At 46.9% G+C, this 84,166-nt stretch carries 62 protein-coding genes, 2 tRNA genes and 3 pseudogenes; 31 read left to right on the top strand and 36 right to left on the bottom strand.

Annotation, left to right across the window (positions count from 1 at the left end; genetic code table 11):
- Nucleotides 1–126 precede the first annotated feature (126 nt).
- The 4 genes and pseudogenes from C9I89_RS22865 to C9I89_RS22870 all read right to left on the bottom strand — a co-directional run.
- Nucleotides 127–225: pseudogene (locus C9I89_RS22865) on the bottom strand (alpha-amylase family glycosyl hydrolase); the annotation flags it as partial.
- A gap of 469 nt (nucleotides 226–694) precedes the next feature.
- Nucleotides 695–1,399, bottom strand: coding sequence for a hypothetical protein (locus C9I89_RS18350; RefSeq protein ID WP_245905522.1), 705 nt, complete (start codon nucleotides 1,397–1,399; stop codon nucleotides 695–697).
- 356 nt (nucleotides 1,400–1,755) lie between these two features.
- Nucleotides 1,756–2,337: pseudogene (locus C9I89_RS18355) on the bottom strand (ATP-binding protein); the annotation flags it as partial.
- Between the two features lie 337 nt (nucleotides 2,338–2,674).
- Nucleotides 2,675–3,049: pseudogene (locus tag C9I89_RS22870) on the bottom strand (IS4 family transposase); the annotation flags it as partial.
- A 287-nt stretch (nucleotides 3,050–3,336) separates the two neighbouring features.
- On the opposite strand from C9I89_RS22870, the gene C9I89_RS22990 reads away from it, so the two are divergent.
- Nucleotides 3,337–3,831: a type II secretion system protein gene (locus C9I89_RS22990; protein ID WP_107284774.1), complete on the top strand. Its 495-nt coding sequence runs from the start codon at nucleotides 3,337–3,339 to the stop codon at nucleotides 3,829–3,831.
- Between the two features lie 909 nt (nucleotides 3,832–4,740).
- Here C9I89_RS22990 and C9I89_RS18370 read toward each other — a convergent pair.
- The 5 genes from C9I89_RS18370 to rpsU form a co-directional block, all read right to left on the bottom strand.
- A tRNA-Ile gene (locus tag C9I89_RS18370) sits at nucleotides 4,741–4,816 on the bottom strand.
- 223 nt (nucleotides 4,817–5,039) lie between these two features.
- Nucleotides 5,040–6,881 carry an RNA polymerase sigma factor RpoD gene (gene rpoD / locus C9I89_RS18375; RefSeq protein ID WP_107284775.1) on the bottom strand — a complete coding sequence of 614 codons (1,842 nt, stop codon included), beginning with the start codon at nucleotides 6,879–6,881 and terminating at the stop codon, nucleotides 5,040–5,042.
- A gap of 92 nt (nucleotides 6,882–6,973) precedes the next feature.
- Nucleotides 6,974–8,725 (bottom strand): DNA primase, encoded by a 1,752-nt coding sequence (gene dnaG, locus C9I89_RS18380; protein WP_107284776.1) that lies wholly within the window; start codon nucleotides 8,723–8,725, stop codon nucleotides 6,974–6,976.
- Between the two features lie 132 nt (nucleotides 8,726–8,857).
- Nucleotides 8,858–9,301, bottom strand: coding sequence for a GatB/YqeY domain-containing protein (locus C9I89_RS18385; RefSeq protein WP_107284777.1), 444 nt, complete (start codon nucleotides 9,299–9,301; stop codon nucleotides 8,858–8,860).
- 26 nt (nucleotides 9,302–9,327) lie between these two features.
- A complete protein-coding gene (gene rpsU, locus C9I89_RS18390; protein ID WP_062691783.1) occupies nucleotides 9,328–9,543 on the bottom strand; it encodes a 30S ribosomal protein S21 in 216 nt (71 codons plus the stop codon).
- A 252-nt stretch (nucleotides 9,544–9,795) separates the two neighbouring features.
- On the opposite strand from rpsU, the gene tsaD reads away from it, so the two are divergent.
- Nucleotides 9,796–10,815 carry a tRNA (adenosine(37)-N6)-threonylcarbamoyltransferase complex transferase subunit TsaD gene (gene tsaD / locus C9I89_RS18395; protein WP_107284778.1) on the top strand — a complete coding sequence of 340 codons (1,020 nt, stop codon included), beginning with the start codon at nucleotides 9,796–9,798 and terminating at the stop codon, nucleotides 10,813–10,815.
- Nucleotides 10,816–10,847: 32 nt separating this feature from the next.
- Here tsaD and plsY read toward each other — a convergent pair whose 3' ends face one another.
- A complete protein-coding gene (plsY, locus tag C9I89_RS18400; protein ID WP_107284779.1) occupies nucleotides 10,848–11,465 on the bottom strand; it encodes a glycerol-3-phosphate 1-O-acyltransferase PlsY in 618 nt (205 codons plus the stop codon).
- Between the two features lie 236 nt (nucleotides 11,466–11,701).
- Between plsY and folB the strand changes: the two genes are divergently transcribed.
- Genes folB through C9I89_RS18415 form a run of 3 tightly spaced genes read left to right on the top strand, consistent with a single transcriptional unit; the run spans nucleotide 11,702 to nucleotide 13,349 of the window.
- Nucleotides 11,702–12,055 carry a dihydroneopterin aldolase gene (gene folB, locus C9I89_RS18405; protein WP_107284780.1) on the top strand — a complete coding sequence of 118 codons (354 nt, stop codon included), beginning with the start codon at nucleotides 11,702–11,704 and terminating at the stop codon, nucleotides 12,053–12,055.
- Complete coding sequence (folK, locus tag C9I89_RS18410) at nucleotides 12,052–12,543, top strand: 2-amino-4-hydroxy-6-hydroxymethyldihydropteridine diphosphokinase (protein WP_107284781.1); 492 nt, start codon at nucleotides 12,052–12,054, stop codon at nucleotides 12,541–12,543. The genes folB and folK overlap by 4 nt, the downstream gene beginning before the upstream one ends.
- On the top strand, nucleotides 12,543–13,349 hold the full coding sequence (locus C9I89_RS18415) for an undecaprenyl-diphosphate phosphatase (RefSeq protein WP_107284782.1): 807 nt from the start codon (nucleotides 12,543–12,545) through the stop codon (nucleotides 13,347–13,349). Before folK ends, C9I89_RS18415 begins: the two co-directional genes overlap by 1 nt.
- A 103-nt stretch (nucleotides 13,350–13,452) precedes the next feature.
- Here C9I89_RS18415 and C9I89_RS18420 read toward each other — a convergent pair whose 3' ends face one another.
- Nucleotides 13,453–14,688, bottom strand: a complete 1,236-nt coding sequence (locus tag C9I89_RS18420; protein WP_107284783.1) for a multifunctional CCA addition/repair protein — start codon at nucleotides 14,686–14,688, stop codon at nucleotides 13,453–13,455.
- A gap of 133 nt (nucleotides 14,689–14,821) precedes the next feature.
- On the opposite strand from C9I89_RS18420, the gene C9I89_RS18425 reads away from it, so the two are divergent.
- On the top strand, nucleotides 14,822–16,498 hold the full coding sequence (locus tag C9I89_RS18425; RefSeq protein WP_107284784.1) for an ExeA family protein: 1,677 nt from the start codon (nucleotides 14,822–14,824) through the stop codon (nucleotides 16,496–16,498).
- Nucleotides 16,498–17,433 (top strand): general secretion pathway protein GspB, encoded by a 936-nt coding sequence (locus C9I89_RS18430; protein ID WP_107284785.1) that lies wholly within the window; start codon nucleotides 16,498–16,500, stop codon nucleotides 17,431–17,433. The genes C9I89_RS18425 and C9I89_RS18430 overlap by 1 nt, the downstream gene beginning before the upstream one ends.
- 90 nt (nucleotides 17,434–17,523) lie before the next feature.
- On the opposite strand, the gene C9I89_RS18435 is transcribed toward C9I89_RS18430, so the two are convergent.
- The 3 genes from C9I89_RS18435 to C9I89_RS18445 all read right to left on the bottom strand — a co-directional run bounded on the left by C9I89_RS18435 (nucleotide 17,524) and on the right by C9I89_RS18445 (nucleotide 20,237).
- Nucleotides 17,524–18,141 (bottom strand): TIGR04211 family SH3 domain-containing protein, encoded by a 618-nt coding sequence (locus C9I89_RS18435; protein ID WP_107284786.1) that lies wholly within the window; start codon nucleotides 18,139–18,141, stop codon nucleotides 17,524–17,526.
- Nucleotides 18,142–18,254: 113 nt separating this feature from the next.
- Nucleotides 18,255–19,523 (bottom strand): inorganic phosphate transporter, encoded by a 1,269-nt coding sequence (locus C9I89_RS18440; RefSeq protein WP_107284787.1) that lies wholly within the window; start codon nucleotides 19,521–19,523, stop codon nucleotides 18,255–18,257.
- Between the two features lie 33 nt (nucleotides 19,524–19,556).
- On the bottom strand, nucleotides 19,557–20,237 hold the full coding sequence (locus C9I89_RS18445) for a TIGR00153 family protein (protein ID WP_107284788.1): 681 nt from the start codon (nucleotides 20,235–20,237) through the stop codon (nucleotides 19,557–19,559).
- 184 nt (nucleotides 20,238–20,421) lie between these two features.
- On the opposite strand from C9I89_RS18445, the gene C9I89_RS18450 reads away from it, so the two are divergent.
- From C9I89_RS18450 to hldE, 4 genes are all read left to right on the top strand, one after another.
- A complete protein-coding gene (locus C9I89_RS18450; RefSeq protein WP_107284789.1) occupies nucleotides 20,422–21,936 on the top strand; it encodes a CYTH and CHAD domain-containing protein in 1,515 nt (504 codons plus the stop codon).
- 446 nt (nucleotides 21,937–22,382) lie between these two features.
- Entirely contained in the window at nucleotides 22,383–23,984 is a 1,602-nt protein-coding gene (locus C9I89_RS18455) for a methyl-accepting chemotaxis protein (RefSeq protein WP_107284790.1), read from the top strand.
- A gap of 130 nt (nucleotides 23,985–24,114) precedes the next feature.
- Complete coding sequence (glnE, locus tag C9I89_RS18460; RefSeq protein WP_107284791.1) at nucleotides 24,115–26,991, top strand: bifunctional [glutamate--ammonia ligase]-adenylyl-L-tyrosine phosphorylase/[glutamate--ammonia-ligase] adenylyltransferase; 2,877 nt, start codon at nucleotides 24,115–24,117, stop codon at nucleotides 26,989–26,991.
- A gap of 98 nt (nucleotides 26,992–27,089) precedes the next feature.
- Nucleotides 27,090–28,520 (top strand): bifunctional D-glycero-beta-D-manno-heptose-7-phosphate kinase/D-glycero-beta-D-manno-heptose 1-phosphate adenylyltransferase HldE, encoded by a 1,431-nt coding sequence (gene hldE, locus C9I89_RS18465; RefSeq protein WP_107284792.1) that lies wholly within the window; start codon nucleotides 27,090–27,092, stop codon nucleotides 28,518–28,520.
- Between the two features lie 103 nt (nucleotides 28,521–28,623).
- Here hldE and tolC read toward each other — a convergent pair whose 3' ends face one another.
- Nucleotides 28,624–29,907 (bottom strand): outer membrane channel protein TolC, encoded by a 1,284-nt coding sequence (tolC, locus tag C9I89_RS18470; protein WP_107284793.1) that lies wholly within the window; start codon nucleotides 29,905–29,907, stop codon nucleotides 28,624–28,626.
- 292 nt (nucleotides 29,908–30,199) lie between these two features.
- Between tolC and nudF the strand changes: the two genes are divergently transcribed.
- From nudF to idi, 8 genes are all read left to right on the top strand, one after another.
- Entirely contained in the window at nucleotides 30,200–30,850 is a 651-nt protein-coding gene (nudF, locus tag C9I89_RS18475) for an ADP-ribose diphosphatase (protein ID WP_211315276.1), read from the top strand.
- A complete protein-coding gene (locus tag C9I89_RS18480) occupies nucleotides 30,847–31,275 on the top strand; it encodes a DUF1249 family protein (RefSeq protein ID WP_107284794.1) in 429 nt (142 codons plus the stop codon). Before nudF ends, C9I89_RS18480 begins: the two co-directional genes overlap by 4 nt.
- Nucleotides 31,276–31,337: 62 nt before the next feature.
- A complete protein-coding gene (gene cpdA / locus C9I89_RS18485) occupies nucleotides 31,338–32,162 on the top strand; it encodes a 3',5'-cyclic-AMP phosphodiesterase (protein ID WP_107284795.1) in 825 nt (274 codons plus the stop codon).
- Nucleotides 32,163–32,741, top strand: a complete 579-nt coding sequence (gene yqiA / locus C9I89_RS18490; protein ID WP_107284796.1) for an esterase YqiA — start codon at nucleotides 32,163–32,165, stop codon at nucleotides 32,739–32,741.
- Nucleotides 32,742–32,914: 173 nt separating this feature from the next.
- A complete protein-coding gene (gene parE / locus C9I89_RS18495; RefSeq protein WP_107284797.1) occupies nucleotides 32,915–34,798 on the top strand; it encodes a DNA topoisomerase IV subunit B in 1,884 nt (627 codons plus the stop codon).
- 126 nt (nucleotides 34,799–34,924) lie between these two features.
- Nucleotides 34,925–37,195 (top strand): DNA topoisomerase IV subunit A, encoded by a 2,271-nt coding sequence (gene parC / locus C9I89_RS18500; protein WP_107284798.1) that lies wholly within the window; start codon nucleotides 34,925–34,927, stop codon nucleotides 37,193–37,195.
- 223 nt (nucleotides 37,196–37,418) lie between these two features.
- On the top strand, nucleotides 37,419–38,141 hold the full coding sequence (locus C9I89_RS18505; protein WP_107284799.1) for a 1-acylglycerol-3-phosphate O-acyltransferase: 723 nt from the start codon (nucleotides 37,419–37,421) through the stop codon (nucleotides 38,139–38,141).
- Between the two features lie 141 nt (nucleotides 38,142–38,282).
- Nucleotides 38,283–38,810 carry an isopentenyl-diphosphate Delta-isomerase gene (gene idi / locus C9I89_RS18510; RefSeq protein ID WP_107284800.1) on the top strand — a complete coding sequence of 176 codons (528 nt, stop codon included), beginning with the start codon at nucleotides 38,283–38,285 and terminating at the stop codon, nucleotides 38,808–38,810.
- A 63-nt stretch (nucleotides 38,811–38,873) separates the two neighbouring features.
- Here idi and C9I89_RS18515 read toward each other — a convergent pair whose 3' ends face one another.
- From C9I89_RS18515 to C9I89_RS18555, 9 genes are all read right to left on the bottom strand, one after another.
- Nucleotides 38,874–39,260: a RidA family protein gene (locus C9I89_RS18515; protein ID WP_107284801.1), complete on the bottom strand. Its 387-nt coding sequence runs from the start codon at nucleotides 39,258–39,260 to the stop codon at nucleotides 38,874–38,876.
- Between the two features lie 166 nt (nucleotides 39,261–39,426).
- Complete coding sequence (locus tag C9I89_RS18520; protein ID WP_170107739.1) at nucleotides 39,427–39,906, bottom strand: arginine repressor; 480 nt, start codon at nucleotides 39,904–39,906, stop codon at nucleotides 39,427–39,429.
- A 170-nt stretch (nucleotides 39,907–40,076) separates the two neighbouring features.
- Nucleotides 40,077–40,913, bottom strand: a complete 837-nt coding sequence (locus C9I89_RS18525; protein WP_245905523.1) for a S1C family serine protease — start codon at nucleotides 40,911–40,913, stop codon at nucleotides 40,077–40,079.
- Nucleotides 40,914–41,110: 197 nt separating this feature from the next.
- Nucleotides 41,111–41,575, bottom strand: coding sequence for an aspartate carbamoyltransferase regulatory subunit (gene pyrI / locus C9I89_RS18530; protein ID WP_107284803.1), 465 nt, complete (start codon nucleotides 41,573–41,575; stop codon nucleotides 41,111–41,113).
- 16 nt (nucleotides 41,576–41,591) lie between these two features.
- Nucleotides 41,592–42,521 carry an aspartate carbamoyltransferase gene (pyrB, locus tag C9I89_RS18535; RefSeq protein ID WP_107284804.1) on the bottom strand — a complete coding sequence of 310 codons (930 nt, stop codon included), beginning with the start codon at nucleotides 42,519–42,521 and terminating at the stop codon, nucleotides 41,592–41,594.
- A 537-nt stretch (nucleotides 42,522–43,058) separates the two neighbouring features.
- Nucleotides 43,059–44,069 carry an ornithine carbamoyltransferase gene (locus tag C9I89_RS18540; RefSeq protein WP_107284805.1) on the bottom strand — a complete coding sequence of 337 codons (1,011 nt, stop codon included), beginning with the start codon at nucleotides 44,067–44,069 and terminating at the stop codon, nucleotides 43,059–43,061.
- 127 nt (nucleotides 44,070–44,196) lie between these two features.
- Nucleotides 44,197–45,108: a carbamate kinase gene (arcC, locus tag C9I89_RS18545; RefSeq protein WP_107284806.1), complete on the bottom strand. Its 912-nt coding sequence runs from the start codon at nucleotides 45,106–45,108 to the stop codon at nucleotides 44,197–44,199.
- A gap of 88 nt (nucleotides 45,109–45,196) precedes the next feature.
- The gene (gene arcA / locus C9I89_RS18550; protein ID WP_107284807.1) at nucleotides 45,197–46,417 is read right to left on the bottom strand and encodes an arginine deiminase; all 1,221 of its coding nucleotides are present in this window, start codon (nucleotides 46,415–46,417) and stop codon (nucleotides 45,197–45,199) included.
- Between the two features lie 972 nt (nucleotides 46,418–47,389).
- Nucleotides 47,390–48,835, bottom strand: a complete 1,446-nt coding sequence (locus C9I89_RS18555) for a YfcC family protein (protein ID WP_107284808.1) — start codon at nucleotides 48,833–48,835, stop codon at nucleotides 47,390–47,392.
- Between the two features lie 752 nt (nucleotides 48,836–49,587).
- Between C9I89_RS18555 and rraB the strand changes: the two genes are divergently transcribed.
- A complete protein-coding gene (gene rraB / locus C9I89_RS18560) occupies nucleotides 49,588–49,992 on the top strand; it encodes a ribonuclease E inhibitor RraB (protein WP_107284809.1) in 405 nt (134 codons plus the stop codon).
- 202 nt (nucleotides 49,993–50,194) lie between these two features.
- Nucleotides 50,195–52,633: a beta-mannosidase gene (locus tag C9I89_RS18565; protein ID WP_107284810.1), complete on the top strand. Its 2,439-nt coding sequence runs from the start codon at nucleotides 50,195–50,197 to the stop codon at nucleotides 52,631–52,633.
- A 238-nt stretch (nucleotides 52,634–52,871) separates the two neighbouring features.
- On the opposite strand, the gene C9I89_RS18570 is transcribed toward C9I89_RS18565, so the two are convergent.
- The 4 genes from C9I89_RS18570 to pepA form a co-directional block, all read right to left on the bottom strand.
- Nucleotides 52,872–53,777, bottom strand: a complete 906-nt coding sequence (locus C9I89_RS18570) for a bifunctional helix-turn-helix transcriptional regulator/GNAT family N-acetyltransferase (protein WP_107284811.1) — start codon at nucleotides 53,775–53,777, stop codon at nucleotides 52,872–52,874.
- Nucleotides 53,778–54,212: 435 nt separating this feature from the next.
- Nucleotides 54,213–57,074 (bottom strand): valine--tRNA ligase, encoded by a 2,862-nt coding sequence (locus tag C9I89_RS18575; RefSeq protein ID WP_107284812.1) that lies wholly within the window; start codon nucleotides 57,072–57,074, stop codon nucleotides 54,213–54,215.
- A gap of 28 nt (nucleotides 57,075–57,102) precedes the next feature.
- Entirely contained in the window at nucleotides 57,103–57,555 is a 453-nt protein-coding gene (locus C9I89_RS18580) for a DNA polymerase III subunit chi (RefSeq protein ID WP_107284813.1), read from the bottom strand.
- An 82-nt stretch (nucleotides 57,556–57,637) separates the two neighbouring features.
- On the bottom strand, nucleotides 57,638–59,146 hold the full coding sequence (gene pepA / locus C9I89_RS18585; RefSeq protein WP_107284814.1) for a leucyl aminopeptidase: 1,509 nt from the start codon (nucleotides 59,144–59,146) through the stop codon (nucleotides 57,638–57,640).
- Nucleotides 59,147–59,340: 194 nt separating this feature from the next.
- Between pepA and lptF the strand changes: the two genes are divergently transcribed.
- Together lptF and lptG are read left to right on the top strand one after the other, a co-directional pair.
- Nucleotides 59,341–60,441, top strand: a complete 1,101-nt coding sequence (gene lptF / locus C9I89_RS18590; RefSeq protein ID WP_107284815.1) for an LPS export ABC transporter permease LptF — start codon at nucleotides 59,341–59,343, stop codon at nucleotides 60,439–60,441.
- Nucleotides 60,441–61,511 carry an LPS export ABC transporter permease LptG gene (lptG, locus tag C9I89_RS18595; RefSeq protein WP_107284816.1) on the top strand — a complete coding sequence of 357 codons (1,071 nt, stop codon included), beginning with the start codon at nucleotides 60,441–60,443 and terminating at the stop codon, nucleotides 61,509–61,511. The genes lptF and lptG overlap by 1 nt, the downstream gene beginning before the upstream one ends.
- A 61-nt stretch (nucleotides 61,512–61,572) precedes the next feature.
- Here lptG and C9I89_RS18600 read toward each other — a convergent pair whose 3' ends face one another.
- Nucleotides 61,573–62,064: an RDD family protein gene (locus C9I89_RS18600; protein WP_107284817.1), complete on the bottom strand. Its 492-nt coding sequence runs from the start codon at nucleotides 62,062–62,064 to the stop codon at nucleotides 61,573–61,575.
- 613 nt (nucleotides 62,065–62,677) lie between these two features.
- Between C9I89_RS18600 and C9I89_RS18605 the strand changes: the two genes are divergently transcribed.
- From C9I89_RS18605 to C9I89_RS18630, 6 genes are all read left to right on the top strand, one after another.
- Nucleotides 62,678–64,009 (top strand): PTS transporter subunit EIIC, encoded by a 1,332-nt coding sequence (locus C9I89_RS18605; RefSeq protein ID WP_170107738.1) that lies wholly within the window; start codon nucleotides 62,678–62,680, stop codon nucleotides 64,007–64,009.
- Between the two features lie 197 nt (nucleotides 64,010–64,206).
- Complete coding sequence (locus C9I89_RS18610; RefSeq protein WP_107284819.1) at nucleotides 64,207–65,520, top strand: 6-phospho-beta-glucosidase; 1,314 nt, start codon at nucleotides 64,207–64,209, stop codon at nucleotides 65,518–65,520.
- A 65-nt stretch (nucleotides 65,521–65,585) separates the two neighbouring features.
- Entirely contained in the window at nucleotides 65,586–66,326 is a 741-nt protein-coding gene (gene chbG, locus C9I89_RS18615; protein ID WP_107284820.1) for a chitin disaccharide deacetylase, read from the top strand.
- 332 nt (nucleotides 66,327–66,658) lie between these two features.
- On the top strand, nucleotides 66,659–67,654 hold the full coding sequence (locus tag C9I89_RS18620) for a LacI family DNA-binding transcriptional regulator (RefSeq protein WP_107284821.1): 996 nt from the start codon (nucleotides 66,659–66,661) through the stop codon (nucleotides 67,652–67,654).
- A gap of 195 nt (nucleotides 67,655–67,849) precedes the next feature.
- Nucleotides 67,850–67,934, top strand: a tRNA-Leu gene (locus C9I89_RS18625).
- A gap of 414 nt (nucleotides 67,935–68,348) precedes the next feature.
- A complete protein-coding gene (locus C9I89_RS18630; protein ID WP_107284822.1) occupies nucleotides 68,349–69,149 on the top strand; it encodes a helix-turn-helix domain-containing protein in 801 nt (266 codons plus the stop codon).
- A gap of 21 nt (nucleotides 69,150–69,170) precedes the next feature.
- On the opposite strand, the gene C9I89_RS18635 is transcribed toward C9I89_RS18630, so the two are convergent.
- The 7 genes from C9I89_RS18635 to C9I89_RS18665 all read right to left on the bottom strand — a co-directional run bounded on the left by C9I89_RS18635 (nucleotide 69,171) and on the right by C9I89_RS18665 (nucleotide 80,059).
- Nucleotides 69,171–70,136 carry an ABC transporter ATP-binding protein gene (locus tag C9I89_RS18635; protein ID WP_107284823.1) on the bottom strand — a complete coding sequence of 322 codons (966 nt, stop codon included), beginning with the start codon at nucleotides 70,134–70,136 and terminating at the stop codon, nucleotides 69,171–69,173.
- On the bottom strand, nucleotides 70,129–71,127 hold the full coding sequence (locus C9I89_RS18640; protein WP_107284824.1) for an ABC transporter ATP-binding protein: 999 nt from the start codon (nucleotides 71,125–71,127) through the stop codon (nucleotides 70,129–70,131). The genes C9I89_RS18635 and C9I89_RS18640 overlap by 8 nt, the downstream gene beginning before the upstream one ends.
- 15 nt (nucleotides 71,128–71,142) lie before the next feature.
- Entirely contained in the window at nucleotides 71,143–72,948 is a 1,806-nt protein-coding gene (locus tag C9I89_RS18645) for an extracellular solute-binding protein (protein WP_107284825.1), read from the bottom strand.
- 65 nt (nucleotides 72,949–73,013) lie between these two features.
- Nucleotides 73,014–74,057 (bottom strand): ABC transporter permease, encoded by a 1,044-nt coding sequence (locus tag C9I89_RS18650; RefSeq protein WP_107284826.1) that lies wholly within the window; start codon nucleotides 74,055–74,057, stop codon nucleotides 73,014–73,016.
- Between the two features lie 4 nt (nucleotides 74,058–74,061).
- Entirely contained in the window at nucleotides 74,062–75,081 is a 1,020-nt protein-coding gene (locus C9I89_RS18655; RefSeq protein WP_107284827.1) for an ABC transporter permease subunit, read from the bottom strand.
- A gap of 307 nt (nucleotides 75,082–75,388) precedes the next feature.
- On the bottom strand, nucleotides 75,389–79,213 hold the full coding sequence (locus C9I89_RS18660) for a zinc-dependent metalloprotease (protein ID WP_107284828.1): 3,825 nt from the start codon (nucleotides 79,211–79,213) through the stop codon (nucleotides 75,389–75,391).
- 24 nt (nucleotides 79,214–79,237) lie between these two features.
- A complete protein-coding gene (locus tag C9I89_RS18665) occupies nucleotides 79,238–80,059 on the bottom strand; it encodes a hypothetical protein (RefSeq protein ID WP_107284834.1) in 822 nt (273 codons plus the stop codon).
- Between the two features lie 825 nt (nucleotides 80,060–80,884).
- On the opposite strand from C9I89_RS18665, the gene C9I89_RS18675 reads away from it, so the two are divergent.
- Together C9I89_RS18675 and C9I89_RS18680 are read left to right on the top strand one after the other, a co-directional pair.
- On the top strand, nucleotides 80,885–82,018 hold the full coding sequence (locus C9I89_RS18675) for a Glu/Leu/Phe/Val family dehydrogenase (protein WP_245905524.1): 1,134 nt from the start codon (nucleotides 80,885–80,887) through the stop codon (nucleotides 82,016–82,018).
- Nucleotides 82,019–82,048: 30 nt separating this feature from the next.
- Nucleotides 82,049–83,755, top strand: a complete 1,707-nt coding sequence (locus C9I89_RS18680; protein ID WP_107284830.1) for an AMP-binding protein — start codon at nucleotides 82,049–82,051, stop codon at nucleotides 83,753–83,755.
- Nucleotides 83,756–84,166 lie beyond the last annotated feature (411 nt).

The raw sequence follows: 84,166 nt of genomic DNA on the forward strand, positions 1-84,166 counted from the left end.
GATCAATACCAATTATCTTATGCTTAACCATGGTCTTATCCTTCTCGATTTCAGATAGTAGAAACAACACTATCTTGGCGCATTATGACGCCGTTTGGGAGAGGGAGGAGACCATCTCATCACTACATCATAACCACAGAGGAATGAGCGGCGAACACAACGAGAAACACAATGATAATAAGGCGTAGCGTCAACACTAATGAGAGAAGAACGCGCTTTGGTCATCGGTAATCCCTTTATCTGAAAATGATGATGAAGGTTAAGGTAGCGAGACTAGGTAGTTCTTTCATCTTGGGTTAAGTGTATTGAGATCGACCAGACGGAGTGGTGAAAGTAACAGGTTTGTGCTTTTCATAGGGTGTCTGTCTCTATTAATGATTAATGAATCGTTAATCCTCGGTGGCACAGTCATATGGGAATTGTAGAGATAAAACGACATGGCGGGACTAACAAATCTGAAGCACTGGTCTTTTACAACCCGCACTCCGATTTGATTACTGCTACCGTTCAGTCTTTGAGTCACCTGCGGAAAGTAGAGCTATTTAGCAAATAGCCTTTAGTTTATGTAAAGGGGTGGCGATGTAAAAACTATTGAGTCAAGGTGCACGTTAATATATGTTTACTCGAGTGAGCAGAGTAAAGAGCATCTGTAGTCTGTGAGTATGATGAATAGTAGCGAATACAACCTAATACATTAATTAGCACACTGCGTTATTGCTATTTCCTCATCGCTGGATACTTTACATAATATTAACTTGTCACTACTCATAGCTTGAGTGAAATTACTTTGTGTTGGGTTACCTTTCTGGACAATATCGGTAAACTGATTTATTTGGGATTCTGTCAATGTTTCATAACCGACATCATATTTTGCGATAATAGGACTTTCAACACCTTTCTGATAACAAAATTCGTTAATACTACTATTGTTAATAGTAATGGTTGTATTATTGTAGATACCATCTACGGAGGTTTCGAGACTACATACTATCGCACCTTGTAATTTTTCATCATTGTCTGGCAAGCGGGGTAGGCTCGCAAACAGGTCAAAGCTATCACTAGTGCGCGCTAATTGATATCTTTGAATGTTGTGCGTCCAGAATCCTGTATCCGGAAGGTCTGTTCCATAGCCCCAAATTTCTCCTGAACCAATACTGCCGGTGTATATAAGGTCATTACATGTGTTCTGGAAAAAGTGGTAACTGTTGCGGTTAACGGAACTGTCTGTCACTTGTACTACCTTAGTATCAGCAGCACAATCCCCACTTTTGGAACTCCCATCAACCGATCCATTATCACCCGAACCACACCCATACAATCCCCCCAAGGTAGCGAGAATTAACAAGCCGTTTCTCATTGTTTTTTTCCTTATTCTGATATTAGATATGTTATAAGACATGATGAGTATTCCCAATATTAAAATTCATTTCAGATAAAAATGTTTATTATTAAACGGCGGTCACACTTGGTAGAGGCGGTAAAGTTATATCTATCACATTCAGTGCAATGAAATATATTTAACGTTGATACAGAGGTGGGAGAAAAATGTAAATTTGGCGACTGACTGTGCCTAGTGCAATGTGTTATTGTTTCTTTTGTCGATAATATGTTGGTGTTTTATAATTTGTGGTTTATTTGCTGGTAGCAGACGCTTAATTGGATAAACACGAAATTGCTGCGTATTCCGGCGATTATGATCTAGGATTCCGTTTTAATCCGATCACCTTTTTATCCTCTTTTTCTCTATCCTTATTTTTACTCTAAGTGATCGGATTGCACCAGTCTCCGCATGGATTCTCCTCCCAATTCGATTCGGTGGCTGTTGTGGATGAGACGATCTAGCAACGCATCTGCGACGGTGGCATTGCCTATCATGTTGTACCATTCCGTACGGGGAGCAGGCTGACAACGATAGTGCTACTTACCTGGTATCGATCCTCTAGCACTTCCAGTAAGTGCCCGCATGATCTTGAGACAGCTTTCCCATCCCCAGTCATCAATAACCAGTAACTGCTTTCTAGCCAGGGCCTGTAGCTGTTTTTGGTATGTGCCATCCAGACGACCTGTACTCAGGTCATCCAGTAAACGGCTCAGTCGATAGTAGCGGGCCGTATGTTGCTGCTCGCAAACCTGAGTTGCCAGGGTGCAAGCGCTATAGGTCTTGCTTGCACCTGTTGGGCCTGTAACCAAGATGTTCTGGTGTTTATGAAGGTAGCCACCGGTCAGTAGTTCACTGACCTGGTGGCGTTTGAGCCCTCGGCCTTCTTTGTACAGTATTCGGCTTGGCTGGGTATCCAGCCTTAACTTTGCCTGACGGTTCAGGCGTTGGATTTTGGTCTGGCTTCGGTTGAGTCACTCACTTTCGAGCAGCAGGCCTAAGCGCTCCTCGAACGTCAACTCAGAATACGTAGAGAGTTGCTCTTGTTGCTGCTCCAGTGCGGTGGCGTTATGACTCAGGCGAAGGGGTTCATCTTTATCTCCTAGTGGTAACCGTCGGGGCCACGCACATTGCTGTGGACAAGGTCAGGTGTCGTTGTTATGTCATGACTGAGTTGGCCTTCGCGATGATTAACCAACAGATTTTTGATGAACTTTATCTAATCCGAACATTACAAATTAGATCAAAAGCACTAACATGCTTTTGTCCAAAAGCTCTTAAGGTACCCCATAGAATCTACTCATGATGATTCCTCCTTGCCATCCTAATCAGTGCCTGTTGTGCCCAGCATAATGTTGAATCGGGTATTTGATACTAAAGCCTGCGAAAGACTTCTTTGCCGAGTTTGACAAAGGATAAAACATGTTGATTTATAAAGGTGTTGCCTAGAAATGGCAGTGCCATCCGGCATGCTCTGCGGCAATATCGAACCACCAATAGACGATGAAAGCGAGTTGGCCAATAAAAATGGATATCCTGGCCGGTACTTAGGGTCTTGAGTCCGGCTTTGGCGCAGGTCAAACTATACTGTGGACTTTTAAGATCTCGCAAGGTTTCTCAACCCGCATACGCTTTTTATAAAACCGTACAGCGAGAAGAAAAGATGTCCGTTGAATATTCTTGGTAAAATGTCAGGAAAAATTACGATAGTGAGTCTAGCTCAACGAAAAAGCAGCAATTCTGTATTGTTAGTTCTCAGATGCAACACAAAGTAACGACGATTATTTACGCAGACTGTCAAGAAAATTTTCCAAGTGAGCATAGCGTTAAAGAAAATTTTGCTGCGCAAATATATTCATATGCGCCATTCGAACGATGTTGTAAAATTGCTGAGTGATAACAATATAAGTTCAAACTATCTATTGTACACCTACGAGGATATTGGAGTTTAAAAAATAATGAAGAGCAAGGGCTTTACACTAATTGAACTGGTTGTGGTTATAGTGATATTGGGAATCCTTGCGGTCACAGCTGCACCAAGATTTCTAAACATGCATAGGGATGCACGCATAGCATCCCTTGAGGGTTTCATTGGTGCTGTTAAAGCAGCTAATTCAATTGTTGTAGGCAAGGCAACTGTCGTGGGAATTGAATCAGCTAAAGTTGAAACAAACATCCCGAACACTGATTTGTATGTGCTTGACGGCCAGATGAGTATTAAGCCTAAACACATAAAAGCTGCAATGAATGTTGATGGCTTTATGATGACCGATTATGAATTTAGCGATGTGCCAAGTACGTTCATATATTTGGGTGATAAAGAAATGACAGGGACAGAACTTAAAGCCATGGGTTGTTTTATTCAACTTACTCGCTCAATCGAAATGCAAGATGGCTCTGACGTTATCGATTATGGTGATTTGAGGGTGAATAAACTCTACGATGGCTGTTAAAGAGGGGGCCCATAGTTCGTTGTTCGATTAAGGAAGAACAACGTACATCCAAATAACCACCCACGCACCCCCACTTAAAATCCTAAGTCGCTGGGTCGGTCACACCAGACTGGCCCAGTAACTCCTCTCTAGCCCTTGTGCTACCTGACTTCCCTGATTTTTTCTTTTCGTGATTTCCTTGTCGTTGTCGTCGTGCCTGTCCTCTGCCGGTCTTTGGCTGCGATTTTAGGCTGATTATGTGGATTTTCCCGACGGCGGCGACGGTAGAGTGGGTTGTCTGTCTGAGATGGATTCAGCCCAGTGATTCAACTCACCTACAACTACCACCAGAACCCTATCTGATTAGCTCTGAAACAGGCTGTCGTTAGAGTTTTGTTGATCTGAGTATGAACATCAGTCTGTGATCTATCTGCTGAATCTGGCTGTGGGAGGGGCTGAAACTAAGACAGGGGAAATTTTGTTTACGATAGAACTGACCAATTACCTGTCTTTGGTAATTGGTCTTTGTCTAATCACATCCGTATCAGATCAGTATGTTCTTCAGCACTGGTATCACTAGCACGATGCCTAGTGTTAGTTAGGTTACTAAATTATCTATATATTAATAACTTGAACCTAAGGAACGGAATGTTGGTTATATTTTTGTTAGTAACCGCTCACTGATTTTCTGCCGGTTATGAATGGGCTAAGTGTTGTATGGACTTGGTTAGATGTGTAGATACACGGAAGAGTATTGCATGTGATATGCAGTATTGGATTGCTGTTAGAAATGTAGCTTCGTGGAAACTTACTGATGAATTTCAGTGGAGCAGATGAAAAGGAGCTTAGTTGACCTAGCCTGAAGACAGGATATGAACAAGAAGTAAGAATGGTGTCGGACTGGAAAAGTCCATGAATCATAAGAAGAAGTGGTGGCCCCTGTCTGACTTGAACAGACGACCAAGCGATTATGAGTCGCCTGCTCTAACCACTGAGCTAAGGGGCCAGTGTGCGAGAAATTATATGGGATGACCTGACGCTTGTCTAGCGATTAAAGGCGATGTTTTGTTTGCTTTTTAGGCAGTTAAAAAATTATTGCCTTGTAATCATTAGGTAAGGAGAGATTACGATTACCGGGCTGGAGAAATGATGAGAGCCATGCAGAAGGTTGGAGCGGAAATAAAAAAGCGAACCCGGAGGCTCGCTTTTTTTATTGCAAACTTCAACGATTACTCGTCAAGGAAACTGCGCAGCACGTCTGAGCGGCTTGGGTGACGCAATTTACGCAATGCTTTTGCTTCGATCTGACGAATACGCTCACGCGTTACGTCGAACTGCTTACCCACTTCCTCTAGGGTGTGGTCAGTGTTCATATCGATACCGAAACGCATACGAAGGACTTTAGCTTCTCGTGGCGTTAAGCCAGCTAGAACATCGTTGGTTGCTCCGCGCAAGTTCGTTGCTGTCGCGGCATCCATTGGAAGCTGTAGCGTGTTATCTTCAATGAAATCACCTAGGTGTGAATCTTCATCATCACCAATAGGTGTCTCCATTGAGATAGGCTCTTTGGCAATCTTAAGCACTTTACGGATCTTGTCTTCAGGCATTTGCATGCGCTCAGCCAGTTCTTCCGGTAAAGGTTCACGACCCATTTCCTGTAGCATTTGGCGAGAGATACGATTCAGTTTGTTGATCGTTTCAATCATGTGTACTGGAATACGGATAGTACGCGCTTGGTCAGCAATCGAACGAGTGATTGCCTGACGGATCCACCATGTAGCATAAGTTGAGAACTTATAACCACGACGGTATTCGAACTTGTCTACCGCTTTCATCAGACCGATGTTGCCTTCCTGGATCAGATCCAAGAATTGCAGACCACGGTTGGTGTATTTTTTAGCAATCGAGATAACCAGACGTAAGTTCGCTTCAACCATCTCTTTCTTCGCTCGGCGGGCTTTCGCTTCACCGATAGACATACGACGGCTGATATCTTTAATACGTTCGATTGACAGGCCAGTCTCTTGTTCCAGCATTCTCAGCTTGTATGATGCGCGACGAAGATCTTCTTCGTAGTTCTTCAAACGCTCGGCATACGGCTTGCCAGAATTCAGTGCTTCATCAATCCATTCACTTGAGGATTCGTTGCCAGCAAAGAATTTAACAAAGGTTTTCTTTGGCATCTTGCTGTTGTCGACACACATACGCATGATAAGACGCTCATTGGTGCGTACTTTATCCATGGAGTCGCGTAGTGAGCGAACAAGCTTGTCAAACTGTTTTGGGATCAGGCGGAACTGCTTGAAAATTTCAGACAGCTCTGCAACGGCTACTTCGGTCTTCGCATTGTGGCGGCCGTGAGTCGTAATTGCTGTCGCCATTTTTTCATAAGAGTTGCGTAGCTCGAGGAATTTCTCGCGAGCTAACTCTGGATCAATACCTGTATCTTCTTCTTCTTCTTCTTCGTCATCGCTTTCTTCAAGATCTTTATCTTCATCTTCAAGTTCGCTTTCGCTTAGCTCTGAACCGATGTGAGTCGCCGTCGGTGATGCGGTTTGTTCTTCGTTCGGGTCAATAAAGCCAGAGATGATATCAGTCAGACGAAGCTCGTCGGCTTCAACTTTATCAAACTGCTCTAACAGGTGAGCGATTGCAGAAGGATACTCAGCTACTGAACACTGAACCTGGTTGATACCATCTTCAATGCGCTTTGCGATATCAATCTCGCCTTCACGGGTAAGTAGTTCAACCGTACCCATTTCACGCATGTACATACGAACCGGGTCAGTGGTACGACCGATCTCGCTTTCTACGCTAGATAACGCTTGGGCCGCCGCTTCGATGGCGTCTTCATCTGCATTATCTTCAGTCATCATCAATTCATCGGCATCAGGAGCGGTTTCCACTACCTTAATACCCATGTCATTGATCATCTGGATAATGTCTTCAACCTGATCGGAATCAACAATGTCTTCCGGTAGGTGATCATTTACTTCGGCGTAGGTCAGATAGCCTTGCTCTTTGCCTTTCGCGACAAGTAACTTTAGCTGAGACTGCGGATTTTGCTCCATAGACGATATCCAACTTCGGGTCTGAGTGAGAATTTAGTGTGCAGAAATGCAAACCATTAACTATAACAAATTTCTTAATTGTTGACTACATACTAGCCAGGACGGTTCAGTAATAGTAACTGTAACTCCTGCTTTTCTTCGACTGATAAGCCGACGGTATTTGATTTCGCCTGCAATTTTTCGATTTGTTGTTTAACGCACTGGCCAATTACTTTGTCCATTGCGTCTAAAAATACATCTAGAGTGTTATCCTCGTCTTTTGACAGAGGTAGTTCCCATGCAGCCAAACGGGCCATCATGGATTCTTGCTTATTGCCACGCCAGTGCTCTAGTAACTGGCCTGTGGTGATATTGGGGTTCGCTCGGCATTTATCAACTATTGATAGCAATAAATTTAACCCAGCCACGTTAATTCCTTCAAATGCAGCCATGTCAAATTCGAGGCTGTTGACAAAATGCGGCCTCTGGATCAGCAATGCGATAACCTCACGCATTGGTGTTCGCTTGATTTCGGGTTGACCAACTTTTTTAGTTTCAACACCTTGCCTTGATATTAGCTGTTGAAGTTGTGTTTCATCTGGTAAACCTAACTTTTTTCCGAGCTGCTCACGTAAGTATAGTCGCAGCGTTCCACCTGGCACTTTATCGATCAATGGAACCGCCAGGGTGCTGAGTTTGGCTTTACCTTCTTTGCTGCTGGTATCAACCTGTTGCATCAGGGTATTAAATAAAAACTCTGTCAGGGGCATTGCCTGGTTGATACGTTGCTCGAATGCTTCCTTGCCTTCACTGCGAATACAGGAATCCGGGTCTTCACCATCGGGTAAGAACATGAATTTCAACTGACGGCCATCGGTCAGATAGGGCAGTCCCTGCTCCATGGCGCGCCACGCTGCTTCCCTGCCAGCCCGATCACCGTCGTAACAGCAAACGACAGTACTGGTCTGGCGAAACAGAGTCTGGATATGATCACCTGTGGTGGCCGTTCCCAGAGAGGCCACGGCATAATCAACCCCAAATTGCGCAAGGGCAACGACGTCCATATATCCTTCGACAACCAGGAGCTTTTCTGGTTCCCTGTGGGCTTGCAACACTTCATAAAAGCCGTACAATTCGCGGCCTTTATGGAATATCGGGGTTTCCGGTGAGTTAAGGTACTTAGGGGTTCCATCACCTAAGACTCGGCCACCAAAACCAATGACGCGCCCGCGGCGATCATGGATCGGAAACATCACTCGGCCACGGAAACGGTCATAACGACGACCATTATCGTTTTCGATCAACATGCCGGTGGTGACAAGTGATTTTTGCGATTCAGGATCCCGGCCAAAACGGCTACGAACCATATCCCATTGATCGGGGATATAACCGATCCCAAATTTTTGTACTACTTCACCGGATAGGCCTCGATTTTTCAGGTAATCGATCGCGACTTGTCCATCAGGAGTACGCAGTTGAGATTGGTAAAATTGTGAAATTAAACCCATCTGATCATACAGGCTTCTTTTTTCTGCAGTACGTGGGCCTGAAGGTTTGCCGCCGTCTTCTCGGGGAACGTCAAGACCGAGTTGTGAGGCGAGCTCTTCAACGGCTTCGACAAACTCAAGCCGATCAAACTCCATGACGAAGTCAAGAACGTTACCGTGCACACCACAGCCAAAACAGTGATAGAACTGCTTTTCTTGGCTGACAGAAAAGGAAGGAGTTTTCTCATTATGGAAAGGACAACAGGCACCGAAGTTTTTGCCTTGTTTCTTTAGTTTCACTCGCGCATCAATGACATCCACGATGTCATGTCGTGTGATGAGATCATCAATAAATGAACGAGGGATTCTTCCTGCCATACAATGAGTAATACCTGAAAATAATTATGGGATATAGAGTGTAAAAACAGACTGAAAAATGTTGAAGATAAAATACAAACAAGCCGCGCATTCCTGATGGATAGCACGGCTTGTTGTAGAACTGGGTTAGTTTTAGCCTAGTTTAGCTTTCACTAATTGACTAACTTTACCCATGTCGGCACGACCCTGAATCAGCGGTTTTAGCACGCCCATTAGCTTACCCATGTCTTGCATACTGGCAGCACCTGTAGAAGCAATAGCGTCATCCAGCAGAGCGGCAACTTCGTCGTCGCTTAGCGGTTGAGGCATAAATTCTTCAAGTACTGTAATTTCAGCAAGCTCAACATCAGCAAGATCCTGACGACTTGCAGCTTCATATTGAGCTACAGAGTCACGACGTTGCTTAACCATCTTAGTTAATACGGCAACAACATCGTCATCAGAAAGCGTTATTCTTTCGTCAACTTCACGTTGTTTAATAGCAGCAAGAACTAAACGGATGGCACCAAGACGAGGTTTATTTCTCGCCTTCATTGCCGCTTTTTGTTCGTCTTTAAGACGTTCAATCAGAGTCATTACGCGATCCTTCCGTTATCTGACGATTAGTACAGACGAACGCGACGCGCGTTTTCGCGAGCCAATTTCTTCAGGTGACGCTTAACTGCCGCTGCTTTCGCACGCTTACGTACAGTTGTTGGCTTTTCGAAGTGTTCACGACGACGTACTTCAGAAAGAACACCTGCTTTTTCGCAAGAGCGCTTGAAACGACGTAGTGCTACGTCAAACGGTTCGTTTTCACGTACTTTGATTACTGGCATGTAATACTCACCTCAGAGTGATTCGGTTTAACGCTGACAGTCGAAGAGTGTCAGCTGATTAAAAATGGTGCGAAATTCTAATCTGATTAGGGGGCATTTGTAAAGCATTCTGCAACCATGAACTGGTTAATTTCTGTCAAGGGCGGTAACATGGCCCACAATTACTCCCCTTAATACCAATCTGACGCGTTAAGTGCTCTGAAAGGGCGACATATTTAATCAGGTTGGCACTCTAATAGTATAGAGGTCGTTATGCGTATACTGGGCATCGAAACCTCCTGTGACGAAACAGGCGTTGCAATTTTCGATGATGAAAAAGGTCTGCTGTCACATGAGCTTTACAGTCAGGTAAAATTGCACGCTGATTATGGCGGTGTGGTACCTGAGCTGGCGTCGCGTGATCATGTGAAAAAAACCATTCCGCTGATCAAAGAAGCGTTGAAAAAAGCAGGGCTAACACCAGCCGATCTTGATGGTGTGGCCTATACCGCTGGGCCTGGTCTGGTGGGGGCATTGTTAGTGGGGGCAACCATCGGTCGCAGTCTGGCATATGCATGGGATTTACCCGCTGTCGCGGTACACCACATGGAGGGTCACTTGCTGGCTCCTATGCTGGAAGACAATGCACCTGAATTTCCATTTGTGGCACTGCTGGTTTCTGGCGGCCATACCATGCTGGTGGAAGTTAAAGGCATTGGTGACTATCAGATCCTGGGTGAGTCTGTTGATGATGCAGCTGGTGAAGCCTTTGATAAAACAGCGAAATTAATGGGGCTGGACTATCCTGGTGGCCCGTTGTTATCAAAACTGGCAGAAAAAGGCACCCAAGGACGCTTTAAGTTTCCGCGACCGATGACCGATCGTCCGGGGCTGGATTTCAGCTTTTCTGGTTTGAAAACATTTGCGGCAAACACCATTCGTGCCAATGAGGACGATGAGCAGACCCGTGCTGATATTGCCTTTGCCTTCCAGGAGGCAGTCGTTGATACGCTGGCGATTAAATGTAAGCGTGCGTTAAAACAAACCGGCCTGAAACGTTTAGTGATTGCTGGTGGTGTGAGTGCAAATAAGTACTTACGTCAGGAATTAGAGGCACTGATGACGAAGATGCAGGGTGAGGTTTTTTATCCGCGTACTGAGTTCTGTACCGATAATGGGGCAATGATTGCCTATGCTGGCATGCAGCGCCTGAAGAACCAGGAAACCACGGATCTGGCGGTGAAAGCCTACCCGCGCTGGCCGATTGATCAGCTGGAACCGGTGAACAACTAAGCCATCGCAGCAAGTAGACAGAGCCGCACTAATCAACTCGATCCGGGTTTGGTTTTGCGGCTTATTTTTTGCCAGATTTTGGTCTCTTTACCTTCCAGCAGACGACGTACATTGTCATGGTGGCGGAGTACAATCAGGCAAGAGAGCATTGAGACCGGCATGGTGTATTCCGGTTTTACCATCCAGGTCAGCATAGGTGCGGCTAATGCGGTGATCAGTGAAGCAAGCGATGAATAGCCGGTAATAAGTACGGCCAGCAACCACGTTCCAATCAACATCCCACTGAGATCCCAGCCAATCGGTGCCAGTGCCCCTAAAGCGGTCGCAACCCCTTTGCCGCCACGGAAATGAAAGAAAATTGGATAGATATGGCCGAGACAAGCGGCAATACCGATAATGCCAAGTAAGAATGGGTTGATGTTGAGGTAGTAACTGAACCAGACCGGCAGCATACCTTTTAAGATATCGCAGATCAGCACCATGGCGGCGGCTTTTTTGCCGCCCAGGCGTAAGACATTGGTTGCCCCAGGATTACCTGAGCCGGTATCGCGAGGATCGGGCAGTCGATAGAACCGGCTGATTAAGACCGCACTCGATATGGAGCCTAACAGGTAGGCTGCAATGATGATCAGAAGAACTAATGGCGTCATGCAAAATTCCAGCTGGGTAGCGATAACATCGCTGCCGTATCATTCAGGCGTTATCATAATGATAATCACCCGGGTCCATCCCAGATATTCACTCCTGTGGTATAGTGCCACTCCAGGTTGACATGCAATATGATGACCTGACGAATGAATGTCATAATTTTTGACGATTACGACCTGATAATACGCGCTTTTGCTCACATTAGGTATCCGACCTCTAACAAAATTAGCGATTGAACATGGATTTAGTATTTATCGAACATCTTGAAGTCATTACCACGATCGGGGCGTATGACTGGGAACAAGAAATAAAACAGAAACTCGTGCTCGATTTGGAAATGGCGCACGATAACCGCCCGGCTGCAAACAGTGACGATGTGGCCTATGCATTGGATTACGCCGCGGTAAGTACTGCCGTGACGGACCATATTCAGAATGGCCGCTTTTTACTGATAGAGCGGGTGGCGGAAGAAGTCGCGAGTCTGATTATGGACCAGTTTTCAGTCCCTTGGCTGAAAGTGCGTGTCACAAAACCCGGTGCGGTCGTTAATGCCCGTGGTGTCGGGGTTCAGATCGAGAGAGGCAACAAGTGACCAGAGTGTATATCAGCCTGGGATCCAATATTGAGCGTGAGTACCATATTCAGGCGGCAATGACTGAGCTGAGAAAACTGGGTGCACATTACCGGGCGTCTCGAATCTTTGAAGCGGAACCTGTGGGCTTTTCCGGCCCCAATTTTTTTAATTGCGTGGTTGAAATAGAGACGTCGCTGGCACTTGATATGCTGCAGCAGACCCTTAAACAGCTAGAGTTACAATACGGGCGGTCGCCGAATGCGCAAAAAAACCAAAGTCGAACGTTAGACCTGGATATCTTGTTGTTCGGTGAGGAGTTACGTGAGTCTGCCCCTGCAGTTCCACGTTCAGATCTTTATAAATTTGCCTTTGTTTTATGGCCGATGGCGGAGCTTTGCCCTGATCTCGCGATCCCGGGTGATGGTCGTACCATCGGGCAGTTATGGCTGGCATTTGAACATACCCAAGCCTTGTGGCCGGTGGAATTAGTAACAGAGGATAATTAATGAGTCATTTTGAAGCATTTATGCTGGCCCTGATCCAGGGGCTGACAGAATTTCTGCCTATTTCAAGCTCGGCCCACCTGATCTTGCCTTCCGAGGTATTAGGATGGAGCGATCAGGGATTAGCATTTGATGTCGCCGTGCATGTGGGTACGCTTGCAGCAGTGATCCTGTACTTCCGCAAAGAAGTGGTGTCCTTGCTATCGGCCTGGATTGGGTCGATTTTCAAAGGCCATCGCAGCGCAGAAGCTAAATTGGCCTGGATGATTGTACTGGCGACTATTCCGGCCTGTATTTTTGGCTTGTTCATGAAAGATATTATTGAGCTGTATCTGCGCTCAGCCTGGGTTATTGCCTGTACGACCATCGTGTTCGGCTTGTTGCTATGGTGGGTAGATAAACGTGCAACTCAGCAAGATGATGAATATCAGGCGGATTGGAAACGCTCGCTGTTTATCGGCTTCTCACAAGCCGCGGCAATGATCCCGGGAACGTCGCGTTCAGGGGCGACCATGACGGCAGCGCTACATTTAGGGTTTACCCGTGAAGCGGCGGCCCGCTTTTCGTTCCTGATGTCGATCCCGATTATTCTGCTGGCTGGCGGCTATCTTGGCACGAAGCTGGTGACCAGCGGCGAACCTGTCGATTTTGGTGCGTTAAACATCGGCATAGCGGTCTCTTTTATCAGTGCTTATGCCTGTATCCATGTGTTCCTTAAGCTGGTAACACGCCTGGGTATGATGCCGTTTGTTATCTACCGACTGCTATTGGGCGGTGGTTTGATTGCGTTTTTGCTGACTCAGTCATAGCGGCGTTGAATTGCCATGAAGAATTGTGGCGACACAGTTTTTTAAAATAACAAAGCCCGGCTTAAGTTGCCGGGCTTTGTGTTTTGATGGGATAGGTGCGGTGCTATTGCTTGGAACGTAGCGGTTTCAGCGCTTCCTCAACAGCAACTGCACGACGAATAGCGAGCTGCTCTTTGATCTCTTTCCCTTTGAAGCCAGCCTCGACAATCGGTTTGACGGCAACACCTTGGGCGGCGGTAAACGCGGCAACTAAAATATCAGCTTGTCGGTATTCATCCTGTTCATGGCCTGTTCTGCCACGCGCATCTGCCCGGCAGCACAGGGCTAATTGGTTAACCCGTTCGGGTTTTCGCCAGCAATCTATCTGATCCAATATTTTGATAAAGGTCGCCGGGCGCATCTCATCAGCAAGGTGAATTTTAGTATGCTGAGCACATACCATCAGTGCGGCATCCCGATAATCATTGGGGATCCGTAAGCGCTGGCATAACGCCTTTATCGCCTTTAACCCGGTATGGCAATGCATTTTATGGCTTGGCAGCTCTTCTTCGGGGGTTAACGCTTTCCCTAGGTCATGTACCTGGGCGGCAAAACGGATCGCCTTATCTTGGCTTAATAACGCGGCCTGTTGCGTCACCAGTAATGTGTGGAGCCCGGAGTCAATTTCCGGATGCCACTGTTCCGGTTGCGGTACGCCAAACAAGGCATCTATTTCAGGCATAACGATGCCCAGCGCCCCGCACTGGCGCAGGACGGTCAAAAAAATCTCAGGATGCTGGCTCGAGAGGGATTTTTCCCATTCTTTCCATACCCGCTCGGGGGTTAAAGCGGCTAACTCACCGGTGACGACCATCTCTTGCATTAAGGCGATAGTTTCTGCGGCCACGGTAAAGCCGAGATGGGCGAAGCGGGCGGCAAAACGAGCCACGCGCAATACCCGCAGCGGATCCTCAGCGAATGCCGGTGAGACATGGCGTAAGATTTTATTGTTAAGATCCTGCTGGCCGTTATACGGATCAACCAGTGTTCCGTCGTTAGCCTGAGCAATGGCATTGATGGTCAGATCCCGGCGCAGCAGATCCTGCTCCAGGGTGACATCTGGTGCCGCGTAGCAGACAAATCCGGTGTAACCGTGACCTGATTTTCGTTCGGTACGGGCAAGGGCGTATTCTTGTTTCGTTTTGGGGTGCAGAAATACCGGGAAGTCACTGCCAACCTGGCTATACCCCTGCGCCAGCATTTGCTCGGGGGTGGTACCGACAACAACCCAGTCTTTATCTTCGACCGCGAGTCCCAGTAGTGCGTCGCGTACCGCACCACCAACAAGATATGTCTGCAATTTTTACTCCTTATAAAGTCTGTTGAATGACTACCTTTTGCGTCATTGGTCGCTTCAATACGGCATCAAGGTATACAATGGTAGTCATCGCAGGTAATTTGATCTGTGTGGTTCAGGTACAAGAGTATAAGGTATGTACAAGGATTTTTTCGGGATAACTGAAGCGCCATTTTCAATTGTGCCCAGCGCTCGCTTTCTCTATCTCAGCGAGCGGCACAGGGAAGCATTAACTCATATGCTGGCCGGTCTGTCAGACGGCGGCGGATTCGCATTGTTGACCGGGGAGGTCGGAACGGGAAAAACGACCGTACTGCGGGCATTGGTTTCTCGACTAACTCAGGAAACGCAAGTTGCCGTTATCCTTAATCCCACCTTATCGGCACATGATTTGCTGGCGGCGATCTGTGATGAGCTGGGTCTGAGCTACTCGGAAGAGGCCAGCTTTAAAGTATTAACCGACAATATTTACCAGCATTTATTAGCAAACCACAGTCAGGGGAGGCAAACCCTGCTGCTGGTCGATGAAGCCCAGCATCTGATGCCCGACGTGCTGGAACAGCTTCGTCTGCTGACTAATTTAGAAACCGACAGTCGTAAGCTGTTAAAGGTGGTGCTGATTGGTCAGCCTGAATTACAACAGTTACTACAGCAAGATCGCTTGCGTCAGCTGGCGCAGCGTATTACTTCCCGTTATCACCTGCTCCCACTGACCACCGCTGAAGTGGGAGAATATGTCAGTTATCGCCTGCATGCTGTTAACTGTTTGCACCCGGTGTTTGAGCCGGCACTGATCCGCCAGATAGCCAAAGCAACCAATGGGATCCCGCGCCTGATCAACCTGGTGTGTGATAAATCGATGCAGCTGGCCTGTCAGCATGCCACTCATCAGGTTACTAAGGCTATGGTAACCAAAGCGTGTGAAGACACATTGAGCTGGCAGTCGCCGACGACTCACCAGAACGGTGGCGGTCGTCAACATGCAGGGGCAACGTCGGGTATTGTTCGTTGGGGGGGCGCGATTGCATTGGGGGCCGTATTATCTGCTGGCGTGTTATATTGGCATTATCAACAGACGGCTTCGCTTGCCCTGAAAAGCCGTGAGCAGCTTTCTGTTCAGCAAGCGCCATCGGCTCACATCAAGCCACCAGTTGAGATCACACAGCTTCAGCCAATAGACACACCGGCCCCCGTCGCCACGCAGGCTGATAAGTTACAGCAAGCTATCAACCAGAGTCGCTATGAGCGTCAGGCCATGCAGACCCTGTATCAGCTCTGGGGGTATGATACGGCGCTTAATCAGGCTAATTGCGCAACCAGTCAGCGTATCCAGCTAACCTGTCATGAGGGTAAGATCCGGTTAGAGCAGCTTAATATTATCAACCGTCCTGTCATGGTGACGCTACGCGACGACCAGCAGCGGGATTACTACGCCGTGATCTACGCCTTGAACAGTAAAAACGTTGAGCTGCTGTTTGGCGGAGAGCGGATCGCGGTTGAACATCGCTGGTTTGAACAGCACTGGCAGGGAGATTATACCTTGCTATGGCGACCGCCTCTGGGAAGTAAAGCCAGCATTCGTTATGGCCAGCGTGGCCCACGGGTTGAGTGGCTGAATCAGCAGCTCAATGTTTTTCTTGGCAATATACAAAATAATCAGAATTATTTCGATCAATCGGTGCTGGCGAACCTGCGTCGCTTCCAGCGTTCACAAGATCTTACTGCAGATGGTATTGCGGGGCCTATGACCCTGATGGTGCTTGATTCCGCACTGAACTTGCCGGGCCCTACGCTGCAACCGGAGAAAAGTTAATGTCGAATTTGCTTAATGCAATTGAGCTATCGGAACAAAGTCACTCGGCGCAAAGTCATTCCGCTCACCATCAGACAACAAGCCGCCATTCAGGGGCTGCTTATCTGCCGGCCAATCTGGGGATGGTCAGTTCGCTCAGAGCCTCTTGCCAGCCTAGGCGTTTACCGACCGGGTTACTGCCTGCGCTGATTGTCGCTTTGCCAGTGGTCGGCGCGATTGCCTATACCCAGCTGATGCCTGCAACGCAAACGCAATCACCGTCACCAGCATTAACAGCAGCTTCCGTGACGGTGACACCGGTAGATCGTAATGCCGTGCCGGCAGCAACAGCAGCAGTGCCGGTTATTGCCGACAAGATCCCTGGCGTTGAATTTCTGCCTTACCCTAATCTGGTTACCGAACCGTTAGCGTTGGGGGATGCCTCTTATGCGGTGACACCTGGTCATGCTTCTTATCAGAATGAAGCGGTCACGGATGGCGGACGCAATGGGCGCAGTAGCCGTATGGACGCAGATACTGCCAGCAATAATTCCCGTTCAAATAACTGGGATCTTGACGAGCTTGATCTTTCGGGGCTGTCACCGGAGTTAGCGTTGCAACTGAAATCAGCGATTGCCGCGACAGATGCTGAGCCGGAGCAAGAACAAGCAGAAATTGTGAATGAAAGCGTAACGTCTGATCTCGTTAAAGCGCCAGCCGCAATCGCCATTGGTGACTTACCTGCCTCGGTGCAGAATCGAATGCCAAAACTCGACTTTCAAACGCATATCTACTCATCAACAGCGAATAGCCGCTGGGTGAAAGTAAATGGCAGGGAAGCATTTGAAGGCGATGAATTGGCGCCGGGGGTGGTATTACGCCGTATCGAACCCCGTCAGGTGGTGTTTGATTTTGAGTCTTATCATATTGTGATGCCTGCATTGTCTGAGTGGTAATGGTCAGAATCGCCGTGTCACAAAAGCCGTAGAATAAAAAATGGCAGCCATCGGCTGCCATTTTTGTCTCGTTAATCCGACAAAATCAGATTATGCCCAACCGTTATTACGCTTGCGGCGACGAGGGATCAGGTGTGGCAGAACCAGACCCAGCAATAAACCGACGCCAGCGACCATGCCGCCATAAGTGAACCACTTCATCAGCAAGTCGTCTTTCTGAGTATCGATTTTCGCACGTAGCTCGCGAATTTCAGCCTGAGATGACGTTAACTGATCATTGAGGTTAATGTTCTGCTCTTCCAGTTCACTGATCTGCGTATTACGTAATTTCAGTGAATTTTTAAGACCGGCATTTTGCTCATCGCTTGATTTAGTCGCTGCTGCAAGTGCTGCTTTGACTTTTTTAAGCTCCGCTTCCAGTGCAGGAACACGGTCTTTCAGACCAACCTGAAGAGAAATGAACTTTGAATCTACCCAGCCGCTACGGCCGCGGTCATCCGTGATTTGACTAAAACCGGCTTCTTTATCGGTTTTCAGTAGCGTGACTTTGGTGCCGGCATCCACACTACCCATAATCCGGAATTGGGTACCTGGGCCCCGGTGCATATAGGTGAACAGGTCGTCTGAAATATAACGAACCTGCTCTGCTTTCACGGGGGCGGCCAGAACAGCGAAAGCTAATAATAAAATGCTGATTAGATGCTTCACAATTTTATCCTTGAGGAGCCTGTATTCTTTAAGAGCACAGATACTAAAAAGATTATCTCTCGGGTGCAAGAAAAAGGGAGGCAAAGCCTCCCTCTTTTGAACCTGAGCCACTTTTAACCAAAGACAGCTTGCATTAGATAGAAGAAAATGACTGCAAGCAAGGCACCGGCTGGCAGCGTTACAACCCAAGATGCGACGATGTTACGTACCACACCTAAGTTCAATGCAGCAATACCACGGGCAAAAGCAACGCCGATCACACCACCGACTAACGTTTGTGTGGTCGAGATTGGCAAACCGGTACCGGAAGCCAATACAACCGTTGATGCTGTTGCTAACTGAGCAGCAAAGCCTCGACTCGGTGTAAGCTCGGTAATACCAGTACCAACAGTTGCCATTACTTTATGGCCCATTGTTGCCAGACCGAGAACGATACCGATGCCGCCTAATGGCAGTATCCACCATGCAATGGCACTTTTCGCGGTAATTTGCCCCATATTCTGAACAGTCGATACAACCGCAGATAGTGGACCAATCGCATTAGCCACGTCGTTAGAGCCATGAGCAAATGCCATCGCACACGCCGTCACAACCATTAACAGGCTGAATACGCGTTCTACGCCAGCATAGCCGTTGCTATCAACAGAGCTGCCATCATCGGTGTATTTCTTACTGATGTAAGCATAACCAAACATCATCACCAGTGCAGAAACAGCAATGGATGCAGTCCATGCTTCACCGCTTGATAAATGTAAACCAACGTGTTTCAGACCCTTCTTAATTGTCACCAACGCAATGACCATCGCAGTGATAAACATATAAATAGGTACAAAACGCTTGGCATTTATCAAGGGGTTATCAGTATCAAAGATTAGACGTTGCGCGCTGTTAAATATCACATAGGCAAAAAAGCCCGAAATCAACGGTGTGATAAGCCAGCTACCAACAATGCCTTGTACTGAAGTCCAGTCAACAGCCTCAGTACCGACAGACACGCAGGCAAAACCGATGATAGCACCGATGATGGAGTGTGTTGTTGATACCGGCCAGCCCATATAAGAAGCGAGCAGTAGCCATGTACCGGCAGCAAGAAGTGCAGACATCATACCGTAAACCAGAACTTCTGGTTGGGCAGTATAGAATGACATGTCGATAACACCTTTACGGATGGTATCAGTGACTTCTCCACCTGCAAGGTAAGCACCTGCGAATTCGAAGATCATCGCAATGATGATTGCTTGTTTAACGGTAAGTGCTTTTGAACCTACTGATGTACCCATGGCATTGGCAACATCATTTGCACCAATACCAAACGCCATCAAAAGACCAAAGATACCCGCCACCATAATAAGAATGGTGCCGTAGTTAGCCAGGATTTCCATTGTAAAACCTTGTTATTGTTAAATTCTCGACGTTTATGAACGCGATAGCATGATTTCCAGTCGCGAGCCGACACGCTGTGCCTGATCAGCGATACCGCCAACCCACTCGAGAATTTTATACAGGAACATTACATCCACCGGGTTATATTGGTCTTCGATGGACATAAGTTGTTGACGCAAAATAATCTGCATGCTGTCAGTATCATCTTCGATGACATCAAGCTGATTAATCATTTCAGCAACGAGCGTTACTTCTCTGCCTTTGAAACCCGTTTCCAGCAGTTCGTCCAGTTCGTTGATCACTCGACGAGCTTGGTCAGCTGCGTCAAGACAACGTTGGACGTATGCGATGAAATCAGGATACATGGCGACAGGGATTTGTAGCTGACGACCTAAGACACGACCTGCGATATCTTTGGACAGATTAGCTAGTTTATCCTGTTGAGTTAGAAGCCCCAGCATGTCAGTACGATCGACTGGCATGAAAAGACCGCGAGGAAGTTTCAGACGGATCTCACGCTTCAACACATCCGCATCTTTCTCAAGCTGCGAGATCTGTTCACGTAAGTTAGATGCTTTATCCCAGTCTCCGGCATGACATGCCTCGAAGAACGGAACAAGCAAATCGCAACATTCATTTACGCGAGTAACGTGACGTTGCAGTGGTTTGATTGGGGATTTAGCAAAGAGCCCCATAATTGTATTTACTGGCATAGCCGATCAACCTAGAGAGTGCCTTAAATGGCTAATTCTTGAGCGATGGTCATTGAGGCGCGCATGTTAACGTATAAGTTCGGGGAGGGGAACCACTTTTGATCAAGGTTTTGTTGATATTTCTCACTTGCCCCCGGGCACATAAGGAAATATCCTTGGTTTGCCACTGTTTATAGGGACAACTATGGAAACCGAGATAGAACTGAAGTTTTTCGTCTCACCAGAATTTTCGAATCAACTTCTACGTGTGATTGCTGAAGCGAAAATTTTGCAGCAAAGTAGTCGAATTTTAGGCAATACCTACTTTGATACGCCAGACCAAATTCTTCGCCAGCACGATATCGGCCTGCGGATCCGCCGGTTTGATGATGTTTTTGTTCAGACCTTGAAGACAGCAGGACGGGTGGTTGCAGGGTTGCACCAACGTCCGGAATATAACGCTGAAACCAATGGAACCGATCCTGATCTCTTCTTGCATCCAGCCGATGCATGGCCTGAGAGCGTTAATGTTGCTCTCGTGCAGCAACAGCTCAATCCTCTGTTTTCTACTGACTTTGAACGTCAGCAATGGCTGATCGCCATGCCAGATGGTAGCCAGATCGAAGTGGCTTTTGATCAGGGGGAGGTGAGTACGAACGGTAAAACTGACTCTATCTGTGAAGTTGAATTAGAACTGAAATCCGGTCAAACCGATGCGTTGTTTACGCTGGCACGCGAGTTATGTGCGGAAGGCGGCATGCGCCTGGGCAATTTAAGCAAGGCAGCCCGTGGTTACCGCCTGGCTGCAGGTTATGACGGTGATGAGGTGAAAGCGTTGCCTTTTGTCGCCGTTAACGGCCAAGAGTCGATTGAGACGGTTTTCGTCAACACCTTAGAGCATGCGTTAGCCCACTGGCATTATCATGAACAGATTTATGTTGAGTGCCAAGATCAAGAAGCGCTGCACCAAATCAGCCAGGCGTTAGCGTTAATTCGTCAGGCGCTGGTGGTATTTGGTGGCTTGATCCCTCGCCGGGCGAGTGCGTTGTTGCGTCAAGAACTGCACTGGCTGGAAGGTGAGCTGGATTGGCTGGAAGAAGCGGCCAGCATTACGCACTTATTAGCAGAGAAAGGCCAGGTGCTGAAAAAGCTTAACATGCGTAAGTCACTCCAGAAGCAGCTGCAAATACGGTTTGCAGCGTTACCCGAGAAGGATGATATCTTGCGGCTGCTGACGTCAGCTCGTTATTGTGGTCTATTACTCGATTTAAGTCGTTGGATTTTAAGCCGTGGCTGGCAGCCATTCCTTGACGATAAAGCGCGTATCAAATTAGCGGGCAGCATCAAGCCTTTTGCTGATGGTGTGCTATCGCGTTCGTGGGATGAGCTACTTGACGTTTTCCCATCTCAGCGAGTATTAAATCGAATTGATTATTTCGACCAGCAGCCGCGCTTATTACGCAATCTGATGAGCGGCACTTGTTTTGCCGAGCTGTATGATGAAGACAAACGAGCTGCCTTCAGAATGCCATGGTTAGACTTGTTACGCGGCATTGAAGATTTACGTCAGTTAGAGTCGGTTCGGACACTGGTCGAACAATATGACGACGATGACCGTAAACAGCTTGAGAAATGGCTCAGTCGTAAAGAAGAGTCATTGATCCATGCTATGGATCAGACTCGCCAGATGGGGGTCGAACTGATCCCATACTGGCCGTAAGGTTTCCAGCCCCTGCTATTTAAGCTGCATCCATTAAAACGCCCCGGTTATGGGGCGTTTCTGTTTCTATCACCGTCCTCTTTCTGCTTGCTTGGATCCGAAATGAGTGTGCTCACCAGAACAGCTGGTAAATGAAGATGTCGATGACCGCGAAAGAGTGTAAATATATTTAGCTTGCGGAATAAACATGAAGCTGGTCGCAATTGCTCCGGCATAAGAGAGAGTACTTAAGCCACCAGGCTTATCGGATTGAATTCATGTTTGACGGCATCGATCTTTTTCATCATTAAATTTTCGTAATTCACAGCAAGGATATAGAATAGCCTAATTGTTTTGAGCTCGAAAATAATTCGTTCAACCTTCTGATTTTGCGCCCTGAAATTTCTGTTTCACTATAAACGACATAAATTTTAACGGCCGGCATGCTTACAATACGGAGATTAAAAATGGCAAAGATGGTGTTTAAACCATGGGAACAGGGACTCACGAATATTCGTCTCGTGCCTAAGCTTATTGTGTTGATGGTTTTTAGTACCATGCTGCTTATAGGTAAGCAGTTGTGGGATGCAAATACCTTTTACCAGTCAGTGGTGCAGATCCAGCAAGATCGCTCTGAAGAGCTAGCGCAAACGAATGCCGCATTACTGGGCACTTTTCTCGCTCAGGGCGAAAACGGCAAACAACTTGCTGAGCTGGCGATTAATGCACAGGCGAAAAGCCGGCAGAAAGGGGCCTACCTTTATCTGGTCGAGCGTGACAGCGGCAAGGTCTTAGGCCATCCGAACGCACGCACAATCAGTGATCTTACCGATATTACCGATCAGGGGGTGGATTTGCCTCGCTACCTGATGCAACACGCGGGCGCGGGCCCTATTGTGCTGAATAATAAAGGTCGCTTTGAGTATGCGATTGAATTACAAGGCTGGAATTGGGTGGTTGTCGCCTCGCAATCGGCTTCTGAGGCTGAGAGCTATTACCGTGGTTTTCTGCTGCAGGTGGCATGGCAGACGGGTTTGATGATTGCAGTTTTCATTGTGATTCTACTGGGTGGTGCTGGCATCATGCTGCGCCAGACTCACTATCTGGCTGAGAGTATTAAGTCTCTGGCAACTCGTGACTTATCTCAGCCGATTGAAATGGACTGCCGTGATGAATACGGTGATTTAGCTCGAGAGCTGGAGAAAACACGTATTCAGTTACGGGATGTGATGTGCAGTCAACGAGACACTTCTTCGGAGCTGTCGGCTTTGGCGGAAGTGATGTCTATCAGCATGGTGGAAACGAAAGAGTCCGCCCAAGAAGAGTTTAATGAGATTGATCAGCTGGCGTCTGCAATGAGTGAGATGACGTCAACGGTACAGACTGTTGCGGAACATGCCCGTGATGCCTCCAATACAACGGAAGGAACCTCAGCCCAGGCGGCGCAAGGTCAGCAGTTTGTGTCTCGGACCATTGTTACCATTAATCAGTTATCGCAGGATATCAGCCAGTCAGCCGGTGCGGTGAATCAGGTTGAAGAGCGTGTAGAGCAGATTGGCAGTGTGATTGTGACGATCCAGAGCATTTCCGAACAAACGAATTTGCTGGCACTGAATGCGGCGATTGAAGCGGCGCGTGCCGGTGATGCCGGCCGTGGTTTTGCTGTCGTTGCCGATGAAGTGCGCAATCTGGCGCAGCGTACCCAGAAAGCGACCGTTGAAATTCAGGAGATGATCTCCCAGCTGCAAAACAGTGCCCAACAAGCGGTTTCGCTGATGGAGCAGAGTGTGGTGGAAGCAGCGGAAGGTGTCGACCTGGTGACCAGTGCGGGTGGTGAGCTCGATAAAATTGTTGAGCAGGTACAGCGGATCAATGATATGAATTTCCATATCGCCTCTGCCGCCGAGCAGCAAACGACGGTGGCCGATGAGATGAACCTGAACCTGACAAACGTCCGCGAGCTGGTAGAAGCATCAGTCGTGGTCGTTACAGAGCTTTCTGAAACATCAGATACCATGCAAAATCATGCCAATGAACTGGAAAGCAAAATTCAGTCGTTTCGGATCTGATTAAGCAATATCTGACGGTTCACAAATCCTGTCATTAAAGAGACAACGCCCACCTCTGGTGGGCGTTGTTGTATGTTATCTTAGTTATTAATGGGTCACGCTCGCCAGGGAAATAATCAAAGGAACCGCTATGACACAACATCAAAAGCAGCCAGATCTACTTTCTGCCGCTTCAGCCAAGGCGCTGGAGAAACTTCAACACGCTCACCCTGAGCTGCTTTCCCAATGGCCGGCAGAGCGTCAGGCCGAGTTGCACAAAGTCATTGGGTTGAGTGACTTCATCTCTGGATCGATGGTACGTGACGGGCAACTATTACCTTGGCTGGCTGAGCATGTAGATGATGCAGAGCATGGCGAACACTACCGTCAGCAGTTGCAGCAGCTGCTCGCCTCGGCCACGGATGAAGCGGGGCTTATGCGGCGGTTACGAGCGTTTCGCCGCCAGGAAATGGTATGGATAGGCTGGCGGGATTTCACCGCGAAAGCCACATTAGCACAAAGTCTGGCCCACCTCTCTTTGCTGGCTGAAGCATTGATCATGGAAGCGTATCAGTGGCTCTATACTCAGTGCTGTAAGGAGTGGGGCACTCCGACTAATGCTGACGGCGAAGCTCAGCCGATGCTCATTCTGGGGATGGGGAAACTGGGCGGTGGCGAACTGAACTTTTCATCTGACATTGATTTGATTTTTACGTTTCCGGAAAACGGTGAGACCCGGGACGGGCGACGCAGCCTCGCCAATTCACAGTTTTTTACCCGCTTAGGGCAGCGACTGATCAAAGCGCTCGATCAGCAAACTTATGATGGTTTCTGTTACCGGGTTGATATGCGTCTGCGGCCCTTTGGCGACAGCGGACCGCTGGTGATGAGTTATGCCGCTCTTGAGGATTACTACCAGGAGCAGGGGCGGGACTGGGAGCGCTATGCGATGATTAAAGCGCGGGTGATGGGGCGCGAAAGCTTTAGCCAGTATCAGGAACTCCGTCAGATGCTGCGGCCGTTTGTCTTCCGCCGTTATATCGATTTCAGTGCCATACAGTCATTACGCCGGATGAAGTCAATGATCAGCAGTGAAGTTCGTCGTCGAGGCCTGCACAACAACATTAAGCTGGGGGCCGGCGGGATCCGTGAAGTTGAATTTATTGCCCAGACCTTTCAGTTAATACGCGGTGGCCGCGAGCCGAGTCTGCGCAGCCGGGGGTTACTGGAAACATTATCTGCAATTAAACAGTTAGCACTATTACCCGCCGAGCAAGTGAACGATTTAGAGCAGGGCTACTGCTTCTTGCGTAAGCTGGAAAATTTGCTGCAAGCCATTGATGACAAACAAACTCAAACCTTACCGGATAAGCCTCTGGATCAGGTGCGCTTAGCGTGTGCAATGGGTTATGAGGACTGGCAGAGCTTACAGGCCGCGACCCAACAGCATATGGTTGCCATACACCAGGTGTTCGATCACATCATTGGTACTGAAGATGATGACAGCCAATGCTCTGCTGATACGCAATACCACGAATTGTGGGCAATGGCGAAAAATGAAGAAGTACTGCTCAATATTCTGGCGGAGCTGAATGCGCCGGATCAGGCCGGGCAAGCCAGTACTTTGCTGGGAATGAAAGCTGAGCTGGCAAAGCGTACGTTAGGGCCTCGCGGTCGGGAAGTTCTGGCCAGACTGATGCCGGAGGTACTGGCGCGGATCGTGCTGCGTCCGGATGCGTCATCGGTGTTAGCGCGAGTGATCAAGTTGATTGTGCGTGTGGCGACCCGTACCACTTATCTCGAATTGCTGAGTGAGCACCCGGCAGCATTAAACCAGCTAGTGCGTCTGTGTGCCGCCAGCCCGATGGTCGCCAACCAGCTGACACAATATCCGATTCTGCTTGATGAGTTGCTTGATCCGCAGCATCTCTATAATCCAACGCCGTTGAACCAGTACGGGGAGGAGCTTCGTGAGTATCTTGCGCGGATCCCCGAAGAAGACATGGAACAGCAGATGGAAGCGATCCGTCAGTTTAAGCAAGCGCAGTTGCTGAGGATTGCGGCGGCAGATATTGCCGGTGCTCTGCCTTTGATGAAAGTCAGCGACCATCTAACCTATTTGTCCGAAGCGATTATTGCCGCCGTGGTGAATCAGGCCTGGCTGCAAATGGCTGAAAAGTATGGTGAACCTAGCCACCTGACAGAACGTGACGGCAAAGGCTTTGGTGTGATTGGTTACGGTAAGGTCGGTGGCTGGGAGCTAGGGTACGGCTCTGATCTTGACTTGGTCTTTTTGCACGACTGTCCGGCTGATGTTTACACCACGGGAAAAAAAGAGATTGACGGCCGTCAGTTTTATCTGAGGCTGGCACAACGAATTGTTCATTTGTTCTCAACCCGTACTTCATCTGGGGTGCTGTATGAGGTTGATGTTCGTCTGCGCCCGTCAGGTGCATCCGGGCTGCTGGTCAGCACCATGGAAGCGTTTACTGAATACCAGCACAAAGAAGCCTGGACCTGGGAGCATCAGGCCATCGTGCGGGCTCGCATGGTGTATGGTGATGTGCCTTTGCAGCAGGCGTTTGCTGATGTTCGCCGGCAGATCCTGATGCAATGCCGGGAGCCGCAGCAGCTGCGGCATGATGTGGTGGCGATGCGTCACAAAATGCGAGAGCATATGGGGAGCAAAAAAGCGGGCATGTTTGGTCTGAAGCAAGATAAAGGCGGAATTACCGATATCGAATTCATTGCTCAGTACCTGGTTTTGCAACATGCCAGCCAAGAGCCTGCGTTAACCCGCTGGTCTGACAATGTGCGTATTTTCGATACCATGGCTGAATATGAGATCCTGAGCCTGTCTCAGGCCACCGCGCTAAAGCAGGCCTATTGTAGCATGCGAGATGAAATTCATCGCCTCAGTTTATTGGGCTTACCTGCCTACGTGAATGAACAGCAATTTGGCACTGAGCGAGAGGTTGTCAAGCAGATCTGGCAGCAGTACCTGGAACCATCGGCACAGGCTGAATGATTAATCAGATCAAAGCCATCATGATTAACTGTTACAAACTGTTTGTAGGTATACCTTTATGTTAGTATCTGGCCGTTTTCACTATCCCGGAGATAAAAATGAAACTGACTCTTCCAGATTATGATCAAGCTGATGTGCTGGTTGTTGGTGATGTCATGCTGGACCGTTATTGGTATGGGCCAACCGCACGAATTTCGCCGGAAGCGCCGGTACCGATTGTAAAGGTTGATCAGGTTGAAGAACGCCCTGGTGGAGCGGCGAATGTGGCGATGAATATTGCTGCGTTGGGGGGCCATGCGCGTTTAGTCGGGCTGACCGGGATTGATGAAGCGGCTAAAGCCTTAACCGAAAAACTATCTTCGCTGGATGTGCGCTGTGACTTTGTGTCACTACCTGAATATCCTACGATCACCAAACTACGCGTAATGAGTCGTGGACAGCAGTTAATTCGGCTTGATTTTGAAGAAGGCTTCCACGATGTGGATGCCGAAAAGATATTACCGCGCCTAGAGCAATCCCTGCCCCATGTGAAGGTGGTCATTTTATCGGATTATGCCAAAGGTGCCCTTGAGCATATCCGCACAATGATTGAACTTGCCCATGACGCGGGGGTACCGGTACTCATCGATCCTAAAGGTGCAGACTTTGAGCGCTACCGCGGTGCAACCCTGCTGACGCCAAACCTTTCAGAGTTTGAAACCGTGGCCGGCAAAGTGCGCAGCGAAGAAGAGTTAGTTGAAAAAGGTCTGGCCTTGATTGACCGGTTTGATCTCGATGCGCTGCTGGTAACGCGTAGTGAGCACGGCATGACATTGCTGCAAAAAGGTCAGGACCCCCTGCATATGCCTACCCAGGCTCAGGAAGTTTATGATGTGACAGGGGCTGGCGATACGGTGATCTCCGTGCTAGCGGCATCACTGGCCGCGGGTAAATCGTTGTCTGATGCATGTAAGCTGGCTAACGCGGCAGCGGGTGTTGTGGTGGCTAAACTGGGTACCTCAACCCTTTCAACGATTGAATTGACTGATGCGATCTATGGCAGTCAGGATACGGGGTTCGGTGTGATGGCCGAACAGCAGTTGAAATTGGCGGTGGAAGCGGCAAAGCGGCGCGGTGAGAAAGTGGTAATGACCAATGGTTGCTTCGACATTCTGCATGCCGGTCATGTGGCTTATTTAAATGAGGCCGCAAAATTGGGCGACCGCCTGATTGTTGCCGTGAACTCAGATGCATCGGTGCAGGCATTGAAAGGCCCTGGTCGTCCGGTTAACCCGGAAGATCGCCGGATGGCGGTATTGGCCGGATTAGGGGCTGTTGATTGGGTTGTTCCCTTCACCGAAGAAACCCCGCAACGCTTAATTAGCGAAATTCTGCCCACGCTGCTGGTAAAAGGTGGCGATTACAAACCGGAAGAGATTGCTGGCGGTAAAGAAGTGATTGCCGCTGGTGGAGAAGTTCGGGTGCTGAATTTTGAAGATGGCTGTTCTACCACTGAAATTATTGAATCGATCCGTGGCGGGCGTGGATAATCGGCCTTCCGTAATAATGCCGTTATAAAAAAAGCGCCAGATAATGGCGCTTTTTACATTTTACCTGACGTCGAGCTTATTCATGGCCACAACGTTCAGAGTATTATTTACTTTTTATCAAGCCGACATTGATATCGATGATGTCTTGCTCATTGAGCGAACCAACGGCCTGCTTAAGCTGTATCTGATTCAAGATGTAATCATAGCGCGCATTAGCCAGCTGGCGGTTAGCATCGTAAAGGCGACGGGTGGAATCTAATACGTCAACAATAGTACGTGTGCCTACATCAAATCCCGCTTCTGTCGCTTCGAGTGCAGACTGGGCAGAAATCACAGATTGCTGATAAGCACGTACAGAACCGATAGATGCATTGATATTGTTATAGAACGCACGGACATCTTTTACGACGCTACGGTATGATCCTTCCAGATTTTCACTGGCCGAAATGTAGTTGAACTGCGCTTGTTTCACTTCTGAGGTTGTTCTGCCACCAGTATAAACCGGCAGGTTCAGATTAATACCCGCAGTGATAGTGCCATCATCATTGAACTGGTTTAACTCGTTGTAGTTGTAGCCAGCATCAAACGACAGGGTAGGCAAATGGCCAGATTCCGCCAGTGAAATGCTATCTCGCGCAATATCTTGTGAAATTCGCGCGGTTAACAGTGTCAGGTTTTCGTTCTCGGCATCTTTTACCAGCTCCAGAACACCGGTTTGCGGTGCACTGGTGGAGAAACGTGCGGTATCCAGGATGTTGAGCTCTTTATGTTCCTGTCCTGTGATTTCACGTAGCTCTTCATAGCTGTTCGTCAGCGCATTTTCTTTGATGATTTCATCGGCTAATACATTGTCGTATTGCGCCTGAGCATCATGCACGTCGGTGATTGCAGATAAACCGACTTCAAAGCGTTGTTTGGTTTGTTCCAGCTGGCGGCCAACAGCCGCTTTTTCTGCGCGAATAAATTCCAGATCATCCATCCGTTTCAGGACATCAAAGTAGGAGTTTACAACACGCAGAATCAAACTTTGTTGGGATGCTGCATAAGTTGAATCACTCTGGCGAGCAACCTTTTCGGCGATGTCTAAGTTAACCCAGCTAGAACGGTTATAGATAGATTGACTCAGGCTCAGACCACCGTTAAACCCATCATCATCACCATCAAGACGGGTTACATTATAGCCTGCGGTTAAGTTAATCTGCGGCAGTAGTGCACTACGGGACGAGTTAATTGCCTCAAAGGCTGCATCTTTATCTGCGGCAGCTCTTAACAACTGAGGGTCGTTTTGTTTTGCTTGTTGGTAGATATCGGCGAGATCATCAGCCAGAGCTGCCTGGCTTAAAGCGCCAAGCGCAACGCTGATAATGAGCGGAAGCAATTTTTTCATGGATGCCTTTCCTGATCCTGACAATAAAATGGTTGCAAATAATGAGTGTACCTTAAGATACCTTGCTTGAAACTGATCGCAACGCAGTTTTATGCATTACATAGCTGAATATTTAACTATATGTAATTGTAATCTATATATTACGTTGCCTAATTAAGCATGTCTTGATTGTAATCCATCCATTTATTGGTATGGACTTAAAATAAACCATAACATTTATCAAAAAAGTTGAATTTGATCATTGCTGCTGACCCTTTTGAATGAAAAAATACGGCTAAATGGAGATCACTGCATGAGTAGCAAGATGCCTGCGGGCCTTGATGGTATTGTGTATAGCAAAGAAGATGTCGATATTTTGTCGACTGAAATGTTATATCAAGGCTTTTTTAGGATGGTTAAGTACCGCTTCCGTCACCGGTTATTTGCCGGCGGCTGGAGTAAAGCGCTGGATCGTGAAATGTTTGAACGCGGACATGCGGCAGCCTTGCTTCCTTATGATCCCATCCAGGATAAGGTGGTACTGGTTGAACAATTCAGAGTCGGTGCGATGGCCGCGGATTGTACACCCTGGCAGCTGGAAATTGTGGCTGGCATTATTGAACCTGAAGAATCAGCCCAGGATGTGGTGCGTCGTGAAGCTGTCGAAGAGGCCGGCCTGACGGTGACGGATTTAGATAAAGTCACCCGTTACCTCTCCAGCTCCGGCGGTTGTTCTGAGGTGCTGGATGTGTTTGTCGGTTGTATTGATAGCACCGGAGCACAAGGCATTCATGGCCTCGAAGAAGAAGGCGAAGATATTCGTGTTCATGTCGTGACACGCCAACAGGCGTACCAGTGGGTCGAATCAGGTAAAATAGAGAATGCGGCTTCGATCATTGCGCTACAATGGTTGCAGTTAAACTATTCTCGATTACAAACCCAGTGGTCTAAGGACACCGATTGAATAAAAGATACACCGTTGATCTTGCTGGTCTCATGCGATTATATGAAACCAACTATGCGAAGTTGCTTCCTTTACTGCCAAAAAATGATGCGGTAGGAGATGAGTGCGCATATCAGGTTTTTGAGCATGAATACAGACTGAAAATTATTGAGTCAACCCGTTATACGACGGTGGTATGTTTATGGCAGCACAACACTGGTGATGTGGCAGAATACTTAATCCCCCAACTCACCGTACGGTTGTACCACGATGCCAGAGTGGCAGAAGTGTGTAGCGCCCAACAGATTTCGAGACTTAAGCCAAGGTATGATTACCCGAATTTACGGATGTGCCAAAAAGACGAGAAACATCAGGTTAATCGCTTTTTGGGGGACTGGCTGGCATATTGCCTGAAAAATGGGATCAGTAAACAGTCGGTTTGTTAAACAGCGACAGAAGTATGCTGAGCTAATTAGATTTGAATTAAACAGACAAGGTTTTTAACGTTTTGCAGACGTATTCGCTGCCACAAACGAACCCGGATAGTGTGGCCCTACTCCAGATCACCGACACCCATCTATTTGCTGATGAAGCAGGTAGCTTATTGGGCGTGGTGACTAAAGATAGTTTTCATGCAGTATTGGATGCTGTAGACGCGGCTGCACGCCCGTTTGATGCGATTGTGGCTACGGGTGATATTTCACAAGACCACAGTCGAGTTTCTTATCAGTATTTTGCTGGCGGTATTGCGCGCTGGCCACAGCCGTGCTTCTGGTTACCTGGTAATCATGATTTTCAGCCCAGCATGCAGTCTGTGTTGCCTTCGGCGCAAATTAAGTCATGTGAGCAAGTGCTGGCGGGTGATTACTGGCAGGTGATTTTGCTTGATAGCCAGGTGCCAGGTGTTCCCCACGGTGAGTTGAGCGAAGCGCAGCTTACGATGTTGGATCAGGCGCTGGCAGCTTATCCTGATCGCCATGCATTGGTATTATTGCATCACCATCCACTGGATGCTGGCAGTACCTGGCTTGATCAACATCAGCTGCATAATAGTGATGCCTTCTGGCAGGTGATTGGCAAATACCCGAAGGTCAGCACGATACTGTGTGGCCATATTCATCAGGAGTTAGATCGTACTTATCGCGGGGTGCGGGTGCTCGCCACACCATCGACTTGCATCCAGTTTTTGCCTGATTCCAATGATTTTGCCCTGGATAAAATCTCCCCGGGTTGGCGTTACCTTGAATTAACCCGTGACGGGCAGCTCAATACTGCGGTATCGCGTTTACAAGGCAATTGCTTTACCCCAGAATTTGATGCTGTAGGTTATTAAATGAAGCCTTTGTTACTTTACATTCACGGGTTTAACAGTTCACCTCAGTCACTGAAAGCCAGAGTGATGGCTGATTACTGCCAGCAGCACCGTCCTGATATTCGCGTCGTGATCCCGCAAATACCGTGCTATCCTGCTCAAGCTGCAACGTTCATTGACGAATTAGTGAGTGAGCTGAAACACGAATACAAAATTGGACTGGTTGGCAGTTCGCTGGGGGGGTATATCTCAACATGGTTGAATAGCCGTTATCAATTCCCCGCAGTTTTGGTGAACCCTGCAGTGAAACCTTATGAGCTGCTGGTTGAGTATCTGGGAGAGCAAGTTAACCCTTATACCCATGAGAAATACTGTCTTGAACCACAGCATATGGATGATTTAAAAGCCATGGATGTTCAGCAGGTCACGCACCCTGAACTTTTCTGGTTATTACAGCAAATGGGCGATGAGGTGCTGGACTATCGTCAGGCTGTTACGAAATATGCCGCCTGTAAACAGACTCTGGAGCCTGATGGTGACCATAGTTTTGTTGAATTTGAACGTTTTCCTGCCGATATAATCCAATTCCTCGGGTTGTGATCTGCCGCTGATTCTCTACTTATTTAAGGTTATAACCGGACATTGAGGGGATAACCCGACAATTAAGGCTATAACCCGACTCACAAATGTGGGTATTACCGTTGACCTCAGCTTGACAACCGGGCTGGGGTTACTGACTATTGTTGCAAAAATTTCTAGTAACCTTCCGTGATATGACAGAGAAAAGCTATAACGCCGGAGCCATTGAGGTTCTGAATGGCCTTGAGCCAGTACAACGCCGTCCCGGCATGTACACCGATACGGTGCGACCAAACCACCTGGGCCAAGAAGTAATTGATAACAGTGTCGATGAGGCACTGGCTGGCCACGCCCGTAAAGTAGAAGTCATCCTTCATGCTGATCAGTCGTTGGAAGTGATCGATGATGGCCGCGGTATGCCCGTAGATATCCACCCTGTCGAAGGGGTGTCTGGTGTCGAGCTTATTTTATGTAAGTTACATGCCGGCGGTAAGTTTTCAGGTGATAACTATCAGTTTTCTGGTGGCTTGCACGGGGTAGGTATTTCAGTGGTTAACGCCCTGTCTACTCGCGTTGAAGTGTCAGTAAAGCGTGATGGCCAGATTTATGAAATTGCTTTTGAGAATGGCGATAAAGTCTCCGAGCTGGAAGTGGTTGGTACCTGTGGCCGCCGTGCCAAAGGTACCCGCGTTCATTTCTGGCCGGATGCTAAATACTTCGATAGCGCTAAATTTTCTGTTACCCGTTTGAAAAACGTTCTTAAGGCGAAGGCGGTACTCTGCCCGGGGCTTGAGATAGTCTTTACCGATCAAGCGACCAGCGAAACCATTCGCTGGTGTTACGAAGACGGCCTGAAAGATTACCTGGCCGAAGGGGTTAAAGGTTACACCTTGCTGCCGGAAGAGCCGTTTACCGGTGCCTTCAGTGGTCAGACAGAAGCTGCGGACTGGGCATTGCTCTGGTTGCCAGAAGGCGGCGAGCTCATTACCGAGAGTTATGTTAACCTCATCCCGACCGCTCAGGGGGGGACCCATGTTAATGGCCTGCGCCAGGGCCTGCTCGATGCGATGCGTGAGTTCTGTGAATTTCGTAACTTGCTGCCGCGAGGGGTGAAGCTGACTGCCGATGATATCTGGGATCGCTGTGCGTACGTATTGTCAGTGAAAATGCAGGATCCGCAATTTGCGGGTCAGACCAAAGAGCGCTTGTCGTCCCGCCAGTGTGCAGCCTTTGTGTCTGGCGTCATTAAAGATGCTTTCAGCCTGTGGCTGAATGAACGGCCGCAACTTGCCGAACAGCTGGCAGAAGTGTGTATTGCCAATGCCCATCGCCGAATGCGTGCCAGTAAGAAAGTGGTCCGTAAAAAAATCGCATCCGGCCCGGCACTGCCAGGAAAGTTGGCAGATTGTTCGCAGCAGGATCTTAACCGGACAGAGCTTTTCTTAGTCGAAGGTGACTCGGCGGGTGGTTCAGCCAAACAGGCGCGGGATCGGATGTTCCAGGCCATTATGCCGCTGCGCGGTAAGATCCTGAATACCTGGGAAGTGTCTGCTGATCAGGTACTGGCATCACAAGAAGTCCATGATATTTCGGTGGCGCTGGGCATCGACCCGGATAGTGATGATCTGAGCGGCTTACGTTACGGCAAAATCTGCGTTCTTGCCGATGCGGATTCCGATGGTCTGCATATCGCCACCTTGCTGTGTGCATTATTCATGAAGCACTTCCAAGCCTTGGTTCGCGCAGGTCACGTCTATATTGCCATGCCTCCGCTGTATCGTATCGATTTAGCCAAAGAAGTTTACTACGCGCTTGATGAAGCAGAAAAAAATGGCATCTTAGATCGCCTCAGCAGCAAGCGAGGCAAAGTGAACGTCCAGCGATTTAAAGGTCTGGGTGAGATGAACCCGTTGCAGCTGCGTGAAACTACGATGGATCCTAATACTCGCCGTTTGGTTCAGTTGACCATTGATGATGATCAGCAGACCAATGAAATGATGGACATGTTACTCGGTAAGAAGCGTGCCGAAGACCGTCGTCACTGGTTGCAAGATAAAGGGGATATGGCTGAAGTCTGATTCAATTAGGCTATGTACGAATTACGTACCTGTTATATACGAAACATGCACAAGATTGAGTTTGATCGCTGTTTGCCTGAGCGAACAGCGATTAACAACGAAAAATATTAAACGGATTACCCCACGATGACTGATGTCTCAATGGATGGCGTTGAACAGCTTCCGTTACGGAAGTTTACCGAAGACGCTTATTTGAATTACTCCATGTACGTAATCATGGATCGTGCCTTACCTTTTATTGGTGATGGTCTTAAGCCGGTACAGCGCCGTATTATCTACGCGATGTCAGAGCTGGGCTTGTCAGCGACGGCAAAATATAAGAAATCAGCACGTACCGTTGGTGATGTGCTGGGTAAATATCATCCCCATGGCGATTCTGCCTGCTATGAAGCCATGGTATTGATGGCACAGCCTTTCTCCTACCGCTATCCGTTAGTCGATGGTCAAGGTAACTGGGGCGCGCCCGATGATCCTAAATCATTCGCGGCAATGCGTTATACCGAATCCCGCTTGTCGCGTTTCTCTGAAGTCCTGCTGAGTGAATTAGGCCAGGGAACCGCTGACTGGGTGCCGAACTTTGATGGCACCATGAATGAGCCGAAAATGCTGCCGGCACGCTTACCGCATATTTTACTGAACGGTATTACCGGTATTGCGGTGGGAATGGCGACTGATATTCCGCCGCATAATGCGCGAGAAGTCGCAGGTGCTGCCGTCCATTTGATCGAGAATCCGAAGGCGGATCTCGATGACATTATGGAATTTGTCAAAGGTCCGGATTACCCAACCGAAGCGGAAATCATTACTTCAAAGAGTGATTTGAAGAAAGTGTATCGCACCGGTAAGGGCAGCATTAAGATGCGTGCGGTATGGCATAAAGAGAATGGCGACATCGTCATTTCTTCTTTGCCCCACCAGGTATCCGGTGCCAAATTACTTGAACAGATTGCCAACCAGATGCGTGCGAAGAAGCTGCCAATGGTCGACGATTTGCGTGATGAATCGGATCATGAGAATCCAACGCGTATCGTCATTGTCCCGCGCTCTAACCGTATTGATTGCGAGCAGTTGATGAATCACCTGTTTGTCTCGACCGATTTGGAAAAGAGTTTCCGGGTAAACCTGAATATGCTGGGGCTTGATGGCCGTCCGCAAGTCAAAGGGTTGCTGCACATTGTCAATGAATGGCTGGAATACCGTCGTACTACGGTGCGTCGTCGTTTGCAGTACCGTCTGGATAAAGTGATTGCGCGCTTACATATTCTTGAGGGTTTATTAGCGGCCTATCTCAATATCGACGAAGTGATTGAGATCATCCGTACTGAAGAAGACCCGAAAGCCGAGCTGATGTCGCGCTTTGAATTGAGTGTGATTCAGGCTGATGCCATTCTTGAAATCAAACTGCGTCAACTGGCGAAGCTTGAAGAGATCAAGATCCGCGGCGAGCAAGATGAACTGGCGATAGAGCGAGATTATCTAGAGAAGCTGCTGGGCTCTGAGCGTCGTCTGAATACGCTGATTAAGAAAGAAATTTTAGCCGATGCTGAGAAGTATGGCGATGATCGTCGTTCGCCACTCGTTGAGCGTGCAGAAGCAAAAGCTCTGACCGAACGTGACTTGATCCCAAGTGAAGCTATCACGGTTGTGTTGTCTGAAAAAGGCTGGATCCGTCACGCTAAAGGTCATGATGTTGACCCAAGTAGCTTAAGTTATAAGTCCGGTGATAATTATCTCGCCCATGCGCGCGGTAAGAGTAACTTGCCGGCGATCTTGATCGGTTCGGATGGTCGAAGCTATGCGCTTGAATCCCACAGCTTGCCTTCTGCACGTAGCCAGGGGGAGCCTGTAACGGGGCGCCTGAACCTAACACCAGGCACGAATATGCGTCAGGTGTTAATGGCAGAAGATGAGCAGATGTGGTTAATGGGCTCTGATGCGGGGTACGGTTTCATCTGTAAGAGCACGGATATGGTATCGAAGAACAAGAGCGGTAAAGCGCTGTTAACGGTACCTGAGAACTCTGCGGTGATGCCACCCCAGCCAATATTTGATTTAAATAATGATGAAATTTTGGCGATCACCAATGAAGGGCGAATGTTGTTGTTCCCGATTAAAGATTTACCGCAATTAGGTAAAGGTAAGGGCAATAAAATTATCAACATTCCGGCCGCTCGCTCTAAATCTCGTGAAGAGTTCTTGTCGCAGTTAGTCGTATTGCCGCAAGGATGCCAGGTGACGTTACATGCCGGTAAGCGCAAGCTTGGCTTGAAACAGACAGACCTTGATAACTTCCGTGGCGAGCGTGGACGCCGGGGTACGATGTTGCCGCGTGGTCTTCAGCGCGTTACTCGACTTGAAGTGACATCAAATACGCAACCTTCAGCTAATACTGAATAATTCCAATCAGGAGAGTTTTTCCTGTTGATCTAACCCTTCGTTTTAGAAAGTAAGTGTATTTTTCAGGCCCTCCTATACGGAGGGTTTGTTGTTTCTGCCGATTGGTATAATCGCTTCAGGATTGTGAGAGCAACGAAGTTTACGTTCAATATATCCACATAATTGATGTAATTTCTCTTTGCCTGAGTATACTAGCGAACGCTTGTACGCTGAGGAGAGCTCCATGATATTTTTATTGCGCGTTGTCGCTATCGCAATTTTTGCCGTGGTCATGTTTGTATTTGGTTGCGGCTACTGTTTGTTGAGCCCGCGCAACCCGAAAAATGTTCACATCGTTGGCCGTCATTTTTGTAAGATGGCGCGTATTTTGGGGATGAAACTGGAACTCCGTTTTGCCGAAGGGGCCGAAGATGTAGGGGCCAGCATCTATGTTGCCAACCACCAGAATAACTTTGATCTGTTTACGGTCTCTGGTGCCATCATGCCCCGTACTGTAACGGTTGGTAAAAAAAGCCTGATTTGGATGCCGCTGTTTGGACAGCTTTACTGGATCACGGGTAATATTTTGATTGACCGTGCAAACCGCAGCAGGGCTGTGGGAACCATCGGCCAGATAGTAGAGAAGATCAAGCAACTTCAGGTCTCGGTATGGATGTTTCCTGAAGGCACCCGTTCACGTGGCCGCGGTTTGCTGCCATTTAAAACCGGTGCATTTCATGCCGCGATTGGTGCCGGTGTCCCTGTTGTGCCGATTGTTTGTAGCTCGACAGAAAATGTAAAAATGAACCGTTGGGATAATGGTGTGGTGATCGTTGAAGTTTTACCGCCAGTATCCACCGAAGGTCTATCGAAAGAAGACGTGCGCGAGCTGTCGAATAAATGTCGTACTATGATGGAAGATAAACTTGCTGAATTGAATGCCGAAGTGGCAAAGCGTTCAGCATAAAATCAGCTTGTGATAGTAGAATTACATGCACTAATGAGCACGATGGATTGATCCGTTATTAAAAAGTGCCACTATTAAATTAAGGACATGTTAATTACATGTCCTTTTTATTTTTTATTTTGTGTAGAAGACAGATAAGCAATGATTGAAGAGCAGGTTGTATTAGTCGATCCGCAGGGGCAGGTGCAAGGCGTGCAGGAAAAAATGCAAGCGCATCGTGAAGGGGCACTGCATTTGGCTTTTTCTGTTTTGTTGTATCGTGAAACGGCACAGGGAAGAGAGTTTTTAATGCACCAGCGCGCGTTGGGTAAATATCACAGCGGTGGTTTGTGGACCAATACATGCTGTTCACACCCAAGGCAGAACGAAACGATAGAGCAAGCTGGATTACGACGTTTAGAAGAAGAAATGGGTATTACCGGTATTACTCAGTTGCATGATATTGCGAGCTTTGTTTATCGTGCCGAGCTGGATAACCAGCTGACTGAACATGAGCTGGATCATGTCTTGGTCGCCAACATTAACACAATCGAGATGGCGCCAAACCTGAACGAAGTGATGGCTTATCGCTGGTGGTCACAATCAGAATTAGAGCAAGCATTAGCGACGGCTCCTCAGCAATTTACGGCCTGGTTTCCACAGGTACTAAAGCATGTTATTCATCATTAATCTGTTTGGGTATATAAATAAAAAAAGCTGCCCGAGGCAGCTTTTTTTTGACCTGAAACCGGATTACTTGCGTACCGCAATGGCTTCTATTTCGATTTTTACATCTTTAGGCAGGCGCGCCACTTCAACACATGAACGTGCCGGGTAAGGGGCGTTGTGCTCATCGAAGAACTTACCATACACTTCATTTACGGTGGCAAAGTCATTGAGATCTTTTACAAAGACGGTCATTTTAACGATGTCAGCAACTTTCAGGCCTGAAGACTCAACAACCGCTTTTACATTGTCCAGTGACTGACGAGCTTGCTCTGCGATAGCTTCAGCAACTTCCCCTGTAATAGGGTTCACTGGGATCTGGCCGGAAGTCAAAACCATGTTACCGAGATCAACACCTTGAACATAAGGGCCGATAGCGGCTGGAGCCTGATCAGTATGTAGAACTTGAGTCATTGATTATCCTTACTAAATCATTCACAACGTGGGTAGTAATGCCAGTCGTTGACGCTGGCGTCCTAGTTTGCAGCGCAACGCCTTTCAGGTCAAAGGGTTTGATGCCGCTGTGTCATGCCACATATCAAAGAGAAAAGCGTGATGTTCAGTGCTTGCTGATACCCAATTAAACGGGTATACCGAGTCGTGCTTTGACGACTTTCTCGCACTCTTCAATACGGTTGATATCTTTAGGGGCAACCATTACCGTATCGTTGCCGCCGACAGTCCCTAAAATCTCATCATGCGGCTGGATATCGATAAGACGGGCGACGAGCTGTGCGCCACCAGGGTGGGTTTTTACCACGACAACCAGTTGATTATGGGTAATGAATTCAATTTGTGATGCAATGGATGAGCTAACCTGTACGGGTTCATTTTCAACAGTCAGGCAATACACTTTTTTGCCGTAGGCATTAGGTACCTTCGCAACCCCGAGTCGAGAGAGCAGGCGTGATACTGTTGATTGGCTGACATCGTCGTAACCGAGCGCAATGAGTCGGTGGCGAATATCATCCTGGGTGGTAAAGCTTTGCTGTTGCAGCAGGCGTTTACACGCAGTCATGATGCTTTCATCAACTGCCGCCGCATCTATCGCACCGTGCATATCGTATCCATTCACGGGCAACTCCTTATTATTGGGTACAAAGATCGTATCATTATTGTTTTATGGCACAGTAATTATGCAAGTGTTGCATAATCCTGCATAAGGATAATAACAGTAACTCTAACGGGGTAATTTGACCCTTGTCACCAAATAATAACCTGGCTGGATTACTAAAAATAAGAATTATATCCCATTTCATTTGTGAGACTATGATTGTCAGTTTTATTGGAGCTGATACTGGACTGAGACGGTATTGCCTGAGCCACCTGGGGCTCAGGCTGGCGAGCTTGTTGCTGGTTTAACTGATTGACATAAGAAGAAACTTGTACGCCAGCCAGCTCAGGGGAGGCATGAGAGGTATCGATACCAAGCTGTTTTAGCCAGTCAAAAATTAAGGTAGCAGGAACAAATTGGCTATAGCGCTCGGCAGGTCGCAAGTTCGTGAGATCTTCCGGGTTATGCACAATCGCAACAGTAATGCCAACGATCTCGCCGGCCTCATTGAATACGGGCCCGCCGCTCATTCCTGACATCACCGGGGCATCGCTCAATGAATACAGACAGTCGGTATTGGTATCGATAACATCCTGCAGGTATTTCCCTTCGCCTTTGACGCTGTTGCCCAGTAATGAGTGGCCTTCGTGGGTGACCGTCTGATCGGGGTAGATTAGTCCCCAGCTAGGCACATGCTTGGAAGAGGTGCGTATTAAGGACAGATCACAGTACGGGTGGTGAATGACATCGAGATCCCATGACAAGCGGGCAACGTGCTTGGCGGTAATCTGATAGCTATCGTTGATGGGTACGGATGAGCCAAACCCGCCCAGTAATATGGGCACCCCAATGACCACTAATTGATTAGCATTATTGGCGGGCGTCTGGCTGATCGGGCCATTGGTCGTGATGCAGCCGGTAACCATCGCGGCGATGCATACTATAGCCATCATGCGCGCAGTGAATGTCTTGCAGGCACGTTTATACCAGGAAAAAACAATAAATAACTTCATACCACAGTCCTTTGAAAAGACTTGGTTCAGCGTTGCTGCGATAGGGGCTGAATCAGGTTTTATAAGTGTTAATTCAAAGGTAGAAGTTGCAGATGAAGGGGAGTGTCTCGGATCTGAGAAAAAAGCCAGCTCGATAAATGGGCTGGCTTTTTTATTATGAATGCGGTTTTAAGCCCTATGTGCGGCTCGATGGCTCATTAGTTACGCTCGGTGACGATTTCGCGTGAGAAGACTTTTTCGCAGTATTTACACTTCAGCTGTACATCTTCTTTCTTCGCGGTGACAGCAAAACTACTGTCAACTGGTTCATTATGGGTAATACAGTTGCTATTCGGGCACTTGAAAATCGCATTGACGTTCTCTGGGAGCGACAGCGTCAGCTTTTTAACCACTTCATAATTTTCAATCTGATTGACGGTTGCGTTAGGCGCATACAAGGCAAGCTGGTTAGCCTGGTCTTCACTGAGGAGAATGTTTTCAATCTTGATAAGATCCTTTGCACCCAATGCTGAAGACGGCAGGTTAAGACCGACAGTCACACGCTGGTTGGTTTTGTGCATCTGGAACAGTTTCAGTACTTTGATACCCACATTGGCGGGAATATGGTCGATAACAGAACCATTTTTAATTGCTTCAACTTGTAGTTGAGTTTCCTTAGTCATTGCTGTCATCTCCTGCTTAAAGTTGTTCGTTTAGTACAAGTGCCAGTAGTGCTTCACGTGCGTAAACACCGTTTTCTGCTTGCTGGAAGTAGTAAGCGTGCTTGGTTTTATCTACGTCGACGGTAATTTCATCGACACGTGGCAATGGGTGCAATACCTTCAGGTTGTCACGCGCTTCAGCCAGCATGGGAGCCGTCAGGATGTAAGCGGCCTTCATGTGCGCGTACTCTGATTCGTCAAACCGTTCTTTCTGAACGCGAGTCATGTACAGAACATCGAGCTGAGGGAGCACCTCTTCCATGGTGGCATGAAGGCTGTAGTTGATGCCGGCTTGGTCTAACTCTTCGCAAATGTAATCTGGCATGGCCAAGATTTCAGGCGCAACAAAGAAGAAGTTGATGTTATTGAATTTCGATAGCGCTTGGGTCAGTGAATGTACTGTACGGCCGTATTTCAAATCCCCCACGAATGCTACGTTAAGGTTGTCAAGACGACCTTGGGTTTCGAAGATAGAGAACAGATCCAACAGCGTTTGGGTTGGGTGTTGGTTAGAACCGTCGCCGCCGTTGACAACCGGTACGCCGTTAGAGAACTCAGAGGCCAGACGTGCAGCACCTTCTTGCGGGTGGCGCATGACAAAAGCATCCACGTAAGAAGAAATCACTTGCACCGAGTCAGCCAGTGTTTCCCCTTTCTTCGCCAGGGATGTGTTGCCGCCGTTATCAAAGCCGATAACCGTCCCGCCCAGGCGCTGTACTGCTGTTTCGAAAGAGAGGCGAGTACGTGTTGATGGCTCAAAGAAACAGCTCGCCACGACCTTATTTTTAAGTAGTTCTGGATTTGGCTCTGCTTTTAACTTTCCTGCAGTTTCAACAATAAGTTCAAGTTCACTTCGGTTTAATTCCGGAATGGAGATGATGTGTTTTTGAAACAACGAGTTCGCCATGGCTTCTCTTCCCTATAATAGATAACTGATAGAAATGTTTTTAAACCTTTTCTGGTGCTCTTCCATCCAATGTATTCATCGAATGTAATCTCTGCCAGATAAACGTTTAAAGTTGTCGGCTCTCACGCAAAAAGCAGACAAAAAAAAGCCCCCTTAAAAAAGGAGGCTCTTTTTAAAAAAATCAAAAAAACAGAAAAATAAAACCAACGCCGATTTTCGACGTTTGTGAGTCAAGTTGTGCTTAACTGCCTGGTTCATTTTTTAACTCTGTTCTGACAAATTGCGAAGGATTATACGCCCATTTTCTGTGAGCGCAAGCGTTTGCCTGAAGTATTCATCTTATGGAATTTTATGCAGGAGTAAGTTAGTTCTGTGTGCGAGGTTTTTGGTGTTAAATTACTGAAAACAAAAGTTAATTAGCTGTGCTGGTGTGGTTTTCATTGTGGCATTAAATGCAAATGCCGTCTCAAAGGACGGCATTAATTATAAGAGCTTTAAGGGGTTCTACGTCGAATCTTTAAAACTCAAGAGAGTCGATTACTGACCTAGTGTTGCTACCATGATTGCTTTGATAGTGTGCATACGGTTTTCAGCTTCGTCGAATACGATAGAGTGCTTAGATTCAACCACTTCATCAGTTACTTCAACGCCGTCTTTAAGCATTGGGTATTCTTGAGCAAGCTCTTTACCAACAACAGTGTCTTCACCGTGGAAAGCTGGTAGGCAGTGCATGAATTTCACATGTGGGTTGCCAGTTGCTTTTAGCATTTCCATGTTTACTTGGTAAGGCATCATTAGGTTGATACGCTCAGCCCATGCTTCTTTCGCTTCACCCATTGATACCCATACGTCAGTGTATAGGAAATCACAACCTTGAACGCCTTCTTGAACGTCTTCAGTTACTGTGATTTTTGCGCCAGTTTCTTCAGCGATAGCGCGACATTGAGCAACTAGCTCTTCTTCAGGCCAGAATGCTTTAGGAGCAACTAGACGGATGTCCATACCCATTTTCGCAGCACCAACCATTAGGGAGTTACCCATGTTGTTGCGTGCATCACCCAGGTAGGCGAAAGTCATTTCATGCAGTTGCTTGCCACGACCGTGCTCTTGCATAGTCAGGAAGTCAGCTAGGATTTGAGTCGGGTGGAACTCGTCAGTCAGGCCGTTCCATACTGGAACACCAGCGTAAGCGCCCAGGTCTTCAACGATTTCCTGACCGAAGCCACGGTATTCAATGCCATCGTACATACGGCCAAGAACGCGTGCAGTATCTTTCATTGACTCTTTGTAACCGATTTGAGAACCAGATGGGCCCAAGTAAGTTACGTTAGCGCCTTGGTCATATGCCGCAACTTCAAATGCACAACGAGTACGAGTTGACGCTTTTTCAAAGATAAGCGCAATGTTCTTACCCTTTAGGCGAGGCTGCTCGTAACCGTTGTACTTCGCTTTTTTAAGTTCAGCTGCTAGTTCTAGCATGTGCTGAATTTCACGTGGAGTGAAGTCTAGTAATTTTAGAAAGTTACGGTTGCGAAGGTTAAAAGCCATGATGTTTTCCTCTTAAGAATCGGTATCTCTCTGGCCGACGCGCTGTCTCTGTTATGACGATGCGAAGTGTCGGCCTTCAATATATATTGTTTATCGTATAATTGGGTCTTTGTGAATAACTATTCCGTTATCCTGCAATAATATTTGTGCCAGCTTCACCTTTAAGGATGCGTAAACCCGCTTCCAGTGAGCCAATACCAACTAATTTGCCGCCTTGATTGATGAACTCGCAAGAGGCATCAATTTTTGGCCCCATAGAGCCCGCATCAAAAGCGTATTGCGCTAATTCGCTTGGGGTCGTGCTACGCAGTGCTTTCTGCGTTGGTTTACCCCAGTCGAGGAACACAGCATCTGCATCGGTAAGGATTAACAGTGCGTCGGCATTAAGCTGTTTCGCTAAGAAGGCTGCTGACATGTCTTTGTCAATCACCGCTTCTACGCCAACAAGCTTGCCATTTTCTTTCTTCACCGGGATGCCGCCGCCGCCAGTACAGATCACTAGGTGCTCTTGTTTGATCAGGGTCGTAATGGCGTCATCTTCAATAATGCCGATAGGCTGTGGGCTTGGTACGACACGGCGGAAGTACTCACCATCTGCTTTTACTGTCCAGTGGTATTTTTCAGCCAGTTCACGGGCTTCTGCTTCATTGTAAACAGGGCCGATAGGCTTTGTCGGGTCAGCAAAAGCGGGATCGTTTGGATCAACGCTCATTTGCGTAAGCATGCAAGACACGTTCTGCTCTGGCAGAAGGTTTTTCAGTTCTTGCATCAAGATGTAACCGATCATGCCTTGGGTTTCTGAACCCAGTACATCAAGCGGGTATGGACTTACTTTCTTGTATTCCAACCCTTGTAGTGCCAGTAAGCCAACTTGCGGGCCATTACCGTGTACCAACACGACGTTATATTCTTTCGCGATTTCAGCGATGGTTTTTGCTGCCGTAGCAATGTTCTGGCGCTGGATATCTGCTTCTAGTGGCTCGCCGCGACGTAGTAGGGCATTACCACCAAGTGCAACAACAACAGTTTGCTTGGTCATGGGATCGTCTCTCTTGGTTTTATTTCTTATGGGCCGATATGCGTTGATACCGGCCATATTGTGTGGTGTTAGGTATTAGCCGTTAGACTTAGATACCATCACGTTCGATTGGGCAGCTCATGCAGCGAGCACCACCACGACCACGGCCTAGTTCGTCACCTGGGATAGGTAGAACGGTGATACCTGCTTTGTCGTATTTCTCGTTGGTGTAAGTGTTACGTTCGTAACCAATTACAACACCAGGTTTCACAGTCAGAACGTTGTTCGCATCGTTCCACTGCTCACGTTCTGCTTCGAAGCTGTCACCACCAGTCGTGATAAGGTTCAATTGACCTACACCCAGTGCTTTTTCGATTGCAGTAACGAAGTAACCTTCTTCTTTAACATTTACCTTGCCAGACTCGTCACCTGTTAGGCTCCAGCATTGAACGTCTTTACGTACAACTTCTGGGTAAACAGAGAAAGTATCTTCACGCATGTGTGTCATTACAGTATCTAAGTGCATGCAAGAGCGGTGCTTAGGAAGCTGCATAGCAATAACTTGCTTCGCTTCGCCGTGTTTGAACAGGCTAGATGCCAGCTGCTCAACACCCTGTGGGGTTGTACGCTCAGACATGCCGATAAGTACCGCGCCCTTACCAATGACCAGTACGTCGCCGCCTTCGATAGTCGAGTTGTCGTAATTCTTCTCTTCATCACCAAAGTACTTGATGAAGTCTTCGCCGGCGAAGATTGGGTGCCAACGGTAGATTGCACGCAGGTGGTTGGTTTCACGCTGACGAGCAGCTTTAGCCATTGGGTTGATAGAGACACCGCCGTAAACCCAGCAAGAAGTATCACGGGTAAACAGGTGGTTTGGCAGTGGTTCGATAACGAAATCTGTTGACTCGTGGATACCCTGCATCATTGAAGATGACTGAACAGGTAGCTCAGCATAGCTTAGACCGCCAAGTAGGATTGAAGCGAGTTCTTGGTTTGACAGGTCAGCGAGGAAGCAACGTACATCATTTGCGAAAGCTGAACCTAAACGGTAGTCAGAAACCTGTGAAGCTAACAACCATTCTTTTGCTTCTGGTACAGTAAGAGTGTCAGCTAACATATCATGTAGTAGGAAGACTTCTACACCTTGCTCGCGAAGTGTATTTGCGAATACATCATGTTCTTCGCCAGCACGTTCAACTGCTAATACATCATCAAATAATAACTCGTGGCAGTTAGAAGGAGTTAGGTGAGTTAGCGCACGCTCTGGACGGTGGATAAGAACGCGGCGTAGTTGACCTACTTCAGAACCTACATAGAACTTACTCATGATCGTATCTCTCTATTTTTATGCCAGCGTAATATCGCTAGCTTTATTTATTTCGTCTCGAAGATATTAATTTGTTTATTTAATTCTTCGCTTCGTTTCTGGGGTTAATTCTACTCTTAAGCTAATAGTAGTCTAAGATCTTCGTCACATTTTACTTATTAACATGACAACCTAAAGGATCGATTTTATTAACATTATTCATGCATTTGTAGGTGGTTTTCATGAGTGGGTTTTTATGTGGGCTGACTACCTTTAAAATCATCGCTCTCAATGTAAGTTGTTGATTTGACAGGTCTTGGGTTTGTTTTTTGGAGTTTTATTCAAAAATATCCAGGTTATATGGTCACGCCAAAACTAATCTTATGCAATTAAACTGGTTGTCTATCTAAATAAACTCCAGTTGTTAATGGAATAGTAACGAAACTTTTTCTTTTTATTTTTCCTATTATTGGTTTTGTAGTTTTAATACATGCTTTTTTTGAGGTCATATTAATGGGTTTAGGTTTGTATTTTTTATTACCAAGTGTTTTTTTATTGATTATTTAAATAACGGTGAGGTAAGAAAATCAGAGAGTTTAATAATTTTTTATCTCGAGGTGGATAAAGTTGTCATTATCATGAAGTTGAAATTATATCTGCGAGGATTGAGATAGGCATATACCCAAGTTACTGCGAGATGCGAGATGCGAGATGCGAGATGATGACAGCCAGTTCAATTTCAAGGAAAACGTTCGCGATCTCACCCTGAATGACGGGTCCTCTCGAGTGCATTTATAAATACGAGCAGAATGGCAACCAGAGGTATATACCCAGATAAGATAAACAGTCTAAACAGTCTTCGGGATAAATAGAGGGACTGTTCGGGCTGGGAGAAAGGCGAGTTTTGCGATCAGAAGCGGGACTAACATGAAGTGAAGAAAGAACAAAACCGCCGGACGGCGGTTTTGTTAGAGGTGGAAATCTAGCCGAAGGTTAGATCATCGCACCTACACTTAGCATTGCCATGATCAGTACAGTCAGAATACCAAGTAGCGGCGCTACCCATTTTACCCAGCGTACATAAGGAACGCGTGCAATCGCCAGGCCACCCATAACAACAGCAGAGGTTGGGGTCATCAGGTTCACAATACCTGAAGCAGACTGGTATGCAGTCACAACCAGATCACGGCCTACACCTGCAAAGTCAGCTAGCGGTGCCATAATTGGCATAGTCAGCACAGCCAAACCAGAAGATGAAGGAACCAGGAAGGACAGTAAAATTTCCAACCAGTACATCACGTTAATAAATACGATTGATGACAGACCGGTGACGGCTTGTTCGGCAGAGAAGAGGATGGAATCGGTGATCATACCGCGGTCCATGATAACCACGATACCACGAGCAATACCGATGATAAGGGCAACCCCTAATAGGTCACGGGCACCGTCGATAAAGCTGGATGTTAGCTCTTCTTCACTCATTCGCGCAATTAAGCCGATGATGATAGTTGACGCCAGGAACATGCCTGAGATTTCAGCCATCCACCAGCCTGCAACCGCAACACCGTAGATCATGATGCCAAAAGATGCAGCAAAAATAGCCAGAATGATTTTACGGGTAGTGGTGAATTCCAGCATTTCACCAGACTGATTGCCCAGGAAGTGCGCTTTGTTCTCTTCGTACTTGTCATAAACGATAGATTTGGTCTTATCAGCACGTACCATTTTTGCATAGCGCATCACGTAGCCGACACAGATCAACCAGCCAATCACCAGCATTCCAACACGCAGTAAGATACCGTCCGTGAATGGGATACCCGCCGCGTTCGCTGCAATAACTGTAGCAAACGGGTTGATGGTTGAGCCAAGCGTACCGATACCGGCACCCAGTAGAATTGTTGCCGCAGCGACAAGCGGGTCAAAACGTGCAGCCAGCATCACCGGAACGAGCAAGGTATAGAAAGGTAGTGATTCTTCGGCCATGCCATAAATCGTACCGCCAGCGGCAAATAGTGCCATCAGGATCGGGATCATCAACTCTTCGCGGCCTTGCAGACGAGCTGTAACGCGCTCGATACCGGCATCGATTGCCCCGGTCTTGGTAACTAATCCTAAGAAACCGCCGATGACCAGAATGAATAGTGATACGTCGATCGCTGCTGCTTCATATGAGTTGTGATCATAGAACCCATCAATCGGTGCCAGCAGAATATCGACAACACCCTGAGGATTGCTTTCTACCGCTTTATAAGTGCCTGTTACTGGAACTTCTTTGCCTAGTTCTTCATTCATTACCCGGTCGTATTGACCAGCAGGAACGATCCAGGTCAGTAGCGCCACGATGGCGATCAGAGCAAATAAAATGGTGTAGGCGGAAGGGAATTTGAAGTTGGCAAAAAAGCCACCTTTTTCTTCCTTGGTTACCGTTTGAGTCGTCATAATTGTCTCCTTGCACCCTATGCTTAATTTCTGCATTCAGGTGTGATCCAGCACGCCAGGTTTGGAATTTGGCGTAAAAGTGTTTGCTAAGCCAGGGCTCAGTAAAAGTATTCTTGGATGTAAAGGGGGTTAGGGTCAGCTTTGCCTTATGGGCTCGGTGATGCAGCGTAGCTGCTCTGCACCAGAACTGGCATAGAATTTATTCATGATCGTATCTCTCTTAAGTTTGTATTTGTCGCTCAGCAGTCGTTGCTGCCGAGTCTGTTGTTGTTTTACGGCCTGATTTTAGACTGCTAATGCCTGCGTAACCTTGGGGTTGTTCACACTTTTTCAGGGCCGCGATCCCCCTGAAAAGTCAGTGGCCATCAGCCTTTAGGGTATTTCTCGCCAATAACTGGGTGAATATGTTTTGATGGAGCTCTGAAAATTAATTGTTATTATGCAGTGGCAATAATGGCTATTAATGACTAAGTCTTAGGCCGCGCTCGACTTATCACCCGTTAGAATACGGTTTGGCCGCGTACTTATGCGATTTTAGGCTGTAAAACCTGCATTTTGAAGTTGTGGGGAACTGCATAAGCTGGAATATTATTCACTTAGTTTATCAATAAAAAAGTGATTAAACTGAAGTGGGAATCACACCGAACTTTGACAGGGATCAATTTTCCCCGGCCATCAGACTAACATATGGTAATTACAGCCAAACCATGCGATATTTGCGTGAAAATTTATTCCATAGGTGGAGTTACCCCATGTCTTATGCAGAACTGATTGAAGAGCAAAAGGAAGAGACCCGCGATATTATTGCGGCTTTGCTGGAAGATGGCAGCGAACCTGAAGCTCTTTATACCATTGAGCACCACTTCTCAGCGGATACCTTTGCTGAACTGGAGGCCGCAGCGGCAGAAGCATTCAAAATGGGTTTTGAAGTGCTTGAAGCTGAAGAGCTTGAGCTAGCACCTGAAGACGGTGGCGGTAAAGTTGTTTGTTTTGATGCCGTTATGGAATCAGCACTTAACGCAGAGTTAATTGATGATCAGACTGAGAAGCTGATTGCACTGGCAGAAAAGCACAACATTGATTATGACGGCTGGGGCACTTACTTCGAATCTGGTGAAGATGACGAAGATGAAGAAGATGAGCCTGAAGAAGATTAAGCCTAATCGGTAATTTAAAAAAGTCGGCAGAGGCCGGCTTTTTTGTTCTTGCCAAAAAAGAATAGAGAAAAGTTTTAATTCGATCACAGAGATGCGATTGAAACATTTTATTGCGCTATATCTTGCGCTTAGCCGCTACATCTGCTCTTTTCCCGCCTTAATATATCGCCGTGAAAATTGGTAATAATTCCTGGAGCTAGCGATGGCAATCTCACTCAATGGTCAGTGGTTACTGACCTGTGTACAGCGTTCTTCAATTTCTGATATACCTGTTTCCTTACCCGGTGATGTGCATTCAGCCCTGCTTAGCGCTGGAATTATCTGCGACCCCTACTGGGCCATTAATGAAGCAAAGGTGCAGTGGGTTAGCCAGTGTGACTGGGTCGTCTACCGAAGCTTTGAACTGACGGCTGATGAGTTAGCCTGCAATGCAATGGATTTAGTGCTGGATAATCTTGATACCGTTGCCGAAATCCGGATCAATGGCCATACCGTTGCTGATTTCAGCAATATGTTTTTGCGCCATAAAGTCGATATTTTACCTTGTTTGCTGGTGGGTGTTAACCGAATTGAAATTGTGTTGCACCGAGCCGATTTGGCGGCTCAGTCCCGTGCCGAAAAATTACCGTTTCCTGTGCCGTGGGCCGAAGGAAATAACCAAATCCCGCACATGAATACGATCCGTAAAACCCAGTGCCATGCCGGCTGGGACTGGGGGATTTGCCTGTCGGTGATGGGGGTGTATGGTGATATTGAACTGCAACCAATCCAGCATGTACGGATCAGCCATGTCAGTACCAGGCAAAAGTGGCAGGAGTGGCGCTGTGAGGTTGAGGTTACCGTGCACTATGAAGCTGTGGCGAACTCCGGGCTAGCATCAGTCTCCGTGACCTTTGATGACCAAACTTATCACTTAACCTTAGATCGAACAGCGAAACAGGCAACAGTGCTGTTTCGGATTGATCATCCAAAACGCTGGTGGCCGGCAGGCTATGGAAAGCAGCGTTTATATGAGCTGGAAGTAATAGCCGATGGTCATCAAATTCATAAAAAAATCGGGTTGCGTAAATTAGAGTTGTGTACCGATGACGATGACATCGGGCAGAGCATGGTGTTTAAGGTCAACGATGTGCCGATCAGTGCTAAAGGGGCTAACTGGATCCCGATGGATGCTCTGCCAAGTCGGATGAACAATCAACGTTACCGGCAGTTGCTCGAAGATGCCGTTGCCGCCAATATGAATATGCTCCGCGTCTGGGGTGGTGGCATGTATGAAAAAGATATCTTCTATCAACTTTGTGACGAACTGGGGCTGCTGGTCTGGCAAGACTTGATGTTTGCGTGTGCACTTTATCCAGCCACCCCTGATTTTATTGCCGAAGTACAAGAAGAAGTACAGTGGCAGGTAAGGCGCTTGAAAGATCATCCGTCATTGGCATTATGGTGTGGTGATAATGAAGTGATCGGTGCGATTGGCTGGTACCCGGAATCACGCCAGAACCGCGAAAAATATGTGGTCAATTATGAACGTTTGAACCGGGCACTGGCAGAAGTGGTGAACATTGAAGATCCCGCTCGCCGTTTCTGGGCAAGCTCTCCGTGTAATGGCGAACTCGACTTCGGCGATGCCTGGCATGATGACCGCCGCGGTGATATGCATTATTGGGATGTGTGGCATTCCGGTAAAGATCTGGACGCCTATCGGAAGGTTAAACCCCGTTTCTGCTCTGAGTTTGGTTTTCAATCGTGGCCATCATTGCCGTCAGTGCGGACATTTGTACCAGAGAAAGACTGGAACATCACTTCCCCAAGTTTTGAATCGCATCAAAAGAATAGCCGCGGTAACTCGATAATTACTGAGATGTTTACCCGGTATTTCCGTTTTCCTATCGGCTTTGCCAATATGTTGTATTTAAGCCAGGTACAGCAGGCACTGGCGATAAAAACGGCCAGTGAATTCTGGCGGGCACACAAGCCAGTGAACAGAGGGATTTTATACTGGCAGCTCAATGATTGCTGGCCAGTCAGCTCGTGGTCATCGCTGGAATACAGCGGTCGCTGGAAACAGCTTCATTATCATGTAAGACGTTTCTTTGCGCCTCAGCTGGCAGCTTTTGTCCCTAATGATAAGGGGATCGACCTTCACCTGATTAACGACAGCCGTAAGAGTGCTGAACTGAAAGGGGAAGTGGTATGGCAAAGCTGGCAGGGCGAAATCCTCTATCGGGAGCCGGTGAATACCTATCTAGAGCCGGATGAAAACGTCGTGACCTGGCAATGGCTGGCGGAAGATCTTGAGAGGCATGAAGCTGATGGATTTTTCCATGTTCATCTGACATCTGGTCAAGAGGTGATTGAAAATACCTACTTGCCGCTAAGGCCGAAACAGTGTGAGCTGGTCGAACCGGATCTGCGCTATGAAGTGGCGGAGATCCATGGCCAGCTGTTTGTGATGCTCAGTTGTAGCAAGCCAGCATTTTTTGTCCATCTGGAATATGCCGGTGATGGCCGATTTGATAATTCCAGCTTTACCTTGGTACCGGAACATCAAAAGCAGGTCAAATACCTGGGGCCGGCAACGTACGATGAGCTGGTAGCGGGTTTAACCATCTATCATCTTTACCAAAGCTATCAGGCATAGAAGAGAGACTAGCTGAGCCAGCGAGTACTCTTTCACATAAATAATGAATAGTTGAAGCTCTTAAACATGTCATCCCGGAATTGAGGAACGAAATATCCGGGATCCAGTTCTAACCGTGTACTCCTTAGATTCCGTATAAGTTCGTTCCTCACTTTACGGAATGACGAAGTTTGGTAACTGAACTCGTAATGAAGTACTAGATAGTAAGAAAAGCCGGCCCAGATCTATAATACGGACGCTAAAAAGTCTTTAGCATCCGTACTTCGCAGGCGTCGTGGCCGGTATTGCCCATGGCGTGTGGAATGTGCACAAACCCCAATGATTCATATAACGCAATGGCTTCGATAAGGTTGGCCGTTGTTTCAAGGTAGCAGCCTTTATAACCTTGTAGCCTTGCAAATTTCAGTGCTTTAACGGCAAGGGCTCGTGCTAATCCTTTTCCGCGTAATTCGGTTAAGAAATACATTTTCTGTAGCTCACACAGATTATCTGAACCCGCCAATGGACTTAAACCGCCCCCACCTAGAATACGGTTATCTTTTTCGATCACCCAATATTGGCTGTTAGCTGCTTTGTAGACACAGCTCATGCTGTCTAATGTTGGATCTGCAACACCATAGCCTTTGTCGGCAGTAAGCCCATACTCCGCTGATACGCGTCGAACGACGGCAGCAACCGATGCGTTATCAATAGGTTGGATTGGGCGAATGTGGTAATCGTACTGTTTCTCGACAGCATGAATAGCTTTGGTGTAACGGGTAAGGCTTTTTTTAAGCTGAGTAATCTCATCGGCGTCCATCTGATCAAGAATGATCTGAACGTGATTGTTCAATTGTGCGTGCAGGGCATCCAGAGTTTGCTCGCCTTCTGCGGTGAGCTGGGATAATTGGCTGCGTCTATCATCAGGGTTTGGTGTGGTGGTGACCAAACCTAAGTTGAGCAGTATCGCTAATGTGCGGCTGGCATTTGATTTATCGACCTTTAATCTTTCCGCCATTTGATTAACCGTGCAAGGCGCTTGTTCTAACTCGATCAAGGTATGTGCTTGAACCGGGGTCAGCTTCATGCTGCCACAATGGCTATTGAATAAACCAAGTTGACGTACGAGCTGGCGAGAAAGTTGACGTAGTTGCTGTGGCTGCATGGTGACTTCTTATTTTGTTGTTGTGTGCAACTAAATTTAATTGTGGTTCGCAACAAAGTCAATGGATAGTTTTGTTGGCGAGGAAGAGCGGGAAGATCGGCCCTATGGTTCTGAGGTTCTGTGGCGATCTCGTTGCGAGTTTCTAGAGACGAGTGGCGAGGAAGAGCGGGAAAAAGCGGTTCTATGGACCTGAGGTTCTGTGGGGATCGAGTTGCGAGTTTCTAGAGACGAGTGGCTAGGAAGAGCGGGAAGAGCGGTTCTATGGACCTGAGGTTCTATGGGGATCGAGTTGCGAGTTTCTAGAGACGAGTAACTAGGAAAAGCAAAATCTTGGTATGACGAAGTGATTTTTGAAACAAAAAAAGGGCTGACAATTTCTTGTCAGCCCTCTGATGTACTCGATTCTCGAAACTAGAAACCCATTACTACAGGTACTTACAGCGCAGCGATAGTCGCTTTCTGCTCTTCCAGCTTAATCAGCGTTTCTTTGTAGCCGTCAAGCTTCTCGCGCTCTTTGGCAACAACGGCTTCTGGTGCTTTCGCAACAAAACCTGCATTACCTAGCTTGCCTTCGATGCGCTTGATTTCGCCCTGGATCTTCGCCGATTCTTTATCTAGACGTGCTAGCTCTTCATCTTTGTCGATCAGACCCGCCATTGGGATCATCAGGGTAGACTTACCCACTAATGACGTAGCACAAGCCGGAGTCTCTTCGCCGGCAGCCAATACTTTGATGCTGTCCAGTTTCGCCAGAGAAGCTAATACGGTTTCATTTGCTGCAATGCGTGCGGCATCTTTGTCGTCAGCGACTTTCAGCATTACATCCAGGCCTTTGCTTGGCGCAATGTCGTACTCGGCGCGCAGATTACGGATGCTGGTGATGAACGCTTTTACCCACTCGATGTCAGCAATCGCGGCTTCGTTGACGTTTGTTTCATCAAACTGAGGCAGTGCCTGAGTCATGATGGTTTCGCCCTCAACACCGTCGACCAGCGGCTTCACGCTCTGCCAGATAGATTCAGTGATGTATGGAAGCACTGGGTGAGCAAGACGCAGAGTTTTCTCTAGCACTGTGATTAGGGTATGGCGAGTCGCACGTTGCTGCGCTTCTGAGCCTTTCCAAAGAACCGGTTTGGTCAGCTCTAGGTACCAGTCACAGAATTGGTTCCAGATGAATTCGTACAGGGTATTCGCAGCCATATCTAAACGGTAGTTTTCGATATGGGTATTGAAGTCTTTTGCTGCTAATTCAAACTGAGACTCGATCCACTTGTCAGCTAGGGAGTACTCAAGCTCAGCACCTTCAGCCATACCGCAGTCTTGATCTTCGGTATTCATCAGTACGTAACGGCTTGCGTTCCATAGCTTGTTACAGAAGTTACGGTAACCTTCCAGGCGCTTCATATCCCAGTTGATATCACGGCCTGTTGATGCCATTGCTGCAAGGGTGAAACGCAGCGCATCGGTGCCGTACGGTTCGATACCGTTTTCAAATGTCTTGCGGGTGTTCTTCTCGATCTTCGCGGCCAGTTTCGGCTGCATCATGTTGCCACAACGCTTTTCAACCAACTCTTCAAGGCCAATACCGTCGATCATATCGATCGGGTCAAGTACGTTACCCTTAGATTTCGACATCTTGTCGCCGTTTTCATCGCGGATAAGACCCGTCATGTAAACAGTTTTGAATGGTACCTGTGGCTTGCCGTTTTCATCTTTAATAAAGTGCATGGTCATCATGATCATGCGGGCAACCCAGAAGAAGATAATATCGAAACCTGATACCAGTACATCTGAAGGGTGGAAGGTTTTCAGATCATCAGTGTTTTCCGGCCAGCCTTGGGTGCCGAATGTCCACAGTGCAGAAGAGAACCAGGTATCGAGTACATCGTCGTCCTGGCGCAACACGACAACTGGTGCAAGGTTGTTGTTTGCACGTACTTCTTCTTCGGTACGGCCAACATAGACATTGCCATCGTTGTCATACCAAGCCGGGATGCGGTGACCCCACCAAAGCTGACGTGAAATACACCAGTCTTGAACATCGCGCATCCAAGCAAAGTACATGTTTTCGTATTGCTTAGGTACGAATTGGATATCGCCATTTTCAACCGCTTTAACAGCAGGCTCTGCTAGAGGGGCAGTACGTACATACCATTGGTCCGTCAGCATTGGTTCTATAACCACGCCGCCACGGTCACCGTAAGGGACGGTCAGGTCGTGATCTTTGACTTCTTCTAGCAGGCCAAGCTCATCAAATTCTGCCACGATTGCTTTACGTGCCGCAAAGCGTTCCATGCCATGGTATTTTTCTGGCAGTTCAGTGCTGTATACATCACTTGCTTCACCGTTGGTGGTGAAGACTTCAGCGCTGTCACGGATGTCAGCATTGAAGGTCAGGATGTTGATCATTGGCAGGCTATGACGCTTGCCAACCTCGTAATCGTTAAAGTCATGGGCAGGGGTGATCTTCACACAACCTGTGCCTTTTTCCATGTCGGCATGTTCGTCGCCCACGATAGGGATACGACGATCAACGACTGGAAGCAGGATTTCTTTACCAATCAGATCTTTGTAACGCGGATCTTCAGGGTTAACCGCCACACCAGTATCGCCCAGCATGGTTTCCGGGCGCGTGGTGGCGACGACGATGTAATCTTTGCCGTCAACAGTCTGTACGCCATCCGCCAGCGGGTAGCGGAAGTGCCACATGAAGCCTTTTTTGTCTTTGTTTTCAACTTCCAGATCGGAGATCGCCGTGTGTAGCTTCGGATCCCAGTTAACCAGGCGCTTACCACGGTAGATAAGATCTTCTTCGTATAAACGAACGAAGACTTCTTGAGTTGCGTTAGACAGGCCGTCATCCATCGTGAAGCGCTCGCGCTCCCAGTCAACCGATGCACCCAGGCGGCGAAGCTGCTTGGTGATGGTGCCACCAGATTCAGCTTTCCATTCCCAGATTTTGTCGATGAATGCATCACGGCCGTAGTCGTGCTTTGTCTTGCCTTCTTCGGCAGCAATTTTACGCTCCACAACCATCTGGGTTGCGATACCTGCGTGGTCAGTACCGACTTGCCATAGGGTGTTTTTGCCTTTCATACGCTCACAGCGGATCAGGGTATCCATAATGGTATCCTGGAACGCGTGGCCCATGTGCAAACTACCAGTGACGTTTGGCGGTGGGATCATGATGCTGTAGGCATCTTTAGATGTATCACCGTGAGGCTTGAAGTAACCAGCCTCTTCCCAGCGCTGATATAGCGCTTGTTCAATTGATTGTGGGTTGTATGTCTTTTCCATAGCGCTCTTAGAAGGATCGATGTGGGAATTAGGGCGTCTCAGGGGCAGCGGCGGTCTGCAATTGAATGCCAGCAAGGCGATATGCCTTATAGCGTTCGCGAGCCAACTGCTTGAGCTTTTCATCGCAAGGGACGAAGTCTATCACTTGTGGGAAGGTTACGGCAAAATTTGGTGCATCTTGAGCCAAATTTATTAGCAAGCTACGGCGTCCGCTATGACGTAAACCGGGCCAGCCAATCTCAACAGGCGAACCGCCCCTGGGCCCCTCACCGATCAAATTGTGGGGGACGAAGTTATCGGGTTCCTGTTGCCATAAGTACTCATCAAGCTGTTCTGCCTGTTTTTTACTTTCAGCGAGCAGATAAACTTTGTTGCCTTGCTGGTAACTCAATGCTGCCTGGTGACAAGCAAAATGAAGCTGGTAATCACTATCAGCTTCGAGGTGTTTGTCATCAATTATATAAAAAGTAGCATGAGTCATGGTGTTTTATCTCAATAAAGAAAGGGGGGCCATTCGGCCCCGTTATACCAACTCAGATCATGATGCGAGTCGGTATTCTGTCTTATTCGACGTTTTCAAGTCCGGCACGATTTAGCAGGAATTGGACCAGTAATGGAACCGGGCGTCCGGTTGAACCTTTGGTTTTACCGCCAACCCACGCTGTACCTGCAATATCCAGGTGTGCCCAGTTATATTTCTTAGTGAAACGAGACAAGAAGCAGCCCGCAGTAATGGTACCGGCACCGGGGCTACCCAGATTTGCCATGTCAGCAAATGGGCTTTCGAGTTGTTCTTGGTATTCATCGGACATTGGCAGGCGCCATGCACGATCACCGGCTTGTTCCGACGCATTGATCAGCTCATGAGCCAATGGATTATGGTTACCTAGCAAGCCGCTGATGTGGTTACCCAGCGCTACAACACAGGCTCCGGTCAGGGTCGCAACATCAATAACGCATTCTGGTTCAAAGCGCTCAACGTAAGTTAGCGCATCACACAGCACCAAACGACCTTCAGCATCGGTATTCAGTACTTCTACCGTTTTGCCCGACATCGTGGTGATGATGTCGCCCGGACGGTAAGCGTTGCCGCCCGGCATGTTTTCACAGCCAGCCAGAATACCGACAACATTGATTGGCAGGTTTAGCTTCGCCAGTGATTTCATCGCGCCAAAGACTGATGCCGCACCACACATGTCGTACTTCATTTCATCCATCTGTGCGGATGGTTTGATTGAAATACCACCTGAATCGAACGTCAGGCCTTTACCGACTAAGACAATCGGCTTGGCTGTTGAATCTGGATTCCCGGTGTATTTTATGACGGACATCATGGCTTCGTTTTTCGAGCCCTGACCCACGGCGAGGTAGGATGTCATACCCAGCTCTTTCATTTCCTGCTCACCAATGATTTTGGTGGATACAGTATCAAAATCATCGGCCAGACGGCGTGCTTGTGAAGCTAAGTAAGCCGGGTTTGCTACGTTAGGTGGCATATTACCTAAGTCTTTACTCGCTTTTACACCTGAAGCGACAGCTAAACCGTGCGAAATCGCCCGTTCGCCCAGAGACAGCTCGCGGCGAGTCGGCACATTAAAGACCAGCTTGCGCAGTGGACGACGGGTTTCTGGTTTGTTGCTCTTAAATTGATTGAAGGTGTACAGGCTGTCTTTGGTTGTTTCTACTGCCTGGCGAACTTTCCAGTAAGTATCGCGACCTTTTACATGTAGTTCGGTCAGGAAGCATACCGCTTCCATTGAACCTGTTTCATTCAGGGTACTGATGGTTTTCTTGATGATTTGCTTATATTGGCGTTCATCAAGTTCACGTTCTTTACCACACCCTACCAACAGTACACGCTCAGATAATACGTTTGGCACATGGTGAAGTAGCAGCATCTGCCCCGGCTTACCTTCTAAGTCGCCGCGACGCAGTAATGAGCTGATATAGCCATCACTGATTTTATCCAGTTGTTCCGCTATTGGAGAAAGGCGACGTGGTTCAAAGACGCCGACGACAATACAGGCACTTCGCTGTTTCTCGGGGCTGCCACTTTTTACACTGAACTCCATGCGTACTCCTACATCCTACTAAAGACAATTAAAGCTAAATGTTAGATAATACCGCACTTACTTGCTGGACCGCTCTATCGGTATAAGATTAAAGTGCAGGCTAACAATTAGCCGAAAGATTAAAAAATAACTGATTTACCGAAAAACTATAGTGATTCCAGCAAAAAAACAAGTTTTCTATGGGTATATAAAGCGTGATTATTGTTCGGTATTTGACACGTGAGACATTAAAAAGCCAATTTTCGGTTCTTTTTGTGCTTTTTCTTGTGTTTATTAGTCAAAAATTTATTCGTATTCTGGCCTCTGCAACAGAGGGATCAATTCCCGGTGATCTGATTTTGACATTGATGGGGCTGTATATGCCGTCAATGACATTGTTGATGCTGCCCCTCAGCCTATATATTGGCATTTTGCTGACTTTTGGCCGTTTGTATGGCGAAAGTGAAATCACCGTCATGAACGCAACGGGGATTGGTAATAAGTTTCTGATCCAGGCCGCGCTGTGGTTGGCGATGCTCACGGGCTCTGTTGCCGCTTTCAACTCCTTGTGGCTGGCCCCCTGGAGTGCCGAGCAGGAAACACGGGTCATGGAGGCCGTGGAAGCGGACTCTGGCCTGGAGTTGTTAGTTAAAGGTCAGTTTCAGGCTGCACCCGATGGCAGGGGCGTCGTCTTTGTCAATGACATCACAGACAGTGGCTCTAAGTTGCATAAGGTCTTTGTGGCACAGCCGATTGCTCGCGATACATTACGCCCGAGTGTGATGGTGGCCGATCGGGGTTATGTCAGTGAGTTGAACGATGGTCGTCAGGTCCTGGATCTGAAAGAAGGCACCCGTTATGAAGGATTCCCAACCCGGCTTGATTATTCCATAACTGAATTTGATGATTATCAAGCGCTCATCGGCCAGCGTGCTGTTCGCGAAAAAGATCGTGACTGGGATGCATTACCGACGCTTGAACTCATCAAACATCCGGATCTGGCGGCGAAAGCAGAGTTTCAATGGCGTGTCTCATTATTCTTATGTATTCCTCTGTTAACCATGGTCGTTGTGCCGTTGTCGGCCGTTAACCCGCGGCAGGGACGGTTCGCCAAGCTGTTTCCTGCGGTATTAATATACTTGGCATACTTCCTGGCCATTAGCGCCGCTAAATCCTCCGTGGAAGATGGTGGGTTGCCTTCGTCTGTCGGTTTGTGGGCAATCAATGGTGTGATGTTGTTAGTTGCGATTGCTTTAAATGCCTGGGATACCATGCCGTTGAGGGTGCTGAGAGATAAATTACGGAGACGCGGTTAATGTTTAAGATTTTAGACTGGTACATTGGCCGAACGATTATTGCGACGACCGCCTTAACGTTATCTACGCTGGTGGGGCTATCCGCCATTATCAAATATGTAGAGCAGCTTCGTAAAGTGGGCGATGGAACCTACGACTTATGGAAAGCGCTCATGTATGTATTGCTGAGTGTGCCTCGGGATATCGAAATGTTTTTCCCGATGGCGGTATTGCTGGGGGCATTGATCGGTTTAGGCGCACTGGCATCCAGCTCTGAGCTGGTCGTTATGCAGGCGGCAGGCTTCTCTAAACTTGATATCGGTTTGTCAGTATTGAAAACGGCGGTTCCTCTAATGCTTATCGTGATGGCGCTAGGTCAGTGGGGGGCGCCAGAAGCACAAAAGTCAGCGCGCGAACTTCGTGCTTTGTGGACGTCTGGGGGGAATATGCTGTCAGTTCAACGTGGGGTTTGGGCAAAAGATGATAATGACTTCATCTATATCGGCCGTGTCCATGAGAAGAGCCATCTCGACGCAGTTAATATCTGGCAGTTTGATGAACAAGATCAGCTTAACCAAATGGTGTTTTCAAAGTCAGCATCCTATGATGAGCAGCAAGGCTGGCAGCTTGCCGATGTGACGGTCACGGCTATTTCAGATGTTAAGCAAACCAACACAGAATATGACACCTTGGCCTGGAAAACCTCATTAACACCTGACAAGTTAGCTGTCGTCACGGTAAAACCTGAGGAGCTATCACTCTCTGGCGTTTATGATTATGTGTCGTACCTGAAAGAGTCAAAGCAAGATGCCTCTCGTTATGAGTTGGCATTCTGGCGCAAGATGCTGCAGCCAATCTCGATTGCTGTCATGATGCTGTTAGCTCTGTCATTTGTCTTCGGGCCGTTGCGTTCCGTGACAATGGGCGCACGCGTTCTGTCTGGAGTAATTTTTGGTTTTGCGTTCTATATTTCGAATGAAGTGTTTGGCCCGATGAGTCTGGTGTATCGATTACACCCGGTTATTGGTGCTTTGGGGCCAAGTATGGTCTTCCTTGTGATTACGTTTTATTTGCTACGGCGTAAGTTATAAAAAAAGAAGAAGGAGCCATCTGGCTCCTTCTTCTTTTTATACCTGTTCCACATTCTCACGATTATTTAACGGCGGTGACAATCATTTCACACTCGGCCATTAAGTCCTGGAATGATTGTTTTTTACTGTGAAAGGGGGCTAATAGATTTCCTAACCCAAAGGCAGACGTTCCCATACGGATGAAAGCCTGAGTCAAACGAATATTTGAACCATCTGCATTCTGGATGCGCAGCTTCCAGGCCCGCATGCCGAGTGTTTGCCCGCCTTTACACCAGAAGTAAGCATAGAATCCAATCATTACCGTTGCGAGATAAGCGGGATAAATGATTCCGGCAACAGGGTGTTTGCTCAGGTACGCGCTGACATCTTCGTAATCACCAAGATCAATAATACCGAAATGGAGTAGGGAGGCCATAATGGCCATTGCTGCCCCCCCTGCGAGCATAAGTACAGCGGCTACCACCAGAGAGTCGTACACCCAAGCTCCTAGACGGCGAAATAGGCCGGGGTATTGTTTCGCCAGCTTAACGTCCTGCTGTTTTTTCTTTCTCATCTTTACACCAAGTAAGTTTGCCTGCCCGATAAATGACAAGGTCTATGGCGACTGTATTTGTTTACCGATATTGCTTTTATCTGCGGAATCTGAGCAATTAGCAAAAATCGGCACCTGTGAGCAGTTTAACATTATTTTTTTTAACGTGAATGTTTGGTTTGGTGTCAGTTGCAAAGAAACCATGCAAGCGTACATTATTACCATGTCAATAATGTGCGCTATGACGTTAAAATGAAAACTGTCAGAGGTACTTTGTTGTTCTGTTTGCCTTATAAAATCAACATTCAGTTTTAACTCTTATATTCAGTGGCAGTGAAACTATGTTGTAGTATTTGCTTATTAAGTTGAGAGCTTGTTCACGATAAGTGCAACCGGTTGCGCTTGGGCCTTTTTTTATTTTGTTACTGTTTTGTCTTCGTTATAAACTGTAACGAAATTAAAGAATGATAGTGAAATGAAGTATTGAAATAAGTGCCGTATATTATTTTCATATTGAGTTTAACATTAATTAACCTGTATCTGTTTGGTTGACATTTGCGATGAATAATATTGTGTATCTCTACATAATGGGTGTGGAGTGTGATGTTTTATCTTAAACAAAAGGATTAGCTCTATGAAGCTCTATGATACGATAATTAATATCGTTGAAAGGAATATTGCACCGCTTGCAGTAAAAATTGGTAATCAAAAACATATTCGTGCAATGCGTGATGGTTTTATTATTGCGATGCCATTTATTATTGTTGGAAGTTTTGCCTTGGTGTTAGCTTTTCCACCATTTGCTGAAGATACGCAAAATGCATTCGGTCGGGCTTGGCTTGATTTTGCGTCGGCTAACTTTGACAACATTATGATGCCCTTTCAAATGACGATGGGCTTAATGGCCATCTTTGTGTCATTGGGAATTGGATACAGCCTGGCGCGTGCTTATAAAATGGATGGAATTACCTGTGCCTCACTATCGCTGATGTCCTTTTTAGTTGCATCGGCACCGGCGACAAATGATACGTTATCAATGGGTCACATGTCTGGTACGGGTATTTTCACAGCCGTTATTAGTGCGTTCTTTTCTGTTGAATTGCTCCGTATCTTGAAAAAGTACAATATTACCATCAGGCTGCCTGAGCAAGTGCCACCGGCGATTGCTCGTTCTTTTGAAATGCTGATCCCTGTGGTTGTGGTCTTCCTGACGCTTTTCCCCTTGAGTCTATTTGTACAAGCTCAATACGATATGTTGATCCCGGATTTGGTGTTGCAGATGTTCAGGCCTTTGGTCAGTGCATCCAATACATTGCCAGCCATCATTGGTGCGCTGTTAGTCTGTCAACTATTGTGGTTTGCCGGTATCCATGGCGCAGCCATCGTCGTCGGTCTGCTCTCGCCTATTTTCTTAACTAATATGGGGGCAAACCAGGCTGCGTATTTAGCGGGTGAGCCTATTCCCAATGTCTTCACTCAGCCTTTCTGGGATTTCTATATCTTCATTGGTGGGTCGGGTGCAACGTTGGCGCTAGTGATCCTAATGATGTTCAGCCGTTCGGTTCACCTGCGTAGCCTTGGACGTATGAGTTTTGTTCCAGGATTCTTTCAGATCAATGAACCGGTAATTTTCGGTAGCCCACTCGTATTGAACCCGACAATGTTTATTCCGTTCGTTTTTGCTCCTGTTTTAAATGCAGTTATTGCTTATACCGCGGTACATATGGGCATAGTCGGAATGGGGATCTCACAGACAGCATGGACGGCGCCAGCCCTTCTTGGTGCTTCTTGGGGATCTGGTTGGACCCTGTCTCCGGTCTTACTTGTTATCGCGTTACTTGTGATGGATCTATTTATCTACCTGCCTTTTTTCAAAATGTTTGAGAAGCAACTATTAGAGGAAGAAGGTAAGTCGGCGAGCAAAGAGCAAGGATCTGAAGAGGCACCAGCCCCCGCAACAGCATAGCAATAATCAGTGGGTTATAGCGTTCTGCTATAACCCAGATTCAGCTTATTGAAGCTGAATAATGAGAAGGTAAGGTGCAGAAGACTCGGGTAATGGCTTATACGCAAGAGCACTTGCTGACATCCATTCGTGTCCATGAGTTCGCAACAGAAATGATTGCTCTGCACTACAAAGGAAATAAGTAAAAGGATTGGATTATGACTAAATCACCATTAAAACTGGCCATTATCGGGGGCGGCAGTAGCTACACGCCCGAACTGGTGGAAGGTGTATTGAAAAGACTTGACCGCTTGCCTGTAAAAGAAATCCATTTTGTTGATATCGAACTGGGCCAGAAAAAGCTGGATATTATCGAAGCGTTGGCGCGGCGTATGGTTGAAAAGGTTGGCGCCGACATTACCATTAAGGCGTCGTTGGATCGCCGTGCAGCGATAGAAGATGCTGATTTTGTTATGACTCAGTTCCGTGTCGGCGGATTGCAGGCTCGAGCAAATGATGAGCGTATTCCACTAAAGTATGACGTGATAGGCCAAGAGACGACAGGTCCTGGCGGTTTTGCAAAAGCACTTCGTACGATCCCGGTGATCCTTGATATTTGCAAAGATATTGAAGAGCTTGCACCGAATGCTTGGCTGCTTAATTTTACCAATCCGGCCGGTCTGGTGACAGAAGCGGTACAGAAATACACCAAGGTTAAAGCCATTGGTCTGTGTAATGTGCCAGTCTCAATGAAGATGATGATTGCAGAGATGATGAATTGCTCACCGGATGATTTATCTTTGGAATGTGCGGGATTGAACCATTTGGTGTGGGCTCATCGAGTCTGGTTAGATGGCAAGGATATTACTGCGGAAGTGCTCGAAAAAGTGGGTGATGGGGCAAACTTCAGCATGAAAAATATCTTTGAAGAGCCCTGGGATCCGGCTTTCTTGAAAGCCTTAGGTGCGATTCCGTGCCCATATCATCGCTATTTTTATCAAACTGCCGCCATGCTCGCTGAAGAAAAGGAAGCAGCACAAAGCGGAGGAACGCGAGCGGAACAGGTAATGGAAACAGAACGAGAGCTGTTTGAGCTTTATCAGGATACTAATCTTGATCGAAAGCCTGAACAACTTGAGAAGCGCGGCGGTGCCTATTATTCCGATGCATCACTTAACTTGGTTGATGCCATCTACAACAACCTTAATACGGTTAATGTGGTTAATGTGCGCAATAACGGCACCATTGCGAGCCTGCCTGATGATGTAGTGATTGAGTGTAGCGCAGTCATCGGTAGTTGGGGCGCACGGCCTTTAGCTGTCGGACACTTAAGTCCAGAGGTGAGCGGTTTGATTCATCAGGTCAAAGCTTATGAACAACTGACGGTTGAGGCTGCAGTGCATGGTGATTATGACAAAGGGTTGATGGCGTTGGCGAATAATCCCCTGGTGCCGGATATTAAACGAGCTAAAGCCATATTGGATGACATATTGCGAATTAATCATGACTACTTACCACAGTTCAATGGTTAAAAATTAAATTGGATAGGAAATATTGAACGGCAAGGAAGCCGATTTTTATAAATTTAGGTGATGGTATGCATGTTATTTTTAATGCGGATGATTTTGGTTTGACTCCTGGCGTTAATTTGGGGATCGTCGCTGCCAGCCAGTCAGGGGTGGTACGTTCAACAACTCTCATGGTGAGTATGGCGGCTGAAAAACATGCGATTGATCTGGCTTCCTCTGCGGCTTCACTTAAGCTGGGCTTGCATTTGCGATTTACAGCAGGAGCGCCGCTCACTGCTGCCCACTCCTTGACATGCGACAGTGGCCAATTTCTTGTAAAAGAAAATTTCTGGCACAGAAGAGATTTTTCTGAACAACAGATTGCTGATGAAGTCACCGCGCAAGTTGAGCATTTTCTTGCTTCAGGGCTAAGCTTAAGCCACATTGATAGTCATCACCATGCTCATACTCACCCTCAAATATTACCTGTGGTACAAGAGCTAGCTCGTTTTTATAAAGTGCCATTAAGAGAATGCGGTAAATATGGTGTTACATCGAACGATTGTCGATATATATTCAGCAATGATTTTTATGGTGATGATATTAGTGTCGATAAACTCTTAGATATGATAAAAAAGCATAAACATCGCTGTGATGTATTAGAAATAATGTGTCATCCTGCTTATATTGACCAACCATTATTAGATGTTAGTAGTTACAATGTTTTAAGGGCAAAAGAGTTGGCTGTATTAACGGATGGACACTTGCATGAAGCCTTAGAAAGGCAAGGTGTTGAAGTCTGTGACTTCTCTATATTATCTAATGCATGATGATATTTTAAAAAAGTCAAAGATCAAAAATCACATACTGTAATGGTGTTATTTTTACGGTGACTTTCAGTATCTAGCGCCTTTGTTTTATTTGGCGCTAAAAGAATAGCAGCTGCCAGTGACGCAATTCCCCCTGATTTACCATTGCGAATAACTGGCAGCTTGCTATAACTATACCTAAGTATATTGAGATCACTTGGGTATATGGTGTTTATTCAACATTACGCCGTCGATGTCTTTCTGCTGACGCTGGTATCCACTATAGTCGAGGGCTGGCTAACGAGTTGTTATAATCCCTCTCAATTAATCATCAGAGGTAAGACGCAAAGGTTATGGCAAGAATCAAAGACGTTGCTCTTTTAGCTGGTGTTAACCGTTCGACAGTATCAAGAATAATTAATGGTGAAGGTAAATTCAGAGCGGATACTAAAAGAAAAGTCGAACAAGCAATGGCTGAGCTGAATTATCGTCCCAGTGCTATAGCGCGTTCTCTTGCAACGGCTTCGTCCAATATGATTGGTCTGTTGGTTACTAACTATACGGGTGGTTTTTTCGGTGAAATGATGGATCAAGTTCAGTCTGAACTTGATTTGCATAAGAAGTTTCTGATTACCGCTCAGGGACGTCACAGTGCAGATGGTGAACGTGAAGCTATTTGTCGATTTCATGATCTCCGTTGTGATGGGTATGTTCTTAACAGTCGTTATCTTAGTGATGATGAATTGCGGGAACTGGCTCTGGAACCGACTCCTTTTGTTTTGTTAGATCGTTTTGTCGAAGGTTTGGAATCCAGGTGTATTACGTTTGATCATTCACTTGCCGGGCACATGGCCGTCAGTCATCTGATCAAGCTAGGACACAGGGAAATTGGATGTATATCGGGTCCACTCAGTCGTACCAATAGCAGGCAGCGTTACCAAGGGTATATAAATGCACTGAAAGACGCAGAAATGGCCATTGAACCGACCTTAAGTTTTGAAGGTAACTATGGACGGGAAAGCGGCTACCTTGCGGCACAGAAACTTTATCAAGATCACCCCGATATGACGGCATTGTTTTCTTGTAATGAGGATATGATTGGCGGTGCTTTACAGTTTTTCCATGAACATAATATCGAAGTACCAAAACAGATATCACTAATTAGCTTTGATAGTGTCGATTTGTGTGCAAGTTTTTATCCGACAGTATCTGCGGTGCACTTTCCCATCAGCGATATGGCTCGCGTTGCCGTTGAAGTGCTGAAAAACCAGATAAAAAAAGAGATCATTAGCGTTAATCGTCATTTTGAGCCAGAACTGCGGATTCGCAAGGGTGAAAGAGTTATTTAGCCCGTGTACTGGTTTAATGGGGCGTTTATTGTGGCGTTATCGTAGGTGTAACCACAGACGGTGGCGACTTGAACTATGAAAACGTGACATGTTTGAGCGATAAGTTGTCACCTTGATTGAAAATGCAGCGAGTGGCGGTTTGGATGAAAGAAATGCTTGCGCATCAATCTTGTATACGTATAATGAGCCGCATCTGCCCGAGTGGTGAAATTGGTATACACGACGGATTCAAAATCCGTTGTCGCAAGACGTGCCGGTTCAAGTCCGGCCTCGGGCACCAGATAAAATGATAAAGCCTCGACTTTTTGTCGGGGCTTTGTTGTTTCTAGCACGATCAAAAACTTAGGTTCGCTTTTCTTCTTGTCATCAACCAGTGAAAAGCGAGTTTAAGCCCTTTTTCTATGGCCGTTCCGGTCGATATCCTGTCTTTTATGTGCCATTGGCGCTGACAAGCCATATCGAAAACCCGCTTCCTTGGGAAGTGACGGTTCTCGGGCACCATATTTCATACGACAAGCCTCAACTTCGGTTGAGGCTTTGTTGTTTCTAAGATATTTAAAATCGCTTGTTGTCAGCCTTAAATTTAGACAAAAAAGTATCCATTAGAAAAAAATAAAAGAATACGCTTGCTAAACACAGCACATCATTTACTAATAACAGGATAGTAGAATAACGATACAGGAGTAAAGGTAGTATGCGAGCAGCAAATCCTGAGTATTTACTGGCGGCATTGAGAAGCATAATTAAAGCTAAGGGACTTACCTATAGAGAGCTCGCAGATAGGTTGGGTGTTCCTTTGTCTACGTTCAAGCGTCATTTATATAGTCCGAATATTACCCTCGAAAAGTTGTTGGATTACTGTCAGGAAGCGGATGCCTCTCTGGATGAGTTGCAGAAGCTGGCTATCAAACTTCAGCATGATAATGATAGTTTTTTTAGCCATACGCAAGATGAAGTCTTTTACCTTTTTCCGCAGCTATATGATTTTTATCGAGAACTGCGCCATTTACGGAATCAGGATAGTTATGACTACATGCGAAAAAAATATGGCCTAGATAAAACCTCGACCTATGCCTATTTGCGTGCGCTAGAAATGCTTGGCTTGGTGAAGCTTGCCGAAGATAACAAGATCCAGCTGAATGGACCTTATTACTATCGTTTTTCTGATGATTCAAAGTTGAGTGAGAAGTACAAGGATATCCTCAAAGAGCAGGCTCTGGAAAATCCTAATTGTGTTCGGGTTGGCTTCTCTCGTATGTACCTTAAAGAGGATCAGCTGGAAAGCCTGAATAAGCTCCTTGCTAAAGAGGTTCTTAAATACCATAGCGAGAACATGCAAAGTGAGGCAACGGGAGAGGAGCTGCTTCGTAATGTGCTGCTATTCGTTACCCATCACCAGCCTTTAACGTTTTCTGATGGAATTAGTGCGCTCCCAAATTCATTCTTGCAGGATATTCGAAAGACAATTGTTCAGTTTGAAGAGCAGGGGGCATAACTCATCCCCCTGTAGCCATGGTTAGCAGGTGTGGTGGCAGGCGACTAGATGTCTGTCAGCTTTTTCGATTAGCTCTGGGTAGGCTTGAGTGCACTTATCCTGTGCATGGGCACAACGGGAAGCAAAGTGGCACCCTTTCGGTGGGTTCATAGGTGACGGCACATCGCCCTCTAGCACGAATTGTTTGCCTCGTTGGCGTGGGTCAGGGATCGGAATCGCTGAGATAAGTGCTTGGGTATAAGGATGCTTGGGGCGTGCGAATAACTCTTGGGTATCACTGAGTTCAACAATTCGACCTAAATACATCACGGCAATCCGGTCAGAGATATGACGAACCACAGAGAGGTCATGTGCAATAAAGATCAGTGCCAGATTCATCTGATGTTGCAATTGTAACAATAGGTTGACGATCTGCGACTGGACAGAGACATCCAGAGCAGACACCGCTTCATCACACACGATCAGTTTTGGGGTGAGGGCAATTGCTCTGGCGATACCGATCCGTTGACGCTGTCCTCCAGAAAACTCGTGAGGATAGCGATCAATGGCGGATTCAGGCAGTCCTACTTTGCGGAGTAGATCTTTTGCCCATTCCCGGCGCTCATCGGGCATCCCGATACCGTGAATTTCGTAGGGTTCTTCGAGAATCGTGCCAATGGTATGTCGGCTGTTCAGGCTTTCCATTGGATCCTGAAAGATGATTTGCATTTCCTTGCGCAAGGAAACCATTTCAGATGCTTTGTACTGGGTTATATCCTGCCCATTGTAAATGATCTGCCCGGAGGTTGGCTCATGAAGTTTTAGCAGTGTCCGTCCTACTGAACTTTTCCCGCAACCCGATTCACCCACAAGTCCCAAGGTTTCGCCAGCTTTGACTTCCAGTGAGATGCCGTCAACGGCATAGACGTATTTGGTCTTGCTAAACAATGAACCACGTACCTTATAATGCTGTTTAAGATCGACTAATTTAAGAATCGTTTTAGACATGATTGATTTCATCCATCATAAAGCAGCTAACATAATGCATTGGAGAGACTTCTTGCGGTGTGGGAACGGCATCACCGCAACGTTGGGTTTGATAATGGCAGCGATTTCTAAATCGACATCCGGATGGCATTTCTCTTAGGGTAGGGACCGATCCCTGAATTGTATCTAACTTTGTTTTAGGCTCGCCTTCCAGTCGTGGGATTGAGCGGAGTAAGCCTTGGGTATAGGGATGTTTTGGTGACTCAAAGAGGGTATAGACATCAGCCTGTTCTACGACGCGCCCAGCGTACATAACGACGACTTCGTCACAGGTTTCGGCTACGACACCCAGATCATGGGTGATAAAAATGATCCCCATATCGTTGTCGGATTGAACTGAGCGCATTAACTTAAGAATTTGCGCCTGTACCGTAACATCGAGGGCAGTGGTCGGCTCGTCGGCAATGAGGATGTCAGGCTTGCATGCCAATGCCATCGCGATCATAACCCTTTGCCTCATTCCCCCGGATAATTCATGAGGGTAGACATTAAATCGTTGTTTTGCTGCTGGAATACCAACACGATGGAGCATATCTATGGCGGCCTGTTTGCGTTTGCTCTTGGAGTATTCAGGGCGGTGCAGTTCGTACACTTCACATAGCTGCCTGCCGACAGTATGTACCGGATTCAGGGCGGTCATTGGGTCTTGGAAAATCATTGAGATCTGCTCGCCGCGGGTTTTGTATAGCTCTTCCGGTGCCATACGAACGAGATCGCTTCCCTTGTAAGTGATGCTGCCGCCTGTCACTTTTCCATAAGGGTGGGGCAGCAGCCCCATGATTGAAGCGGCGGTGACACTTTTCCCGCAACCGGATTCCCCGACCACACCGATGGTTTTTCCTTTAGAGACACTGAACGAGACGCCATCAAGTACCTTGATATCGCCTTCGTCAGTAGTAAAGGTTGTCTCTAAATCGGTAATGGTCAGGATATTGTCATTTGTGCTGCTCATAGGACGACGTTTTCCTTATCCTTGGATATAGCGTTTATCGATGATGGTAACAGGCGGAAATGTTTTGCCCGCTCTCAGTGCTTGCTTGGTTTGTGCTTTCTCATCGATGTCAATCCAGAACAGACCATATTCCATACTCTTGGCATCGAGGATATCGCGTGATAGTTCGGTACCCAGTCCTTCGGGCAGTTTCACATAACGCCAGTAGGCCCCGCGAGAGAATGGGACAGAGTAGGTCGGGATCACGCAGTCACAATCGGAAATGAGACGCTGGATCTGACGCGAAAGGCTCGCTTTCTTTTCAATAGTAAACTCAGAATCATAGGCGTTTATCAGCTGATCCATTTTTTGACCGGCAAAATTGGTAAAGTTGTTGGACTGTGGCTGGGCATTGGATGAGTGGAAGTATTGCCAGTAGACTGGTAGCTGACCGCTCCCCATTCCCAGGAAGGCGGCTTGGTGTTTTTTCTCGAGCAGCGCCTTGAACCCAGTTGCGCCGTCGACGAGTTTAAGTTCGATATCCAGGCCTGTTTTACGCGCCTCCTCTTTGAGGACGATCACCCTAGCGGTGTGCATCTTGGACAAGTAAGTTAGGGTAATGGCAAGTTTTTCGCCTTGGTTGTTAATTCGGATCCCGTTATCATCAAGTTGCTTGTAACCGGCCTGTTCGAAATAGCGTGAGGCGAGTTGTGGATCGAACGTTTTGGCTTGGATTTCCGGGTTATCATATTGGCCATAGCCCGAACCGAAGCCTTGTAGTCGGACATAATCACCGCGCAATGCCACATCGATCATTTTCTGTACATTGAGTGAGTGGGCGATGCCATGGCGAATATTCTCATCATCCATATGAGGCGCATCGAGGTTTAACCAAACACCGGCCGCTCCCTGCGGGTATTTGTTATAAAGCCAGGCTTTGTGGATGTAGCCTTGGTCGTATAGCTTTCCTTTGGCTTTATCATGCCAAACAGAGGGGAAGACCATATAGAAAGCATCAAGCTCCCCTTTCTCGAAGTATTTGATCGCAATGTCGGTATCGCGGATCACTTTAATTATGATCTTATTGACGTTATAGCGATGCTGATAGTAAGGGTTTTTGTAGCCCCACCAGTCTTTGACCTTAACCAACTGGATGGATTTGCCTTTTCTTACTTTACCTACCTTATAGGGGCCTGTTACCGGCTCTGCTTTCCAGTTGTAGCGCTTCACGAAATCTTTTGGGATCCCATTGGCATAGAAGTGGGTCGGCTTGGGCATAATGTTCAGCCGCATGAGCAATTCGTCATTGGAAAGCTGATCGGCAGAGTGGAGAGCAAAGGTATGTTTATCGTAGACGGTGATCCCTGCGATCTTGTTGGTATAGAAGTCTTTGTACCAAGGCGCTTTAACATGATCGCTTCTCATGTAGTCAAACACAAAGGAGAAGTCCTGGCTGGTAATGGGCGTGCCATCCGACCAGCGGGCATCTTCGTCTATTTTAAAGAATAGGGTTTTATGGTCATCACCAAATGCCCATTGCTTTGCAATGGCAGGAATGTACTCGCGGGTGTTCGGTTGCTGCTGAAGCAGGGCCGGATTACCGTCGAGCAAGAAAGCCCTAAAGCTTCCGTTAGAGTCGGGGCCAATTGTCCTCAGCGTCAACGGAAAGCTTGCTATATGCAGTCGGTAGGTTCCGCCCGATTTGGCGTTTTTATCTGCAAATAACGGCTGCTCGGTGTTTGAAATCCAGGTTAACCCCGAAGGAAGTTCAGCAGCCAGCGCTCCCCCTTGAAATAGCATGCTAATGGCCGTTAATAGGGTCGTTATTAAGATTTTTTTCATTATCACTCCAGACTTCTTGATTCGCGATGGCGGCCTTGCTATCGCCTATCCGTTATTTCTTGTGGTTAGATATAGCGGGTATACTTCTTGGGATCGAACGCTTCTCGAACACCCTCGCCAATAAAGGTCACCATGGTCAGAACCGAGACGATGGCAAAGACCACCGAACTGATGATCCAGTAGGCATCCATATTGGACTTACCTTGCTGCAATAGATCCCCCCAGCTGGGCGTTGGTGGCATGAGGCCTAGCCCTAAGTAATCCAGCGCTGTCAGGGTGGTAATATTGGCGACGATACTGAAGGGAGCCAAGGTGACGATCATAACCATGGTGTTGGGTAAAATATGCTTAATGATCACGCGCCAGATACTGGCACCCTGAGCCTTGGCCGCCATCACATAATCCCGCGCTTTTTCCTTGTAGGTCATGGTTCGCATATACCAGGTGATGCTGATCCAGCCAAACATCACGTTGATGAACACAAACAGGAAGAAGCTGGGTTGAATGATGGATACCATGATCATGATGACGTAGAGAAAAGGTACCATGGACCAGATTTCAATCACTCGCTGCATCACAAGGTCAAATTTACCGCCAAGATATCCCATCAGCGATCCAATCAATACACCAATGGTGTAGCAGAGGGTCAAGGTCAGCAGCGCAAACCAGATGGCAATACGAAATCCATAGATCAGACGGGCCAGTACATCACGACCCGATGTGTCGGTGCCCATATAATGTTTTGTTTCAAGGGATGGTGGGTTGGGCGGATAATTTACGCCATCAAAGTCTTGCTCATATGGATTCCAAGGGACGATTGGCATGAATACCCAGTTGCCTTCCTCCTGTTTGGAAAACTCTATTTCCAGCTGTCGATAGTCCACTTCATAACCGTAGTCCAAACCAAACATGTCACCTGTTTTGACCTTCGAATAAGTAGGAAAGTACCAATTACCGTTGTAAGAGACCATCAGAGCCTTACTGTTGACGAAGACTTCTGCAATACAAGAAAGTAGAACTAGGCTAGCGAGGATCACAAAGGAATAGTAGCTTCGCTTGATTGAGCGGAAGCGAGTGATTTTCTTTTTTGTTAATGGGTTTAACTGCATGCTGTTAGCTTCCAAACTTAACCCGAGGGTCAACCATTGCCACGCACATATCCGAGAGGATATTGCCGAACATTAAGAGCAACGATGACATCGCCAGGATGCCCATAACGACAGGATAGTCCCGTTCAATAATCGATTCGTATCCGAGCAGGCCGATGCCGTCGATATTGAAGACCACTTCGATTAGGAATGAACCAGCCACAAATACGGACACGACATTACCCAGGTGGCTGGCAATTGGGATCAGGCTATTGCGCAGTGCGTGCTTGCGTACGGCTTGCTTAAATGGCAGGCCTTTGGCGATGGCTGTTTTGACATAGTCGGCTGCTAAGCTTTCCAGCAGATTGTTTTTCATCGTCATGGTCAAAATGGCAAAGTCACCGATGATGTAACAGATGAGGGGCAATATGGCATGGGAGAACAAATCGGCAACTTGTTCGGTCCAGAGCAGATCATCAAACTCGTCGCTGACGAAGCCGCCCATCGGAAACCAGTCCATCTGGAAGGCAAACAGGGATATTAAGAAAACCCCGACGACATAGTTGGGCAGGGCATAGCCAACAAAGACCAGTACCGAGCTGATGTTGTCGAACTTGGAGCCATGCTTCATCGCTTTGAGGATCCCAAGCGGGATCGAAACAAGGTAGCTGATTAAGAAGGTCCAAAAGCCATAGAACATCGATACCGGAAGTCGTTCCTTTATCATGTCCCATACCGGTTCGTAGTAACGGGTCGATTCGCCCAGGTCGAGCTGGACGAGTTTGCCCAGCCATTCTTGGTAGGCCTCAAAGATGGGCTTATCTAAGCCATAAAAGGCATTTAACTCGGCAATCTGTTCTTCCGACAGTGATTGGGAACCCTGTTGGCTTCCGGCACCGCCGTCAACTGCCTGTGACTGCATCTGTGAAATCATCCGCTCCACCGGGCCGCCCGGGACAAAGCGAGTTAACGCAAAGACCATCAGGGTAACGCCAATAAAAGTAGGAATGATGAGTAATAATCGTCGGCTAAAGTAGGCTAGCAATGCATACTCCTTTACATCCTTTAAGTAAGCACTTCGTATTGCTTTTGAGGTGAGTTCAATGTGTTAACACATCCGTGTTATTGCCTGGTATCAATCAGCAAGCTGAGCCAGCATGTAATAATAAATACAGACGCTTACAGCACAAGTGATATGTGTAAAACATTATAAAATGGGCCGCTGCGTATCGAGAGGTGAGGTGTCGACATACAGATATTTCAATTCAGGTATTACCGTTGAACTTGGTTCGCTATGGGTAAAGCCCGGATATCGAAGATCTCCGGGCTTGGTTATGATTTATTGAAGTTTCTTACAAGACCGGCAGTTGCTCTAGGGCATAGCGATACTGAAGATATTCGTGGTTTTCCCACAACCAAATGACTTCAGGGTCGATATCGTAAATATCTGCATCTTCAGGGATCTTTGAAATTTCATCTGCAATATATGTCGAGTAACTCTCGGCATCTGTTAGCAATGTTTCCAAATACTCAGGGTTGTCATCTTTATAGTTGCGGATTGTATTCCATGCTGCGAGTAAGTTTTCTTTCGTGTGGCAACGACTGCTATCTTCGGCTGGCGAGTAACAGTTGTTCTCCTTGTCAAAAGAAAACTTGGCCGGTGCTGGTGGAAATGGTCGAGCTCTGAATAAGGACTCAAAATGCGGTGCCTTTTTCAGAATACCTAATGCAGTCGTATCTCTTAGCATTACCAACTTGAAGTCGTTGATATTTTTTAGGCCGCTAGTATCCAAATTACGCTTGGTGCGTGGGTTAGCGTTTCTAAGTTGTTCTAACTTCTCTTGGTGGCCATTGATAAGCAGGGCTTTCTCTGCCATGCGCTTGGCAAGTCCGTTTCTCCGGGTTATAAGATATCGTCGTGTTTTTAGACTAAATTCAAAGCTGTCATTTTCATCTCTGCTCGAACTTGGCTGGGTTAGGGTAATATCGTCGATCAGTTCTTGCGAACTATCGGCTAATCCATATTCTTTAGCTGAGCCATATGCGACCACGTTTCTAAGTAGGGCTGCAAACATTGGGGTAACTGTTTTTTTAGATAGTTGGAAGTATCTCTTCAAACCAACTAAATATTCAGGAACATCGACAGCGCGTTTGATATTAGGAACGTAGCGTTTAACGGTTGATGTACGTTTACCATCCTTATCAACAAAGATTGGATCAGGGAAAGAATCCATGCCAAACCCGAGGTAGCCTAAATAGGTTTTCAGCTTCTGTGGTGTGCCTTGTGTACTCAGGTAGGGACTGGATATATCAATTAGCGCCATATTGGATCTGTCCTGGCTGCTATAGTAATAACCACTACGCTTAACCAGCATTTGTGCTGCCAGTAGCTTGTCGGGCCAGACCCCTAGAAGGTCGACTGCATTTGCCGAGCTTTGATATGGGTTGTTGGCGCGCATGTTGGCTAGAGAACGTCCATCTCTCGTTTCGGAAAGAACTTTGATTGGTTCGTAGTCCTGAGCCATGGTGGCAACAAGATCGTCATCAAAACAGGATAATGGTAAGTCAGTTTTGTTCTGTAAGTTTGGACCGAAGCGTTTCCAGATATCTGATAACGGGATAAAACTATTAATTATACCGTCATTAGTTGTGCTTACTTCAACTTCACAAACTTTATCAGGCTTGTTTAACACATCAATAAAGAAGTTTGCTGCAAGAAGACTCGCATCAAAGGTATTACATACTTCATTTTTAGCTTTGTTTGAGGATTGGCTACAGAAATTGATGTAATAATCAGTGACGCTGCTTCCGTAACTATCTTCAGATCCTTTTGTCTGGGCTAGGAAATTATCAATGCGCCCCAGATCTTCAATAACATCTCGTATTTCGGAGAACTGCTGCAAAAGGCTGAATGAGTAATAATGCAGTCTAAAGTCATAGAATTTATCGCGGCCATTACGGCGGTTGATTAGATCATAGTTATCCCAATATTTCTGAATTCGGAACTTCGTCAGCTCTAATACATTGGTGCCTTCATCAAAGCGATTACAGTTTGTCGTGCTGATTACATGCTCGTCAGTACAATAGCGATAGTCTTTCAGCGCTGTTCCAGGCATTTCTACTGCAATCGTTTTTTGTAGCTGATCGATTGCACCTAGTGGATAGGCTTGGTGATCAAGACGTAGCTTTTCGTCGATATTTTCTAAGCTCATAAATGTCGAGCTAGCGGTATCATCAGTACTATTAACCTCAACTTGACGGCGATAACCATAGCGAAGTGCGGCGATATCGTATTTACCGTAGGTTGGCAGTTCGTCAAAAATCGAAGCACCATAGTCCATTACGGAGCTGTAGGCCGGCATTTTGTCATAGCCAAGCTTCGACACTTCGTCATCTTGGTAGAAGTTCGCTTTATCCATTGACCCCATAAAGTTATGGCGTAAGCCTAGGTTATGGCCAAATTCATGCACGAGGGTTGATTTGAACATGTGCTCAGTAATTGCATCGCTAACTTCTTGTTGCTGGTCTTTGGACAGCTGAGTCCAAGATTTTAGCTTTTTATTGGCTTTGTCCGCATAATCCGATGCACTATTATCAAGTTCGGTATTGTCAAAATACTTACCAGCAAGATAATCGATGCCTTTGATTAAGCCTTTTGACTTAGTACTAACCCACATGAACTCTTCGGCGTACATGTTTTGTGCCGCCATTTTATCGAGCTGCTCAGTATAGTGGGCAGCAGATTTGCTGAAGCTATTTTCTTCCTGTTGTTCTGGTGAAAGCCATTGAGGTTTGCCATTGATAAATCGAGGCTCATGGCTAACTACTGGTTGTGTGGCTATTGGTGTTCCTGATGCGAATATAGAAGATCTATTATCGGCTATCGAAGCACCTGTCTCGCTAGGAATATTGGCAGTATCTAATGGCTCTTCTGGTTTGTATTCATCAGGCCGCTCAATCTCTGCGCGATTATATCGCATAACCAATTCGTCCCACATGCGTCGAGAGGTAGAACGGATCACGCCGGCGTATTGATTTACATGAGCGTGAACGATTTCACCGGTAAGTGGGTTTGTGGCTGATGGGCCATAACCCAGTAGGCCATTGTCGACCGGGTCGGTAATTAGATTTAATACGTTATAACGTAAGTCGCCGGTATGAACACCTGCTTTTTTCGTTGGGTTAACGATTTTGATAGGTGGAACACCAGTACCTGCCAACGTTTTGTTCATTTGATTAATGGTTTCGAGCGTAATGTCAAGGTAGAACTTGCCGGCTTTATCGAAATAACTATCACTTAAGTAATAATCGATTGACGGTTTATCCGGATTAAACCGATGAAGTAAATTGAATTTTTGCCCTTGTAAACCGATTTCACCAGTCAGTGAGCGCTGTTCTTTTTCATCGTTGAAGAAGCCGAATTTAGATGAGTCACGGCCCGGATATTGAACTGTCTGGTAATCATCACTAGTTAACTTGTCGAGTTGTACCATGGAATAGAAAAAACGAGTTTTAAAAGAGAGGTCTTCTAAGTTTCCACCAAAATCGTAGGCATCATCAGGGCTGGCTGTGAAGGTACGCTCAACCTCAATGTTTAACACGCCCTTTTTCGGATCATATATTGAGCTGATCACGCGAGGTTCAGCTGTCTCTTCAACATTATCAGCTGTCCACCAAGCATCAACAGTATCTACGGCCAAAGACTCAACCCCAGCATAGTCAGGGGTAAAGTGGGTGGTTTCCTTCCAGTCTAAATCGGCATCTTCGTTGAGTTCTTCTTTGTTGGTACATTCATCATAGTCATCTTCAGCACAACGGTATTGCTCGAAAGTGCCAGGGATCTTCAGTACCGGCGCCTGATTGATGATAGCTGTGTAGCGGCTATCTTTATCCGGTTCGATGGTATCTCGGTCGACTTCTTCTGCGACAATACCATTGGTTTTATCAAAGCGAAGTTTAACGAGTTTTGGCGTACCCTGGAAAAAACCGCGCTGGGTTGCCGCATAACGAGGTGTAGCACCCGTTGATGGCATATATAGCCACAATGATTCTGTATCGAGTGATGATTTCACTATCTGTTCTTGTGCTCGAGGAAGAGTGTCATAACTTCTTTCTTCTGCGCCACAGCCATAGAGTGCAATACTCACTAAGGCTGCAATTGCTAATTTCTTATACATGCTGTGTTCACCATATAAATATGATTAAAGGTCGTAATTTAGTGTGATGTAGTAAGTAGGTCTTCCGAGATCAAATAGATTTTCGAGCGGATTAGGTCCCCTATCGGGATCGTAATACGTGGCACTATTTGTTAGACCGACAGCCAAACTAAATTCCTTGTTAAATTGGTATCCCATCTCTGCCGAATGAGTCAGCTCCGGTGAATAACTTTTTCCACGGTAGCTCCATGATTTCGAGCTCACCAAGTTGGTACTGAAGAACCATTTATTAGGGATGTATTCGACCGCAAATAAATTGCTGACGCGATACTCTTCTAATGGATGGGCACCGGCAGTGGTGTATTGGTGGAAGTTTTTTCGAAGTCGAATAGAATCACTGATCAAAAGCCCTTCGATGACATGATCTAGCGAAAAAGAGAACTTAAGATTGCCTCTTATTGCGGTATTTAGATCATTTTTTATCGAATTTTTCGAGACTGGAATAAGAACTCGCGCACCACTTGACATGGAAATGGTGTCTGTCGGGTTCCATAGATTATATCTTGTTGCGGTTAACCAAATATCACTCCAAAACTCTCCACGTTCACCGTCATAGCTATGTCTTCCTGAGACAATTGTCGAGAATTTTGTATCTGAATTTAGATAATAATTAATGGTCGCGGTAGCCGACAAATTACGGTCTGCGAGGTAGCTGCTATCCTCATAACCATTTCTGCTGTAATCAATCCCAATAGACGCTCCCCATTTATTGTGTTGTGAGGGAGCATTCTGAATTTGTTCTTCAGCATGTATGCCATTGGATATCAGTGCAGATACCATGGTAAATAGCATCAAGTTAAACTTCATGACTTGCCCCATTCCCTGTGTAACATTCCTTTATGGCGTTCCAAATTGCCATACGAAATACTATTGTCTTATTATGTTTAGAGGAAATGGATACTAATCCACACTGCGCTAGCAATAAAACGCTATTATAAAAGTACCGTATATTTATTCGCCTGGTATTACATGGTGAAACCACTTACGAAAGTGGGTTTAGATGCTGATTTTGCAAATTGGCTTTCTTGTGGCGGGTATTGCTGCTTGATGTGCTTTTGCTGGAAACTCTGCCTGCATATCTGTCTTTAAGTAGCTGAAAATACTAATTTTTGATTCTAGTGATATTCGATTAGTAAAAAAATGAAACAATCCAACGCCAATATCAACCGATTGCATATTTTTTCATTTTAATATTGCTGCTTGTTTAAGGGCGATATTTATATTAAGCGTCACACTTGATCGATAAATAAGCCGTAAGATTCTGACGGCAAGAAGGTAATGCTGCCACAAGCAGCAATAATAATGCATTTGGATTCGATACCCTCGGATTAGATGACGGACGGCGTATCAGCTATCAAAAAATGGATCTTGATTTTATTAGTACCAGTACATCTTCGGCACGAGCTTGTGGTGTTTGATTGTTGATTATCACAAAGCCTCTGCGAAAGCTGGGGCTTTATCGTATTCGGGGCTATCGAGCGGGCTTTTATTTTTAGGATGAGAGGCATGTTGAGGGCTTTGCTTGACTGATTTTTCACTTTAACACCATGGAATTTCAGTTATTCCCCCCATTTTTTGCTAATTGTGACTATGGTTTATATACAACAAATAGTCATTGGCGGAAGAAATAATATGGACGAGATATTTCAATATTCCGATGAACTCGGGCCGTTTAAGATCATTCATTTGTATGAACCCTCTGTGAACTTAAAAGCGGTGCTGGTGGTGGATAATGTGGCGATGGGGCCGTCTGTCGGCGGTATTCGTATGGCAGCTGATGTCACAACGGAAGAGTGTGTCAGGCTTGCCCGGGCTATGACATTTAAAAATGCCGCCGCGGGACTGCCCCATGGCGGAGGTAAGGCGGTGATATGTGCCGATCCCAAAATGCCTAAGGCGGATAAGGAAAAGTTAATTCGTGCTTTTGCCCAAGGATTACGTAATGAAGAGACCTATATTTTTGCGCCGGATATGGGAGTAGATGAAGAGTGCATGGCCTGGATCCGGGATGAAGTTGGCCGGGTAGTAGGGTTGCCCCATGTGTTCGGGGGGATCCCCCTCGATAAATTGGGGGCGACTGGCTGGGGATTAACTCAAGTTGTTGATGTTGTAGCGAAAGAGTGCGGGTTTAAGGTGAAAGGGTTGCGATTTGTCGTGCAGGGTTTTGGCGCGGTGGGTAAGCATGTGAGTCGGTTCCTCGTTGATAAGGGGGCGTTGTTGGTGGGGGTGTCTGATTCCCGTGGTGCAATCTGTAATCAAAATGGTCTGGATGTAGAACAACTGTTAACCCTGAAAACCGAAGGTAAATCTGTAACTGAGTACAATGACGCGACCCAAATCACGGGTGAAGATCTGGTTGGTATTGAATGTGATGTGTGGATCCCGGCGGCTAGGCCGGATGTGATCCATAAAGGTAATGTTCATCATATGAACACCAAAGTCATAGTGCAGGGCGCCAATATTCCCTGCACCGCAGAAGCTGAGAAATATCTCCATCAGCATGGTGTGCTATGTATTCCTGATTTTATTGCCAATGCGGGCGGGGTGATCTGCGCGGTGATGGAATACCGTGGCGCAACTCAGGCGGCAGCCTTTCAAGCAATCGAAGAAAAAGTGCGACGCAATACCGAGCAGGTGCTCAGGCGGGTCAATCAGCAATCTATGCTGCCTCGCGATGCCGCTGTAGCATTGGCAAAAAAACGGTTAAATAAAGCGATGTCTTACCGTCGCTATTCCCTGTTTTCGACGGCTCCTCATTTTCTTTGATCCTTCGTTTGCTGACATGAGGTGAGCATTATGGAAATGGCACCAAAAAGTTATTTTCATCGTGGCGGTAACCAATCGTTGCTCGGTAATACCATTCCTGAGCACTTTATCAATATTGTACAACAATATCCTGAACGGGAAGCCGTTGTATCACTAGCCCAAAACCAGCGATTAACGTATAGAGAATTATCCGAGGAGATCGATTTGCTGGCTAAAGGCTTGGTAGGTTGCGGTTTTCACAAAGGCGATCGGATTGGTGTCTGGTCTACTGATAATCTTGAGTGGTTACTGTTGCAAATGGCAACGGCCCGTCTTGGCATGGTCTTAGTCAACATCAATCCGGCTTATCGAAAAAAGGAATTGGCTTACGCGTTGCAATGCTCCGAGGTGCAGGGGGTGTTTGTGATCCCGGCCTTTCGTGATAGTGATTACCTATCAATGTTACTGGAGCTTATTCCTGAGCTGAAAAAACCATCCCCCCAGCTAAATTGCAAGGCATTTCCGTTCCTACGTGCGGTCATTGTTTTTGATCCCGAGAACCCGCAACAGACCATGCGTCCGGCAGCCGGGTTTAAAATCTGGCCGGAGGTTTTGGCCGGTGGTCAAAGAGTGTCGGATAATGACATTGACTGCATTACTGAAAGCCTGGACCGTGATGATCCGATCAATATTCAATATACCTCAGGTACTACCGGCTTTCCGAAAGCCGTGATATTAAGCCATCATAACATTCTCAATAATGCGTACTTTTCCGCAAAAGCCATGCACTTTAGCGAACAGGACAAGTTATGTGTTCCGGTGCCTTTTTATCATTGCTTCGGCATGGTTTTGGCAAATTTGCTATGTTTTTCGGTTGGTGCTTGTATTGTGATCCCCTCTGAGCATTTTGATCCCACAGCGGTATTACATGCTATTGATAGTGAAAAATGCACGGCGGTACATGGGGTGCCAACCATGTTTATTGCAGAATTAGAACACGCTGATTTTGACCGCTATGATATGAGTAGCTTGCGTACCGGGATCATGGCTGGGGCTCCCTGTCCGCCGCCTCTCATGGTGCGGGTAATGGCAGATATGCATTGCCGTGAAATACTGATTGGTTATGGTGAAACCGAAGCTTCGCCACTTACTCATTTAACCTCGCGTGATGACAGTCTTGAGCGCCGGACAGAAACGGTCGGTAAAAACTTAGCCCATCAGGAAGTGAAGGTGGTGAGTATTCAAAGCGGAGAAACCGTGCCGTTAGGTGAGATAGGCGAAATTTGTTTCCGTGGTTATCACTTGATGCAAGGTTACTATGGCAATACGAAAGGTACTAAGGAAGCGATAGACGAGCATGGTTGGTTACATTCCGGCGATCTGGGGACAATGGATGATGAAGGTTATGTGAAAATTACCGGGCGAATAAAAGAGATGATTATTCGCGGCGGTGAAAACATCTATCCCAGAGAAATCGAAGAGTTTTTATTTTCTCACCCTAAGATCCAGCAAGTTGCGGTCTTTGGTATTCCTGATGAATACTATGGTGAAGAATTGGTGGCCTGGATCCAGCTGCATGCCAGCGAAACGGTTACTGAAAATGACATTCGAGAATATTGCCAAGGGCAAATAACTCACTTCAAGATCCCCAAATACATTCGCTTTGTTGAGACGTTCCCGATGACAGTGACAGGTAAAGTGCAAAAATTCCGAATGAAGGAGCTGGAATTGGCACAATTACAGTCAGAGCAAGGTTGAGATTGATTTAGTCATGCGTATTAATGCGTGGGCCAATCTATAAAAACAGCCTGGGCGTGCTTTTTTTGAGCGCTCTGGCCTCTATTGGCTGTTATTTGTCCTGTCGGGTGATTTATTTGAATTTTCTTCTAAATACCTATTGCCAATGTGATCGAAGTCTCTATAATGCCGCCTCACTGACACGGAGTACGGCAATTTAAGCTGGTAACCACTCAGTATGTTCTTTAACAATTTGACCATGCAATCTGTGTGGGCACTCGTGAAATGATTAGTCAAAAAGATTTATCAATGAACTGAGTGACCGAACGATATGGTTCCTGCAGAGGAATGATATTGGCACAGTCAATTTACGTTTCAACTTCGGTTGAAACAGAAAATCAGTAAAAATCATTGAGCCGTATCGAAAGATAC

The sequence above is a fragment of the Photobacterium lipolyticum genome (assembly GCF_003026475.1).
In the GTDB taxonomy this organism is placed as follows: domain Bacteria; phylum Pseudomonadota; class Gammaproteobacteria; order Enterobacterales; family Vibrionaceae; genus Photobacterium; species Photobacterium lipolyticum.

What these genes read in the sequence shown, in the direction of transcription:
- C9I89_RS18425 (WP_107284784.1), top strand. Translation starts at nt 14,822, where the DNA reads ATGTACAAGGATTTTTTCGGGATAACTGAAGCGCCATTTTCAATTGTG.
- arcA (WP_107284807.1), bottom strand. Translation starts at nt 46,417, where the DNA reads ATGAGTAAGTTCTATGTAGGTTCTGAAGTAGGTCAACTACGCCGCGTT.
- C9I89_RS18520 (WP_170107739.1), bottom strand. Translation starts at nt 39,906, where the DNA reads ATGCACGGTGCGATAGATGCGGCGGCAGTTGATGAAAGCATCATGACT.
- C9I89_RS18565 (WP_107284810.1), top strand. Translation starts at nt 50,195, where the DNA reads ATGGCAATCTCACTCAATGGTCAGTGGTTACTGACCTGTGTACAGCGT.
- C9I89_RS18675 (WP_245905524.1), top strand. Translation starts at nt 80,885, where the DNA reads ATGGACGAGATATTTCAATATTCCGATGAACTCGGGCCGTTTAAGATC.
- C9I89_RS18440 (WP_107284787.1), bottom strand. Translation starts at nt 19,523, where the DNA reads ATGGAAATCCTGGCTAACTACGGCACCATTCTTATTATGGTGGCGGGT.
- rpsU (WP_062691783.1), bottom strand. Translation starts at nt 9,543, where the DNA reads ATGCCAGTAATCAAAGTACGTGAAAACGAACCGTTTGACGTAGCACTA.
- C9I89_RS18630 (WP_107284822.1), top strand. Translation starts at nt 68,349, where the DNA reads ATGCGAGCAGCAAATCCTGAGTATTTACTGGCGGCATTGAGAAGCATA.
- chbG (WP_107284820.1), top strand. Translation starts at nt 65,586, where the DNA reads ATGCATGTTATTTTTAATGCGGATGATTTTGGTTTGACTCCTGGCGTT.
- C9I89_RS18570 (WP_107284811.1), bottom strand. Translation starts at nt 53,777, where the DNA reads ATGCAGCCACAGCAACTACGTCAACTTTCTCGCCAGCTCGTACGTCAA.
- plsY (WP_107284779.1), bottom strand. Translation starts at nt 11,465, where the DNA reads ATGACGCCATTAGTTCTTCTGATCATCATTGCAGCCTACCTGTTAGGC.
- dnaG (WP_107284776.1), bottom strand. Translation starts at nt 8,725, where the DNA reads ATGGCAGGAAGAATCCCTCGTTCATTTATTGATGATCTCATCACACGA.
- rpoD (WP_107284775.1), bottom strand. Translation starts at nt 6,881, where the DNA reads ATGGAGCAAAATCCGCAGTCTCAGCTAAAGTTACTTGTCGCGAAAGGC.
- C9I89_RS18650 (WP_107284826.1), bottom strand. Translation starts at nt 74,057, where the DNA reads ATGCAGTTAAACCCATTAACAAAAAAGAAAATCACTCGCTTCCGCTCA.
- C9I89_RS18605 (WP_170107738.1), top strand. Translation starts at nt 62,678, where the DNA reads ATGAAGCTCTATGATACGATAATTAATATCGTTGAAAGGAATATTGCA.
- glnE (WP_107284791.1), top strand. Translation starts at nt 24,115, where the DNA reads ATGACACAACATCAAAAGCAGCCAGATCTACTTTCTGCCGCTTCAGCC.
- pepA (WP_107284814.1), bottom strand. Translation starts at nt 59,146, where the DNA reads ATGGAGTTCAGTGTAAAAAGTGGCAGCCCCGAGAAACAGCGAAGTGCC.
- C9I89_RS22990 (WP_107284774.1), top strand. Translation starts at nt 3,337, where the DNA reads ATGAAGAGCAAGGGCTTTACACTAATTGAACTGGTTGTGGTTATAGTG.
- parC (WP_107284798.1), top strand. Translation starts at nt 34,925, where the DNA reads ATGACTGATGTCTCAATGGATGGCGTTGAACAGCTTCCGTTACGGAAG.
- C9I89_RS18680 (WP_107284830.1), top strand. Translation starts at nt 82,049, where the DNA reads ATGGAAATGGCACCAAAAAGTTATTTTCATCGTGGCGGTAACCAATCG.
- C9I89_RS18645 (WP_107284825.1), bottom strand. Translation starts at nt 72,948, where the DNA reads ATGAAAAAAATCTTAATAACGACCCTATTAACGGCCATTAGCATGCTA.
- C9I89_RS18635 (WP_107284823.1), bottom strand. Translation starts at nt 70,136, where the DNA reads ATGTCTAAAACGATTCTTAAATTAGTCGATCTTAAACAGCATTATAAG.
- C9I89_RS18660 (WP_107284828.1), bottom strand. Translation starts at nt 79,213, where the DNA reads ATGTATAAGAAATTAGCAATTGCAGCCTTAGTGAGTATTGCACTCTAT.
- tsaD (WP_107284778.1), top strand. Translation starts at nt 9,796, where the DNA reads ATGCGTATACTGGGCATCGAAACCTCCTGTGACGAAACAGGCGTTGCA.
- C9I89_RS18640 (WP_107284824.1), bottom strand. Translation starts at nt 71,127, where the DNA reads ATGAGCAGCACAAATGACAATATCCTGACCATTACCGATTTAGAGACA.
- C9I89_RS18350 (WP_245905522.1), bottom strand. Translation starts at nt 1,399, where the DNA reads ATGTCTTATAACATATCTAATATCAGAATAAGGAAAAAAACAATGAGA.
- C9I89_RS18445 (WP_107284788.1), bottom strand. Translation starts at nt 20,237, where the DNA reads ATGCCAGTAAATACAATTATGGGGCTCTTTGCTAAATCCCCAATCAAA.
- lptG (WP_107284816.1), top strand. Translation starts at nt 60,441, where the DNA reads ATGTTTAAGATTTTAGACTGGTACATTGGCCGAACGATTATTGCGACG.
- rraB (WP_107284809.1), top strand. Translation starts at nt 49,588, where the DNA reads ATGTCTTATGCAGAACTGATTGAAGAGCAAAAGGAAGAGACCCGCGAT.
- C9I89_RS18610 (WP_107284819.1), top strand. Translation starts at nt 64,207, where the DNA reads ATGACTAAATCACCATTAAAACTGGCCATTATCGGGGGCGGCAGTAGC.
- C9I89_RS18580 (WP_107284813.1), bottom strand. Translation starts at nt 57,555, where the DNA reads ATGACTCATGCTACTTTTTATATAATTGATGACAAACACCTCGAAGCT.
- folB (WP_107284780.1), top strand. Translation starts at nt 11,702, where the DNA reads ATGGATTTAGTATTTATCGAACATCTTGAAGTCATTACCACGATCGGG.
- C9I89_RS18665 (WP_107284834.1), bottom strand. Translation starts at nt 80,059, where the DNA reads ATGAAGTTTAACTTGATGCTATTTACCATGGTATCTGCACTGATATCC.
- tolC (WP_107284793.1), bottom strand. Translation starts at nt 29,907, where the DNA reads ATGAAAAAATTGCTTCCGCTCATTATCAGCGTTGCGCTTGGCGCTTTA.
- C9I89_RS18600 (WP_107284817.1), bottom strand. Translation starts at nt 62,064, where the DNA reads ATGAGAAAGAAAAAACAGCAGGACGTTAAGCTGGCGAAACAATACCCC.
- nudF (WP_211315276.1), top strand. Translation starts at nt 30,200, where the DNA reads ATGAGTAGCAAGATGCCTGCGGGCCTTGATGGTATTGTGTATAGCAAA.
- C9I89_RS18555 (WP_107284808.1), bottom strand. Translation starts at nt 48,835, where the DNA reads ATGACGACTCAAACGGTAACCAAGGAAGAAAAAGGTGGCTTTTTTGCC.
- C9I89_RS18450 (WP_107284789.1), top strand. Translation starts at nt 20,422, where the DNA reads ATGGAAACCGAGATAGAACTGAAGTTTTTCGTCTCACCAGAATTTTCG.
- C9I89_RS18505 (WP_107284799.1), top strand. Translation starts at nt 37,419, where the DNA reads ATGATATTTTTATTGCGCGTTGTCGCTATCGCAATTTTTGCCGTGGTC.
- C9I89_RS18455 (WP_107284790.1), top strand. Translation starts at nt 22,383, where the DNA reads ATGGCAAAGATGGTGTTTAAACCATGGGAACAGGGACTCACGAATATT.
- yqiA (WP_107284796.1), top strand. Translation starts at nt 32,163, where the DNA reads ATGAAGCCTTTGTTACTTTACATTCACGGGTTTAACAGTTCACCTCAG.
- idi (WP_107284800.1), top strand. Translation starts at nt 38,283, where the DNA reads ATGATTGAAGAGCAGGTTGTATTAGTCGATCCGCAGGGGCAGGTGCAA.
- C9I89_RS18620 (WP_107284821.1), top strand. Translation starts at nt 66,659, where the DNA reads ATGGCAAGAATCAAAGACGTTGCTCTTTTAGCTGGTGTTAACCGTTCG.
- C9I89_RS18575 (WP_107284812.1), bottom strand. Translation starts at nt 57,074, where the DNA reads ATGGAAAAGACATACAACCCACAATCAATTGAACAAGCGCTATATCAG.
- pyrB (WP_107284804.1), bottom strand. Translation starts at nt 42,521, where the DNA reads ATGGCGAACTCGTTGTTTCAAAAACACATCATCTCCATTCCGGAATTA.
- hldE (WP_107284792.1), top strand. Translation starts at nt 27,090, where the DNA reads ATGAAACTGACTCTTCCAGATTATGATCAAGCTGATGTGCTGGTTGTT.
- C9I89_RS18540 (WP_107284805.1), bottom strand. Translation starts at nt 44,069, where the DNA reads ATGGCTTTTAACCTTCGCAACCGTAACTTTCTAAAATTACTAGACTTC.
- C9I89_RS18515 (WP_107284801.1), bottom strand. Translation starts at nt 39,260, where the DNA reads ATGACTCAAGTTCTACATACTGATCAGGCTCCAGCCGCTATCGGCCCT.
- C9I89_RS18415 (WP_107284782.1), top strand. Translation starts at nt 12,543, where the DNA reads ATGAGTCATTTTGAAGCATTTATGCTGGCCCTGATCCAGGGGCTGACA.
- C9I89_RS18385 (WP_107284777.1), bottom strand. Translation starts at nt 9,301, where the DNA reads ATGACTCTGATTGAACGTCTTAAAGACGAACAAAAAGCGGCAATGAAG.
- C9I89_RS18430 (WP_107284785.1), top strand. Translation starts at nt 16,498, where the DNA reads ATGTCGAATTTGCTTAATGCAATTGAGCTATCGGAACAAAGTCACTCG.
- pyrI (WP_107284803.1), bottom strand. Translation starts at nt 41,575, where the DNA reads ATGACTAAGGAAACTCAACTACAAGTTGAAGCAATTAAAAATGGTTCT.
- C9I89_RS18525 (WP_245905523.1), bottom strand. Translation starts at nt 40,913, where the DNA reads ATGAAGTTATTTATTGTTTTTTCCTGGTATAAACGTGCCTGCAAGACA.
- parE (WP_107284797.1), top strand. Translation starts at nt 32,915, where the DNA reads ATGACAGAGAAAAGCTATAACGCCGGAGCCATTGAGGTTCTGAATGGC.
- arcC (WP_107284806.1), bottom strand. Translation starts at nt 45,108, where the DNA reads ATGACCAAGCAAACTGTTGTTGTTGCACTTGGTGGTAATGCCCTACTA.